The following is a 103,865-nucleotide window of genomic DNA, read 5'->3' on the forward strand; positions in this document are numbered from 1 at the left end:
GGGAACCAATTGATAGAATATGGGATTTCAGTAAGAGACGGAGAAGCGTTAAGTGATGGTTTTCATTTTATGGGAGAAAACGGAGTCTACTTATTATTAGGGCTATCAGGGCGTCGGTGGTTTTTCTCAGAGTTAGATGCAGCGGTTCATCCGTTACAAATAGAAATTGATAACGAAAAACAGATTGAGATAAATAGACAAGGAGAATGTAATATATCCATTAAGAAGTAAAGGGATCCAGATAAATGCCCTCATTTGTTTAAGATGAGGGCAGTAGTATTATGGTGTTTTTGAGGGAGTCTTGTATCGAAATATGTATAAAGTTCATCCTGCCATAATGAGCGGGATGATAACTGTTTTATTTTCGATTTGTTTTTTTTTGAAAATGAACCAGCCAATCATATCGAATAGTAAAGTCAATACAATGCAAAGGACGACAAATTGCAATGAAAATTTGAGGTAACGAATCATAGTGTATGCCCTCCTTCACATCAATGTAATAACTATATATGAAATTCATTTCATGGTAAAATTTTGATATTGAACATTGGTGCGAAATACATAGATTGTAAGGAGAGGAGAATATGGAATTTTGGATTGTAATACCATTTATTGTTTTTGGAGCCATTTATATTGGAGAGAAATTAAAGCAAATGGAAAAAAGAACGGATGCTAGACTAAAGCGTATGGAAACTAGATTAGAATTAATAAAAAAACAAATGGGAATTAGAGAGGTAGAGCCCGAAATTAATAATGAACTGCGGCAGCTTGTGAAAGATGGAAAAACAATTACAGCAGTTAAGAAAGCGCGCGAAGCATTTGGGTATTCATTGCTGGAAGCGAAAGAATATGTGGATTCTTTATAACAATATAAATAGATCCATATCTTAATATGGATTATACTGAATGGAAAGTAGAAAAAAGATAAGCAAATTTGCTTATCTTTTTTCTTTTTCGCTCTGTTAAATTTTAATGTTGCTAATCAGATTCTAACGCTCCAGTTAATTGAAGAAGGTAGAAAGAATTCACAGTATTACACCTGAAAAGTTGCCTTTTAATACTACTTTTTCATTCTGATTTTTACATAAAAAGGATGCGATAATAGCTGTTCTATGATTTTCTTTCCTTTCGTACTTTTCAATTTTAGCTTCACAAATTATTGTATCCCCTGTAAATACAGGTCTTAAAAACTCAAAATTCATAGTACGAGCCAGTACGTTATTATCTCCACCCATTTTCGTTGGTAGAGTTGCCGTTAGTAACCCTTGAGTTACAAGTCTTCCCTGTTCATCTGGGGTTATATGGTGAATCCCTTCATCACCTGAAACCTCTGTAAATAATTCAACATCTTTTACTGTAAAAGTTCGTTCAAACGTAATTATATCTTCGACTTTTAAAGACATATAAATCTCCTCCCTGAAGTTTAAATACTGTTATGGCCAGGTTTAATCTGAATATTATAACAATACCAAACGGTGTTCAACCATTCCGACCGTTAGTTCAATAAGGACTACACATTGAATTTTGATAAGCGTAAACCGTCATACGTTTTTCTCATTTCATTGATTAGACGACCACCAACAGAGGATGTAGGTTCAACAGAGTGTTTCTCTCATTGAAAAGCTTGTTTTTTTTTCGTTTGAGATAGTTTGTCCATATGCTTTAATAAGTTATTAAATGCTTTGTTCACCATTTCCCCTTAACAGAGCCTTCTTTTTAGAAGGATTAGTGAACCATTCTTGTGTTCACATAAGCTGCTAATACAACATGTCCAACGATAATAATAGGAACAATAATTTGTATGTTGGGCGTAGTGAAGACGCTACCTATTGCCGCAATAACACCAGCTGCTAAGTTATAAATCCCAACTATGTTTGCTAGTTTTTGCTTATCTTGTACACGCTTTTCGTTAAATCCAGATAAGAGCCAAGTATACTGTTTTACTCCTACAAAGTAAGATAATGCGAAAGAAATTATAGCGATGATACATAATGATGGAGAAGCGAATAGGGCCATGATTACACCTCCGAAATCATTCTTATCCCGCATTAACGGGCAGTAACACTCCCACCTCAAAATTCAGCGGAAGCGAAGAAGTTAGGTGGGCGATGAACTGTTCGTAAAAGCCCGATTGGTTCAACTAATAATCAGTGGGAGATGGAGAAAACCCCCACTGATTAAAGTTTCACTTTATGTGTATTCTATAAATCGTCTAGCACTGTTAGAGAGTTTCCGATCTTTCAACCAGATTATTGATGATTCAGATTGGAATGGGAAATCTATTAAATCTACTATTCTGATAAATTCTTGCGGGATATAAGATACAGCACTTTTAGGTAGAATCGAGGCTCCGATCCCAGCCATGATGAGCATAAGTACAAATGCAGAGTCGGGACATTCACATGCTATATTTAATTTTATACCATGACGACTGCATTCATCAATGACGAGCTGATGGTAACTGTCTTCTTTATCTTTATGTAAAAGTAAGAGGGGGATATGATCTAGTTTAGTTATGGAGATTGGAAGATTTGAATGATGAAGCTCCCATTTTGCAGGTATGACTAATACGAATGGCTCCTTTGATACACAAATACTAGAAAAAGCCTTCTTATTAAAAGGGGTACGTAAGACAGCGAGTTCAATATTCCGATTTTCTAATTGCTCTATTAAGTATAAAGGACCACCTTCCCATATTTTTAAGTTTACATTTGGATAGTTCTCTTGAAAATAGCGGATTTTTTCAGATAAAAAAGGAATGCACGAATGAAATGCGCCAATAGACAGATTTCCTCGTAATCCTTCACCGGTATCTTTAATCTCTGTAATTGTTTCCTCTAATTGTTGGATAATACTTTTTGCTTTCCTATATAATATTTTACCTTCTTCAGTTAAATGCATATTTCGACCGTTTCTTTCAAAGAGGCTTACTGATAATTCTTGTTCTAGTAACGATAGTTGTCTACTTAGAGGTGGCTGTGCCATATGAAGTCGATGAGCAGCACGGGTAAGCTGTCTTTCTTCGGCGATTACAATAAAGTAACGAAGTTGTCTTATATCCATTTCCAATCCTCTTTCTATACCTTTTTTATATACAAAAACAACCTTATAAATAGTTTTTATATAATACGTCACATGATATCATAAATAAAACAAATTAAATATAGAAAATTCTAAAAATTAAAAATATTTTTCAGTAGATTAATAACTTGAAAGTAGATTGTATCGTTCTGGGGAGGAAATGTTTATGAAAGTTTCGTTATTCATTACGTGTTTATCCGATGTGTTTTTTCCTCAAGTAGGTAAGAGTGTTGTGGAAATTATGGAGCAATGTGGAGTAGAAGTAGATTTTCCTGAAGGACAAACTTGCTGCGGGCAACCTGTCTACAATAGTGGATATCAAAAAGAAGCTAAAGCGGCAGCGAAACAAATGATAAAAGCATTTGAGCATAGTGAATATATTGTGACCTCTTCAGGATCTTGTGCTAGCATGATTCATCATTATTATAAAGAAATGTTTAAAGATGATAGTGAATGGTATGAAAAAGCAGTTCGTTTAGTGGATAGGACGTATGAGCTGACGGATTTTTTAATGAATGTACTCCGAACAAGTAATTTAAAATCTAAGCTAGCTAGGGCAGCAGTTTTTCATCAATCGTGTCATATGAGTCGCGGACTTGGGATAAAAGATGAACCACTTAAGTTACTATCACAAGTAGAAGGCCTAGACGTAAAAGAATTACCATATTGCCAAGATTGCTGCGGTTTTGGTGGTACTTTTGCAGTGAAAATGAGCCCGATTTCTGAAACAATGGTTGATGAAAAGATAAAACATATTGAGGCAGCAGAAGCCAATCTCTTAATCGGGGCAGATATGGGATGTCTTATGAATATTGGAGGGCGGCTACGCAGAAAAAATAAAGACATTCAAGTGTTACATATAGCAGAAGTACTGGCGAAGGAGCTGAACAAATGAGTGTAGTGGGAGAACTAGAATTTTTGGAAAGAGTAGATAAAGCCATACACGATTCGCAGATGAGAAGTGCGGTTCCATTTACACAAGATAGGCTTCGGATGGGACGGGAACAAGCTACACATGAATTAGGAAATTTTGAGGAATGGCGTGAGGCAGCATCTGAAATTCGGATGCATACAATTGAAAATTTAGATAGTTATTTGGAACAATTAGCTACAAATGTTCGGGAAAATGGGGGGCATGTCCATTTTGCTTTCAAAGCAGAAGATGCCGTATTGTATGTTTCTGAAATCGCGAGAAAAAAAGGAGCAAAAACAATTATTAAATCGAAGTCCATGGTTTCGGAAGAAATACACCTCAATAAAAACTTAGAAGAAATGGGGGTAAAAGTGGTAGAGTCCGATCTCGGAGAGTATATCATTCAATTAGCGGGAGAAGCTCCATCACATTTAATTGCTCCAGCTATTCATAAGACGAAGGAACAAGTAGCAGAGCTTTTTTCTAAGGAGGCTGGAAGGGAAATGCCAGTTGATACAAATCAATTACTACAATTTGCTCGGGAGCAATTGCGTAAAGAATTTTTAGAGGCTGATATTGGGATCTCAGGTTGTAATTTTGCTGTGGCAGAATCTGGATCCGTTGTTCTAATAAGTAATGAAGGAAATGCTCGCCTTACCACTACATTGCCAAAAGTTCATATTGCTATTATGGGAATGGAGCGCCTTGTTCCGACATGGCAAGATCTTGATGTTGTCGTTTCGATGTTAACTAGAAGTGCTACCGGTCAAAAAATTACATCCTATGTAACGGGAATTAATGGGCCTCGCTTACCTGAAGATATGGATGGACCTGAAGAATTTCATTTAATCATTTTAGATAATGGTCGTTCTAATATTTTAGGAACCGCTTATCAAGAAGTGTTGAAGTGTATTCGGTGCGGAGCGTGTGTGAATGTTTGTCCTGTATATCGTAATATTGGAGGACATGCGTATGGAAATACTTATAGCGGACCAATTGGTGCGGTACTAGCTCTTTTATTAGAAGGGTATGAGGAATTAAAAGAATTGCCTTTTGCATCAAGTTTGTGCGGCGCATGTACAGATGTTTGCCCGGTGAAAATTCCATTACATGACCTTCTCATTGAGCATCGTAAAGATGAGGTGGAACAAGGATTTGTAACGAAATTTGAGCAACTGGCCTTTAAAGGTTTTGCGTTTATGGCGAGTCATCCTTTTGTTTACGAGAAAGCCGTTAAAATGGCTCGCACTGGTTTATCGATATTTGCAAAAGATGGTTATATTGCGAATGGCCCTGGTCCATTAAAAGGGTGGACAGAAAGCAGAGATTTTCCAAAACCTGCGAAACAATCATTCCGAGATTGGTGGGAAAAAGAAAAGAGGGATTCATAACATGACGGATGTACAAGAATCTTTTTTAAACAATATCGCACGTAAACTAGGGCGAAATCGTCGCTCCGGGATAACTCCTCCTAAGTGGAATAACGATCCACTTAGGTATTTTTCTAAAGAGATAGATCACGAGAGTTTAGTAGAACAGTTTATTGCAAACTTGAAGGCATTACATACAGAAGTAAGTCATATATACCGCTCAGAAATAGAGAATGCCCTTCAGTACGTTGCAGGAAAATTTGATGTTCAATCTGCGGTGTACTGGGATGATGATAGATTACACCAGCTTGAAATAGGAAAGTATTTAACAAAAAATTTCGTTTCTTATCGAATTTGGCAGAATAAAGAAGATGAAAGAGAACTACGAGACTATGTAGCTCGAGTTGATATGGGAATTACATATGCCGAAATGGGGCTAGCTGAAACTGGAACAGTTGTTTTGTGGAATGGTGGTGGGCGTGGACGTTTAGTTAGTGTTTTGCCGCCAGTTTATGTAGTGATCCTTTCGGAACATACAATTTATAGACGTTTGACAGAAGGAGTGACTGCAGTGCATGAACACGTTCCAAATGGATTACCTGCTTGTATTAATTTTATAACTGGTCCAAGCCGGACGGGTGATATTGAAATGGAATTAGCTTTTGGAGTTCATGGTCCTGGAAAGGTTCATGTCATTTTATTAAAGGATTAGAGAGAAAAACAAAAGTATACGAGGGGGAGTGAGGAGTTTGATGAAGAATAAATTCCGCTATTATGTTTTTGCGATGCTTACGTTAATTACGATGGTGAATTATATTGATCGTGGGGCCATTGCTTATGCACAGTCTTTTATTATAAAAGAATATGGATTTGACCCGAAAGAATGGGGAGCTATATTAGGCTATTTTGGTTACGGTTATATGCTTGGTTCTTTATTAGGAGGTATTTTTTCGGATAAAAAAGGACCAAAGTTTGTATGGATTGTAGCAGCAACCGCTTGGTCTATTTTTGAAATTGCAACCGCTTTTGCTGGAGAAATAGGGATGGCTGTTTTTGGAGGCTCTGCTTTAGCAGGATTTGCTCTGTTCCGAGTTTTATTTGGATTCACAGAAGGTCCATCTTTCGTGGTTTCGAATAAGACAGCAGCAAACTGGGCAGCGCCAAAAGAAAGAGCTTTTCTAACATCCCTTGGTTTTGTTGGTGTTCCGTTAGGCGCAGTATTAACTGCACCAGTAGCGGTTATGTTACTCTCTTTTACAAGTTGGAAAATGATGTTTTTCATCCTTGGTGCAATTGGGATTGTATGGGCGATTATTTGGTATTTTACTTTTACAAATATGCCTGAAGATCATCCGCGAGTGACGAAAGAAGAACTAGCTGAAATTCGTAGCTCTGAAGGTGTGCTTCAATCAGTAAAAGTAGAGAAAGGGATCCAAAAAGAGCCGTGGTATTCTTTTTTTAAAGTTCCGACATTCGTCATGGTTACGTTAGCGTATTTTTGCTTTCAATATATCAATTTCTTAATATTAACTTGGACACCGAAATATCTGCAAGATGTATTCCATTTTCAATTATCTTCTCTTTGGTATCTTGGCATGATTCCTTGGCTTGGAGCTTGTATTACATTACCGTTAGGGGCGAAGCTATCCGATCGTATTTTACGTAAAACAGGAAATCTTCGTTTAGCTCGAACAGGATTGCCGATTATCGCTTTATTCCTTACAGCGGTTTGCTTTAGTTTCATTCCAGCGATGGATAATTATGTAGCTGTATTAGCACTTATGTCACTTGGGAATGCATTTGCTTTTTTACCAAGTTCATTATTTTGGGCAATCATTGTCGACACAGCTCCTGTTCAAGCAGGAACCTATAGTGGAATTATGCATTTTATTGCGAATATCGCGACAATCTTAGCCCCGACCTTAACTGGATACTTAGTTGTAAGTTATGGCTATCCTTCTATGTTTATCGTAGCTGCCATTTTGGCCGCTATTGCAATGGGAGCGATGTTATTTGTGAAGCCAGGGCAGCAAACTAAGGCTGAAAGTTTGTTTGATTGGAAGAGTAAGGAGAGATTGGAGGAGCCTCGTACAAATATTTAAATGATTAGAATAAGTGGTGTAAAAAACGAGTTGTATACAAACTCGTTTTTTATTTGTCTGAAACGAATGTTTTCTATAGTAAAATATGAATTAAGTAGGAAAAAATTGAAAATAAAGGCTGGGATCGTACATGTATACAGTTGGACAGTTTTCAACAATATGTGGTGTATCTATTAAAACGTTACATCACTATGATGCAATTCATCTTGTAAAACCTTTGCATACTGATTCTGTAACAGGGTATCGATATTATGATTATGAGCAAATAAAAACTTTACAATACATAAAAAAGTTAAAAATGTTTGGTTTTTCATTACAGGAAATAAAGAGAGTTTTAGAAAGTCATGATAATAGAGAATTAGAGAATCGATTGAGAGAAAAGGCTCTACAACTAGAGGGGAAAATGATAAAGATGCGGCAAACTCTAGAGGCAATGGATCAATCCATTGATGATTTGAATAGAAATGAGCCATTTGTAACTGTTTCAAATATAACAGAATGCTTCGAAGAAATAAGAGAAAGACAATGGATTTACGGTGTTCGTGAAAAAATATGTATACGAGAAATCGATTTTGTTGTAAAAAAATTGTTTGAAAGGTTATATGCATATGGGATAGAAGTAGATGGGAAAATGATGACAGTTTTTCACCAATTTTATAAAGGGAATGCACCAATAGATTTAGAAGTTTGTGTACCTATAAAAGAGTGCGATGATACACTTTCAAATGTCCGTTGTTTAGAAGGGGGAAAACATATTTGCGTGATTGTAAAGGGACCATATTCGGAATTAGGAATCGCATATGAAAAAATAATGAATTTCATTGAGGAAAAGGGATATGTAGTAAGGGATTCACCTTTTGAAGTGTATGAACAGGGTGTGTTTACTGAACAAATAGATTATAAAAACATTCGGCCTGCATCCAAACATAATCCGTTACAATTTATCATGAAAGTGTGTTTTCCAGTCTATTCTTAATTGATCCTCCTGCTACAGGAGGGTATATCCTAGCATTAGTAAGAGAAAAGGAGAGGATTATATGTATCATCCAAGGCTACGCGGAACACATTATGAGATGGGAAAACACTATGCAAGTATTTTATATAAAAATGGATTTCGGTTTCCAAAGGTTTCAAAAGAAAAATTAGCTTTTGGGAAACAAAGTCATGTGCTATTAAAAGATTTTTATCCAGAATTAATAGAAGAAATGAAAGGATTTGCTGAAGGGTGTCATGCAACGTATGAAGAGGTAAGTTCTTTTATATTGAGTATAGGTGTATTTGAGCCAGAAGCACAATGTAGTATATTTGCATTTTATAACGGTTCAGAAGTTATTATGGGAAGAAACTATGATTTGATTTTAGATATGAAAAAATATACGGAGAGTTCTCTCGTTTGTCCTAACGATAAATATTCGTACATTGGACATTCTGATGTATTTTTAGGAAAAGTAGATGGGATGAATGAAAAAGGATTAGCAGTAGCTATTACCCTCGTACAAAGTGAAAATAATGAAGTGGGGTTGAATTTTTATGTGGCAGTTCGCAAAATATTAGAAAATGCAAGTACGACAGAAGAGGCAATACATATTTTAAGGGAATTCCCGTCCTCAATCTGTAATAACTACTTATTAGCAGATCAATCTGGGAATATAGCAGTAGTAGAAAAAGCGCCACATAACATGTTTGTACGGAGACCAGGAAAGAATGAAGAGTTTATCATTTGTACAAATCATTTTGTAAGTAAAGAAATGATTGCCTTACAACAAAATATCGATAATGATTGGAGTAAATCTCAAGATAGATATACCTATATGGAAAAACAGTTAAGAAAGAATTCACAGTTAAATCGAGAAAGTGTACAGGATATTTTATCGAATAGTAAAGAGCATGTATGTTTGAATCTGAAAAAATATAATTTTGGGACATTATATTCGGTCGTGTATGAGTTAAATAATTTGAGAATCCATCGTGCAGAAGGACAACCGAATCGTTGTAAATATAAAGAAGATAAAAGATTGGTAGAAGAAATTTATAAAAAGAGAAGGGGAATATAAAGTGAAGCTTTCTGAATTTCAGCAGTATGTATCAAATTTTAGTAAAGAAAAAGGGTTTGCTGATGCAACGATTGAGAGGCGTACAATGTACTTAATGGCGGAATTAGGAGAATTAACAGAGGCAATTATAAAGCATAGTGAAGGTAAGGATACCAAAAGAGAAATAGGCTTAGAAATGTTCGATGTAATTTGGAATGTGTGTGATTTAGCGAATAAATTAGAAATTGATTTAGAGGAAGCATTTCAGGAAAAGATGGAAATCAATCGAGATAGAGAGTGGTAAAGATAGAAAGTGTGGATGGTATGACGCTAACATGAGATAATAGAGAAAGGAATGCAATAGGTAGGATTGTGATGGAGGAAGAAAATGAATTTGAAATATAAATGCTTAATATTAGATCATGACGATACAGCAGTGAAAAGTACACCGGATATACATTATCCATCATTTGTAGAAGCTTTAAAAGATTTAAGACCTAATGAAACGCCATTATCATTAGAAGAGTTTGTTTCAAATTGTTTTCATCCTGGTTTTTTGAGTTTATGTAAAGATATTATTCGTTTTACACCAGAAGAGCAAGAGCACCAACAAAAAGTTTGGAAAAAATACACCGAATCGAAAATTCCAGACTTTTATGAAGGGTTTCCTGAATTGGTACGGGAGTTCAAGAGACAGGGCGGAATTGTAACGGTTGTTTCTCACTCTGAAAGTAGTCGCATTAAGAGGGATTATGAAAAGCATTGTGGATTTGTCCCAGATGCAGTGTTTGGATGGGAGTTAGAAGAAAATCAGAGAAAGCCACATCCGTATCCAGTGAAAAAGATTTTGTCTATGTTTCATCTACATGAAGATGAAGTCATCGTATTAGATGACTTGAAGCCAGCATTGGAAATGGCAAAGAGCTGCAACGTTACATTTGCAGCAGCTGGTTGGTCGCATCATATTCCGAAAATCAGAAAGCGAATGGAAGAGGAATCAGATTATTATTTTGAGAGTGTAGAGAAGTTTAAAGAATTTATCTTTAATGAGTAAAGAGGAGAAAGAACTTGGGAAACACCAAGTTCTTTTTTTATGCTACATCGCAGATATTAGAATAATTGTAGGTGTTCTATTGAACAAATAGCACATTTCAAGAGTGAATAAATTATGTAATTGTACGATTAGAAAAGTATGAAGATAAGAAGATCCCGTTAGTTTTTGTTAATTTTTGTATGCATAGCTTTATTAGGAGGAAGACAATATAACAGTATGGCTCCCTCAATATAATATTCTTTTTGGAGGTTGTTTAGTAAAATCAGCAGGTGCGAAAGATTTAGGAAATGTTGCGGATGCATACGTAGATGAATAGGCATATTCAGTCGGAAATGTGATGAATCGATATGAAAATATACAATTAGTTGTCCCAGGGCATGGAGATGTAGGAGATAAAAGTTTGCTTTCTTATACGTTAGAGTTATTACAAATAAAATAGAGAAATTGAAAGAGTGATAGAAAAGAACCCTTTTAAGGGTTCTTTTATTTTGATAATCTTTTGACTTGATGATCTTTTCCCCATTCACACAGTTCATTCATAATTTGAATTAAAGATTTTCCGTATTCGCTTATTGTGTATTCAACTCTTGGTGGAACTTCTTGATATACAGTACGATGGATAATCCCATCAGCTTCAAGTTGTCGCAATTGTTGCGTTAGAACTTTTTGTGTAATATCTGGGATCGCACGTTTCAGTTCGTGTGTCCGCTGCTTTCCGTTCATGAGAATGCATAAAATACTACTCTTCCATTTTCCTCCGATGACTTCAAGGGTAGTAGCGATAGGGAAGTTCTGATTCATCCTCATATTACACCTCCATAGGTACTTTGAGGTTCCTATAGCACCTGAAAGTACGTACTTTTCAATTATATGTAACTAATACATACTAATACTAAAGGATTTCATTTATTTATAAGGGGGAAGGGAATTTATGAAAACACTTGTAATTGTAGCACATCCAGATATTGAAAAATCAAGAATTAATAAAAGATGGATAGAAGAACTGGAGAAATATTCTAATGAGATAACAGTACATGAATTGTATAAAGCAGCTCCCAATTGGGAATTCGATGTTGATTATGAACAAAGACTATTATTAGAACACGATCGTTATATATTTCAATTTCCGTTCTATTGGTATAGTTCACCACCATTATTAAAAAAGTGGTTTGATGATGTGCTGACGTACGGTTTTGCATATGGTTCTACAGGGGATAAAGTACGTAATAAAGAATTTGGTTTGGCGATTTCTATAGGGGGATTAGAAACGCAGTATAAAGATGGGTTTACAATGAACGAACTAACAAAACCATTTCAGGCAACTTGTCTATACACAGGAATGAAGTTCATACCAACATTTACGTTGTATGGAGCAGAATACCAACTAAAGGATGAAGATATCGAAAGAAGTGCAGCTGAGTATATTAACTATATTATGAATAAAAGTAATCTTTATATATGATTTAAAAATATCCCGATCCTTTATAGGTATCGGGATATTTTTATTGGTTTGAAATAAAGTTTGAACAGAATGGATTCCAATATGAAAAATCGCCGGATAGAAAAAAGAGGGACTTTTTTCATAATTACTTCATATGAGTTATGACTTGTTCGGTTGAAATTTGTTATGTAAGAGATGTGTTAGTGGGTTTTGAAACTTTCTTACCATCTTTATAGTCAAGGCAAGAAACTTCAATTAATAAACCATTAAATACTGTGAAATAAAACCCATAACTACTACCTCTCATTGTATAAGGTTCCTTGTCTATTTCAATGCCTCCAGCTACTAAGCGATTATATGCTTGATCAACTTCACTTGAAGTTTCCACTAAAAATCCAATATGAAAAGCTTCAGGATATCTAACAGCCTTTTGCCCTTTGAATGCTTTCGGGTCACTTAACACGAGAATAAATCCATTCTCATCACTCATTACTACAAGAGCCTTTCCTTTTTGTTCTAAAAATTGAAAATCAAAAAATGTCTCAAAGAAATGTCTAGCTTCTGATAAATCATCAACACATAGATTTAAATGGTTTAACCTCATTCAATCATCTCCTTTTAAACAGGAAATCCCTATATTAGTAACATTTGAAAGGGAATAGACAAGTATTTGAATGTTACGGTCATGGCTTTCTGTTTAGTTATAGTTAGGGCAACTAGACTATATATATGCTATGTAACATCATAATTATTCTATTCGTACCTTTTGATCTTTACTAGAAATAGAACAACAAACTAGTGAATCTATTCTTGCTAACCCTATACAATTTTATATTAATAAAATTGTACAAGTTTTAGCGGTTAGAATGAGGGATTTTAAAACAATGAGAAGTGAACAAGAAATGATGAATATGTTAATTGATTTACTAAATTCTGTATTTCATTTAAAATGATAAAGAAAATTCTAATAATATAAATTATTTGGCAGGAAGTATGATTCGTAAATTTCAGTCTTTGAGTATAAAGGAAGAGATAAAAATTGAAACAGCCATTGTTACAAGTAGAAACCGAAAGGCTTATGATCCGTCCTGTTCTAAAAGAAGATTATATAAGTTGGTATGAAGGTTTCCACAATCGTTTACCATCTCAATATAAGTATGATGATGGTTATCGAGATATGTCGTCTTCAACAAAAGAATGGTTTACCGAATGGATACGTGGCTTTGATGAATCAGCAAAACGAGATGAAATGTATGTGTTAGGAGTGTTTCGTAAAGAAGATGGTGCGAATGTTGGTAAAGTTGAGCTTATTACAATTTTACGAATGGATTATCAATGGGCGATGATAGGGTATTCAATCCATAATCAGTACGGGAAAATGGGCTATGGCTTAGAAAGTGTACGGGCCGCTATGGACTTATTCTTTGATCATCTTAAATTCCATCGCATTGAACTGCATATAAATGTTGATAACGAGCCATCGATTCGTCTGGCGGAAAGAGCAGGATTCGTTTTTGAATGTACAAGAAAAGCGTTTTCTCTTGAGAACGGAAAATGGACTGATTATTTAATTTATTATAAAAATCGTCCTGAAGAGGTTTGATCCATCTTTAGGAGAGTTAGATTGGTAGTTTCAATTTTTGTATAGAAGGGTGAACACAATGTACAATCTTACAACTATTCAAAACATATTTGGCCCCTCGAAAAAAGTATTAAATGGTTTGCCAAATGCAGTAACAATTGAAGAAATGGATGAAGATTCTTTTTATGATGCTCAAAATTATAAAGAGCAGATAAAAAAGTTTGAAGAGCTTTGTTCAAATTGGAATGTAAAAAGAGCAAGCATTTTACTAGATAAAAGTTTCAACAGTTATACTCTGAGTGCAAAAGTGTTACGTGAATTTGGCTTTGAGCTTTATGCAGCGAAAATAGAGGTGTTTCGTAAGCTTTCGGATAGCGTAACTCTAGAAAAACAGTATGATTTTTGCTCTATAGACGTAGGGACGTTGTCTGAAGAGGAATTTAAGTCGCTTTGGGAACGATGTATGTCAGATTCGGACAACAAATCATCAAGTCTTAACATTAATGAACATTTTCATGCTATACAAGCAGAATTAGGTAAGGGGTGGGAAAAATCATGTATTGCTTTTTATGATAAAGAGCAACCGATTGGAATATCCATTCCTCATATTGAACCTGGTACGAAGAATGAAGGTCGATTATTTTATTTTGGACTATTGCCGGAGGAACGTGGAAAAGGACTTAGTGCTCATATCCATCTTCAATCTTTATACATGTTAGAACAGATGGGGGCTACTTATTATATTGGAAGTACTCATATGACAAATGAAAAAATGCAAAAGGTTTTTTGGAAAAACGGATGCTCTATAAGGACAGAAACGGAAATGTATTGCAAAATATTTAAATAAATTCAGGAGATGAGAAAATGAAGGAAATAAAAGTTTTCCATTATGATGCATTTAGTACAAAGCCGAATATGGGAAATCCAGCTGGGCTTGTAATAGATGCAGAAGGATTAACTAATGATGAAATGCAGCTTATTGCAAAAAAAGTAGGATTTAACGAAACGTCTTTTGTGCTTCCTTCGAATGTAGCGGATATAAGGATCCGTTATTTTACACCAGGGCATGAAATGAATCTTTGCGGACATGCGACAGTGGGAACTATATTTGCACTTCACGAAAGAGGGCTACTGAAGGGGAAACGAAATCTCACAATCGAAACGAAAGCGAGTGTTTTACCAGTACATATAGATATAGATGAAAATGGAGAATCATTTATTAAAATGAGACAAACGGCGCCACAGTTTCAAAAGTTTGATGGTTCCATTGAAGAGTTAGCGCACAGCATTGGACTTCATGGGAATGATTTAGATGAAACGCTACCAATTGTGTATGGGAGTACTGGAATTTGGACTTTATTAGTTCCAATTAAAACGTTGGATGCTTTTCAAAGAATGAAACCAAATAATGAAGAGTTTCCATCTATTCTAAAAGAAGTACCGAAGGCATCGATTCATCCTCTTTGTTTAGAGACGTATGATGAAGCAGCACATATGCATGGCCGTCATTTTTCATCACCTTATTCTGGAACGATAGAAGACCCAGTGACGGGAACTGCTTCTGGGGTAATGGGAGCTTACTATGCTAAGTTTTTGAAAAAAGATTTTAATAGTGAAATGAAATTCATTGTGGAACAAGGGCAAGAAATGAATAAAGATGGTCGGGTCGCTGTTTATGTAACAAAGAAGCAGGAAGATGAGTCCCTACAAATTGAGATTTCTGGAACTGCAGTGTATGTAAAAGAATTTCAAATTTCGATTTGAAAAAAGTCCGGTCATATACCGAACTTTTTTCATCTGTTTAAAACTTCAATAAAAGAGGCATTTCCATTTTGTCTCATTACAGAATGAAAATTGTTATTTTCTAACGTTTCGGCAACCTGTTTTAACTGTCTCACATCATCATGATGAATTAGTAAACTATCTGCTCCGCTTTCTTCAATGTGGAGATGCTCAACCTTACCGATAGCCTCATTTACAGCTTGTAAAAAATCGGGTTTCATATATATCCTCCTAATATGTACAGGTATTTTTTTATAGCATGCCCGTATTTATCAAAATTAAAAGTTGGCGGGAATACAAGAAGGGCTCATTGTTTCATACTTCTAATTCGAAGCAGGTTTTCATTACGTGAAAATAAAATATGTATGAGGGAAAGAAGTGTGAAAAGGAGAATTGAAATGAATATATCAGGGTTTAAAAATTCGATTGAAATGTTATTTGGAGAGCATCTTCATAAATATGGTGATGATGAATATGGCTTCACCATATTAGCAAAGAGGAATTTTGTAAAATAGGTTATACAACGAACCTAACGCTGGAAACAATCGAAGAAGCACGAGTAAATCAAGTCGATATGATCATTACACATCATGCACCGTGGAGCTTTTTATTCGGTATGGAAGAATCTTGTGTTGAGAAATTAAAAGAATATGAAATCAATCATTTTTGGATACACTTACCTTTAGATTTTGTGAACTTTGGAACTTGCACTTCATTATTTAACGAAATTGGGATTGATAAAATACTCGAATATTCTTCGTATGAGGAAGAAGAGTTACCTGGGATTGGAGAATATGAATCTCCTATTTTGTTTTATGATTTAGTGGAAAGAGTAGAAGAGAGATTAGAGGAAAAGGTAAAAGCATGGAAGAATCATAATCGTCCGGTGAAACGAGTAGCAATCTTAACAGGAGCAGGGAACAACACAAATATTATAAAAAGAGCATTGGAAAAAGGTTGCGATACATATATAACGGGAGAGAAAACGTTATATACAGTTCAATATGCGAAATTTAAGGGAATCAATTTTATTGTTGGTAGTCATACGTTTACGGAAGTTTTTGGAGTGGAAAGTTTAGCTTATAAATTAAAAGAGCTGAATCGGGCATTAGAAATTACTAGATTATATGAAGAGCATTTGGAGTGAGGGAGAGAATGCCAACGATATACGCGAACTATGGGGAATCAAGGGTGAAGTTAACATGGCTAAAAGCAAATACATTACCAGATTATGAAGGGATTACGAGTGTCCATGGTTTTTGTTTTTATAAAAACAAAGTGGTATTAATAGATCATTATAATCGCAGTTGGGATTTTCCAGGAGGTCATATTGAAAAGGATGAAACACTAGAAGAATGTTTTCAGAGAGAGGCATGGGAAGAAGGGTATGTGAAAGGAGAATGTACCTTGCTTGGATATATTATTGTAGACCATAGCGAAAATCCAAAATGGAATGAAAAGAGTCCATACCAAAAAGTAGGATATCAACCATTTTATCGGATGGATATTTCAGAAGTGCATGATTTTAACGGAGAGTATGAATCAAACAGAAGGATGTTTGTGAAACCGAACGAGGTTACATTGTATTATCCAAAGTGGAATGAGATTTATGATGAAATAGTAGCTGCTGCATTATTGGTTTCAGAAAGATAGAGATTCCTTCTTTTATAATATAAGGATTTTTAAAGGTTTTTTCTTATATTTGTCAAATAATTATAAAGTCGTTTCATTTAATAGTAGTGATATTCAAGTACGGATGCAGAATAGGAATGAGAAAAATGAATATTTCGGAAATTATTGAACAATTGGTTGTTAATGAAGTTATTACTGATTATCCGAAAGGGTACAAGAAATTAACTGGCGGTACCACAAGTAGACTGTATCTTATAGAAGGAAAAGAGCAGTGTGTTATAAAATTGAATGAACCAAAAGTCATCGAAGAAGAAGCATATTTTCTCAATTTTTATGAAAACGAAAGTATATTTCCTAAGCTTTTGTACGTGGATCCACTAAATAGATATATGGTCTACTCATTTATTCCTGGTTCCACAAGTTATGATGTCGGGAATAAAAGGGATGCTCTTTGTACACTTGTACAGGGAGTGATTAATAAATATAAAGTGGCTATGAAAATGGATCAGTGGGGATGGAAAGAAGGACCGGTAGACTCTTGGCAGGATTTTCTTTTAAATAGAGTGATGGAGGCTAATGAGAATGTAAAATCTTACATTACACAAGAAGAGTTTCATAGTGTTCTTAAATTAGTACACAGTCCAAATAGAACGGCACATAGCAATCAACCATATGTATTACATGGGGATTGTGGATTCCATAATTTTATATTTAAGGAGCATAAATTATATGGTGTGATTGATCCTTTGCCAGTTTTGGGAGATCCAATATATGATTTAATTTATGCATTTTGTTCGACGCCAAAAGATTTAACGAGGGAAACGATAGACGAGATAGTAGAAAAGAGTATATTTCATAATAGAGAGAGAAAATTTTTATATGAAGAAGTCGTAATCGTTTTATATTGCAGGTTAGACGCTTGTATGAGACATCATCCAGAAGATTTAGAAGCCTATTTAAAAGCTTGGCGTTATTGGATGAATCTGATTCATGAACAGTGAAAGTTTAATAGAAAATAAAATGGGGATAGGAGAAATGTTATGAAAAACTTTATTTGTACAACATGTGGCGTACAATATGCAGCAAGTATAGAAGAACCAATGAATTGTATGATTTGCAATGAGGAGAGACAGTATATTAATCCGAAAGGTCAATCTTGGACAACACTGGAGGATTTACAAGAGAGTAATACATATAAAAATGAAATCATTGAAGAAGAAACAGGGCTTTATAGTATTACAACAAAACCAGAATTTGCGATTGGCCAAACAACTTATTTGGTAAAAACAGATTCATATAATTTATTATGGGACTGTATTACTTATTTTGATGAAAATACAATTGAAAAGGTAAAAGAATTAGGAGGGTTAGATGCGATTGCGTTATCCCATCCACACTATTATTCTACTCAAGTTGAATGGGCAGAACGGTTCGATGTACCAATCTATATACATGAAGATGATAAACAGTGGGTTATGCGTCCGAGTAAACATATTGTTTTTTGGTCAGGAGAATCATTGCAATTAGCTGATGGACTCACTATACATCGTCTAGGCGGACATTTTAAAGGTGGTTCTGTTTTACACTGGTCACAGGGTAGTGAAGGGAAAGGGATTTTATTAACAGGGGATATTATTCAAGTTGTAGCGGATCAGCAGTGGGTGAGCTTTATGTACAGCTATCCAAATCTAATTCCGTTACCAACTAATAAGGTTGAAAAGATGGCTAAAAGAGTAAAGTCACTGCCTTTTAATCGTTTATACAACGCTTTTCATCGAGTAGTAAAAGATGATGCAAATGAGGCGGTTCAGCGTTCGGCACAACGCTATATTGCTGCATTAGAAGGGGAATTATTCCATACATAAAAAGGAGAAACAAAAATGAATATATTAGTATGCTTTGGTGATAGTATCACAGCTGATGAAACATTTTGGAATGGAACACCGAGATTAACACCACGTTTACAAGAGCAGTTTCCGAATTGGAAAGTAGAAAATGCAGGTGTTCCTGGTGATAATACGTTCGATGCTTTGAGAAGAATAGAAGAAGATGTGTTATCTTATGAGCCGACATTTGTAACAGCCTTTTTTGGTGCGAATGATGCAGCGTTTCATAAACAAGTATCACTACAAGAATATAAAGAAAATTTAATCGAGATTGTGAAAAAAATCTCACCAGAAAAGGTGCTGTTAATTAGCCCGGCACCAGTGGATGAGGAAAGACAGCATGCAAGAACAAATGAAGTATTATCACAGTATGCAAAAGTGGTGGAAGAAGTGGCAAAACAAACAGGAAGTTATTTTCTTGATCTACATTCTCATATGATTCAAGAATTGGATTATATGAGGTTTGTAGAAAATGAAGATCGTGATGGGCTGCATTTTGGAGAGACTGGCTATGAATACTTATCAGCGTTAATCGGGGAGAAGTTAAAAGGAATTTTAGAATAAACGGTGGAAAAGAAAAAGCAAAGCTACTGGTAGCTTTGCTTTTATTTGTTTCCTTTTTGGTCTACGTACTAATTCACCACCGCAGTTTGGACAAACATGATGCGTTTTTTCTGTGCATGGTGCACAAAATGTACATTCATACGTACAAATATAAGCCTCCGAATCTGTTTGAAGTGAAGTGTTGCAAGTTTGACAGTTTGTTTTCATTTCTAATGCCATATGATTTCCTCCTACTTGTATGAATGTTTGTAATTTAATGATAATATAAACGGGAGAATATGTCTTTTTCATATGAAAGTATATTTGGAAGTTAAATTAGCATTTGCAATGAAATGTGCTATTTTATTTTGAAATTGATTGTTTAGTGACTTTTAAAGATTCATTAAAGGGGATTTAAAGCAAATCTATAAGTTTGTTAGTTGCTAAAACGGTAGCAAACATTTCATGAAGACTTACTAATGCAAGCTTATGGATATTTTCTGCATGATGATAATTTCCATCATATGAGATTCTACCAAATGTAGCTGTCGCATCTGAAACGACATAAGTTGAAAAACCTAAATTACCAGCCATACGTGCTGAAGTGGATACGCAATAGTCCGTTGTTAAACCGATAATGACGGCAGTTTCATAATTGTGTTCTCGTAAATATGCTTCTAAATTGGTTCTGATAAAAGCGCTATTCACATTTTTTTGAAATACTGGTTCATTTGGAAGTGGAGTAGCAAAGTCTTTAAATTCACTTCCGCTGCTTTCTTTTCTTAATGGGTGATTTTCTTTATTTGAGATGTGCTGCACATGAATTACAGGACGATTTGTTTTTCTCCATGTTTGTAATATAAGCTCCATGTTTGTTTCAGCATGTATATTATTGCGTTGTCCCCAGTAAGAATCATCGAATCCTTTTTGAATATCAACTAGAATAAGTGCAGCATTTTTAGGTAATCGATTCATTTGGTATTCTCCTTTTCAAAAATGATTTATTTTCCATATGGTAATGATATCAATTATTGTAAAAGTAGAGAATTTCCAGTATTTTTGAAGGGTATAACAAAAAGTTTGAACAAGGGGATAAAGAGGATGGAGATTGAGTGGTTACGATGTTTTTTACTTTGCTCAGAGTATAAAAGTTTTTCAAAAGTAGCAGAGCATTTTCATATGACACAACCTGCAGTAAGTAAGCAGATAAAGAAATTAGAAGCTGAATTAGAAGTGGAATTATTAAGTAGATCTCCACAAGGTATAGAATTAACAGAGGCTGGTATGTATTTTCAAAAAAGAATAATTCCATTCGTTAAAGAATGGGATGGCATTAAACAAGAAATGAAAGACATGGGAGAATCCGTACGTGTAATATTAGGTTTACTACCTAGTCTTGCAGCATTCTATCTTCCAGAAAAACTTGTTGGAAGCCAAAGTGAGAATATGAATTTAGAAACGAAAGTATATGATATGTCTAAAGAGATTATGGAAGATATTTTATCAGGGAAATTAGATGTAGGTTTAGTAGATGAAAAATGGGTACCAAAAAAGCTTTGGAATAGGCAGTTATTTGTGGAACCATATGATGTAGTTTTTCAAAAGACGCATCCGTTTAGCAAAAGAGAAAATGTAACCATAAAGGAGCTGTTATCGGAGAATTTAGTTATGTATCCAATCGGTTGCGATATTCGAAGAGCGATTATGGAAGGGTTTGGAAGATTGGAAGTAAAACCTAATATTAGTTCTGAGGTATCGTTTCGAGACTTTATTCTTGGGATGGTTGCTGCAGGGGCAGGAATTACAATTGTTCCACGGGCGATTTCAGAACGTATTGAACATTTGCCACTGCGTACGATACCTATCCGGGATTTTCAAAAACAAAGAGCAATATATTTGATTGCACGAAATGAAAGGATTGGTAAAGCTCTCTTTAAGATGTTTACAGGAACTGCTTTGTAATTGTTGGAAGGTACTTTTATTATAAACTATTTCTTTTATATACATATCTATACAAAATTGAACAAGTAATACAGCAACAGGGGGTACATGTTTTGTTAGAGAATAATAATTTTTTGGATTCAAAAAGTGGTGTGAGTTTTAACAGTTTACGCGCTGACTGTGAGAATTGCTTCGGCTTGTGCTGTGTTGCGCTTCCTTTTGCAGCTTCAGCCGATTTTGCTGTTAATAAAGATAGTGGTAAGCCGTGCTCTAATCTACAATCAGATTTTCGTTGCAGTATTCATAAAAACCTTAGGCAGAAAGGTTTTAAAGGATGTACTGTATTTGAGTGCTTTGGTGCGGGGCAAAAAGTTTCTCAAGTTACCTTTGAGGGAGTTGATTGGCGCAAAGGTCCAGAACAGGCAAAGAAAATGTATGATGTTTTTCCAATTATGCACCAACTTCATGAGATGCTTTGGTATTTGAATGAAGCTTTAACGTTAAAGGTGACAAGTCCGATTTATGGGGAGCTTCGTGACGCGATTGAGGAGACAGAACGACTTTCAAGGCTTAGTTCAGATTTACTAATGAAAATAAATGTTCCATTACACCGAGTAGATGTAAATACTCTTCTTTTAAGGACGAGTGAACTAGTATGGATGGAGTCACGTCACCGGTATAAAGGGACGAAAAAAAATAAGAGAACTGACCACCGAGGAGCAAATCTCATGGGGGTAAAGCTTAGAAGGGCAGATCTTAGGGGAGCGAATTTAAGAGGAGCATACCTCATTGCTGCTGATCTTCGAGGTGCTGATTTAAGAATGGCTGACTTTATCGGTGCTGATTTACGAGATGCTGACTTAAGTGGAGCAAATCTAACAGACACTATTTTTCTAACTCAAGTCCAGATTAATGCAGCGAAAGGGGACGCAAACACGAAATTACCAAGTTTACTTTCTCGTCCAGCGCACTGGTCTGCTTGAGAAAAAGGTAAATGAAACATTAGGTTTAATTCAATATAAATGTATGTAATAGCTTTATAATCAAAAACACAGGCCGTATTTTTTTTATAGCCTGTGTTTTTGATATTGTTAGTTTTTCTTCTCAAATGTGGCAATGATTACACTAAATATAATAAGAGCACCACCAATAAAAAAGTTACGATTTAACGTTTCATTTAAAAGTAACCAGCCTAATAATGAACCAACAATAGGCTGAAAAAAGAAAAACAATGAACCGATGCTGGCATCCATTAACTCAAGTCCTTTATTCCAAAGAAAAAAGGCTCCAGCGGTCGAGATGATTCCTAAATATAAAATACCTAAAATGATAGTGGTATTTAAGTCCCCAATTGGATTAGATTGTAATTCCCAAATCATGCAGGGTGTAATGAAAAATAGTGAAAAGAAGATTGCGTAGGTTGTAATGACTAAAGATGAAAATTGTTGAGAAGCAATCTTTACATAAATAGATAGTAGAGCCCATGTAATCGCAGCCCCCACTAAAATGATTGTGCCGATAAAATAAGAGCCAACTTCTATATCCCACCCAATAACAATTGTGACGCCTAGTGTAGCTAAGACGGTAGAGAGTATTCTGCGAGTCGTTAAGTTTTCTTTCAAAATCAATGTAGCAAACACGACCATAAATGCTGGAGTGGCCGATGTAACTAAAGAGCCTGTGTGCGCATCTGATAATTTTGTTCCAACAAATTGGCACGTAATTGAAACAAAGTAGCCGATGAAGCCAATCCAAGCAAAGAGTAGCCAATCTTTTTTGTTTATTTGTATCGTTGTTTTTTGTTTTCGTTTTGTCGTTTTTAAAATCATGTACAAAACTACAAAGGCAATAATAAAGCGAAGCCAGACAAGTGGGAGAGGCGGAATAAAGTCTAGTACATATTTACTAACAACATACATACCACCCCAAATACTTGCTGCAAGTGATAAACATATAGCGCCTAAAATTGTTTGTTTCATTGTGAAATACCTCCGTCTATTTATAGGATTGTAAAATAGGGAATCCTAAGACGAGGCATGTTTTTTTATAAAAAATACGTATGCCCGTCTTAGATTATAGACGGATTACAGGTTGATCGTTTTCAAATAGGTTGTTGTAGTACATAAGAATTTCTCCTCTCAATATTTTGTATTTGTTTATCATAAATAAGTTTTATAATAAAAGTATAACTTAATTTTCAGATTATTGGAGGGGTAAAATGAAATATGTTGTGATTCAGTCTCACATTAGTAATTATCCAGAACCAATTAGTTTAGAAAAAGGAGATCAAGTGCGAGTTGGTAATATATATTCAGGGCCAGAAAACTGGAACAATTGGGTATATTGCCGTGCTGAGCATAGTGGTCTGGTGGGATGGGTTCCAGAGCAAATAATAACATATGAAAACAATGATTCTGGTATTGTGCTTGAAACATATAAGGCGAAAGAATTAAATGTAGAAAAAGGAGATATTCTCATTGGTTTAAAGGAATTAAATGGTTGGCTATGGTGCAAGAAAATAGAATGTGAAGAAGTTGGTTGGATTCCGAAAATAAATGTACGGTTAAAGAAAAAGTTGTATTTTGAAAATTAATATGATGAAATATGGATAAAAATATAACTCAATTCTTTTCGCCCTTGTGTTATAAATTATAAATTCAAACTCATGAAACTCTAAATAAGAGAAATAATAGTAAAATAACCCTTGTATTTCACTGGATAAAATATGGCATAATCATTTTGTCGCAAAATATATAGAAAAATAAGGGTATGTAAAAGGAGAAAATGAATGAGTTTTGCTATTGAAGTTTTAATTCAAGCAGCAATTGATGTCATGTTTGAATATGTAAAAGATGATGAAAAAACGAAGGAATGGAATACATTTTTAATCGAAAATCGTTATCCGTTAGAGCGAGTGAAAGAAAATCCACGTGTAGGAGATACATTTATTTCCGTTCAAAAAATGGGTAAGAAAATATTTGAGTCGGAAGTGGAATTTTTAGAATATGAAGCACCGTATATCATTACTCTTGGCGGTGAGATGAAACAAGGATATTCTACTACAACATACATATTGTAAGAAGAGGAAGGCACACTTCTTACATTAATTGCTGAGTATACACCTAGCAATCTATTCTATCGTATTTTATATAAATTAACAGGTTGGATGTATGGATCAGCTTGAACGTTTAGCAGAGTGTGTAGAAGCTACTCATAATAAAGAAAAAGAAATATAGGAAGAAGGAGATCTGCAACATATAGCGGATCTTTTTTGCATATATTGTGAATAATAAACCGTCACGTTTGACTGTATAGTTTATGTATTGTATGATGTTCTTAACATAAATGGGGAGGGAAAAATCGTTGGGAAGGTGTATCGAATCGGACAGTTGGCTCACCTGGCTCACGTATCGAAACGAACGATTGATTATTATACGAATCTAGGTATCTTAAAAGCGGAGCGATCTCAATCTAATTATCGCTATTACGACGAAACAGCATTTGAAACATTACAATTTATTGAGAAATGCAAGGAAATGCATATGCCGCTTTGTGAGATTAAAGAGAGGATCGAGGAGAGGAAGAAGCTGCTCGGTATCAATGAACACGTTTCGAAACAAGTGAATGAAGTGACAAACCATATCCATCGATTAGAAACAGAGCTAACACAGTTGAAACCTCTGTTAGATGGGTTAACAGATTCACAACGTGAAAAAATATCGAAATCTTTATCGGGTCAAACGACAGCTTTAATACAAACACTGATACTATTTTTATAGTTGAAGTTGGATCCAACTCTTTTAATTTCTGTATAGGGCTATGTTTTCTAAAGAAACAGAGAATAAGAAAACATTATAAGTATACAGGAGGTGAACACCTTAGTTTTTTTACTAAGGGGATTCATTGGAAATATTTAATTTAGTCATGGTTGCGATTTTAATCGCATTTACTGGATTTTTCGTAGCAGCAGAGTTTGCGATTGTTAAGGTACGTTCAAGTCGTATAGATCAGCTTGTTGCGGAAGGAAAACGCGGTGCGTTAGCAGCAAAAAAGGTAACAACAAATTTAGATGAATATTTATCTGCTTGTCAGTTAGGAATTACAGTAACGGCAATGGGACTTGGTTGGTTAGGTGAACCGACAATAGAAAAGCTATTGCATCCATTATTTGAGAAATGGAACTTAAACCCTTCTATTTCACAAGTATTGACTTTTGGCCTTGCATTTATGACAATGACGTATTTGCACGTTGTAGTAGGGGAATTAGCTCCGAAAACAATGGCAATTCAAAAGGCTGAAAGAGTAACTTTATTATTTGCTGGACCTTTAATGATGTTCTACAAAGTGATGTATCCGTTTATTTGGGTACTAAATAGTTCAGCGCGTGTCGTAACTGGCTTATTCGGTTTGAAACCAGCTTCTGAACATGAAGTAGCACATACGGAAGAAGAGTTACGTCTTATTCTTTCAGAGAGCTATGAAAGTGGAGAAATTAATCAAGCAGAATATAAGTATGTAAATAATATCTTTGAATTTGATAATCGCATTGCGAAAGAGATTATGGTACCACGGACAGAAATCGTCGGTTTCTATCTCGAAGATTCAGTAGAAGAACACATGAAAATTATCCAAAGCGAACGATACACACGTTATCCAATCTTTGGAGAAGATAAAGATGATATTATCGGTATGGTCAACGTAAAAGACTTCTTTATTCGATATATGAAAGGCGATACAGAAGATTTATCATCTATTCGTACGTATATGCGTCCGATTATTGAAGTGATGGAAACAACTCCAATTCATGATTTACTTCTGCAAATGCAGAAAAAGCGAATTCCAATGGCTGTATTATATGATGAGTACGGAGGTACAGCCGGAATTGTAACGCTTGAAGATATATTGGAAGAAATCGTCGGCGAAATTCGTGATGAATATGATGAAGATGAACATCCACCAATTCAACACGTAAATGAACATCATAAAATTGTTGATGGAAAAGTGTTAATTTCAGAAGTGAAAGATTTATTTGGTCTACACATCGAGGAAGAAGATGTGGATACAATTGGTGGATGGATTATGATGCAGAATCATGAAATTGAAGAAGGACAATGTGTCGAAGCAGAGGGATATGAGTTTAAAGTTCTTGAAAAAGATGCATATCAAATTAAGCGCGTTGAAATTCGAAAAATTGATCATCAACAAGAGAAAGCAGCAACTGTGTAGGTTGCTGCTTTCTTTTTCACCTATCGCAAAACTTGAAACAAGGAGCGGGTATTTTGATTGAAGTTGCGTTACGAGTATACAAACTACAATTATATATGATCTTTAGTGGTTTACTACTTCTATGGACGATAACGCCTTTTTCAAAGCAAGTTACTGGATTCGGGATCGGATTAGCTGTAAGTGCATACTGTCTTTGGTTGTTAGCCAGACGAGTTGAAAAGATTGGGAAAAGTATTGTATTAAAACAACGTGCGCCTGGATTAGGAATTTTAAATCGTTTTGCAGCTGCGATACTAGGTGCGATCATTATGTATGAAATTGAACATGAAATGGAAATGTGGGCATTTGGTACGGGCATTTTAGGTGGTCACTTTTTAATGATTGCGAATTTAGCGTATGTGAATATGCAGTTAGTAAGAGAAGAAGAGGAAAAAAGAAAAAGGGTTACACGGGATTCAAAATAAGAAGATAAAAGGGAACCGAAAACGGTTCTTTTTTTATTTTCTTATTTTTTCATGGAAAAATAAAAAAGTTTAGAAAATCCATCGCTTTCTAAAGGTTATATATGTTATTATGACAAAAGACTTTTTGAAAGAGGTGGATGCAAATGTTACAAGCGCTACTTATTTTTGTACTTCAAATTATTTATGTTCCAGTTTTAACGATCAGGACGATTTTGCTTGTAAAGAATCAAACAAGATCCGCTGCTGGTGTGGGATTACTAGAAGGGGCAATCTATATTGTAAGTTTAGGAATTGTGTTTCAAGATTTATCAAATTGGATGAATATTATAGCCTATGTGATCGGTTTTAGTGCCGGACTTTTATTAGGCGGTTATATAGAAAATAAATTGGCAATTGGGTATATTACATACCAAGTTAGTTTACTAGATCGTTGCAATGAGTTAGTTGATGAATTAAGACATTCAGGATTTGGTGTAACTGTATTTGAAGGGGAAGGGATAAATTCCGTACGCTACCGTTTAGATATTGTTGCGAAACGTTCCCGCGAGAAAGAGCTTTTGGACATTATTAATCGAATTGCACCGAAAGCGTTTATGTCTTCCTATGAGATTCGCTCTTTCAAAGGCGGCTACTTAACAAAAGCGATGAAAAAACGAGCATTGATGAAGAAGAAAGATCATGCTTCATAAAAAAATTAGCTAATTTCTTTTGATTTAATAGTGTTACACATTGTATAAAAAGAAAAGGATAGATGCAGGCAGAAGCAATCTGAGTGATCTATTCTTTTTTTTTGCCACAAAAGAGCTCATTTGCTACTACAACATAAATGGTTTGTAGTATGGAAGGGTGACTTGTTGATATAATAGCTGAAAAAGAAAGTTTTAAATAAATTTGATATTTGTTTCGCATCGTCATCTTTTATTTTTAAATACTCAAGAGATATTTTGTTCTAGACATCATTTTTTCGTTACAGTGCGTATAAGAAGATAAGGAATTGCGGGAACAGCTGAAAATCGCATATGCGAAGATGTATGAAAGAATATGATCAGTTAATTGGAGAAGGGATTTGAATTACCAAAAGAGAATATGTTGAAAATCTATAAACTATTTTATTACAATATAATTATATTTATTGAAGACGAGGAGGAAAAAGCGTGTATAAATTACCGTTAGGCTTACAAATACCAGATCGAATACCAGATCGAATTGATTATCCAAGGGGGGATGATTACCACACTATACAACAAAAACGGGCGAGAGCGAACATTGTGGAAGGATACAAGATGAGAGAGATTGAAGGTGAAAAGTTTCAGTATTTTACCGAAATCAATATTGATGCTGATAGAATTTGGCACTTGTTTGTAGCATTAGTTAATACAATGATTAAAGAAGGGATAGCTTATGGAATTGTAGGAATGAAAGGGGAAGAGCCCGTTCCTAGTCGCTTTACTGAATCTGACCGAATCATGAATCTTTTCAAAGAATATAAATTTGAACTTACAAATGATGGATTTCTCCAATTTGGAATCGCGACTGAAGATGGTACATCCTATAATGAAATTTTTGTGACAAGCTTTAAAACCTTTCAAGTGTGGAGTGAAAACAAAAGTGACGTTCTAACTGCGTTGAATCAACTGCATTTAAAGGAGTATAAGGACCTGGAATTCATTCATGATTTTCCAATAAGGTCAAAAGCACTTTCTCCACAACAATACCCTGGGATTCGACATTACACAGAGGTTTTGGAAGAATTGGAAAAAGCATTTTCTCTCTTATTATAATGAATATGTTCTGAAATAGGAAATCATAAGAAGGCGAATAAAGAGGTTTATAAAAGAAAAAAGTACATCACTTTAGATAAATGATGTACCAATGGATATATAATGTATAACCTTATATAGTTTTTCTGTATTCTGTAAGAGTAGACTTCTCTTTTTTATGTAGAAAAGTAGAATTTATTTTTGTAAAAAATCTATATTCTCTCTTAAATCGTTAATAATTATCAGATAATACTAGATATTTTAGTCTATTAATTATTATAATAGAGTATGAGATGGTTATATTTGAGGCAGGAGAGATAGGTTCCTAGGTAGGGGTCTAGGCGACGCTTTGCTTTTTGCGACCTTTAAGCAGATGCACCTACTCTTTTTTGCTAATATAGGGGATGGAGAGATTATCATGAGCAACATGCAGCAAAAAACAGACGTTATCTTAATTGGTGCCGGAATCATGAGCGCGACTTTGGGATCATTACTGAAAGAGTTAGTACCTGAATGGGAAATCAAAGTGTTCGAGAAACTCGCAAACGCAGGAGAAGAAAGTTCTAACGAATGGAATAATGCGGGAACGGGCCACGCTGCACTTTGTGAACTGAACTATACATCCGAAAAATCTGATGGATCTATAGATATTCGCAAAGCTATCAAAATTAATGAACAGTTTCAGCTTTCAAGACAATTTTGGTCTTATCTTGTAAATAGTAATCTGATTCGTAATCCGCAAGACTTTATCATGCCAATACCTCATATGAGTATGGTGCAAGGGGAAGAAAATGTAACGTTTTTGAAAAAACGTTTTGAAGCGCTTTCAAACAGTCCGCTGTTTCAAGGAATGGAATTTTCTGATGACCATGAAAAGCTGGAGGAGTGGATGCCACTTATTATGGAAGGGCGTACATCGAATGAGCCAATAGCGGCAACGAAAATCGATTCTGGAACGGATGTCAACTTTGGTGCTTTAACACGTATGTTGTTTGACCACTTGCAGAGTAAAAATGTCGAAATAAACTACAAACATAGTGTCGAGAATATTAAACGTGCTAGCGACGGATCATGGGAAGTGAAAGTGCATGATATGAATAGTAGTAAAATCGAATACCATACTGCAAAATTCGTCTTTATCGGCGGTGGGGGCGGAAGTCTGCCTTTACTACAAAAAACCGGTATTCCTGAGTCAAAACATATTGGAGGGTTCCCGGTAAGCGGATTATTTATGGTATGTAACAATCCGGAAGTTGCAGCGCAGCACCATGCAAAAGTATACGGTAAGGCTAAGGTTGGTGCTCCACCAATGTCTGTTCCGCATCTTGATACAAGATATATTGACAACAAAAAAACATTGCTGTTTGGACCGTTTGCCGGCTTCTCACCAAAGTTCTTAAAAACTGGTTCGAATTTTGATTTGATAGGTTCCGTAAAACCGAATAATGTCCTCACTATGATGGCGGCAGGCGTAAAAGAGATGTCATTGACAAAATACTTGATCCAGCAAGTTATGTTATCGAATGAAAAGCGCATGGAAGAATTACGCGAGTTTATTCCGAACGCCAAAAGCGAGGATTGGGATATAGTGGTAGCGGGACAACGTGTGCAAGTTATCAAAGATACTGATGCCGGTGGTAAAGGAACACTTCAATTTGGTACGGAAGTTGTTAGTGCCGCTGATGGCTCGATAGCTGCATTGCTCGGCGCTTCTCCGGGTGCTTCTACTGCTGTTCACGTTATGCTTGAGGTATTAGAAAAATGCTTCCCACAACATATGAAAGAGTGGGAACTGAAAATAAAAGAAATGATTCCTTCTTATGGCGTGTCACTAGCGGAAAACCCAGAGCTTTTCCAAGAGATTCATACTTCAACAGCGCAGACGCTTGATCTAAGCCAAAAAGAACTAGTTTACAGTTAATTCTTTGGATGTAGGAACAAGGTATTTAAGGAAGTTAAACAGTTCAATAAAAAAATATAAATGGTAAAGAGATTATACTAGGAAAAAGAAAGAAAATGAAATATACAAAAGAGACTATAAGTAATTTGTAAGCAAATAAAAAACAAATATCTGATAAATAGTTAGTGTTTTATCTGAAGAAGTTAGTGTTAAAGGTTTTACATTATAAAATACTAATTCTATAACAATTGTGTTGATTGACAATAAAGTTGTTTAACAAATATTATCAAGACCTAAATCAAAAAAAGTCATAAAAAATAAAGGGTGATACATATTAGTCATGTATAATATGTATCACCCTTGTAATTCTTGTTCCACAATCGCGCCCTCTAATAGAAAATCTGTTTTTTTAATGATTTTAGGTAAAGCATCTTCGTTTGACAAAAGCTAAATCTACCATTATCATCAACTCGAACTTATTTATGGGAGTGATAAAGATGAAAATTTATGTTGATGCAGATGCTTGTCCGGTAAAAGATATTATTATCTCTGAAGGTACGAATGCTGAAATTCCTGTTATCCTTGTTACTAGCTTTTCTCATTTTTCTAATGCAGAACAACCATCAGGAGTGGAAACGATTTATGTTGATTCTGGAGCAGATGCTGCGGATTATCGGATTATGAAGTTAGCAGAAAAAGGAGACATAATCGTTACGCAAGATTATGGTCTTGCTTCGCTAGGTTTAGCAAAGGGGTGTACGGTTCTTCACCATAATGGGTATAGCTATACAAATGAAAACATTGACCAATTATTACAAACACGTTATTTGAGTGCAATGGCTCGAAAAAGTGGAAAGCGTACAAAGGGGCCAAAACCATTTACATCAGAAGATAGGGAGAAATTTAGGGAGCTTTTTAAAAGAGCGATTTCACTTTAAAAAAGAACTGTCCATTTTTAAGGAAAACCAAGAAAAATAATATTTTGACAAGTATTTTAGTTCTTTTTTAAGCCTTACACTACACTCACATGAATAAACATTATAAATATTTGATGTAGCATATTAATGGTACCATATTCTATCAAATGACTTAATATACAAGAAAAGACGCTTTTCTAAATAAACGCGCCCGTTTGTGAAATTGGCAAAGGCAGTCTAATTATCGAATAGCCCTCTTCCTCTCAGATTTGCGGAAACAGGCTCCTTTCCTATTTCACGTGCCCATATAGATAACTGACCAATATGGTGGATTTCGTGGACAATGACATGACGTATGATCTCTCCGTGTGTACATTCAATGACTCGGCGCCTGATTGGTGCGTCTCTAGAGCTAATCGGTTCTTCATTGAAATCAGTTTCTGAAAGTTTCCGAGAATCCATTTCATTTGTCCAAGATGTCACAAATGGTTTCACTTTCTCATGGTATTGAGCTGAAAGATTTTTCACTTTTTGTAAGCTAGCATAATCCTCAAACAATGGCTCCTCAGGCACTGGTTCACCTCGCAAAGCTAAGATCCACATATATTCCACATCTACAATGTGAAATAGGGTATGTAGGATACTGCCGAACCCACCGACCCGTTTCTTTAATAGTTCTTCATCCGGTATGTCTTCGCACAATGTAAACCAATCATCACGAACTTGCCAGTTATATTGAAACAGTTTCAACATCACAACAACCTCCATCTTTTATAGATTTAATATTTAATTTTCACCAAAAGACTTCAAAATCCTTTTTTAAATAATAACTCTAAAAAAGCCTGTTAAAATCCTCCACAAACTGGTCCGTTTGTTGAACAAGCAGGGACGGATAACGGCCGATCTCGCATTTAACTCTTACAATAAAGTCATTCACCAATATGCCCGTTCTGTAATTCCACAATTGGGCACCTTGTTGAATAACAGCTTAAAAGAAAATTGGTTATCTTTTTTACATGTTAGAAGAGATTGTGAAAAAAATCACTTAAAGAGGAAAAATACTTCAAGAAATATTCTGATGGAAATGTGTTAGAATAGTTATTAGGAATGAGTCTAACTGATTAAAAATGTGTAGTAATGAAGAGAAAAAAAGTTTGAAGCGAGGAAATGATATGAGTACAATCAAAAAGAACAAGTCCCATAAACTAAAAATCGTTTTACGAGCATTAATGATTATTATTGGGGCATTTATAACAGCGTATGGACTAGAATCAGTATTAATCCCAAACAACGTATCAGATGGTGGTGTGACGGGCTTAAGTATCGTTAGCTCAGAACTATTTGGATTACCATTAGGAATTCTAATTGCAGTCATTAACATCCCTTTTGTTTGGTTAGGATATAAGCAAATTGGTAAAAGTTTTGCTGTTTATTCGGTTATCGGTATTGCTTCACTAGCAATCGGTACTGTTCTTATGCACCAAGTACCAACTATTATTGAAGGGGATACATTGTTAATTACCGTTGTTGGGGGAATTATCATCGGCTTTGGTATGGGGTTAGCATTGCGTAACGGTGGCGCATTAGATGGAATTGATATGTTAGCCGTATTACTTTCTCGAAAATTACCTTTTGGGACAAGTGATCTCATCTTATTTTTAAACATGTTTGTCTTTATTTTTGTCTCAACAGTATTTGGTCTTCAAGGAGCTATTCTTTCGGCAATTGCTTACTTTATTGCTTCTAAAGTAATTCACATCGTTGAAGTAGGTTTAAGTGGTTCTAAAACCTTTAAAATTATCACAAAAGAACCTGAATTAATGGTAGAAACAATTCGAGATCGCTTAGGTCGAAGTGCAACGTATAATGAAGTTTACGGCGGTTATTCAAAGGAACAATTTAAAGAAATCACTTGTGTCATTAACCGTTTAGAAGAAAGTAAAATGAAAGAACTCATTCATGAAATTGATGAAAATGCCTTTATTACTGTATATGACGTAGCAGAAGTAAAGGGCGGTAATTTCAAAAAACATGATATTCATTAATGGTTTCACAAAAAAACACCTTTTAGTTTTACTAAAAGGTGTTTTTTATACTGGATATTATTGTGGGTTTGAAATACAGTTTAACCGTTTATAAAAAGATGAACCGGAATGATCTACATTTCGTTTGTTCTTATTGAACGATAGAGCAGTTGTGTGGAAGAAGAAATTGGTGGTGAAATTTTAAATATATGAGAATATGCTTATTATAATAAGAGGAGACATAACAAAAAGTGAAGATTATAAAGTTTAAGGAAGCTGATACTGAAGAGATTATTTCTTTGTTTTATGAAACGGTTCATTCAGTAAATTTGAAAGATTATTCTCAATTAGAATTGGATGCTTGGGCGCCAAGAGATGAAAAAGAATCTAAAATGAAATCTTGGAAAGAATCATTAGATCGAAATATAACATTTGTTACAAAAGTTAATGATAAAATTGTTGGATTTAGCGATCTAACGCATACTGGCCACTTAGATAGACTGTATGTTCATAAAGATTATCAAGGACAAGGTATAGCCACAGCTTTAGTAAATATGCTTGAATCTGAGGCGAAGAAATTAAATCTTTTAGAAATTGATACAGAAGCAAGTATTACAGCTAAGCCATTTTTTGAACATGGAGGCTACAAAATTGTTTGTTCACAAACTGTAGAGCGTAAAGGTGTTACACTGACTAATTTTAAAATGATAAAAAAATTATAATTTTTTTATGAAAAGCACCGTTCAATAGACTGGACGGTGCTTTTCATTGCATTATATACGTTTATAATCCTGTATGAATCATCTCTTTTTCATGTTTTTGCTCCATATTTTTTAAAATATGAAGCAAAATAAAACCTGTAACACCAAGTGTTCCCAAAATAAACCAAGGTGTATACGTCCCTTGCATCTGTGATGTAAGCCATGTTCCTGTATAGTTTCCAATTATAAAGCCAATAGCAAGTGAGAGCTGATAAAAACCAAAATATGTAGCTGTATAAGATTCATTACTATAATTCGCAATTGTAATGTCAGCATTAGGTAATACAAGCGTTTCACCGATTGTAAATAAAATAACACAAACAAATAGCCAATACGGATCTTGAAATAAGGGGATTAGTAAAAAAGAAATTCCCATTAATAGAACGCCATATTTTACAATCGATAGTGTATTGTATTTGTGAAAGATTTTCCTAAAGGCGATCATAAATAAAACGCCTGTAATAGCATTCATTGTAATAACAATTCCTCCTAATTTTTCATTATGACTGATGTTGGTCATATGAAGAGGAAGAGCAACAGTAAGTTGAGTGAACATAATGTAAAAGAAAATCATGGTGCCTGAGAATGAGAGGAAATGCTTGTTTTCAAAGACGACTTTGAATCCAGATAAGAGCTGTACATTTTCTGTAGAAACTTGAAAGTGACTTCTAAGAAGATAAAAAAGGACAGCAAATAATAACATGAGTGATCCGGTAAGTATAAATGGATACAAAGGATTCCATATGAGTAACAGGCTGCCAGCAATTGGGCCGATAATAGCTCCGCTGTTAAAAGAAAGATTTAAGTATGTAAATAAATCTTTTCGGATACGAGCAGGTTGTGAGCCAAATACAGCGCGTGCAGCGGGTTCATAAAATGCAGTTCCAAATCCAATTAGTGAAGCAGAAATTGAAATAGTATGAAACTCTGAAAATATCCCTAAACAAATAAAGCCAATGCCTCTTAATAGTAAACCAGATATCATCATAATCATATAGCCCACTTTGTCGGCAATGATACCAGAAAATAAAGGGATAACTCGTGATGTGATAGTCATAATTGTTAAAATTGTTCCTACTTGCATGGTAGAAAAGTGTAAAAAATTAGATAAATAAATAGCGAGAAAGGCATACACAGCAAAGTATCCAAATGCCATGAAAAAGGAAGAAATGAGTATAAAACGTATGGGTATTGAAAAGTTTTTCATAAAATCCCTCCTGTGATGTAACCGTTAAAATATTTTAATGGTTAACTGTTTTATATTATAATTATACATAAAGTCAGAAAAAAGTAAATTTTAGAAAGATGGTGAATGAATTTGAGTCACGGCCAAGAGGCACCAGGACAATTAGAAGTTGTAAGAGATTTTTTAAATACATGGAGAATTCCAAATGACACAAGAAAGCAGGTAGATGAGCTTAATACAGTAGATGATGTACTTCAATTTATGAGAAACCATTTTGATGAGGAACTCTCTTTTGGTACGTTAGATGAGCTGAAGCAATTTAGAGATGGAATTCGTTTCGTGGTTGAGGAGAAAGGGACACTACAAGAATGGTTTAGAAAGTATCCGTTTCGAGTATGTGTGACAGAGAATATGGATTCTGTTGCATATGAACCAATTGGAGAAGAAAATTTGTATACGATGATTTTACAAAGTATTTTGGTTGCTATTGATCAAAAGAGATGGAGCCGGTTAAAAGCATGTCCAGATTGCCGCTGGGTTTTTTATGATTATTCTCGTAATGGGAGTAAACGTTGGTGTGGTATGTATGCTGGAGGTAAAGATGGGAGAGCGTGTGGTACGATTGCGAAAGTGAAAAATTATCGGGCGAAGAGAAAAGGACGTTCAGGTTATATGATGTGAATTTTAGAGAGGAATGAGAAGTGGAGAAATGTCGTTTATAAATAGGATTGAGAAAGCTGGGGGAATGAGAAATGGAGCAGACAAAAATGTTAGAGCTCAATAAAAGGTGTTGGGATGTAGTAGCACCTTGCTTTTTTTAAGTAGATTCTTTGCCAAAGTACAGTCCGTATACTGCTTCTGAAGATGAGATTCATTTATCATTTTAACCGAGCAGACCCCCTCCTCTAAACGAAGTGAAGGTGGGGGTCTGCTCGGTTTTGTCTTTTTTAAAGAAAATGTCTCTTTTTGATAGAACGTATGTTTGTTTTGTTGTATAATGATCTTATCAAACAAAATGAGGTGAGAACAGGTGAAGAAAGCGTATTTTTCGAAACGAATCTATAAGACAGATTTACCATATGAAATGGTAGAGGCATTAACACAGACAATCGAAACATGTAATCGGGCGAAACGCTTTGCATTTCAAACGATTGTTCGGGAAAAACGTTGGAACCGAAAGATGCATGCGGATAGTCTTCATCTTGTTCTCAAGCGGAATTATCAATTGAATGATTACTATGCAAACAGTGCGACGCAAGAAGCGAAGGCATTGTTTACAGGTTTAATGGAGTTACAAAAAATATATGAGAAACAAACACAGGAGAAGGTTAAGAAACTAAAGAAAAAGTTGAAACAAGAACGGACAAAACTGGCAAATCTTCGCAAAATCAAACAAAGTTGTGTGAAAGGAAAGCTGACGTTTCTAAAAAACACCCGCTTCGTGAAGCACAACAACCTCATCTCCTTATCTCGTAAAAAAGACACCTTAATTTGGCTGAATGAATCTCTGTTTGAACACCAGTACTTAGATGCTCAAATCAAAAGAATCCAGGCGAAAATCGGCCTTTTAACCCACAGACAACTTCGTTTAACACAGAAACTTGCATCATATAAAACGCATATTCCAAGCGCAGTATTTGGAAGCAAAAAACTGTTTCGCTTTCGATTTACCATCGATGAGTTTGTACGTAACCATGACAAATGGAAAATATTATTTTCTCGTGCTCGAAATAAACAACTCATTCTATCTGGCCGTAAAGATGCCAAATATGGAAATTTTGGGTTTCAGTATGTGCCTGAGACACAGGAATTATGGATGACGACAAGTTCCGGAAAAACACTTAAGTTCCCAGCTGTTACATTCCCGTATGGACAAGAAATCATAAAAGAAGTAATCACAACCCAATTACAGTGTAAGAATAAGAAAAAACATGGCAAACCGATTGCGTGGTCTGTGGAAGATCATGGGGAGTATTACATTGTGAAATGTTTAGTCGATGTGCCAGAAAATTCTCATACGAATTATAGTACATCAGATGGCGCAATTGGTGTGGATTGCAATCTCGAACATTTTGCTTGGGCGAATGTAACGAAGGACGGGAATTACAAAGGAAGTGGTGCCCTTGTTTTTTCTATCATGGGTAAATCCACAGGACAAATCACAAAGATCATCGAAGTGGAAGCGATTCGCTTAGTGGACTTAGCGGAGCGGTATAACAAGCCAATTGTCATCGAGAAGTTAGATACAACCCAATCGAAAACAGGGGATCGTTATGGAAATAAGTGAGCGAATCGAATGAAGAGTATGTTCGCTTATGAAAAGATGACAAGTGCAATTCTAGGCCGCGCGGATAAAAGGGGCGTGGCTGTCTTTCAAGTCAATCCCGCTTACACTTCGATTGCAGGAAAGATGAAATATATGCGAAAATTCGGTATCTCTATTCATCAATCTGCTGCTTTTACGATTGGGCGCCGGGGATTAGGATACAAAGAAAAAGTGCCGCGGGTTCTGCAGCCTTATATTCCAAAGAAAGATGCACATCACTGGAGTCATTGGCATCAACTGAATAATCGATTGGATATTCGCACGCATCATTTCTATCAGCTATACGATGTAGATCAGCCGAAAGAAGCCTTACAAATCGAAAGGTTACACTTGTTTAAAAGTGAAAAGAAAAAACTAGCAAAGCTACTTGCATGATAAAAAAGGACGCTTTGTCCCAGTCTCCTACGCTTATTACCAGAGCAGATAACAAGTCTAGGAACTGGATGCATGACAAGGTGTTCTACTCTCGATATAAGAAAAAAGTAGCTGTACCTCTTTTGTTTTCCTTGGAAGATCGAATGGGTCGTCTTAGGGACACTACGGAACTTCTATATCGTTGTATCCTCTTTGTTGAACGAGAGGAACTGTTTTTGCTAGGGCCGAAACAGGAGAATCCTCCACCTCAGGCTCGTGTAGAGGTAGGTGGGGGGGAGTTCAATATTCGTCAAAGCAAGAATCAATATGTAAAGCAATTTGATCTACATAGAGTTATTGGTGCAGTTTCTGTTCCATTTTTACTTATCGTTTCGTTAACGGGAGGTCTTTTTGTGTATGATAAAACTATTTTTGGATGGTTTGGTGCAAAGGCTACTGTGATGCCAGCGAAAGAAAAGCTAATTTCTAAACCTCTTTCAGGAGGAAAGATTCTTCTTGATCGATTGTTACATACAGCTGAAAAAGAAGTGCCAGAAGGAACAATTATGCAAGTGAGAATTCCAGAGAAGGTGAAACAAGGAAAGGCAGAAGGGGCTATCGAAATTCGTATGAGCCGCTCGTATGATCCAGGTGTGGATGGACCAGTATAGTGGAAAAGTAATCGCAAAGATGGATCCCAATGTAGATCGTGGACTTACCTATCAAACTTGGCATCTTCCGTTACATACAGGGACATTTGGTGGACTATTTACAAAAGTCTTATATGTAATCGGTGGACTTACTCCATCTATTTTAATGTTTACTGGAATATATATGTGGTGGTACAAGAAAAAGAATAGGAGAAAGCAGAAAAGAAATTTAGTAACTGCAGCATAGTATCTTATTTTACAAACTTTGCAGTTGCTTGTTTGGAAAGTGTGCTTTGTTTTGTGCCTATATAATCATAATAAGGAGGCTTAGTAAGAAAGAGAGATTATATGAGAACTAAAAGGACGTATGTTCTAAGTGATTCAGTAGCAAACAAAACTTCATTACACATGGTAATGAAGTTTTGTTTTTCTGAATAAATCGAATAATGTTTTTTCACTTAAAGAAAGAAAAAGCATGAAAGGTCTAACTTAGTAAAGTGCAGCATAGTTTTTTAATTTATAACGTTTCTATCTTTACCTATTAGCAATTTTAACATGTTAATTTATCTTTTCGGCTGAAAAATATGTTGAAAAAAATATTTGTGATGTAAACTATCTACAATTTTGTTTGCTTGATACGTACGCTGTTGCTCCAATCGGAGGCGTTGCTCCATCATTTTTATTTCATGATCTGATAAACGTAACATTGTACAAGTCTCCTTTACTATAAATATAGTTTTTTGTGATAACGATTCCATACACTTTATAGTTAAGGAGGGATACAGTGTAACATAGGTAAAAAGCACCTTCCCTCTCCCATTACGCTTACGAGGTTAGCTGTCGGACTCGGGAAGTGAGAGTTCCCCTACTTAAAAAAGATTCGCCCCAAGTAGCATAAGCTACATAAATGGTTCCCCCGTTCCAAAATTTGGATTCAGCAAAAGGTTTTATAAAGTAAAAAATAACATAATAAAACACACAAGTCAAACTATTTATTTTTTTCTGTCTTTTTCTAATTGAGTAAGGACGATTCCGTCGGGTACTACAATGTCGTTTACTTCAACAAAGCCGTGTTTTTTATATAGAGAAAGGGCAGGGATGTTTGCTTTCCCTGTTTGTACAATATATTTACTTGTATCAGGGGATGCGCTAAATAAATGAAGGAGTAACTTTGTTGCAATTCTTCTATGGAAATAGTCGGGTGATACAACTAGGCGATGGATATCAATAATTGCTCCTTCATTTACAAAAGAAATAAAACCTATTAGTTTATTTTCAAGGATGTATCCATAAAATGTCTCATTACAATTTTGAATGTCTTTCACAGTATCATATAAACGTGGGATTGCTACACTGTTAATGTATTTTGCCTCCACCTGATAAGCAGGAATTTGGATTGCTAAAATAGCGGATGCAACTTCAATAGAAGCAGGATTCATTTTAAAAATCATTTGTCGATCTCCTTTCTGAAAGAGGGAGCGTAGGTTGGTTTTTGTCTTGAAATAAGATACAATTCACATCGAATCGTGCTAAAATCCTAATTTAGAATGAAAAAAGATATTTTAATATACTTATAATCTCCATGTTGTTTGACAGAATTTAGTTTTTTTGGATACAATGTATGTACATAATTTCGTGTTATTGTAGTAAATCTCCTTTTGTGAATAGTTATAATTCAATGGGAATTACAAAGCGCTAGTAATTAAATAAGGTGGTTTATAACTTTTGTATTTAATTATAAATTAACATCCTAATAGAAAAAGAGAACGGAAAATGGGATGGATTATCACATTTTTCGTTGGGGCTATTATAGGTATTATAGCAGATAAGGGAAGGGATTTCTTCATGGCATGTTTGGTAATATTATTGTTGGTTTATTAGGTGCAATTGTATCGGCTTTAATTGTATCATTTGTAGTAAAAGCTACATGTAAATAGAAATATATTACTGATTGTCTCATAAAGCCCTTTTTAAGGGCTTTTCATACTTAGAGAGGTGGTATATTTGGAGAAAATAAATTTACGAAAGAGAGATAAACTGAAAAAGTTTTTTAAAGAGCAAAATTATTTAGCGGTGCTACTTGGATTTGCCTTACTATTTGTGAATATATTATTACTAACAAAAATTTCGTTTGTATTTACACCGTTCATTGTCTTTTTAAAAACAATCTTTTTTCCAGTGTTGTTAGCTGGTGTACTATTTTATATTTTACATCCATTTGTTTCGCTTTTAGAAAGAAAAGGTGTTTCTAGAATCATTTCCATTGCTTCTATATACATACTTGTAATCGGGTTGTTTGTTTTTCTTGTTGTAACAGTTATTCCGATTATTAAAGATCAAGTAAATGCATTAATAGATAACTTGCCATATTTCGGTCATGAAGTTGAAAGGGCAGCACGTAGATTTGGAGAAAGTAATATAATTGGAAAGATTCAAGATAGCTTAAATATTGATGTAGGTAGTATTGTAAAAGATTCTACAATAAATTTTACAAATTCACTATCATCAGTGACAGGGAATGTAACTGGGTTCTTAAGTACACTTACAGAAGTAGTTCTTACATTTGTAATGGTTCCTTTTATATTGTTCTATCTCTTAAAAGACGGTGAACAATTACCAAGATACTTTTTGAGATTTATTCCGGAACAAAGACGATCTTCAGCTAAGCTTATATTAGATGATATGCATTACGCCATTAGCTCATATATTAGAGGGCAAATTATTGTTAGCCTATTTATTGGTATTATGTTATTAATTGGTTATTTAATTATTGGGATTAAATACGCCGTGTTACTTGCAGTTTTAGCGATGATTGTAAACGTTGTACCATATGTAGGACCGATTATTGCCATTCTACCTGCTTTAATCATTGCCTTTATTGATTCACCAGCAATGATTCTAAAAGTCATTATTGTGATGATGATTGTACAATTGGCAGAAGGAAAGTTTATTTCACCGCAAGTCATGGGGAAAAAATTAGATATTCACCCAATTACGATTATTTTTATTATTTTAACAGCGGGTAATCTATTTGGAATTATGGGAGTCATCTTAGCGATTCCGGGATATGCGATATTAAAAGTGCTTGTTACACATGGGTATCGATTTATTAAATTAAACACGTAAAGAAAAGAGCTAAAACAGAGAATGTGTCTGTTTTAGCTCTTTTTCATTTTTTAACTAATAATTGATTTGCATATTCGCGTGCCCAACGATCCGCTTCTAATACTGTTTCTAAAGAGGGATTCGTGATGCTGTGATGTGCCTCAAGTGTAGAATAAATTGTTTTTTCAATATCAAAAAATGAAATTTCATTTTTAAAATATAGTACATTTGCAATTTCATTAGCTGCATTTAAGACTGCAGGTGTTGTACCACCAGTTTTTCCAGATTCATAAGCATAATGTAGGCAAGGGGATTTTTTGAAATCTGGTTTTTCGAAATATATTTTACCATGATAATTCCTCCAAAGTTGTAGAATCCTTTTCTGAAAACCTATACTTCTCGTTTTGCAGCTTCTTCTAATGTTTCTCCATATTCAAGAGCACCACCAATAATGCCCCACATATTAAAATCAGTGCGGAGTTGAAGTGATATCTCATTTACAATAATAACGTGTGAACCAATTAGTATAAGCGGGTGATTACCTACGAGCTTCCGCATGTCTTTGATATATCTCATTTTCTTTTCTCCTTTAGAATTAGCAATACTTATGTAATTCTTGTAACATTTTTTCTGCTCGATTTGCTACAGAAGAAAGGTTTGGGTCTATTTTTGTTCTGAAAAATAAGGTTCGTAAAAAAGTTTTTAAATTTGCACATAATTTACAGTATTCATGACAAGAGAGTCTTTTTTTGAGCTGTGGTAAACGTTTTATTTTTTTATAAATAATCGAAAAAAGTTGATCTCTTGAGAAATCATAATAAAGCATAGATAGGAGGGTGGTTACAATTCTTTCATCTTCGTTATTATGATATACGGTAGAGTAAATGAAAATTTTATTTAATATGCAATGAGCAATCTCTTCATAGCAGGAACAGGTAATATGTGGATTGTGTACGAGTTCGTTAAAAACATCAGATGCATGGGCAATGCTATGAGCCCAGCCTTTATCTTGTACATATCCACGGTAATCTATTTCAAGATTCATATATGTAATAAGCTTTTCTTTTACTTTTTGTACTGTTTCTTGTAATAAAAATGAATGAGAATTATCGAACTGTATAATTAAACCTATTAATAAAGTGGTATAAGAACGAGTGAAAACTCCATCCGTATTTGGAGAGGCAATTTCTCGATATAAGTAATTATTACTTAGACAGGTTGTTAATAAAGTCTCCAATTGATCATGGGGTAGGAATTCATTTTGAATAAAGTGTGAAAAACATTTATATATTAATTGATCACGTACATAGCTATCAGTCGTGCCAATGTTTTGAATCATATGGGAACTTAACTCGTTAAGATCGATGTTCTGCATCTGTGTATAGTCATTTTGCTGGATGAGCTCCAATTGTTGTTGCAATGCAATGATATCCAAAGCTCCTCCTCCTCTGTGCTTTAGTAATGAATTGTTTCCTAGTATTCTATATATTCGAGGACAATCCTGCTCATGCAAGGATAAATAATAACCTCTCCCGAAGTAGTCAACAAGGAGGGAGCTTATTATGTTAAAACAAAAGCTTAAACATATGATTGCACTATACCCAGTTGTATTGTTTGATGGTTGGCATATTGAAAATGTATCGGAACGTCAAGAAGGAGAGAAATGGGAAACACTTTGGTTTCAAGTTTTTACACGAACAGGAGTATTTCGAGTAAAAGAGTTTTTTCTAGATATTATGGAGCCAACATTTCCTGATAGTTGTATGTATCAAGCACAAGGTGAATGCTTTCAGTATAATGGTCTTGTATATTGGAGGGGGCTGAATTATAAAGGTAAAGTTAGTTATGCCATATCTAAATGGAAAACGCAGATTGAAATTTCGATCGATGAAGGGTTTGTGCAACAACAAGAAATGGAAAAGTTCTTGGAAGGTTTGCAACCATTAGATTTAGAGAAGGCAAAAAAACAAATCAATAAACCGTTTCATCAATTAAGTTTTCAAGCAAGAGTACCAAATGGTGGTGAAATAAGCAGATGTAGTAAATGGTTTTCACCAAATGAAATACAATATAACGCTTTACCAATTACAGTCTCCAATTCTTGGCGAATCGAATCTATTGGTTTAGGAAATAATGAAATGCAATATGTGTACTGGGATGTAAAAGAACAACTATATGCACTTTGGGCGTGTCGCCATGTGAAGCGTAATTACTATCCGGCATCTTCATGGATTAAAAATTACAGTTCAATGCAAATGATAAATGGACTAGAATTTTATACACATCCTCAGCGTGGCACAGTTGTATATCAAGATTTAGGTGACGAGCAGATTGCCTATGTATTTCGTGGTATTCCAACTACAACATTCTTAAAAGTACAAGAAATCTTTTCTTAATTTCTAAGAAAGACAAGGGAGTGTCATAAATATAGTCACGACAGAACTAGTATATTTGTAATACAATAAAATAGAGTATTGCTTGATTTAACGGATTATATAGAGAAAGTATTGGTGAAATGATGAAACAACATAAAAGCTGGTTACAAGCAAGTGTAGAACGAAATCTAGATAATAAGTTACATATATTATGGGAAGATGAAGTAGAGGAAGTTGCTATTTATTGGAGTACTTCATCAGAAAAGATTGTGGAAAATGGACAATTTTTATTAAGAGTATCAAAAGCATCTTCTTGTACGATAGAAGATCCAAGCCCTAAAGCACGTCCTTATTTTCGATTAGTAGCAAATAATGGACAAGTAGTTACTGTAGCTGAACGTAGGTTATCACTACAAGGAGCATTTAATTTCCGTGATTTAGGTGGTTATGAGACAAGTGATGGCCGCAAAGTAAAGTGGGGCAATTTATATCGTTCAGAGGAATTAGCAGGATTAACAGAATGGGATATTGCTTATTTACAACAGTCTGGTTTAAAACTAGTATGTGATTACCGAACAGATTTTGAAGTAAAGCATAAACCAAACCCAAGTATCACTGGTGTTCGTCAAGTTTGTTTACCAGTCATGCAAGATATAGCAAAAGATCTAAATATTAATGAGTTTTTCCAAGTCGGAGATTTATCGATGCTTGGAAAACCAGGTGAATATTTAGTGAAAATGAACAAAGGCTTTGTAGAGGGTAATGAAGCATTTGTACGCTTTCTACAGCTAGCTCAAGATCCGGGAAATTTACCGCTAGTTAATCATTGTACAGCTGGTAAAGATCGAACAGGGTTCGGTTCTGCTTTATTATTACTTCTTCTTGGTGTCCCGGAAGAAACGGTGATGCAAGATTATTTATTAAGTAACGGATTCCGTGAAAAGTTAAATCAAAAAATGATGGCCTTTTTAGGTGCAAAGTTACAAAATGAGGAAAGTAAAGAGATATTAGGGGCTATGTTTGAAGCTCGTGCAGAGTATTTACAGGCAGCAATTGATGAAATTACCCATAAATTTGGCAGTATTGAAATCTATGCTGAAAAAGGACTTGGCTTTACAAAAGAACAACTAGAAAATATGAAAACATTGTTACTAGAAGAGAGGTAACATGTAAATTGTTTTGATGGGAAATCCTGTATTATGTATATAATATAGTTTTATTAAATGAAGAATGAGTCAGAATAAATGAACAAAGCTGTAGTAAAAGAACTGAATTTCGAAGGGGAAATCCAGGATCAGCTACACAATATGTAGTAGAAGATAGAGAAAAAATATAGGTAGGTTTATAGACGTTCTGATTATGAACAGAAATTGAAATATATATTCAAACTAGAGCAGTAGTGAGTAATGGAGGTACCTATGAAATATAAAGTTATCTTATTCGATGTGGATGATACATTATTTGATTTTAGTATGTCTGAAAAAAAGGCATTAAATAAAACGTTTGTAGATTTCGGATTACCTACGGGGTTGGTAGATTATGAAGACAGCTATAAAGAGATTAACAGAGTATTATGGAGGGATTTAGAGCAGGGGATTCTAACTTTATCTGAATTGGGAGTGGAGAGATTTAGGAGATTATTTCTAGCTCATAAGCTTGAAATAAATGCTGACATATTCAACAGTATATATCTTGGCTATTTAGGGACAGAAATACATATGGTATCAGGAGCTGTAGACTTGTGTAAAACGCTTGCTGATTGTCGGCTAGCTATTATCACGAATGGGTTCACAGATGTGCAGAAATCTAGAATCAAGGGGTCGCCTCTCTGTGATACTTTTGAGCATATTATCATTTCGGAAGAGGTTGGATTTCAAAAACCAGCGCGAGGGATTTTTGATTATGCATTTTCAAAGCTGCAGATTACAGATAAAGAGAGCGTATTAATTATCGGTGACTCATTAACTTCCGATATTCAAGGAGGAATAAATTACGGGATTGATACGTGCTGGTTCAACCCGTATCGCAAGGAAAATAATATGGGCATTAAACCAACATATGAAATTCGTGATTTAACCGATATTATAAGGATTGTAGGAAAGACGGGGAACTAAGGGTTTTTTAATGAATTCTTTTAGCTACACTGGGCTATTCTCAACAATAGGTGCAAATTTTACAAAAATCCCGCTTTCTACGTCATAGTAGAGAGGGGGATTTACTATACTTCATCAAAAATGAATATTTCCTCAATAGAAGCGTTCAATGCTTTTGCAATATCATAAGCCAATTGTAAAGAAGGGTTATATTTTCTCTTTTCCAAATGACTAATGGTTTCGCGTCGAACACCAATAAGCTTTGCTAAATCATCTTGGGTCATATGTGAATGGGTGTGGTATTCTTTTATTTTTGTTGTGAATGCCATGGCGCATCTTCCATTTCATCAATTGGTTTGTTGTATAAATAAATAGAGAATCCAAACGTAAGAATAAGTAAAACAAATAGGTAAATGAAAAGTGAATAATATATATAATTAAAGTTCAGAAAAATGATAATATTTAAAAGTTATAAACAGTAAAAATATTGTAAAATGGTTGCAAGAGGAAGGGGGAAATGGAACACATGATTAAGTGGATGTTAATTGTTTTATTGATTGTGGCAGTAATTGTTGTTGGAACAATAGTAGTCGGGAAAAATGGAGATGAAAATTATAGTAAATCAACGAAAGGGAATATTACAAGGCTTACAATGATTTACCTTTTGTTAGCAGTTGTTTTAATTGTTGGTCTAGGTATATATATATATTTTAATGGCTAAGGAACTATATATAGATTGAAATACCGATATAAAACTTTCCTTTTAGGTGGGAGAGAGCGTCCGTCTTTGGATAGAAGCGGTCAATGCCTTTTTTAGCCCTATGCCACGTGAAACCAAATGGAGAAAACGAGTGGGGATTCCTTTTTATTTTCGCGGCTGTGATGTACATGTCGGAAAATCAAAAGGAATATATATACTTACTATAGGAATAATAGTGAATTCCTTTTTCTGAATGCATAAATAAATTATAAAAAGATTTTGTGAAAGATTATTCAATCTGAAAAAATGTAAAAATCTAAAAATACAAGTATGCTATAATAGAGATATAGTTTATTGGTAAATGAGGAAAGGATTGGATAAAATGATTGAAATTGTGAATGTGTCAAAAAGTTATAATGGTTCTTCCTATGCTGTGAAAGATTTAAGTTTAACAGTACCTAGTGGAGAAATTTTTGGATTTTTAGGGCCGAATGGTGCTGGGAAATCAACAACAATTAAGATGGTAACAGGTATTCATGCAATAGATAAAGGAACAATTTCGATCAACGGAAAAGATGTGATGAAAGAGCCTATGGAGGCAAAGAAAACATTTGGTTATGTTCCGGATAGTCCAGATATGTTTCTGCGATTAAAAGGGATAGAATATTTGAATTTTATGGCTGATATGTATGAGGTGCCGAATGCAATTAGACAGGAAAAAATTCAATTTTTAGCAGAGAGATTTGATCTTTACAATGCATTGTCTGACCAAATTCAAAGTTATTCACACGGAATGAGACAGAAAATTATTATTATCGGTGTTCTTCTGCATGATCCAGATGTATGGATTTTAGATGAGCCAATGACAGGGCTTGATCCAAAATCAGCATTTATTTTAAAACAGATGATGAGGGAGCATGCAGATAAAGGAAAAACGGTATTCTTCTCTACACACGTACTAGAAGTAGCCGAGAAGTTATGTGATCGCGTAGCGATTATTAATAAGGGAAATTTGCAGTTCCAAGGAAATTTAAATGAAATGCGAGATCATTTTAAATCCAATGAATCACTTGAAAAAATGTTCTTGGAGATGACAGGAAATGAATAAAATTTGGACATTAACAAAAGTATTATTGAAATTAAATTATGCAGATATCATAACGGATAAAAAGAAACGGTGGGCGTATGCATTTTCATTTTTAGCATTACTATTTGCGGGCTTTATATTTATTGGTCCACTTACATATGGAATGTATGTTGGAATGAAATCAATTGGTCAGGAAACATCGATAATCGGAATGGGATTAGCTGTTGCGAGCATATGGGTATTTGTAATTAGTATTACGAACATTTTAACTGTATTTTATTATAATAATGATGTTGAAACCCTATTACCTTTACCACTACAACCATCACAAATTATTACGGCGAAATTCATTACGGTATTAATTACACAATATGTAATGGGATCTTTTATTTTATTTCCACTCTTTATTGTTTACGGTTTGCAAAGTGGTGCATTTATTACATACTATTTATATGCACTATTAATTTACATATTTTTCCCTGTTATTCCATTAGTACTCGCATCACTCTTAATGACAGTTATTATGCGTTATACAAATATAGCCAAGAATAAAGATCGCAGTAATATATTTATCGGAATATTAACTCTGTTATTCGTCGTAGGTATTAATGTATTTATTCAGTGGAGAAACAAAAGTGCAGTATCAGGGGATATGGTTGCAAATTACTTTGCTGATAACCAATCGTCTCTGTTCGTTCAAATGACAAATTATTTTCCAACAACATACTTTGGTGCAATGGGATTAATAGAAAATGCCTCTTGGAAAGGAATTATATACGTTGTGATTTTTGCAGCGATTTCCTTAGCGTTTTTTGGGTTGTTCTTCTATGTTGCACAGCGTACATATTTAAAAGGAGTTATCGGACTTTCGACGAGTACTGCAAAAAAAGAGGCTATCTCAGCAGAGAACTTAAAAAAATCGACTGTACAAAGTTCACATATAAAGGCTTATGTAAAAAAAGAGTTCAAAATTTTATTCCGAACACCACAATTTTTTATAAATTGTATTGTGCAAACTTTCGTGATGCCAATTATGCTATTCTTTATTCTTTTCGTACAAGAGGGAAACTTAAAGTGGTTAACAAAATTTATAAAAGAGCCAGAATGGTCTGGTCTAGCTCTTGGCATAGGTTTTTGTGCAGGACTATTCTTAATGGGAAGTAATGTCATTGCTACAACGTCTTTTTCTAGGGATGGAAGCTCGTGGTTTGTTAATCGTTATTTACCAGTAAAGGCAGCAGATATATTTTTTGCAAAAGTCTTTACAGCATGGCTTATAAATATAACAATTTTAGCTGTGTTTGGTCTTATCATGACAATTGTTGCCGGTGTTTCACCACTCTTTATGTTGTTATGGTTTTTACTAAGTGCAAATGGCCTTTGGTTAACGAATTTAATCGGTACACGTTGGGACGCTCAAACGGCGGATATACATTGGGATTCAGAGCAGAAGTTGTTTAAAAGCAGGTATACAACTCTGTGGAATTTCCTTGCAAATATTGCGATGGATCTAGTAATCGTAGGCGTGGTTGTTGGATTATACTACTTCTTTGGAATCGGTATGTGGGGCATGTTTAGCATTCTATTAATCGTATTTACTATTATAAATGTAATAGTAACACGCAGTTTACAATTAGGAGCAGAGCGCATTCTAGCAAATATTAAATAAAAAACGATAAATCCTCTGTATTCATGCAGGGGATTTATTTGTAAGGAATATTACGCATGATTCTAATTTACTAGAAGGTATATTTTATTTTGTAAAATAGGGGGAGAAACAAGTGACGAAAATAGCAATTGTTACAGGAGCGACACGTTTAAATGGAATTGGAGCAGCGATTTGCAAGTCGCTTGCTCAAAATGGCATTGATATTTTTTTCACGTACTGGCCTCGGTATGATAAGGAAATGCCGTGGAGTATGAATGATCAGGAACCATTTTTATTGAAAAGAGAGATTGAAAATTTTGGTGTTCGCTGTGAAATGGCTGAGGTAAATTTAGCTCAGTCCTATGCACCTAACCGCTTATTATATATGGTATCAGAACGATTAGGAGAACCGTCTATTCTGATTAACAATGCTGCGTATTCTACGGATACAAATGTTGAAGGGTTAGATGTAGAACAGTTAGATAAACATTATACGGTCAATGTGCGCGCTACGATGCTATTAAGTACATTATTTATTAAAAATTACACGTTTGAAACGAGTGGAAGTATTGTCAATCTTACCTCTGGACAATCGCTTGGACCAATGCCGAATGAACTTGCTTATATAGCAACGAAAGGAGCGATTGAAGCTTTTACTACTTCAGTAGCACCAGTTGCAATGAAGAAGGGGATTACTGTAAATGCTGTTGATCCAGGACCAACCAATACAGGGGGGATGACAGAAGAAATGAAGGCATATTTAGTAACCAGATTTCCTGCTGGAAGAATAGGAGAGTCGGTGGATGTAGCACGTTTAATAACGTTTTTAGTAAGTGAAGAAGCAAAATGGATAACAGGACAGATCATTCATTCGAATGGTGGATTTTATTGATAATTTATAATTATATTATGTAAACAAAAATGTTGAGAAATAATACGAAGTGAGAAATATTTTATGAATTTATTTTCTGTGTAAAATAATTGTATTGTCAGAAAATGGGGACTTCTGATAGTGAAAAATGTAATTGTGAATATATGGGTTATTTTTCGTGGTTCTTTATAGGTCAATACATCCTCCGATTTTTATTGAAGAAAGTATCGTATAAAGCATGTTATATAGAGTAGAAAAAACGCGGATTTTAAAATTAGATTCATAGTTAAGTGTCGTATAAATATGAAGATTTCTGTCGGAGAGATGATGGCTAGAACAAAAAGGAATTTTTATGGATAAATAGAATCGTAAAGAGGAGGATAAAAATGTAAATATAGGAGGCTTTTTATGAAAATGAAAAAAATAACAATTGCATCACTAGCAATTGGTACAATGCTCTCCATTACAGCTTGTAATACCTCCACAGAAAAAGATCAAGTGAAAAAGGAACAAACGAACGCGCAGGAAGAAGCGAAAACAACGAATGCTGATGAAACATCTACAATGAAAAACGATGAGAAAGAAACAAACACATCTACTAACGAAAAAACAGAGAAAGATCAAAAGAATTCCAAAGAATCATCTGGAACTGAGAGTAGTGCGAAAACAACAAATGAGAAAACGAAAGAAAAAGAAACAAGTACAAAAACAACAGACCAAGCTACTAATGGAAAAACTGAAACGAAAGATACAAATAAAGGCGTGGCTGTGAAAACGAATGTGAAAGCAGTTGCGCAACTTATTGACAGTTTGGATAAACAATTAGCTGCAAACCCTAAGTTAGATACAGTGAACAAACTAGGGAAGCAAATAAATGAAAAATGGGATGTAATCGAAAAAGAGTTAGAAGCGACTCATCCAACTGATTATAAAACAATTGGACAAAGCATGTATCCTTTAATTGTTGCAGCTGAAAAAGAAAAAATAGATGTGAAACGAATAAAATCATTAACGACGAAAACAAAGCAAGATTTGAATCAACTATTAAACAAACTCTCATAATATAATTTGGTTATAAAATAGAATATTTTATAGAAAAGGAGAAACAATATAGGTTTCTTCTTTTATTTGTGTCTATTAAAGCTCGAATTTTCATACTATAAAACGTACATATGATGAAGAAGAAACAATAATTTTTGGATTAGCAGGTAGAAATTTTGCGAAAAAAATTCCGTTCCTACATATTTTAGCCGGTATAGTTTGAAAGTTCTTCAAGAAGATCAAGTGGTAGTAGAAAGTCAGCACTCAAGACCAATTCCGGAAGCTTTAAAAATGGAGGCACATGTATACGCAGATGCAGCGCAAATGAAGTTTAGGCAGAGATGGTTTCAATTTTTAACAAGTGAAGGACGAACTTGCTATTTCGATTGATAAAATAAGAATACCATAAAATTGTTATGTAAACTTTATTTGGAATTATAGCTAAAAGATTATTTAGAAAAAAGTGGCCAACCTTTTAGTAAGCCGTCCTCTTTTGAGATACCCGAATTGGAAAAAGTATATATAAAAATAAGTATGATTTAAATACATTTTTTAATTAATAGGACAGGATAGTTTAGAACAATTATTGAAGAGTGAACCATTGTTCTATTTATTCATATTATCCGTATGATATTAATAAATAGAACAAAATGGAGGAAGATTAATGAAAGTAATTGTGTACACAAATTACGGTCCCCCCGACGTTCTTCAACTGAAAGAGGTAGAGAAACCTGTTCCTAAGCAAAATGAAATACTGGTCAAAATAAAAGCAACAACCGTAACAGCAGGAGATATTCGATCACGGAGTTTTACGGTTCCTCCTTCTGTTTGGTTACCAGCTCGAATCACACTTGGTTTTAGCCAACCTAAAAGAAAAATATTAGGAATGGAGTTAGCTGGAGAAGTTGAGTCAGTAGGGAAAGATGTCAAGCGGTTTAAGGAAGGAGACCAGGTTTTTGCGGCTACCCAAGTGGGTTTTGGTTCTTATGCCGAGTATATTTGTTTGCCTGAAGATGGAGCAGTATCTATTAAACCTTCTAATATAACCTATGAGGAAGCCGCTGCCATTCCAATTGGGGCACGTACAGCCTTGTTTTTTCTTAGAAAAGCTAACGTTCAGAGCGGTCAAAGTGTTCTTGTCTATGGAGCTTCTGGAAGTGTAGGAAGTTATGCGGTACAGATTTCTAAGTATTTCGGAGCAAGAGTTACAGGGGTGTGCAGTAACACAAATGTAGAATTGGTAAAATCTCTGGGAGCCGACCAGGTGATTGATTACACTGCAAAAGATTTTTCTACTACAGACGAGACTTATGATGTTATCTTTGAAGCGGTAAACAAAAGCACATTTTCAGATTGTATCAAATTGTTAAAGAAGGACGGTACCTATATAAATGTCGTTGAACCGTTGCCAAGTGTTCGAATGCTATGGACTAAATTGACAAGTAGTAAGAAACTAATATTAGGTCAAAATGCACCTGAAACTTCCGAAGCATTAGACTTCCTTAAAGAACTTGTTGAGACGGGGAGGATAAAAGCGGTTATTGACAGGTACTATTCGTTTGAAGAGATTGTGGAAGCTCATAGATATGTCGAGCAGGGACACAAGAAGGGAAATGTTGTCATAAATGTGGAGCATAATAACAAATCCTAATAAATGAAGAATGCTCTGAGGTGAATAACAATTTTTTTGGCAGCTGCTAAACAGTATGGCATTTATACATGTGATTAAACCCTCTAATAACACAAAAAACATTGATATAACAATAAAAAAGCAGAGCGAATTCATGTGCGAATTGCTCTGTTTTTTATCTACTGCGGATACTTCAAAAGAGAACGGCTTAACCTTTTAGGAGGCTACTTTTTTTAAAATAGTCCTTTAAAGTTCCCTCTTCAATGCAAGATAGGGGGAGCTTCATTTCGGTACCTTCCTTCATATTACGTAAAACAATGGTTTCTGTAGAGATTTCAGTATCACCGATAATAAGCACGTAAGGGATATTCTCTTTATTTGCGTAATTAAGGGACCGTTTTAATTTACGTCCAGCAAGTTCCAGCTCAACTTTGAAGGTACTTTTAGAACGCAAAAGTTGTGTAATTCGTAAACATTCCACTTCGGTGTTAATAGGAATAATGAAAATATCAGCACAAGTAGATTCCGTTTCTTTTTGCGTAAGAGCTGTATAAATAACATCCAAGCCAAAGGAAATCCCTACTGTTGGATAGGATGTATTGTCGTTACGAAAGGCTCCAATTATATTATCATAACGTCCGCCACTACCAATACTTGAAGTAATGCTTCCATCTGTTAAAAAAATTTCATAAACTGTGCCTGTATACATTGTAAGTCCTCTTGCTAAGAATGGATTGAAAACAGTATTGTCTTGGATACCAAGTGCAAGAAGGTATTGTTGTAATTGCTGTAGTTCATTGATTCCTTCCGTAACAAGTGAATTTGAGAAAATTTGTTTAAACTCATTAAGTTCTAATGTCATACAAGATTCAACTGTATGACAAACAACCTCTATAGTGTCATGTACTATTCCGCGGCTTTGTAAATCCTTCCGTACACCGTCAATTCCGATTTTTTCAAGTTTATCTAATGATAAAATAACATCGTTTGTTTGTTCATCTTGAATTTCAACTGATTTAAGAATACCTGTTAATAACTTCCGATTATTATATTGAATTGTAACATCTAAGTTTAAAGTTTTGAAAAGATCAAATGCCATGGCCATTAATTCAGCTTCAGCAATAACAGATTCTACGCCGACTATATCAACGTCGCATTGAATAAATTCACGAAACCTTCCTTGTTTTATTGGTCCATCACGAAAGACCTTTCCAATTTCATAGCGTTTAAAAGGCAGCCTGATATCCGGATTCATTGCTACTACTTTTGCAAATGGAATCGTTAAATCATACCGAAGAGCGATTTCACGATTTCCTTGATCACGTAGTGTGTACATTTCTTTTAAAATTTCAGCACCGCCTCCATATTTATAAGCCATAAGTTCATACATATTTAATGTAGGTGTTTCAAGCGGTTTACAACCATATCGTTCAAAAGTCTCTTCACAAGCACGTTTAATTTTATTTCGTAACAACTGTTCTGCGGGTAAATAATCTTTTGTTCCTTTTACATTTCTTACATCCATTTGAATCACTCCTTTTTTAAATTAAAAAAAGCTATGCAGGTATAAAAATACCCACATAGCTTTATGAATGCTTCGTGGGTAACAGGAAAAGCCCTGTACCCACGAAGAAAAAATTCTTCGGATACACGGCATTATGTATGATGATGAAGTTGGAAAGAAGTATTAGAATTAAACATATTCAATCTCTCCTTAAGTTTTTTCAAAAGTATAACAAATGATTTTTGAAATATCAATGTTTTTTGAAAATAAAAACAAGATTAATGGATGAATTAATCCTACTGTATATAAACAGTTTGAGTCATAGAATATGCTTGTCATTACTTGTTAAAAAATAGCAAAGTAAGCTACAATATTTATGTATTTGAAATTATATTTCCAATGTCTTTATCTCAATTCATATATTAAATAGTACATATAAATTTGTTGCAGGAGGATTTTAGCACAATGGAATACAAAACGAATGTAATGCGGTTATTAGATAAGAAAAAAATCAATTATAAACATTATAGCTATGTGGATACTGATGCGATTAGTGGAATAGATGTTGCTTTGGTATTAGGACAATCTCCTAATCAAGTATTTAAAACACTAGTCACCATGGGGAAATCAGGGCAGCACTATGTTTTTGTTGTACCTGTAAATAAAGAATTAGATTTGAAAAAAGCAGCTTCTAGCGTTCGTGAAAAATCAATAAGCATGCTGAAATCTAAAGATTTACTCTCGCTTACTGGCTATATTCATGGTGGCTGTTCACCGATTGGAATGAAAAAATATTTCCCTACGGTCATTGATAATAGTGCTATGGAGTTGGATACAATAATCTTTAGTGCCGGGAAGATAGGGTATCAAGTTGAACTAGGACTAGATGAATTTAAAAAAATAATTCGCTTTGAACTACACGATATTGTAGTTGAGTAGTATATTATTAATTCCGATGATTGAGTTGGAGATATAATAGATCCATGTACTGGAATGTAATAAAAAGAGCCATTTGGCTCTTTTTATTATTTTATCCCGCATTAACGGGCAGTAAGACCCCCACCTCAAGATTCAGTGAGAAACGAGGAAGATAGGTGGGGGATCAACTGTCCGTAAAAGCCCGATTGGTTCAACTAATAATCAGTGGGGGATGAAGAAAACCCCCACTGATTAAAGTTTCACTTTATTGAGAAGGCTTGCTCTTCTTAATGGAGTGAAGATAGTGGGGCTAGGTACTGAAATTTAATTCGTATTATTTTGGAATTTCGGTATCTTTTTAATACCTTCAGTTCCCATAATGCTGCCAATAAGTGCAATTAATACACTTGAAGAAATAAATTTGACTACATAATAAATGCCTGTTCCAGTAATTAAATCTAAGATTAAAAACTTTTTTATAGTTGAGCCTTTTATTATATGAATAACAATTGGATCATTTTTTCTATTCAATATTGTCACACCCTTATCCTTTTACAGAATTTGTGAGCGGGAAAGCCCACGTGCTTTAGCCGTGGGAGTGGTCAAAAGGAAAGGTTGTCATATTCACTCATGACTACATAATAGTTATCTAATTTCAGTGTTGATGATTAAAAAGTAAAAAGAGGTTAACTAGCTTTTTAACAAAAGCTTCATTATAAAAACAAAAGAGCAGCTAGCAAAAGCTAACTGCTCAGCCCCAGGGAAAGGGAGAAAAGATTGTAGGTACTACAAAATTGTATCAAAGCTATTCACCAGCCTTTATACAGTATGTACGGAATTTGAAATATTATGCAGATGGGAAAGAAGCTATAGTATACAAAATTTTGCAATATAAGACAGGTGAAAAATAAAACGACAAGAATATGTAACATATATTGAAAAAGAAGAGAGGGAGAAAGATGTGGAGAACGACAGATCTTTGTGATGCTTTTGAAGGGGACGTACAAGTATGTAAGCCTATTTTTCAATCATATGGAAAGAAAGAACAATTTCATGGGAGAATTGCAACGGTTAAAGTGAAAGATGATAATGTATTAGTAAAGGAAGCACTGCAAACTTTACCAGAGGGGACTGTGTTAGTAGTTGATGGAGGTTCTTCTACGAACTGTGCGTTACTTGGAGATAACTTGGCAAACATTGCAAAGGAACGAAATATAGCAGGGATTATTGTATATGGATGTGTTCGTGATTCTAAGGAACTGCGAAACATAAATATTGGTATTTTAGCATTAGGTACAATGCCGAAGAGAAGTAGAAAAGAAGGAAAAGGAGAAACAGAAATTCCTTTGCAATTTGGAGAAATTGAGTGGATTCCTAATCAGTATGTGTATGCTGATGAAGATGGTATTATAGTATGTGAACAACCGATTCATAGTAACCTGTAGTATCTATATAATAGAAGCTTTATAATTTAATGTAACCGGCTATTATTCTTAGAAAATAAATCAGAGAAAACATAGACAAAATCTCGTGTCAATAGTAAAATAATACAGAAATTTATAATTTGATGAATGTATAGGTATGTCGTTTATACGATAACTTTAAAAGGAAATTGGTGGAAATAAAAATGGGTTCGCCGCTAAAAGTGAATGTTATCACAATGATACATTCATCAGCTACATGATCTTTCCTATACAAATACAACCGCTACCTATGCGGATAGGAGGAGGTGTTGTGCATTTTGGTTTAGCACTCACGGTAGAGTGCTATTGCACGCCCTTGAAGGGCCTTTTTTTATGTATATGTAAGCAAAGGGAGGAATAACCAAGGATGGCAATGATAAAAAAATGGCTGCTTACGTTGATAATGGCAGTGGCATTAGTATTTGTTTCATTTACAAATACTGTACATATTACGTTTGCTGAAGGGAAAACAGCAACACTTGCGATCATTGGGGAATCGCAAAAAGGAGTTATTTTATGTCCGAAAGAAGTGTCAATTGAAGATGGAGAAACAGCCTATAGTTTGTTACAAAAAGTTATGGGGACTAAAGTAACAGCTGAGAATACGAAGTATGGTATGTATGTTAAAGGTATTGACGGTTTAATGGCTGGTGATATAAGTGCTACAAGCGGATGGGCATATGATGTAAATGATCAAGCTGCCATGGTAGGGGCAGATAGTTATAAATTAGAATCTGGAGATGTTGTTGCATTTCGTTTTGTTGTAAATTGGGACAATATGAGCATAGAAAAGTTGCAACAAGTACTCGATAAGAATGGAACTTGTAAAAAAGATTCAGGTACAGCAAAACCAGAAGAACAAAAACCAGAGGGACAAAAACCAGAAGAACAAAAGCCGGATGGACAAAAGCCTGAGGAGAAAAAACCAGAAGAACAAAAGCCAGATGGACAAAAACCAGAAGAACAAAAGCCGGATGGACAAAAACCTGAAGCTCAGAAGCCACAAGAACAAAAGCCTAATGAGTTGAAAGAGCCAATCAAAAATGAATTACTAATGAAGCAATTAGATCAAGCGATTGCTAAAACATCAAAAAAAATGATGGAAGATGGAATCGATAGTGATTGGGTAGCAATTGCACTTGCTCGTTCAGGAAATAATATTCCAGTAGAAACAAAGATTAGTTATTTACAATCTTTAACACAAAAAGTGGAAAAACGTGTGGAACGATTTAGCGCTACAGATATAGCAAGGACTGTTTTAGCGGTATCAGCGGTAAATGGAAATCCAACAAATGTTGCAGGAAAGAATTTAGTTCAAAAACTATATCAATCTGAAAAACTAAATTCTGTTACTGGTTATACATTTGCTTTACTTGCACTTGATACAAAAAAATATGAAGTACCGGCTGGAGCAAAGTGGAATCGTGCGGCTTTAGTAAAAGAGATTTTAAATGGACAGCATACAGACGGTGGTTGGACATACAATGTTGAAAGTAGTAAGAATGAAGCTAGTAATATTGATGTAACGGGTATGGTTTTATCGGCATTAGCGCCATATCAGAAACAACCAGAGGTAAAGCAAGCTGTAAAAAAAGCAGTAAAATATTTATCAAATAAACAATTGAACACTGGCGGATTCGAAGCTGATGGCCAAGAAAATTCTAATAGTGTTGCACAAGCGATTATTGGACTTACTATTACAGGGATTGATCCAACTAGTGAAGCATTTACTAAAAATAATGTAAACGCAGTTCAAAATTTAATATCATACCAACTTGCAAATGGTGAATTTAAATGGTTGCCAAGCGACGAAGAGGGTAGTAGTATGGCTACTGAACAAGCACTTTTAGCACTTGTTCAATATAAGGCATTTGTAAATGGTAAAGGTTCTATATATGATTGGACAAATTCATCAACTGAAGATGATATAAACTTAGTTGATGAGCCGAAGGAACCTGTAGTGGATGAGAGCAATGTGATTGAAAAGCAAGAAGTCATTCAAAAACAAGAGAAACAAACAAACGATGAGAACTCTCGTGTTGTTACGAAAGATAACACAGTAAATAATGAAAAAACTGCGAAAAATCGTCAGTTACCAAAAACAGGAGCATCTGCTTGGGATACTGCTATGCCAGTAGGAATGGGCGTATTATGTATCGCTTCAGCATATGTTTTATGGAGACGAAAAGCAGCTTAACAAAAATTAGGAGCAATGATTTGCTCCTAATTTTATTAGGAAAGGTGAGAAAAACATGAATATGATGAAATGGTTATTCTCAGTTGTCCTTTCATTTGGATTGCTTGTTGGATGTAGCCAAAATGAATCGAAATCTGAACAAAAAGCAATTTCAAAAACGGAACAAAAAGAGAAACTGAAACAAGAAGAGAAAAAGGAAGAAAGTAAACCGGAAGAACAGCAAGAATCAGTAGAGAAAAAGCAACAAGAAGAGCTACAAAAGGACAATCAGGAACAAAAATCGCAAGAACAACCTGAAATAAAGAACGAAGAGAAAAAAGAGCAAGAACCAGTTGCTCAGCAAAAACAACAAGGACAAACAAAAGCGCAGCAAGAACAACCTGAGCCAGCGAAAGCGCCAGAAGCAAAAGAAGAGGCTAAAGTAGTAAATCAGCCGAAAGAAACACCGAAGCAGGAACAGCAGAAAGATCCCAAGGCTAAAGAAACAACTCAAGGAGGAGATTCTGTTTCTGGAACGGTTATACCAAGTCCTGTACCATCAGAAGGAGAGGGAAAACCAGATCCGGTACCACCACCAAAACCAGAGGAAAAGCAAGTTACCATTTCGGTACATGGAGATCAGGGGTATTTATTAGGTGCGAAAAAAGTAGATATGCAAGAAGGAACTACAGTTTTTGATGTACTAAAGAATACGGGATTGGAGATTGATTCAACTGGATCTGGAAATAGTAAATATATAAAAGGAATCAATGACTTATATGAATTTGACAAAGGACCGAAAAGTGGATGGAAATACCGTGTCAATGGTACTTTTCCAAACCGAAGTGCAGGTGCATATAAAGTAAAACCAGGAGATAAAATCGAATGGGTATATGTGTTAAATTAGGAAAGGGCTTTAGGTAAAGGTTATGAAAATCATTTTTTCTTCTTTACATCCTTTTGTGAATTTTTTCTATTATATTGGGGTGATGATACTATGTACGATGTGTCTTCACCCTCTTTTTTTAATGGGTGCGATTATTATGATTGTACTGTTAAACATCATGCAAGGAAATGGCGAGAAAATAAGAACAATGTTACCAAGCACATTTGTTTTCTTTGTAATGGTGATTGTGTTAAATCCTTTGCTAACGCATAGGGGAGCGACGACATTGTTTCGTTTAGGGGATAATCGAATTACATTAGAAGCGTGCATGTATGGGTTAATAATGGGATTATTATTACTTGCTATTATGTTCACATTTACTTCCTACAATGACATGATTTCAAGTCATAAATTTTTGTATTTATTTTCACGGATTTCACCGAAAGTGGCGCTATTGACAATGATAACAGTGCGTTTTGTTCCTTTATTTATCCGGCGTTTAAGACAAATTACACTTGTTCAAAAAACAAAAGGTGTTCAATTAGATTCAGGCTCATTCATAGGGAGAATCAAAAATGGAATGAAACTCTTGCAGGTGTTGCTTGTTTGTTCTCTAGAAGATGCATTACAAACGGCAGATTCTATGCAAGCGCGTGGATTTGGAGTGACGAAGCGTAGTACGTACATTCGATATCGAATGGAAAGGCAAGATTGGTATATACTTGCCTGTTTAGTGATTTTATTACTAAGCTGTTTTGTGTTTAATTATTGTGGTGCTGGTAAACTATTAATCTATCCAAGGGTGGAATCACTTGTATTTCAGCAATATGATGGACTATTATTCGTGTTATTTATACTGTTTATTAGTTTACCAATCATAATGGAAGGGAGGGAATGGTTATGGTGGCGCATGCAGAAATAAAAAATTTAGCATTTACGTATGCTGATGAAAAAGTACAAGCATTAACAGGCGTTTCCTTAGCGGTTTCTCAAGGTGAATTTATTGTGCTCGCTGGTGGTTCAGGATGTGGTAAGACAACACTTTTGAAACATTTTAAGAAAGAGTTACTCCCAATTGGAAGGCGCACAGGTAGTATGTATTATAATGGAACTTCTTTACTGGAGATGCCAGACTTATTGTCAGCACAAGAAGTGGGAATGGTGTTTCAAAATCCAGAAAATCAACTTGTTATGGATACGGTAATTCAAGAATTGGCATTTTCTCTTGAAAATGTTGGTTTAGAGACAAGTATAATTCAAAAGAGAATCGCTGAATTAATTAGTTTTTTAGGTTTTCAAGATTTGTTACACCAGTCTGTTCACACGTTATCGGGAGGACAAAAACAACTTGTTAATTTAGCGGCAGTTCTTGTTTTGCAACCTAAATTGTTACTGTTTGATGAACCGACAGCACAGCTTGATCCAATTGCAGCAAAAGATTTTTTAGGGTTATTGAAACGAATTAACGAAGAACTCGGGATTACAATTATCATGAGTGAACATCGTTTAGACGAAGTAATGCCACTAGCAACTCGAGTTGTGTTTATGAATGCTGGGGAAATTATTTATGATGGAATTCCGCAACAGGTTATATCTAAAATGTGGACAGTAGAAGAATTCCGACCGTTTATTCCTCAAATTCCAAGATTGTTTTTAGAATGGAATGTAGAGCAAATACCCTTTACGGTAAAGGGAGCACAAACACAAATTCATTCCGAGTTACCTATCGAACATGAAGTGCCAGTTATATCGCAAACAGAAAAAAAAGAAGTGATTTTACAAGTAAAACATATATCCTTTCAATATGAAAAAAATAGCCCTTTTATTTTACGGGACTTAACCTTATCAATTGAACAAGGGAAGTGGACTGCGCTTGTTGGGAAAAATGGTACTGGAAAATCAACACTTTTAACCATCTTGGCAGGATTAAACAAAACTAGAAGAGGAAAAGTACGGTGGAACGGAACGGAGATTCATAAAATTGATTCAAAGGAACGATTTAAAAGAATAGGTTTTGTATCGCAACATCCATATTATCATTTTACATATGAGACGGTGTGGGATGAAGTTTTTGAAAGAGCAACTGAATTATATGGTGATATAGGGAAAGAAATCGCAGAAGATATGTTGAAAAGATTTTGGCTTCATTCTATTCGAGATCGTCATCCACATGATTGTAGTGGGGGAGAACAACAGTTAATCGCACTATGTACGGCTTTATTATCGAAGCCAAATTTATTATTACTAGACGAACCTACAAAAGGGCTTGATCCAGAAAAAAAAGAAAAATTAGGTGTGCTGTTTCAAGAGTTACAAAAAGAAGGAACAACAATTGTGATGGCAACACATGACATTGAATTTGCAGCTAAATATGTTGATCATTGTATGATGTTATTTGATGGGAACGTAATTATGGATGATACACCAAAGAAATTCTTTAGTGATAATTTCTTTTATACAACATCTATTAATCGTTTTATTCGCAAGCAATTACCTTATGCATTAACGTGGGAGGATGTGTACAAATCGTGTCCAAGCGATATTTTGCTCTCATAATGCTTAGTTTCATTATTGTAATAAGTACGCTTCTCTTTACTTCTTTTGTAACAGATAAATATTATATTTGGTGTAGTTTATTTTTATTATCCATTATCATGTTACCTTTTTATATACGATTTGAGAGGAAAGCATTTGTTTCACGTGAAATAGTCATTGTAGCTGTTTTAGCAGCAATAGCAGCAGTTAGTCGTGTACCGTTTTCCATTATGCCGAGTGTACAACCAACATCTTTTGTTATTATTGTATCTGCAATTGTTTTTGGAAGTGAAACAGGCTTTATGATTGGGGCAACGGCAGCACTTGTATCTAATATATTTTTAGGACAGGGGCCTTGGACACCGTGGCAAATGTTTTCTTGGGGAATGATAGGCTTTATAGCTGGTTTACTTCGAAATACATTTATAATGAGAAAGTTATGGGGGAGAGTCATCTATGGGTTCATAGCCGGCTTTGTTTTTGGCTGGATTATGAACTTGTGGGGGATACTTGGCTTTTTAGAAGGATTAACATGGAAAGACTTTATTGCATACTACGCTGCAAGTTTTTACTTTGATCTAGCTCATGCACTCTCAAATGTAATTTTTCTTGTTTTGTTTAGCTCATCGTGGATTAGAATTATTACAAGGTTTAAAAAGAAATATGGAATTTTAGATGATGATAAAGAGCTATTATCTCAAGTAAACAAAGCATAAGTACATATCATAAAGCATAAGAATATAAAGTAGGGTCGCGACTTACATATTCGTTTGCCTCTTTCATGCTTCTTACCACTGGTGAGAAGCATTTTTTCATACATATTATATTGTGAAAAATGTCAAGAAATCGATTTAATATGCTTCGATTTTTATATGAGATTTTTTATATAATAGTAAATGAGAAAAAATTCAAAGAGGAGATGCCTTATTCATGAAGCTAGTTGTTCCAAAGCAGCACGGTGCATGGGGGATGCTGCTGATTCCATTTATACTTAGTGTAATACTTGGTAAAGCTACTTTCTATCATATTCCACTCTTTATCGCTTGGTTATTTATCTATTTAGCAACATATCCATTTTTAATGTACATGAAGCAACCGCGAAAGAAAGAATTTTTACATTCAGCAATTATTTATTTTATTATTGCATGTGTCTTCGGTATACTATCTTTACTATACGAGTGGAGAATTCTTTTCCTCGCAGCTGTTATGATTCCGCTCTTTTTTGTGAATATATATTTTGCTCGTCAAAAAAGGGAACGAGCTTTAGTAAATGATATTTGTGCAATACTTGTTTTCTGCACGGGCGGTTTGATTAGTTATTATTTTTCAATGAAAACAATTGATGAAACAGCATGTTGGATTGCAGCAACTTCTTTTTTATACTTTTTAGGTAGTACATTTTATGTGAAAACAATGATACGTGAAAAGAATAACCCGACATATCGCTATGTATCATGGGGATATCACATTTTCTTAACTGTTGCATTGTTTGTAGTAAACCCATGGCTTTCTCTAGTTTTTATACCTAGTCTAGTTCGAGCAATTATATTATATGGTAAGAAAATATCTATTTTAAAAGTAGGGGTTTTAGAAATCGTTAATTCTGTATATTTTTTAATTGTCACGGCAATACTGTTTTAGTATGCCATTTGAGTTACATCCCATCTAGTAAATAGATGGGATGTATTTATTCTTGTTCCAAAATATGAACCGCATGATCACATTTTTGTAAGGCGTGCTCCACAGCCTGTAAGGATTGTTCTATACGTTCTCGATTATCACTTTTTTCGACTGTTTGTAATGCGTTTTCTAAAGATTGTTTTGCTTCATGTAAAGAATGATAAGAATCTTGAACATATCCACGTGCGTTTTTGCTCATTATATATTCCTCCTTTATCCCGCTATTTGTGGGCAGTAATACTCCTACCTCAAAATTCGGTGAAAGAAAAGAAGTTAGGTGGGAGTTAAACTGCCCGTAAAAGCTCGATTGGTCGGGCTAATAATCAGTGGGGGATGTAGAAAACCCCCACTGATTAAAGTTCCACTCTATTGCATACACTTCTAGTATGAGCGTTAGAAAAGAAAATATAACTTGTTTTAAATGTTTTATCCCTGCTATTACAGATAGTAATGGTTCAATTGATTAAAGTTTCACTTTATATGATTTGACAATTGAAATGAAAATGGCTATAGTAGGCTATAAAGTGAATATTTTCTTATCCAGAGAGGTGGAGGGACTGGCCCGATGAAACCCAGCAACCGCGATGCAGGTGCTAATTCCAGCAGAACATATTTGTTCTGGGAGATAAGACGAAGATATATACGTAACTTCTTCTTATCGAAGAGGTTTTTTTGTTGCAAAAAAACCGATTCTAAAAACAACAGAATAAGAAGAAAGGGGTTGCAATTGTACTGTGACACTTGAAAAATACGTAAAGCTGCGTAATGCAGTATATGAATATATGATGGAGCAAGATAAACCAATATCACTATTAGATATTCAAGAACATATCGTTTCGCATCATGAAGGAAAATTCACGAAAAAAATGTTACACCAATTTTATTTATCAAGGTTATTAGACGAATTGAAACTGGATGGGAAAATTACTTTAGCTGATGAAGAATACCTCTATGCTGAAAAAGGGGTATATTATAAGGCGCGAAAAGGGAGCTAGGCTCTCTTTTTTCATGCTATAATTTATCTGAAAATTAAAAGGAGTATGTAGAGTAAAAGACTGCAGAAGCAGCCTGATACAAGGGAATGGTGTTGAGTGTGTAGTGTCAAAAGTTGAATATGCCCTGAAAGAGGCATTTCATTCGGCTAAAAACGAAAAGAGACACCTTCGCCGAGTAGGTGTCAGTTGTTGTGTCATGTAGGCTTGCTACTTGACATGTATTAGAATATCATGCAAACCAGGCGGAGTCAAAAGGGAATTTAAGGAAAGGTGTTGTTTGGAGATGAATGTACTAATCATATATGCACATCCCAATCCATCTAGTTTCAATGCATCCATTTTAGAACATGTGCAAAAAGGACTTCAAGAAACGAATCATTTTGTTACATTGCTTGACCTATATAAGGAACAATTTAACCCAGTACTTATTTTTAATGAAGATATGAGAAGACGTGATTTAGTATATGAAGAAGAGACAGAAAAATACAGAAGATTGATCAAAGAGGCAGATTTTTTTATTTTTATTTATCCAATATGGTGGTGGGGAATGCCAGCTATTTTGAAAGGGTTTATTGATCGCGTTTTTGTTACAGGATTTGCTTATAAATATGAAGGGGCGTTACCAAAAGGATTACTCATAGGAAAAAAAGCATGGGTTATTAATACTTTAGATTCGCCGTTATGGTACGTGGCACTCTTATATCGCTCTGCTGATTGGGTGATTATGAAAAAGGGGATTTTACGATTTTGTGGTATACGCCAAATAAAACGTTCAGTCTTTCAATCTGTAAAAACAAGTAAAGCGATAAAACGGGAAAAGTGGCTGCTAGAAATGCAAGAAAAGGCTAAAAAATTATGAGTGAAATAGAAAACATAATGAGATGCTGTAATCGTACTGATGAATTGTTCCGTACATATATTGCTTGTTTGCTTCAATTGAAACACCATAGCGAGATGTTTCAAAAAGTGTATCAAGAACTAAGAGTTGATTATTTAGTAAGGGGAATTTGTGAACGGGAAGTTGATGGGGTTATTAAAGAAAGCAAGGAGTATAAGATGTATGACTTACCCAAAGCATTACGATGGGATCTTTTACGAGCAAATCCTTCGAGTATAGAAAATGTATGTACAGAATTATTTGGGTACGGGAGTTTGAATTTCACTACTAGGGAATGGGAAAATGTGATTATATGTATTGAAAATGAACAATCACAATAATAGTTATTATGTAAAAAAGCTAGTATAAAACTAGCTTTTTGTATGTTTCAAACTTAAATTAAAAGAAAGCAGAAAAGCTCTCACTCCTGTGAAAGCTTTTCTAAGTGTTTTGCAATTTGTATATACATATTGGAGTAAGTAGAATGGACATCACTGCTCGGACTAGCATTTGATGAAAAATGAACAATCACCATATTTGCTTTTGGATCGATATAGAGGCATTGTCCGTAACTTCCTAACACTTCAAAAGCGCCCTGTTCGTTATGAGGAATCCACCATTGATTATGATAAGAAATAGGTGCACCTTGTCCGATTGCTAATTCGCCTTCTTGTACGCTCTTTACACTTTCCGAAATAGAGGAAGGGAGAACTTGCACGTCATGATAGCGACCGTTATGTAAAATTAATTGCCCAAATCTGGCCATATCTCTTGCAGTGGCGTTTAAACCGGCGCTTGCTTGTTCAACTCCTGTTTCATCCGTAACATAATACGCATTTTCTTCCATACCTATTTTGGACCAAATTCGTTCACTTACATTTTCGGCTAATGATTTACCGGTCACTGTCCGTATAATCCAGCCGAGTGTTTCAGATGAGCCGTTATTATATGAAAATGCAGTTTCAGGTGATGCTGTTTCTTTTGCTTCTCGTAACATATCATAAATTTTCATAGGACCATCATAGTTTTTACCACGAGGAAGAATATTGCTAGCTAAATATAACTGTGCATCTTGATTTTCTAATCCTTGCTGTATATACCCATGTGTCGGGTATTCAGCAGAAACCTGCATGTCCATTAATTGCTGAATCGTTGCTTTCCCGAAAGGTGTATTTCGTAATTCTTTGACGTATGTTTCAGCGGTCTTATGTACATCGATGAGTCCTTCTTCGGTTAATGATTGTACAAGTGCACCAGTAAATACTTTTGCTAAAGAGGCCATTCCATGCGGCTCATTTTGTTTATATCCATTGAAATAATGCTCGTAAACAAGTTTTCCGTTATGTACAACGACAAATGCATCTGTTTTATTCTCATCTAATAGTTTTTTTAAAGGAATATTGCCCCCATTTTCCTTTTCAACAGAAAAATCATCTAAGTTTTGTAATGCAGTAGGGAATGCTAATACTTGCATAGGATTGTTTTTTACTTCATTTGTTAACGCTAGTTCTTTCATATTTGTGTATGACCAACGTAAGTAGGGATCTTGCAACCAGTTTTCTTTTGTCACGTTCTCTTTAGAAGGAGAGACTTTGTTTTGTTTAAAAAATGCAAATCCAAGCCCAGTTACGATAAATAGTAGTGTAAGTATGAGCAATAAAAGGGGAGATTTTTTAAAGTTCATCTATGTACCTCCTTGTTATTTCTACAGTTAGTATACGCTCGTTTTCTTAGAAATACAAAATAAGGAAAGTAAACAGAGGAGTTTACTTTCCTTATTAACATTAAGCTGATAATTTTCTGTCTGTATGTTGCTTTTTGAACTTTTGTTTTCTGCCATGTAGACCATAATAAATAAGTAATGTGAATGCAACGATAATGGCAGCAATGAAATACATATTATGATAACTTGATTTTGCAGCTACTATACCTAATATGAAAGAACCGAAACCAATACCGCTATCAAAGAATGAGAAATAAGTGGCTGTTGCTGAGCCGCGTCGATGGTTTGGAGCCGCGGAAATAGCAATGGTTTGGAAACTTGGAATTAATGTTCCGTAGCCTAAACCAATTAATACACCTGCACCAAGGAACCAAAATGACGTTTGTGCTTGGCTTAAGATGAACATTCCAATTGTAAAAATAATAATCGAAGGATAAACAAGTATATTTTCACCGAAACGATCAAATATTTTCCCTGTGAATGGACGAGAAAGTACAACAACGAGTGCGTACACAATAAAGAAGTAGCTTGCAACTTCTCCTAAACCAATTTCTTTTGCATAAATAGGAATAAAAGATAAAATGCCACTATAAGAAAATGCTAAAACAAATCCTGTTAGAGCAATTGGAACTGAAGAAGGTTCAATTAAATCTTTCCATTTCATTCGTTCACGTTTTTGTTTACTTACTGGCTTTTCATGTGGAATATTTACAAGTAAACCTAATAGAAATGCTAGTAATGAAAATACAGAACAAACGATAAATAGAATAGTAAATGAAAAGTGCGAAATAATCGTTAAACCTAAAAAAGGACCGATTACCATCGGCAGACTCATAAATACACCAAAATAGGCAAGTGCTTCACCGCGGCGATGCGGTGGTGCGACATCTGTTACAATTGTACCTGTTGCTGTAGTCGCCATTCCAAACCCAATCCCGTGAAGGAAGCGCAGGGCAAGTAATAAAAATAAACTTTGTGCACCGAAATACATGACGGTAGCAGCTAAAAATAACGAAAGTGAAATAAATAATATTTTCTTTCTCCCTAAATCGTCAAGCCACTTTCCGGTAAATGGGCGGCATAGGACAGAAGAAATAAGGAATACTGTTGCGACTAAACCAATTTCTTCTGGTTTTCCTTTCAATCCGTCTATTACATAGACGGGCAGGGTGGTCATAAGCATGTAAAACGTTAAAAAGAGAAACAGACTACTAAAACAAGTTCCAAGGAAGTCCTTCGTCCAAAGTCTCTCACTTTGCATCGTCATCCCTCCAATTAATCATCTAAATTTTTAATAATAGCTTCTAGTACTTGAAATGCTCGCTGCAAGTCTTCTTCATTAATATCCTGCAACGTTTTTTCTTCAAAAGTATCAACTTCTTCTTGCCATACTGGAATCATTTCTAATGCTGTTTCTGATAAGGAAATGAGCTTTTCACGGCGATCTTTCCCCTCAGTTCGAATGATCCATCCCATCGTTTCCATACGTGTTAATGTACGAGTCATCGTTGGAGATTCAACGTTTAAGTATTGACATAGCTCAGTTTGTGTACAAGGCCCCGTTTGATTGATTCGGAAAATAACAGCCCATTGTGCACTAAATAAACCTGTTGGTGACACACGTTCATTAAATTTCTTAGTAAACTTTCGAGAAGTTTGACTGACAATGTGAAAAAAATGTTGTTTTTCGTCCATGTATTTAATCCTTTCAAATTAGTTACCTAGCTAACTATATACCTCTTTACCATAATTGTCTAGCAATAGATATGTTGTTTTATGTAAAAATTTTGTATCGTTTTCGTATTGAGAACATACATTCTATATGGTATTCTGAAAATAAGTTTACAATTTTCTTTCTATTATAGTTGGATGGGGGAATGTGTGATGATTAAGCCTGCAACAATGGAATTTGTTTCGTTATCAAATGGAGAAACAATCGCATACCAAGAAGTTGGAAGGCGAAATAAAGAAATACTTATACTCATTCACGGGAATATGACATCTTCACAGCATTGGGATTTAGTCATTGAGAAATTACAAGATGAATATCATATTTATGCCATTGATTTAAGAGGCTTTGGGAAATCAACATACAATAAGCCAATAGATTCATTGCAAGATTTTGCAGATGATGTAAAGTTATTTATAGACGAGCTACAATTGAAGAAGTTTTCCCTGATGGGCTGGTCAATGGGTGGTGGCGTCGCAATGGAGTTTACGGCTTGCCATACGGAGCTTGTAGAGAAACTAATTTTGGTAGAATCAGTCGGAATGAAAGGATATCCGATCTTTAAAAAGGATATTAATGGTCAGCCTATCGTATCCACGTTATTAAAAACAAAAGAAGAAATTGCACAAGATCCTGTTCAAATTACTCCTGTACTAGATGCCATTAAAAATATGAACAAGCTCTATTATCGAACGGTTTGGGACTTACTCATTTATACACATAACAAACCAGATCCAGAGCGCTATGAAAAATATTTAGATGATATGTTAACGCAGCGTAATTTTGTTGATGTAAACTATGCTTTAATTACATTTAATATTTCAGATGAACATAATGGAGTCGTTCCTGGAAATGGATATATCCACCGTCTGCAAGTTCCAACTCTTGTCGTACAAGGAGATCGTGATTACGTTATACCGCAAGTGGTAGGAGAAGAATTAGCAAAACATCTCCCGGATGCTGAGCTAGTCATATTAGAGGATTGTGGGCATTCGCCGTTTGTTGACTGTTTAGATGAATTTACGCAGCATGTTATAAATTGGTTAGAGAAATAGTACATTCCCAAAGACCCCAATGTTACATATACTATAATATTTGTATCTAAAGGGGAATTTGCAATGAATGTTTTTGCAGAAAGAATACATGAACCTTCTCTTATATTTCACTCACCATATAGTAGTCATGCATATACAAAAGTATTTGTGCATCCTATGTATATACAAGTTTATGAGCAACCTTTTGCTCCACAATCGCAAGTACAGCTTATACCAAGTGTTGCTATGTATAATTTCTTTTATGGTCCTATCTTATATGGAAGTCCGTTTTTTAAACATTTTAATCATATTGTAAAAGCACAAATTTGGGATGGCTAAGAAGTTAGAAGAGTAATCTTTTAACTTCTTTTTTATGTTGATATTCACACACTCATTCCTGAAAAAAGTTTATCCCGCTATTTGCGGGCAGTAAGACCCCCACCTCAAAATTCAGCAAGAGCAAAGAAGTTAGGTGGGAGACGGGCTGTCCGTAAAAATCCGATTGATGAGGGCTAATAATCAGTGGGGATGAAAAAAACCCCCCACTGATTAAAGTTTCACTTTATAATGAAAATTGGTGAGCTTGAAAAGGGAGAGGGAACAGGATGTCAATACGATTTACATTTTGGATTATGGTGGGGATTGTTGCGATTTCTGGATTATCGCAAGGGATGCTTCTACCAGCTATCGCAATGATTTTTGAACAAGAAGGAATTCGTTCCAGTATTAATGGAATCCATGCAACTGCGTTATATATTGGAATATTATTTATTTCGCCATGGCTTGAAAAACCGATGCAGCGGTTTGGAATGAAGCCAATTATCGTAATCGGTGGATTTCTCGTTATCATTTCATTATTCTTTTTTACACAAACATTTTCATTCTGGATATGGTTTTTACTTCGCTTTCTAGTAGGAATAGGGGATCATATGTTACATGTTGGAACGCAAACGTGGATTACAACGACATCTGATCCAAGTAAAATTGGAAGACAAGTATCTATATATGGAGTGTTTTTTGGTATCGGTTTTGCAGTAGGACCATACTTAGCGAGTACTGTTCAGTATGGACTTGCAACTCCATTTATTGTATCGACGATTCTTTGCTTAATAGGGTGGTTGCTATTACTTCCAACTAAAAATGCTTTTCCAGTTCAAGATGAAACAGGGAAAGAAAATGAATCATCGCTTTCTCGTTATAAACAAGTATTTGTACTTGCGTGGATTGCACTTATGGGACCTTTAGCATACGGTGCGCTAGAAGCAATGCTGAATAGTAATTTGCCAGTATATGCACTTCGAAAAGGTTGGTCTGTCTCTGATGTATCCTTCTTATTGCCAGCATTTGCAATCGGGGGAATTATTACACAAATTCCACTTGGTATATTAAGTGATAAATATGGAAGAGACCGCATTTTAACGTGGACATTCAGCATCAGTACAATCGTTTTCTTACTTGCTGCGGTGTTTGACGGGTATTATTGGATTGTATTTGGGTGCATGCTCTTAGCTGGCATGGTAATCGGTTCATGTTTCTCATTAGGACTTGGCTTTATGACGGATTTATTACCAAGACACTTACTGCCAGCTGGGAATATATTATCCGGAATTGCCTTTAGTATAGGAAGTATTATCGGACCTGTATTAGGAGGCGTATTTATAGAAAAAATACAGTATACAAGCTTTTTTATAGCGGTTATGATAATAATGGCAATTATTGCACTTCTATATATCACATATATGAAAAGTTAATTCGCATCAAGAAAAATAGAAAGTAGGTTAGGGCATGACAAAACAACCTAATAAGAAAAAATTTGAAGTACAAGAGAACGAAAGCATTACAGATTGTTTAGCACGTATGGAACGTGAAGGATATGCACCTTCGCGCCGCATGGAAGAGCCGATCTTTCATGAAGTGAAGAAAGATGGACAAACAGTTGTGGAACCGTGCGGGAGAAAAATTGTTTTTGAAGGGAAGTTGAAGTAAGGAGAGGTTCTTTGTACTGAACCTCAAAAGTTAGACTTTAATCGGAGTGATTCCTCACTCCGATTTTTCTTTTCGTTTTAATCCAGTTTCGATACGATTTCAAGAATGGCTCTTGAAAATTTACGAAATCATAATTCGATCCAGTAACGCTGAACAATTTCGCCAGTATTCTGGGAAATTACTTCATCTTCTAAGATACCTCCAACTTTTTGAATGGTTTTGGCAGAGGCGATATTTGCTTTGTCACAAGTTATCAACACTTTCTCCAATCCTAATTTTTTCGCTTCAAATAAGGAAAGCTGAAGTTGCCCAGTGGCGTAACTCTTTCGACGTTCGCCCGGGTGCACGCTATAACCGATATGTCCGCTCTCCATCAGTAATTCTGGTGTTAATCGATGGCGTATATTGATGAAACCGATTAATTTCCCCTTTTCAATGCTCAAAAACTGAGTGGATGGAACTCGATTTAGTGGTAAATTTTCTCCCTTTTCTTGGATTGTGACTTTTTCAAGCCATTCGTCAAAGGAATCAAATTGTTGTAAGGAACAACTACCATGTGGTTGTTCTCTTGCATCTAGGAATGCTTGCCGATAAGCCATGATTTGTTTGCTATGCTGGTGTGTTGGTTTCACTAATTGCATTGTCATCATCTTTCTCCTATATCATTTTTTTACATTACACTGTCTTACTTACTTGCTCTAACTCATTATAGTTTATAATATTTAGAATAAATCGAACAGAGTAAGTAGGGGAGCAGTTTAATTTTCTAGCACTAAACCTTTCAGACAGTTTCATCCATTGACTAACCAGTTCAAATGAAGGAATACCGTATTTTTTCAAAAGAGTAGAATAACCATAACTCGAATTAAGAGATTCTTCAACAAGACGCATTTTTAACCTGCTATTCGCTGGCAGTAAGCATTCTACTGATGGAAGTTTCTGGGTTGTATAGCTTTATAAAATTATTTGCTATTTACAAAGTGGGCATGATGAAGTGTTCTATCTTAATAGATAGTGAAATGACTATCATTTTTTGGTAAAATATTGATATAAAAAAAGATTCATTATATATTAATAAATCAGAATATAATCGCAAGAAATTCTATGCGAAATATATTGAAAAATATATTATCTTATCAAGGTAAATAAGGGGGATCATGATGTCGGGAAGTTTGGTGGATTCGTTTTTAGAGTTTTTCGGGTATACAGAAAGTAAACGGAAGCGTGATCAATATGATAAATTGCATGATTACTTAAAAAGTAAGGAAAAAGAATTAGAAAAATTGATCGAAGAGATTGAATCAGCAAAGAAAAGGTATGATGCGAAAAATGGTGGATTATCATCTGATAAAATTCCAGCTCGTGAATTTGAAGTAAAACGTCCTCAAAAGGATCAAGAATACTCCAAGACAATCAGTTATTTTCGCGAAGCCCTAGGTAATGTAAGGTCTGCTAAAAGCAGGGCATATCAAAAATGGGAGGAATATAAGGCACAAGCAATTTCAGAAGAACAAACAGCTGCAGCAGCTATAGAAGCAGAAAAAAATAAGTTAAAAAACTCTTAGAGATAGTAGAGTAGAAAATTGTATAAAGTATTGAAGGAAAAGGGGAATGGGAATGCATCGTCAAGAAATTGAGATTCATGGAAATGAAATATCGAGTGCCATTTCTTATGCAGAGCAGATTGAAAAGGGAGTAAAAGAATCACTCCAGCAAGCAAATGAACTAAAATCACATGTAACCGGTTCTCGTTGGAATGGGAAAACACGAGATGCCTTTTTATGTTATTTAGAATTGCTCATCCAGTACAATTCTGAAGTCGCAGATGCACTTGAAGGACAGACAAAGGCGCTTAAGGAGCTTGATAAGAACATTCATTCCTTTACAAATAGGGATGAAGTAGAAAATATAAAAAGATTGAAATAGAGAGGAGGATAAAACAGATGGGAAGAGAAGTGTGGAGCTTTACACCTGCTGAACTGTACACATTAGCTGGTGCAGCTGGAGTCACGTACATATTTGGCTTACAAGAGCGTGAAATTCTTGCTTTAACCGATGAAGATTGCATAACGAAAGCAACAGCGGAATTGAAGGAGAAAGGGCTTATTACAGAGAATAATGGGCTGACACCAGCGGCTTTTCAGCTGATTGAATTACTGAGGGCATATCAAGAAAGCCAAGAGTATACGCGAATTAATAATCTATTAATTGGATTTTTGCCACAAGATAAAGACAGAGTAGCTGTCTTAACAGAACGAAAACAAAATGAAGAATATGAAATTCATTACATAGCGAAGCGAGATGTCTATTTTTCATTATTAGAACGGATTCCGTTTTTAATGCGAGAACCAAGAGAAATTGAAGATACCTTTTTTACAAAGAAGATGACAGAAAAAGAGCAGCGAACATTTGAAGAAATGGATTTATCTGAAAAGGATTTACTAGCTATCGAAACAGTGTCTCGCCCGCGGAGCCGAAGAGCAGAAGATAGAGGGAAATGGGAATGCTTCTTGTACTTTACAGAGGGGGAAGACTTTATTCAAATAGAAGTAGAACGTAAGCGTTATGAATGGGCTAGTCTGTATGCGGTGAACAAGAAATTATATGATGTTTTAAAAATGCCGTATAAGAAAATAAGTGATCCACGACAATTCTCGTTAGGAGGACGAAATTAATGCAAATACCAATGGAAGATGGCGGAGCAAGTAGCAGTTCAGAAATTGTATTGAATTATGATGAGATAGAAGACATTATAAGACGTCTTCAAAGCATATATAACATTTATTCAGGTGCTATAGCGACAAATGCGAAAAATCTAGAGAAGTGTCAATTCTATCTTGAAGGAGAAGCGATGCGAGTTATAGACGTGTATCCGAAAATATTAAATAAAATATTGGAACTAGCAGACCATTATAACCGAGCGGCATCCATTGTAGAGGTTGTTCGCCAAGAAATGAAAACACAAGATGAAGAATTACATAATAAATTACAACCTCAAGAATAACTACGGCTGATATGGGAATGGGGGATGGAAGAAAAATGGATGTTAGTTATAAGCCGAAAGATTGGGTAGATATGAAAGATGGCTTGAACCAAATCACAAAAGATACATTCGTAAAATTACATCAAGCGAATGGTCTTTTAAAAGATGTACAGGAAAGAATACATGACCTTGATTCAGATGGAAGTATTTATTTTCATCATAAAGATCAGACTGAAACAATTGCGGAATTACATGTTGCATATACGACTCTACAAAAATATTGTGATGACGCAGGGCAAGTCGTTTATGATCATATTGATAAACCATTTTTAGTAACAATGGATCAATTTGCACAAAAAATGAGAGATTTATCAATTAAAAACTTTGAAACTACAAACCGAATTGGCTCTACAACAACAACTACAGTACCAGGTTCATATAGTTACGGTAACACACCGCAAACGATCACAACAACAAAACCTAAAATAACGGTGGATGATATTTTCAAAGACTCACGTGCATTTGATAAAGTTCTTCATGCTGAATATGAAGAATGGAAAAGAAAAGATCCAAACATGAAGCTTGACTATGAAGAATACAGAAAACGTGTTCCTTCGACGCGAGGGTTTGAATACAGATCAATAGAGGATGAGCAAAAACAACTAGAGGCATGGCGTGACTTTGGATTAGGAGTTCTAACAGTCGGAGCAATGTTCATTTGTCCACCATTAGGGGTTGCAGCATCACTGGTATTTGGCGGGCTCCAAGTAAAAAGTGCCCATGACGGAGAAGACTGGGGAACACACCGGAAATTAAGTCAAGGAGAAAAAGTAGAAAGATATGTTTTTGGTGTCTTCGATATTGCGAGTGCTGGAGCAGCTATAAAAGGATTCAAAGCTTTTGGATCATTCGGGAAATTACAAGAGGAAGCAACGAGTTTTAATCCAAATCAAGGGAAAAATATGGTACAATCATGGCGAGACGGAAAAAATATTACGCTTGACCGCATGAGACTAGCAGGTCTAAAAGCAGAAAAATACGGAAATGAAAAAATGTATCAGCTTGGCGGAAAAATGACTCAAGGAATGGAGAATACACTTGCCTTCTTCAACAAGGGGCATGAAATAGTTGGAGGCGGTGTAGTAGCAGGGAAGCAAGGCGGTCCAGGAAAGGTTACCGAGTGGGTTAATACGCGCCATGCAGAGAGTAGTAAGTTTATGGATGGTAAGATTCAGGGGCTTGAGGCTTCGCTTGCGGAGAGGAAGTTAGGTAAGGAAGTTAGCGGTGTTGCAGGTAAAATAGATCCTCTAAGTAATCCTAAAATAGCAAAAGAAATTGAAGCTAACTCTGATGCTGTTTATGGATATTCACCTAAACAAGGGTCGCCTTTAGATAAATTCGGAATTGATTGGACCAATCCAGAAGAAGTTGCTTTTGCAAAAACTGAAAGAATGAAGTATCTTAAGGAATTAGAACAAAAAAGGAATCAGCTTACAAATGAGGTTACTAAACTTCAAAGTGAAGGAATGTCGCTTGAAGAAATTGCAAGAAAGAAGGTTGAAAAGCGAAATTTGGATAGAATACAATCATATCTTGATTCCAATAATCTTGAAGGACTCAATGCAATGAAAGCACGGAATCGTCAAACATATGGTAGAGAGGAAGGGCCTACACCAGAACAACTTTTTGACAAATATGGTTCATGGGAAGATGTAATATACAGTAGCACAAAATCAAGCCCAGCAATGGATGTGTTAACAGGTTTGTATAAGTAGTAGGAGGTTATGATTATGATTGAGGAAAAACAAAATCAAAATACACGGTGTTATGTGGAAAATAATTTAAGAATCCGTATACAGGAAATAGAGGATGGAAAAGCAAAACTGTGGGTGGCAATTGATAAGTTAAACATTTGCTTTACATTGATTATGTATGATTTTATGGATTGGTGTGAGCGAGAGATAAATATAAACTTGGAGATTGATAAGAGTTGGAATAATCATAGAGGTTTTATTATAGACAGTAAAGACCAAGTAATAATTATGTCGGAAATAAAAAGATTCATTAATGAATTTAATGTAAAACCTAATGAAAATGCTGATCAATTTTCAGATGCTGAGTGGTATGCATAAATATGACTTTTTTCTGATGCTATAAAATACTTGGAAAGCAGAATTTTTAGCTGGACATTATTTTTCTAACAAGAGAATCCGGGAGTTAGTCCTCTGGATTCTCTTTTCTGTCTTTCGAAATTTTCATACCCATAATCTTATTATCTTTAAGTTCTTTTGAATCTTTACGTACAATTTTATTCAAAGTGTCAGGAAGGATTGAACCAGTATATAGTGGGAAACCTATAAAACAGGATTCGTTCATAGTGGAACATCGTATTCAAGGAATGGAAACGGTTATACGTGAAATTTTAAATAAAGCAAGAAGATAATACTATGTCATAGAAGAAACTGCTTGAGAAGATATTTTTTATATAGCGGGATTATTTACTGAATTTCTAAAAAAACATTTTATGATGAAGATGATGAGTAATATTAAATAAGTAAATGCGGTAATAAAGACACCTAAACAATTTAAGTTGTTTAGGTGTTTTATTTTGTAAATTAGAGATAATATAATAGGATAAACATGGAAAATATATTAAGAAAGAGTTAGAATCTGATGAGTAGGTTTATAGGTATTAATAATTTTCTTGATTAAAATAAAAAAATGAACTGTTCAGTTAGAGTATGTAGATTTTAGGCTTTCTCAAACTAGTGACCTTAATAATAGATATTGTTCAAAAAATGTATCGGATCGGCGGAAAGATGGCTGAGGGTGTGGATATATAGCAGCTGTCTTCAAAGGCCATGAACCAGTTGGAAACGGTACAATGTGGCGGTGGACCAGGAAAGGTTACCGAATGGATCAATAAGCATCATGCAGACAGTAGTAAGAAAATCAATGATGAGAAGGGGATTGAGGCTTCGCTTGCGGAGAGAATAGGGAATGCTGGCTCAGGAGTTAGTAAGTCAAACTTCCTAATGTTAAAACCGAAAAGGTTACTTTTAATAAAAGAAATCCAAATGACACAGCTCAATTGCGAAAGGATTTTAATAAGGTCAGGAAAGAGTTGATGAAATCTATGGCTGATAATCCTGAAAAAATAAAAGGATTAAAAAAATCTGCAATTTCAGATAATGATATTGAAGATACGAAGGAATTCGGACTAGTTCCTGACGATTGGCAAGCTCATCATAAAATCCCTTTGGATCAAGGTGGTAGCAATGATGTGGAAAACTTAGTTCTAATAAAAACCATCCCTATCACAAGATTATTACAAATGAACAAAATTCATTAACAAAGGGTATGAAACCTGGGGACAGTAAAATAGTAGATTTTCCTATTCCAAAAGGAGACATTTATCCTCCTAATAAGGAATAAATATTTTTTAGAAGGTGATTATATGTGGAGAGAGCAAGTTAGTCAGATATCCAAAATAAGAGAGAAACGAAACCGAAAACTCAATTTACCTACCAATGAAAACGAGTTATCAAGATTTCGTAAATCTGTAGTAGAAAAATTTGGTGAAGATGTACTGCCACAGCAATACTATGAATTTTTAGAAACAGTTAATGGAATTGAATTTAATGGACTTAAAATTTATGGGATTGACCAAAATTTTTTGGATTCAAAGCCAAAAAATCAGGTGGATAGTTTTTTTGATGCCAATGAAACATGGGAGTCAATTAAAGACGAAGATGAGTTGGTTTTTTTTGGAGATTCAGATATAGCTTGGTATTGTTATAATGTTTCTAAAAAAAACTTTGTTGAACTAGATAAGCCTTCAGGTGAGCATATGGAAACTTTTTGCGATTTTGATACTATGCTTGAATCTGCTTTCTCTGTAGCACTTAGTTAAATGTACAACCCGCCGTCAACTTTTGGCGGATGGAGAGTGTTGTGTAGCACACAGAACCTGACCAACTGCTAACTGTTTAAAGGTGTGAGATGATAGCAAATGAATCTGGATATTTATTACTGGAATTGGTAAAGAAAGTGAAGATTATAAATCACTATTTTTGACCTTGATTGGCTCATGCCTTTCAAGGTTTTTTGCTTATTAAATAAATGGTTAATATTTGTTTAAATATAGGCACATTAGTCATGTATAAAAAGGGGTGATTTGTTTGAGAATTGAGAGCTAATGAAGGTAGTACCATCATGGAGCTTTATTTTAGTACTTGAAAATGAAAAGCTGTATCAGCTTGGAGAAAAAAATGGCGAAAAACATAGATCACATGACTGCTAAAACTGAAAAATGAAATCAATGAATATAGCTTAATAACATCTAAGCAAGGCGATACAGATTTCCATAGCTGGGTAAATAAGCATCATATAGAGAGCAATAAGATTATAGATGATAAGATAAAGGGTGTAGAGGCTTCCCTTGCTAGTAAGGGTACCGATAACACTGCTGAAGAGATTTTGTTTTCACAAAAGTATATATTTAAATTAAGAACTGGTGAATGGCCTCCACCAGGGTGGAAAGGCTTTGAATGATAAGGGAGGATACTAATGGATACAAATATAACATTGAATATGGCTATGAACATTGCCATAGATTATAAGAGTAAATATAATTTATCAGGTGATATTTTAGAAAACTTGGAACGTACAATAAAATTTTATAGTGAGTTTGATAGTGTCAATGGACCAGTGTGGTTGGTTATAGTAAGCATAGAACCAAATGATTTTTTTGCAGAGAATGAATACACGATTGTTATTTCAGACAAAGAAGCAGCCGTTAAATATATTATCGACCCTAATGGTCATATTTTTTCTCCTCATTTAGAAACTATGACTGATGAAGAATTTGAAGAAATATTCGGTGATGAGGAAAAAGAAAATTAAAAACCAAGAAAATAAATATATTATTTTGAAGGTATAAATACTATCATTAATAAAATTAATAAATGAAAAGATTTTTAAGAGTATGTGTTAAAAAGATGACTTCGGTATTATGGTATTATCCCCTCATAGTAGACAGTTGAAAGAAAGTTACTGTACTGTTTATTATGGAGGGGATTTTTTATGTCTTTAGATAAGTATAAAAACATATCTGATGAAGAGTTTAAACAATTGTCTAATGAAGAATTTCAAGATTATATTAAGTTAAAGAAAGAAGATTTCTCTAGGCATTATAGAAAAATAAATGAAATTACTGTAGATGTGGTATTAAAACCTGAGGAAGCAATAGCAATTGCGAAACAATATCATAAGAAAAGTAACTTAGATGGAGTGGTTAATGAAGACATCCACCAACTTTTCTTTGATGAGGCTTATACATTCAAAATTGATAAAGAGAATAGAAATAATAATGATGTGAGACCGGCATGGAGAGTATTAGTAGATTTACCAGAACCCCCTTTTCTTATGGAGGACTATACATTGATTGTGTCTGATAAAGATAAAAAAGTGATGGGGATGCTTGATCCAAACGGGCATCCGGTATTTAAAGGAAATGAATTTACGGATGAAGATATCGAATATATTATGAATAATGAGGATTCTGAAGATTAATTAAATTAATAACTTAGTGTATAGTTTTATAAATAGAATAAATATCGTTATTATGCAATATTGCGAGTTTCTCGATTACTGGTAAAGGAACATCTCCACTTTATAACGTTATTTGTTGAAGTTTTTGTCTATATGATCTGAACTGGAAGATGTGAATAATCTTCCAGTTTTTTGTTGAAATAAAAAACGAGATATAATTAAAAGAAGGAAATATAAGTCATCTAAAAAAATTACGAAATATTGTTTAAAAGTATTTGCAAGCTGATGAGTTTATTGATGTAAACGATGCGATTAGAGCAGTTACAGGTACAGACCAACGGACAGGAAAAGAGCTATCCACAAAAGAAAGACTTATTGCGGCAAGTTGGACGCTTTTGAACATTATTCCGGTTAGAAAAGTCCTCAGTGTTGCTGGAAAAGTAATTAAGTATGGCGGAAAAATGGCCGAGGGTGTAGATTATGTAACAGCTTCCTTCAAAGGCGTTGAAGTAGCTGAAGACGGTACAGTGATAGGGAAGCAAGTTGGTCCAGGGAAGCTTGCCGAGTGGGTTCATGCACGCCATGCAGAGAGTAGTAAGAAAATTAATGATGAGATTCAGGGGATTGAGGCTTCGCTTGCTAAGGGTACGGGTGATAGTGGAGGTAGATTCCCTACCAAATTGATTGATCCAGAAGCTGATAAACATATTATTGATAAGGTGGCTGAAGCAAGAGGAGGATTATCTAATAAATATAAAGAACGGGGTAATTTTGCATATGCAGAAGTAAATGTTACAGGTGTTGATAAGACAGATTTCTATGCACATAGTGGCATTCATAACTCAGCAAAAGGAATTCCAGGAACAGAGGAGTTTTCATTCAAACCCGAGAACCCGGTATACAAGGCAACTGAAGCACCTGACAATGCAGGGAATATTTACCTTAGAGATGCAGATACAGAGTATAAAATACTAAATGACGTAGCAAATAGATTAGGTGGTAATAAAGATGTGACGGGAACTATCAGATTGTTCACCGAAAAGGATACATGTGGTAGTTGCAATAAAATCATTCAGCAATTTCAAAAAGACTATCCTAATATTAAAGTTGAAGTACTTCATAATGGTGATATACCTATTCTGCTTGAAAATTCAAAATAATAAAATTCGGAGGTTTTATAAATGGCTTATAGCTGTGAAGAGTATTCAGAATATATATATGAGACGTATAGTGAATATGTAGAAGATGAAAAAATGAGCAGAAAGGAGGCAGTTGCACGAACATTTAATGAGTATGATATGTTAATGAAAAAAAGCGAGACAGATAAATTAATTATCAGTGTAATATTTGCAGAAATTCTAGTTTCGCATTCTAAAATTTCCAATACATTCAAAAATTATATGATTGAAACGATATCAAATATTAACTTTATGTTAATAGAACAGGAGCATAAACTTACACAGGAACAGTACAATGATTTCCTCTTTCGTAAGGGGCAGGTACTTAAACAATTAGAAGCAAAGCCGTCAGACTATTATCCAAGAGTATGTTGGTACTATGAAGAATTAACAGACGAAGTTAATAAATTTTTTGATGAAATCAACTCTAATGATACAGATGAAAATGAGGTAGTTGCTAAAGTATTCAAGCGTTTTGAGCGTGACTGCAAAAATACAGCAAGTGAAAAAATTATAGTGTATACAACCTTAGCTGAAAATTTATTACGATATAATTTGATGCCACAAATAGAAGACATGAGTTTTATAAACGAATTGAAGAAGTTTACATTAGACAATATTCAAGGTGAACAGCTATCTGATGATGAAAAAGAAAAGTTGGCACAGCGTATACAAGTGGTTTTGGATTGCGGAGCATGAAAAATGCAAAACTAAGTTAAAAATTGTAAAAAATATTCAATGAGAGTGTAAATTAAACTGTGTAAGTTCCAAAAAAGAAGCATACGCAGTTTAATCGGAAACTTATATGAATTAAGTAAAAGGATAGCCAGCTTTCGAAAAAACATTGCGGGCTATCCTTTACTATTTACTATAATCTCAAAATCATCAGGATTATCGGGGATTCTTTCAATAGAATTGGGAAGTATCTACATTTACTTTAGAACATCCAAGGTACGGATGGCCATTACGTCTTTTACAAAACTTTGGTGAAGATGTTATGCGAAATGGATATTGGTTAGGACAGTGGCTTGAGAAAAAAACGGCATAGTTTTTTTCAAACTTGAATTTGAAGAGTGGGCAGAACGTACTTATAGAGGAGGCGGGGAAAGCCCCGAAACGATACGAGGGACCCCCTGTGAAGGTAAAATTAAAGATTGATACAGCGACAGAAAAAAAGGCAGAGTTAATATGAGGAAAGTGTCGCTCAATTTTATAATCTCAAATGGAGTGAATGATATGAATGATGTAATGAAACAGGCAATAACTCGTATTTCTCAGGTTACATGTGGAGCCTCTGAAGTGAAAAAGAAATCTAGTGAACTTTTAATCACTGAGTATTTGAGAAGGAGCTCGTTGTTTTTAGAAGTTTATCCATTTGAATGTGGACCATTTTTTAGCCCCGCAAAAGTGTTAGATATTAATCTGGATTTCGAGGATGTTATTACAAGTATTTTTACTGAGCCAGGTAAACCAAATTTATTATGTAAAACAATTTGTCTGCGTTACTTAGAATGGAAAGATCATTAACGGTGATTTTCAAGACGTTTATGAGCCATTAATAAAGTACTTTGAAAGGGGAGGCACTCTTAGAATTGATAAGGGTATCTATTTAGACTATGGATTTGGAGCATTTCCTATAGACAATTGGCGGGAACGATATGTAAAGTTACAAGCTGCTGATATTTCAGATGAAAATTTAGACAATATTGATATTGAGAATAATTGAACTGATTATAATTTACGTTTACAGCCTTTGTGATAAGATTGTGAAATATAACCAAAAAACCAAACGCTCAACAATTTGCTAATTACTTGATAAATTTTCAAAGGCTTATTCTAACTTAAACGATAAGAAGGAATGAACTTTTTTACATGTAATCAAACTGCGATCTAGATACAACCTAAAATATGAACTAACATTAGATGATGATTTCTTTGTTAGTCTTTTTTTATGCTTAAAAGCAATAAAGGGAGGAATAAGTGTAATGATAATAATAGTAGGGCAATTCAACACACATATAATTGAAGATGGGAATAGTTCTTTTTCCGTATGAATGTTTTTTTCAGTGCTCTTGTATTGTTTCGGTTTTATTTTCTTTAGTAGTCATTGATGTGATGATAATTTAAAGATTGTAAAAGGGTCTATGCTACACTTGTTCTTGAATTTGGATAATTTTGTAGTATATGTACCGAAGGATTGATAAATTACTTCCTAAAAAATATTATTTGTTTGGTGGTAGTTTGAAAAAGACGTAGGATTTGCTGGCAGAACGGGTGCAAAATGTGGAAAGATTGTTAGAGAAGAAACTTGAAAATCATTCGCTGAATATGGATATTTAGATGGGCACTTAATTTGTGGTGAAGCATCAAACGGAATGAAGTTTATGGGATATTTTAGGGACGGGGAAATTGCAAATTTCCACCCAGTAACAAGTTTTGATTAAGATATGTAGTTAGGAGAATGTTTATGAGCGAGAAAAAGATTATGGGTGATGAATGGAATAAGAATTTTATTAGAGGGATTTTTATTAATAAATCAAGAATAATAAAATGTATAAATGTAATTTTAACAAAAGAAGATGTTGTTTTTGATGATGTTTGTATGATAGCTACTTACAGTACCTATGATGACGGTGATTCTGAAAGGTGTGAGATGGATGAAGTTGTATTAAGTATGGGATTTCCTGGTTATCCAGAAGAGATATCATGTTTAAAATATAAAGAGTTTTTTAAATTAATAGAGTATGGTTTAGAAGAGAAGATTTCTAGATTTAAGGAGTTAGAAAAAGAAGAAATCTTAAAAGAACTTGAAAAAGCAAGGAGTGGATTTGAGTCAATATTTTGGACACGAGAAAGTTAAATCTAAGCTACCTTTTTAGCTAGATCTTCTATTGCTTGAGGAGTTTTATAACCAATGCTACTATGAATTCGCTTGCGGTTATAAAACCCTTCAATATATTGAAATAGTGCCAGATTTGCCTGTTCAAATGTGACGTATTGTGTACGATATACTTCTCCTTTCTTTAAAATGGCATGAAACGACTTGATACAAGTGTTATCATACGGACACTTCCTCTTTGAAATCTATTGTAAAAAGTAAGAACTTCATGAAATTGCGTCCATAGGACCATACGGATATACATGAACTTAAAGCACTTGATTGTCTACTAAAGACAACAAGTGCTTTTTTGCGTTTAAGCATAGAGTTTAATTTAAAGGATTCATTACAATTTTATAAATGCACTAAGTGTTACATCTTTGGTGCTGTTTTTATGGATTATAATGGTTATGTACAGTGTACGACGATAGTAGAAACAAAGTTGTAAAAAGGATCAAAGTAACAACTAACCTTGGATTATTAGCGAAACTGCGAACTGGAGAAACTAGTTTTAATCCAAATATAGTACAATCATTGCGAGACAACAAAAATATTGCGCTTGACCGCGTGAGACTAGCAGGCCTAAAAGCAGAAAAATACGGAAATGAAAAAATGTATCAGCTTGGCGGAAAAATGACCCAAGGAATGGAGAATACACTTGCCTTCTTCAACAAGGGTCATGAAATAGTTGGAGACGGTGTAGTAGCAGGGAAACAAGGCGGTCCAGGAAAGGTTACTGAGTGGGTTAATACGCGCCATGCAGAGAGTAGTAAGAAAATTAATGATGAGATTCAGGGGATTGAGGCTTCGCTTGCTAAGGGTACGGGAGATGCTAAATTTACCTATAAGAATAATCCTATGGATAACCCAAAGGCGGTAAAAGATATACTTGAAAATCCAGATGCAGTTTATGGTTTTTCACCTAATCCTGATTCAACTCGTATAGGTAAATATGCAAATAAAATAGATTGGAGCGATTCTGATCAAGTTGAAATTGCCAAACAGACAAGACAAGCATATCACGAGGCTAATGAGAAAATGTTGGATAATCTTTATAGTCAGGGATATTCTACAGAAGATATTGCAAGAAAGATGGTTAATGAACGCAATGCAAATAGGTTAAATAGCTATATTGAAAAAGGTGATATGGAGGGATATGGATTAGTAAGAAAGAGTAATTTACAAACTTATAATAATGCAGAAGGTCCAACACCAGAGTCCCTTTTTGAAAAATATGGTTCATGGGAGGAAGTTGTTAATGCATCTGTAAGTAGTAATCCAGGTATGGATGCTTGTGTTGGATTATATGATATATATCATGGGGGAAAGTTGAAATGATTTGGAAAATAGAAGATAAAAAAGATTTTTTATGGTATACCAGTGATGAGTGTCAATTGAAGATAAAAGTAAATGAAGATAAAGTAAATATTTGGTTGAATTATAATGGGTATAACATTATCATGCCAATGGGAATGTGGGGATTTGATGATGAAGTTTCTGAAAGAGGACTTAAGTATTGTATAGGTGGAGATCATATGCAAGAGTGGTATTATATTGTAGACAAGAAAGACTTAAGGCTTTTTGTAGATTTAATTTATTTTTTTATTGAAGAACATGATGCAGATAAGATGATTAACCCTAAATTAGGTATTAAAGGATGGAATTAAAAAATACGCATAAATAGTTTTATAATATTGAATGCATTATATAATAAAGTAACAACATAAAAGTGTTGTTTGATAAAATAGTTAATTGTAACTAAAAGTAAATATATGTTATAACAATGAAAAGAGGTAGTGTTTCAAATAAGAAACATTATCTCTTTTTCTCATGCAAAGAAATTGTAGGAAGTAATAACAATTAGAGATAATACATAATAATGGGGAAAGATTAAAACCAAATTAATGGGTAATGGAGAGATTTTTAATGGAAGACTGGACATACAACGAGTTGTTTGAAACAATTCAAGGGGTATATAAAGAATTTTTATCTCAAAATAGAGGGCATAGACACACAATAGCAAGAATAGTAGACGATTTCAATAACTTAGGTAAAATAGAGGATATTATCGTTGATGTTGCTATAGGAGAGATTTTAATTACTTATGATAAAGTTTTCGTTGGTTACGTTGAAGGTATAACAAAGAGTTTAAGTTTGTTTAATCCACAGGAAGCAGAAGATGAATTAACATCAGAAGAAATAAAGGACTTATCGAGACGAATAAATAAAGTAATAGAAGGCTTAAAAAATGCAGAGGTTGATTATAATCCCTCAGCAGAACAGTGATATTTATAAGAGATTGAGTACATTAGCTGATTATATAAAAATTGAAAATTCATGATGGGTGAACTATCGTGCATAAAAATAGGATGAGAAAAACAAGCTTAGGCGAGATGACATTATAATGGGCGATGAATGTAAAGGGTGAAAATATTTGGGGAATTTAAACCGAGCAATTAAGCGGATTTCAGCAATTGATTGGAGTCGTATTGGGGAAATAGAAAGAAAATCGAATGTCCAATTGTGCAAAGAGTATTTAAGAAGAACTGCGATATTTTTCCGGACATATCCAGGTAAATGTGTTTACCCCTTTATAAGTATTTCTAATTCAATCACATCACCGCAAGTAAATATAGAAGGAATTGAATTAATTAATGAAGTGAAGAATAGTTATCAAAAGGCAATAGTTACAAGTTTCCTTGAACTAAATGCACTTATAGATGAGGGAAATCAAATCGCTATTGAAAACAAAGATCTATTTGAGCCAGTAATAAAACTTTATGAACGCGGTGGTTATTTCTATAAGAGAAGTGGCTTTGTAAATGTAGATGGAGTATCGTTTCAATTAAACAATTGGGAGGAATTTGAACCTTCTGACATAAGTGATAAAACTCTGAATAGTTTAGACGAATTTGAGTGAGTTGAGACATAAGTAAGATAATTCAAAAAGTTATGAAAGAAATAAGAGGCTCTCATTAGATAATCTTATCTGAAAAGTATTTGTACGATTATGAGGAATGAAAATTAGTTTGTTTTGGAAGTTAATGAAAAAAGTAGCGGAGATAAATACTAGAAATCTCTGCTGCTTTTTTATGGTGCAAGTTGTAGAAGCGTGTAATCGGCAAAAATTACAGCAAGGGGAAATATGACTGCAGAGGAGAGAGCTGGTTTAGAGGAAAGAAATATTAAAAATACGGTAATCCAATAGGAACAACAGCTGAGAGTATGTTTAATAAGATAAAAGATTCATACATTGATAAAGGAATTTATGAATGAGATGAACAAGTATGGAAAATTATAATTGAAAAATCAATGCAAAAAGATGCAATAAATACACTATTAGGATTAGTACATTAGGAGGTGTAACCTATGATAATACTGAATAATTACTCTAAGACTGGCACATATATTATATTAGAACCTAGTGGATATTCAATAGTTGAAAAAAATAAAGTACAGTTAGTTAGGCAAGGTGTGGGAGGATTTAGTGAAGATGGACAATTGATAGGTATTTCTGTTGATTCAAATAAATTCTTTTTTATATATAATGAGAAGAAATATGAGGCAATTCCTGATGAGATTATCTGTATAAATGAGAGAACTGATAATGGAAAACGTAATTTTCAAGTTAAAATAACAGATAAGGTTGTGTGTGATATTACATATAAACCATATATAAGCCCATTCGTTTTAACTTTTGGCGATGATGAGGATGAATTCGATTATTTCCTATACCTAAGTAATTTGATGTTAAGTAAGGATTCCATGTTAAGTTTTATTAAAGGAATGAATAGATTAAAAAACTCATAAGAAATTTTAACATCAGGAGTATAATTTTGCTACAAAGTCATAAATTATCTAAATTCCTAACTTATAATTAAAATAGAAAATAACAATGTATAGCAGTGAAATAATAACGTCTTCTATTTGGAAAGGAGTATAATCATTATGATAACATTGCATAATTATCCAAAACTGGAATCATACATATTAATTGATAATAATACGTATTCAATAAAAGAAACTGGGGATAGGAAAACAGTACAAGGGATTGGTGGAATAAGTGAAGATGGACAGGTAGTTGGTATTTATGTTCAAGATAACAAACTATTTTTTTTCTACAATGGACAATCATTTGAAACATCTGTAGACGATCTAATTTGTACAAATAGTTATATTTCCAAATTGGAAAGATGTTTTAGTGTACAAATAGGAGGACAAAATATATGTAATATAGTTTATGAGCCTTTTATCGATCCAGGAATGATATATTATGATGCAGACCCTGCAGAATTTGATGTATTGTTATACTTAAGTGGATTAATGAAGAATGAGGATTCTATTAAGAAATTTATGAAGGGTATGGAAATAATTAAAGCACAGAATAAAAGCTAGTGTTTTAGAGAAAGAAAATTAAGCTTATAGCAATGTCTACCGATGAATGAAACAAGTTCGCAAATATTTTGTGCATATTTTCTAGATAAATGTCCCAAATAAATTGGGTCTCAGTATTATAGTTTACGATCCAATTAGCAGGTAGCAGGGGCTTAAAATACAATCAGTAAAATACGAACTAAAAAAATTACATGATTAACAGGTATTCAAAATAAAAGGGCTGTTCCATAAGTTGGTTTCACTTGCTTATGGGATAGCCCTTTTGCTTTAGTATAAAAATGGTTTCAATCAAAAATTCATATAGGTAAAATAATAATTAGATTATTTCACATTGGCTGGATTAAAAACGGGAAAATCCGGAAATGACAAACTGTATCAGATTGGCCAAAAAATAGTCGGAGATGTTGATTATGTAACATCTACACTCAAAAGTGTTGAAGTAGCTAAAGACGGTACATTGACAGTGAAGCAAGTTGGCCCCGGAAAGGTTACCGAATGGGCTAATAGGCGCCATGCAGAGAGCAGTAAGAAAATCAATGATGAGATTCAGGGGATTGAGGCTTCGCTTGCTACGAGAATAGGGAATGGTGGTTCAGAGGTTAGTAAGGAAGTTAGTGGAGTTAAGGGTACGGGTAATGTTGGTAAGGGAGCTAGTGAGGCTGGAAAACATGTAGATGATGTGAAAATCCTTGAAAATATAAAGAAATGGGATTATCCACCTAATGAAGGATTATATAAGAAATATGAAAATGTATATAAGAATCCAAAATACTATGACCAAAAAACAGGAGAAATTCATTGGCCGCCTAATGAAGGATTTGTTTCGGGAACTCAAAAAGTGGAAACATTACATCCCGGAATGAGACTAGGTAGATATGGTAATTCAGCAGGTTTCTCTTTAGCTCCTGAAAGAGATTCGTTCCCAAGTAGGGTTTTGGCTCCGCATAGTGAATAAGCGCCTTATAATGTTTATGAGGTTATTGATGATTTTGAAGTAACTTCAGAGAAGATTGCTCCTTGGTTTAATCAGCCAAGTGGAGGAACGCAAATTATTAAATATAAATCTAATGGTCGACCTTACTCTATAGAAGAATTAATAGAGCTTAAAGTTATTAAACAAATAAAGCCATAAAGGAGTGTGAAATATGGACTTAAGTGGTATATATAATTTAATTGAAACAGTATTTAAAGTGATCAAAAGGGAAAAAGATATTATTTGTGTTGCACCATTAGGTGGGGAAGATCATCCTGAAACTATTGTTAAGTTAACTTTTAATGAAGCAAATAATCTTTATGAGCTTTTTGAAGTTGTTAGAGGAAAAGAATACAAAGTAGATACATTTTCAGATAAATATAAATCAGCATTGGCTTTATATATTTTTTCGAAAAATAAATTAGAAGTAAGAAAATATGATACAAATGTTCAAAATGAAATCGAGATTGCAACATCAATAAATAATATTCAAAAGATATTCAAAACTTTTTCAGATGAACAGTATCATTCTTTTTTCGAACTTAAGCCAGATAGAATAATTTTAGAAAAAAGCACAAATGATAGATATAATGTTTTATTTTTAGGGAAAAGTGGCTCTAAGATTTATATAGATAGATTTAGAAAGTTGAATAGTGCCGCGGTTGTTCTATACAATTTTTCTTTTAAACTAAGCCGATTTTATGATCTTATTAATATGATTGAAGTAAAAACGGATTCTGATTTTATAGAAACTCTAAAAGAATTATATCTTTTGGGTTGAAGAATGCAAATATATATCTTTGAAACTATTGAGTAAGCAACAATCTAAAGCAGGTTGTTGCTATTTCATAGGTAGAGTCAGTCCAGAGGATAATCGTGCACCAGGAAAGAAAGATATTGCTTCTGATAATCGAATACAGTCTCATTATCCATTGCAAAATGAATAGGTAAAAGGATGGGCTAAAGAGGGAGGATTTTTGATTATAAGGAAAAGAAAGCTTCTGTAATACTTCTCCCTTCAAGCTTTGGCCGATCGCGTGCAATAATTTCTTCTATGCAGAGGAAACGGAGAAAAAATGAAGGCTTGAATACTGATATACGTTATGAATTTAATGAGATCTATAGGCAAATGATTAAAGCAGGATCAAAAACGGCAGCAAGTGATATTGCAATCCAAGAAGTAGAAGATCGTATGAAAGTTAAATTCCCCAATGTATATAAGGGTTTATTAAGATGTACAAATGGTTTTTCAATTGGTAGTGGGTTAGTTATTTATGGTACGGAGCATATTGTAGAAAGAAATGAGGTTTGGGAAGTAGATGAATATGCAATTGGGTATATCTCGATTGGTGATGACGGTGGAGGCAATGTTTTTTTTATGTCTCAAGATGCAGAGGGAAAAGAGGTATTAGTTATTGATTCTGGGGATATGAATCCAAACCATGCTACTATAATTACCTCTGATTTTAACAAATGGGTGAATAGTGGTTGTTTAAGTGAAATAGAACAGAAAACAATAATTAAGCCATCTGATATTTGTAATATAGTGTTAGCAAAAACTCCTAATGAAGGCTTGAAAGATTTAATAAGAATAAAGAACGTATTAGGGATTGAGATTGCCACTGCAGATTTGCTAAAGGGTTCAAAAAATCCTCCTTATATATTAGTAGAGAGATTTCCATATGGTAAGGCAAAAAAACTAATTGAAAAACTAGGAACCAGTGGTACGGTACTGAGTATAGAATCTATTGGCAATAACAGTTAATATTAGAGAGTAGGATAGAACAACTTTTTAATTGGTTTAAAGTCCTTCAAAGTTTTTAATTTAAACAACTTTGTAGCTGATTAGATTAGTTTTACAATAAAAATAATGTTAATGAAGAGGATGACTTTTGTACTATCAGAGAAGTAAATCTTGGCCCAAGAGATTTTCTGATAAATAAAAAGGGAGAGTTTGAAAATGATAATAAATGATGTGGTTTTTGGTGAGCTTGAATATACATATGGATGGGTTAAGTATATTACCATTGAATTTTGTGGGAAAGAAGCTGAAATAGCATTGATGGTTAAAGGTGAAGAAGACGGTAAGTTTGATGAAGAACAATATACTGCTTATAACTCATTAGTGCAAAATTGGGAACAATTACAGCAAGGTTTTTTACAAGCGATATTAGACTATTACAAACAAGAGCGTCAAGAACTAGGGTATGATATTGAATTTAATGAAAATTATCCACACATCGAAACAACTAATCAATTACTTGAGATGATAACTTTAGTTGGAATTGTAGTTCCATATGGAGATATTTATGAAGAGCGAGATATTGGGATAACTTTTGATTGTACATGGGACACAGAAAATGGACTAGGGATTCGTCTATTAAATGAAAAAGTAACTGAAGTGGGTTACCAAGACGTTGCCATTTAAATCTTAATCGAAATAGCTATTTCCGTATGCCTACTCTATCAAGTGTAGATAGTGGTTATGCAGAACTTGTCATGTATCTGCCAAAAGATTGGGAAGTATCAACGTCTGCTTTGGATAGTGCGAAATACGGTTGACCCTTGCGCATTTTACGACAGCTTGGGGAAAATGTACGGCGAAATGGATATGGCTTAGGACAGTGGCTTGTATTTCCGAATCAATCAGAGGGATATTTAAAACAGACGTATGGAGTCCAATTAGGTGAAATGATATGGGATCCAAATGCGTCAATTCATCCATATGATAAAGAGACGGAATTTTCTGTTGTTATGATTGTACCGCCGCTGCCACAATGTTCAGGTACATTCAAAATGGAATTTCCTGAGGATGTTAAAAGAATAGAGGGTGACTGGCCAATCTACTTCCATACATTATTACCATTATATAAAGAGGAAATCCATTGTTATTTCAAAGATGGACTTGATACGTTATTACAAAAGTTAATGAAAAATGGTGTTGAAGCGGCATTTGATTTTAATCGAGGGAATACTTGTAAATAAGAGAGAACTCCCTCGTTTTTCTAGTATAAGGGAGGAAAAGTTAGTGACAAAAGATGAAATTGCAAATTTATTAGAGAGTATGTTAGATAAAGAACTAGGGGATTTAGATTCCCCTTCAGCTAATGATTGGGTAAAAATTGAGAAAAAGTTTGGATGTCAATTTCCTAAAGAATTTAAATACTTTATTGAACTAATGTCTGAATATGTCTTTCCAGGAGAGATTTTAAATGTTTCTAGTGGTAAAACGAACGGAAATGATACTATTGAATTTACTTATGATTATGAAATGAAAGAAGGCTTTTGGAAAAACGAACTAATCCCTTTTTACAGTATAGGTAATGGAGACTATTTTTGTTTTCATTCAAAGGAGTGCCACCAAACGGGAGTTTACTATTATTTTCATGAAGAACATGGTGTAACCAAAGAAGCGGATAATTTTGAAGACTGGTTAAATCAATTACCAACCTATTTGAATTAATATCAAAAAATTGATTTGTATCCTAGAAGTGTATTCTTTTATTAAACTATGAATTTTAGGTAGATTAGGAATGAATAAACAAATGAAAATGGCTATAGTCTATTGTTAAGGATTAACAGATGAGATTTTAGCGGAAAAATAACAGAATCCCATAATACTTCTATAGTGAACATTCGAAGTCAGATTTTTAGTGGTTACTGGAGTTTTGAAAGTGGAGCAATCGCAAAAATATTAAATTTAGATGACTCAACCTTGAGAGATACTCCATATTATCCTTATGATATGGTGCATTATCGAGAAAAATAAATGTAAGAATCCACATTGAAAAACTTTTAAACTGTGGATTTTTTATGCTCAATTAAGCATCATACTAAGTCGGTTTATGAAGTTAGTAAAGGAGTTAAAAGGGCTAAGAGGTGAGATGAAGTAGAAATTCAAGTGGATTTTAACTAAAATACTAAATTTGATTCTGAAGAATTTGTAAGACAGTTTAAAGCTTAAGGAAATATTAAAGGTAAATGAATATTTGAAAAATCGAAAACGATTTCTTGATGAAGATAGCGCAATAGAAAGTAATACATATTAGCAGACAGCTATACATAATCCAGATCAAGTAGCTGGGAGATATGCAGCTAATAGTGGGGCATGTAGGATATTAGTATGAACGCTTTACTATGTTCTCCATCAGGGCATCGAATAGAAACTTTGGATGAAAAAATTCAATAAATATCACCGAACATGATGAGGAACAATTGAAAAGGGGGAATAGTTTTGTATAACTAACTTAAAAATAATGAAGGACTTTGAATTGGAAAAAAGAGTTCCTGAAAGTTTAGTTGAAAAGTATTCTAATGTACTTCCTGAAACGTTAATTAATATTTGGGAAAACTATGGATTTGGAAAGGTTTTAAATGGCTATCTTAGGTTGATTAATCCAGAAGAGTACTTTGAAATTGTTAAAGAAACGTATATTAGAAATCAAAATACAATACCGTTGTTTACGACAAGCATGGGGGATATCCTTTTATTTGAGAAGTATGGTGATAAATCATATATTATTCAATTAAATTATCGTAAAGGAAAATCAAAAGTTATTGCCTCTAAATTCAACCTGTTTTTAAGATTTCTTGAGGAAGAAGAATATTTAGAAGAATATATGGAATGGAATCCCTATTTAGTAGCTATTCAGAATTACGGAATTCCAGCTTATAATGAGTGTTTTGGCTATGTTCCTCTTCTTGGATTAGGGGGCGCAGAAAAAGTAGAGAATCTGCAAAAAGTTAAATTGATCGAGCATATTTATTTAATTACTCAATTTATGGGACCGATTGAATAACTGTTAGGTGTAATGCTATTTTCATAATGAAATGGAAAGTGTAGATGTAGAAAATATATAAATAGGGCACTTGAGAGCCTATTTGTATGCCTATAATTAAAGAAGGAAGGTTATAAATATACAACAGATGAACTTGGTAGAATAGTAGAAGTTGAGGCGGAAAATTTAATACTTAAAAAAGGAAAACGAAAAAAAGGAATGCAAGTCGCAGCAGGACGACCGAATAGATTGAAGACTGAAAAGGTGTTTTCTGTATATGAAAGCACCTTTTGTTAACATAAAGCCATTGTGTTAACAAACCTTTGAAAATCCCTATAGAAGACATGAAGACTTCAAGGAAAGACACTTTGACGTTGAAGAAGGTTAATGGTACGATATATAGGAATAATATGGATATGGTGGAAGTAACGAAAACGGTTTTAATCAGTAAAATTTAAAGGGGATAAATTAGTCATGAAAGCAAAGAAACTAGTAGGTGTAGCAATTCCAGTTATGTTATTATTCGGTTGTGGGGTATCGGATAAAACTGAATCTAAGGAAACAAAGACAGAAGAGTCTAAATCCGCTAAAGAAGATGAAAAGAAGTCTTCTGTTAAGAAAGTGAAGGTATCAAAAGAAGACTACACAACTAGGGTAGTTGGACTAGTTGAAGAGTTTGATACTATATTTAAGAAGCATAATGATACAATAGGAGAACTCTTTGACGGCAAGAAAAAGAAATCAGACGTATTAGATTCAATAAAAGAACTGGATGGGGTATTAGATAAGATTGAATCTATAGACCCACCTAAAGAGTATATAGAAGAACAGAAAAACCTTGAAAAAGCGACTGGTTACTTTAGAGAGTCCTCCAAAATAGTAGAAGAAGTGTTTACTAGAAAATCAACTAGAGAAAAAGGCGAAAAGACTGACAAAGAAATGGTTGAAGAGTCAGAGAAGATTCTGAAACAAGGTGACGAATACTGGTATAAAGCAATTAACTCACTTAAAGATAAGAATACAAAAGTCGGTGATGGTACAGTATCGGTTAAAGATATTAAAGACTTAGATAAGAAAGCCGGAATCGACTATGATGCGGTACAGAAGAACGTAATAGATGGTACTGAATTAATTGGTAACTGGGGCGTACAGACTTCTGACGGATTTAAACCATCATTTATCTTAAAAGGTGGAAGTCCTAAAATTTTCGAAGTTTACAACGCAGAAGAGTATCCAAAGAAAACGAACCATATAGAAGGTACATGGGAATATGATAAAGCTAGTTTAATATTAAAACTACATATCACAAAACAAATGTCAAACGGTGTAGAAGCAGAGGTTGTTCAAAAAGACATAGATTATAAAGTTCAAAACTATGATAGAAAGAACTTGCAATTATTCAACGATAAATCATTTAATACAACTAGGTATGTGAAACAAAGTTAATAAATGAAATAATAATTGCTGAAGAAGATATTAAATGAATATAAAATAGTTTGTTAACAGGAGAAAGATAAATATAAAAATTAGAAATCCACCTTTAGTGAAGTACACCCCAATTGTTAGACACAGTCTAACAATTGGAGGTGCTTTTCTTATGGCTAAATTTACAATTGAAGAGAAATTATAGATTGTTTCTAGAACGAAAACAAACACCTCAACCAGTGGCTCACTATATATGATAGAAGACATGGGGGATGTTTGTTTTGCTATTTCATTTTTTATTATGTATCTCTTTTTTCAATTCGATTTGTTTTTCTATCTCCTTTTTAGCTCCATCGCTCATTTCATAGATATGAGACCAATATTCCCTTGCAATCGGATCATATTCTACCCTAACCGTGATATCTTTTTGGGAATCCGTGTTTAAATATCCATTAATGGTTAGCGCATGAATTGCATTCGATGGTCTATTTTCTTTCTTGTAGGAACTTGTATGCTTATTAAACGTTTTTTTAACAATTGTTAAATCCGAATTATACTCATTTTTCACATATTGAATCGCTTTTGATTCAGCACTGTTACAGATATTCACCTCTTCCTCAGGAGTAAGAGCTAGCTGCTTTTCTACTTCTACAGCACGTTGGTTATCTTTAGATAGATTCATAACACCTGTATTTTCTTTTGAATTATAATCTACCAGCCACTTTTTATCTTTGTAATATGCTTCGACAGAAGATTCACATGAAAAGCCACTGCCTCCACCATTTTGTTTATCACAGTTTAATAACTCAAAATGAATGTTTATTTTGGGATATACAGGACTTCCTGAACCTTCATTCGATTGCAGCATACTTTCCCTTGTCACATATGTAATCTGAATGGGACCATTATTTTTTTCAATCGCTTGTTTTATTTTTTCTTCAATACGTTGATCATGAACCTGCTTCGTGAATATGTAGTTCTCCTCATAAAAACCATAAATTTTTAAAGGAAGAAATAAAGCAAGCCCTAAAACAAAACAAGAAAGTGCATAATAAGCCAACATTCGCTCTGAAGTGTATATACGGAAACAGGAAAGTACAAAGCGAATATATACTAAAGGCAAACCAATATAAAAAATAGGCACGGAAAAGTAACATGTAAAGGCTGTTATTAGAGCGATCTCCCCGAGCAACTGGATATATTGCGGAATCCCCATACTGTATGCCGCTAGAATCAAAAACCAAATGTAACTTGTTGATACAAGAAAAGCAATTCTATAATATTTCTTACTTCTTGTTTTTTTCTCTTCCATTTTCCCACCATCTTTGCAAAATTGAACTTCTAATTTCCATCCTTACTTGAAACAAAAGTTTTGTTTAAATTCAGTTTCTCAAATATATAAAGTAAATACAAGAACAAACTCCATTCATTAAATTGGTTTCATACCTCATCTGAAAATGATATGATTGCATTGTCAATATTATCTAATTATTCAAATGTATTATAAGGGAATGAAAAAGAGGAGGAGAAATCATGGGTTTTTTCAATAGATTTTTTAAGAAAGTGGAACAAGTAAACAATAATGAGGCAACCCTCAATGAATTAAATAAAGAAGTGTATGTTGAATCCCCATTAGAAGAAGCAAATAACTATTGGGTCTCAATTGCACAAAATTTAATTATCAATACTGTAAAAGCCGCTGACAATAATGTGGAACGTGCTTTTATATTGCTTAATTTGAAAAATGGTGAGGATTCATTTGATATTTTTTATCAAATGAACGGGCAATTGTATTTTTGGGATCAGTTAGAAAATCAGACGATTAAAAATAGAATTAAGAATGAGTTGTTACCACAAGCTTCGGAAGTTTCATATGCAGTAAACCGACAATTTTATGAAGCGGACCATCCTACAATTTCGTTTGCAGAACTGCAATTTGAATGGGAAACAAAGGCCTGGTTTTCACACATCATCTGGGAAGACGACCCTGCCTCACAATTACCAAAAGCTCAAATATTAAACGAATGGTTCAGCATAATCAAAAAGGAAACCCAGGATACACCACTTGATAGTGATACAAAATTTTCTTGGTATCCATCAATCTCTTAAAAATCTAACAGTATTTAGCTAGATAAGGAATAGGTGTGATAGAAGTGGCTGGCAGAAGAATGATTGATAGATGGGAAGATGATAATAAGTCTTTTCTTAGCTTGAGTATTAAACAAAGAGTTTTTCCCACAATATATGGTGGAATTACTGGGGATCTTTTAGGCATTCCAGTTGAATTTAAGCAAAGAGACACATTTTAAATAGATGATGTGAGTGGATATGGAACCTATAACCAACCACCTGGAACATGGTCAGATGATACCTCTTTGACTTTGTGTCTAATCGAAAATCTGATAAAAGAAGAAAGCATAAGTATTTTAATGGATAAATTTATTAAATATAAAAAGGAGGGACATTGGACTCAGCTTGGAAAAATGTTCGATATTGGAAGAACTACAAATGATGCTATTATTCGTTTTGAGGAAGGATATTCACCAGAAAAATGTGGTGGGAAAGCTGAGTTCGATAATGGTAATGGTGCAATAATGAGAATAGCACCATTGGCTTTTATACTACTATATAATGAGTTTGATTTTGTAAAAGAAGTAGAAATGATAAAAAGATATACTGAAATTACTCATGCTCATCCTCGTGTTATAGTAGGTTCCATTCACGCACCTTTTTTAGAATAATAGTATCAGTATGTCCAAGATTTAGAGATTACTTGCAATTATCTTGAAGTTTTCGCACCAGAACCGTATTTTTTGTACCAGAACCGTGTAGGTTCTATGTCTCTATCAAATAATTTTTTGCACCAGAACTCCGTGTAAACAAAAAATTTTCTTTCTCTACAGCTAGCTATTTATAAGAGCACATCTTATTTAAGCCTTTATTCGGATATGTAATTTTGCATATCTAAATAAAGGAGATAAATATACAGAGTGTGATTAAATTATATTAAACAATAATCAAGTATTGTTTAAATATTTAAATAGTTATTTTTCAATCGGGTATATCAAGTTGTAACTATTATAATTACTTAAATAATATTAAACAATAATTTTAGAAGTATAATATTTCCACTCACATTAATATGAAATAACCAAATTATTGAATATAATCGACAAAATTCTACTATTTACGCATTGAAAGTTTAATGTTTTAATAAAGGTGTAATTGGTATGACCACTAAGAGGAGGAGAAGGTTGTACTAATAAAAGTGTAATTAAAGTTGCAAGTAACATCATGTCGAGGTAATTTTCATAATACTCAGTTAATTTTGTTTGGTAATAATTTAGAATCAAAAAAACATCTCATTTGTAAAAAATAGAATTCTAAGTTTCTACAAAGCAAAAATGATCTTATTTTATTCCGAGGTGAAAGTATAAGCAATGTACAGTATAATTTCATCTTTTGTAATCTTGTAGGGCTCTTACCGACAAAACTAAGAGGGATATTATGAAATTACTATCAAAAAAAGTCATGGCAGGGTTAGCTGTAGGAGCAATGGATTTATCTATCTGGGCTCCTGCAAGTCAAGCAGCAATTCCAGAGAAACATAAATATTTATACTATTCATTTGGAAGCTAATTCAGATATAGGTGATGAAATTTTATAGTTTACTTTTAAATGAGGGGGAAGTAAGGTCCTTACATTCTATGAGAAGTAAATAATAACGAGAGTTTAACACTCTATCTGAAAGAATTCTCCTTCCTCAAGAGTGTGTAAGAAAAGAGCCTATCGTTAGAGCGTTCAAGATGTATGTATAAGATTCTAAAAAGACAATAGTGAAGAGGTGTACGGAATGAAAAATAAAATAATTAAAGGATTTTTAATAACATCCATTGTTACTGGAGCGACTATTCCTATCAATACTCTCGCAACACCAATCGTTCAAGCAGAAACGCAACAGGAAAACACGGATATTTCCTCATCATTACGAAAATTAGGTGCACAATCTAAATTAATCCAAACATATATAGATCAAGCTTTAATGAGCCCTAATGTACAGCTAGAGGAAGTTCCATCTTTAAATACGAACCAATCCCTAATCAAACAAGATATGAACGAATGGTCATCGGAACTTTATCCAAAATTAGTTCTATTAAATTCAAAAAGTAAAGGATTTGTAAATCAATTTAATAGCTATTATCCAACATTAAAAGAGTTTGTAGACAATAAAGAAGATAAAGAAGGTTTCTTGGATAGACTAGAAGTTCTTCAAGATAAAGCGATGACAAACCAAGAAAACGTACAACGTCAGATTAATGAATTAACAGATCTTAAATTACAGCTTGATAAAAAACTTCAAGATCTCGATACTGATGTGACAAAAGCACAGGGTGTACTAAGTTCAGAGGGAACAGGGAAAATAGACCAGCTAAAAAATGAATTACTAAATACCCAAAAATCAATTCAAAATGATTTACAACAAATCGCATTGTTACCAGGAGCTTTAAATGAACAAGGGTTTGTTATATTCAAAGAAGTCTATAACCTTTCAAAAGATATCATTGAACCTGCTGCTCAAACAGCGGTGGCAGCGTATAACAAAGGAAAAGAAATTAACAAATCTATTTTAGAAGCAGAGGAAAAAGCAGGGAAAGAAGCGATAGAAAAAGGGAAATCTGCTCTAGAGATTGAAGCTGCCAAAAAAGAAGCTCGTGATGCAATTGAGAAAAGCAAACAAGCTGAAATAGCTGCAGCTGCAGTTGCACAAACAAAAGAGTATGACCTTACGAAAGTTATTGACCCTGAACAAGTTAAGAAAACATATAGTGCCTTCGCTGAGGTAAATAAACTAACAGCAGAACAGCGAGCACATTTAGCAGATTTAGAGACACAAAACCAAAAATTTTATGATTTAACAAAGAACCTAAAAATAGCAGATTTACAAAAATCAATGCTTATTCTTATGCAAAATGATTTGCATACGTTTGCAAATCAAGTAAATGTAGAACTTGACCTACTAAAACGCTATAAAGAAGATTTGAATCTAATCAAAAATAATATTACAAAATTATCTACTAATGTTGATACAACTGACCAGCAGTCTCAAAAAGATACATTAAGACAATTAAAAAATGTAACAAGTTACCTTGAAGAACAAGTTTATAAATTTTAATATTATGTTTTTTGAAATCTGCAAAGATTATAAGAATCTATCGAAAGACTAAGGAGGAGAATAGATATGAAGAAATTTCCATTTAAAGTGTTGACTTTGGCCACTCTGGCAACGGTTATCACTGCTACTACCGGTAACACTATTCATGCATTTGCACAAGAAACGACCGCTCAAGAACAAAAAGTAGGGAATTATGAATTAGGGCCTGAAGGGCTGAAGAAAGCATTAGCTGGAACAGGATCTCATATTCTTGTAATGGATTTGTACGCAAAAACAATGATTAAACAACCAAATGTAAATTTATCCAATATTGATTTAGGTTCAGAAGGAGCAGAATTAATTAAAAATATTCACCTTAATCAGGAACTGTCACGAATCAATGCGAATTATTGGTTAGATACAGCGAAGCCGAAAATTCAAAAAACAGCACGTAATATTGTAAATTACGATGAACAATTTAAAAATTATTACGATATATTGGAAGCTGCTGTACAAAAGAAAGATAAAGCAGAGTTAAAAGAGGGCATAAATGATTTAATCACTACAATTAATACAAATTCAAAAGAAGTCACAGAAGTAATTAAGATGTTACAAGACTTCAAAACAAAACTGTATGACAATTCTATAGGGTTTAAAAATAATGTTGGTGGCCCAGATGGGCAAGGTGGATTAACGGCACTATTAGCTGGAAATAATGCACTGATTCCACAACTTCAAGCTGAAATTGAGAAGCTACGTTCTACTCAGACAGAGCATTTTAACAATGTATTAGCATGGTCAATCGGTGGTGGATTGGGAGCATTCATTTTAGTTGCTGCAGCCATTGGAGGAGCGGTAGTAATTGTTGTGACTGGCGGTACAGCAACACCAGCTGTTGTTGGTGGACTTGCAGCTCTCGGTGCAGCTGGTATCGGTTTAGGAACAGCTGCTGGTGTCACGGCGTCTAAGCATATGGACTCCTATAACGAAATTTCTAAAAAAATCGGAGAATTAGGTACGAAGGCCGATCTTGCTAGCCAAGCAGTTATTTCGCTTACTAACGCGAAAGCAACTTTGACAGATCTGTATCAAACAGTGGATCAAGCGATACTGTCTCTAACAAATATCCAACAACAATGGAATAAAATGGGGGCCAACTATACAGATTTACATGATAATATCGACTCTATGCAAGAACATAAATTCTCTTTAATACTTGATGATTTAAAAGCTGCTAAACAAAGTTGGAGTGATATTCATAAAGATGCAGAATTCATTTCGAAAGACATCGCTTTTAAACAAGAATAGAACTTATAATCAAAACCTATATTAGGAGGAATACGAAATGCTAAATAAAATCCCTTACAAATTAATCGTTGCATCGGCGCTTTTAACTATGACAACAACTTCTGTAGTCTCACCAGTAGCAACTTTTGCAAGTGAAATTGAACAAACGAACAATGGAGATACGTCTCTTTCAGCAAATGAAGTGAAGATGAAAGAAACCTTGCAAAAGGCTGGGTTATTTGCAAAATCTATGAATGCCTATTCTTATATGTTAATTAA

117 protein-coding genes, 16 pseudogenes and 2 riboswitches (1 of these 135 only partly in view) are annotated in these 103,865 nt (G+C 34.3%); of the genes and pseudogenes, 104 read left to right on the forward strand and 29 right to left on the reverse strand.

The window, feature by feature from the left end:
• Positions 1-231 carry the final stretch of a VOC family protein gene (locus C564_RS0117865; protein WP_018766248.1) on the forward strand. The gene continues 444 nt to the left of window position 1, outside the view, so the window shows 231 of its 675 coding nt (coding positions 445-675); its start codon lies off the left edge, out of view; the stop codon is at positions 229-231.
• A 93-nt stretch (positions 232-324) separates the two neighbouring features.
• Here the strand turns inward: C564_RS0117865 and C564_RS36810 are convergent, their stop codons facing one another.
• Positions 325-471 (reverse strand): hypothetical protein, encoded by a 147-nt coding sequence (locus tag C564_RS36810; protein WP_018766249.1) that lies wholly within the window; start codon positions 469-471, stop codon positions 325-327.
• A gap of 113 nt (positions 472-584) precedes the next feature.
• Between C564_RS36810 and C564_RS0117875 the strand changes: the two genes are divergently transcribed.
• On the forward strand, positions 585-866 hold the full coding sequence (locus C564_RS0117875; protein ID WP_003207784.1) for a hypothetical protein: 282 nt from the start codon (positions 585-587) through the stop codon (positions 864-866).
• 159 nt (positions 867-1,025) lie between these two features.
• On the opposite strand, the gene C564_RS0117880 is transcribed toward C564_RS0117875, so the two are convergent.
• The 4 genes and pseudogenes from C564_RS0117880 to C564_RS0117890 all read right to left on the reverse strand — a co-directional run bounded on the left by C564_RS0117880 (position 1,026) and on the right by C564_RS0117890 (position 3,063).
• Complete coding sequence (locus tag C564_RS0117880) at positions 1,026-1,403, reverse strand: hotdog domain-containing protein (RefSeq protein ID WP_018766250.1); 378 nt, start codon at positions 1,401-1,403, stop codon at positions 1,026-1,028.
• 143 nt (positions 1,404-1,546) lie between these two features.
• A pseudogene (locus C564_RS36210) lies at positions 1,547-1,690 on the reverse strand (IS1595 family transposase); the annotation flags it as partial.
• Between the two features lie 35 nt (positions 1,691-1,725).
• Entirely contained in the window at positions 1,726-2,016 is a 291-nt protein-coding gene (locus C564_RS0117885) for a DUF3784 domain-containing protein (protein ID WP_018766251.1), read from the reverse strand.
• 174 nt (positions 2,017-2,190) lie between these two features.
• A complete protein-coding gene (locus tag C564_RS0117890; protein ID WP_018766252.1) occupies positions 2,191-3,063 on the reverse strand; it encodes a LysR family transcriptional regulator in 873 nt (290 codons plus the stop codon).
• 184 nt (positions 3,064-3,247) lie between these two features.
• On the opposite strand from C564_RS0117890, the gene C564_RS0117895 reads away from it, so the two are divergent.
• From C564_RS0117895 to C564_RS34985, 9 genes and pseudogenes are all read left to right on the forward strand, one after another.
• Positions 3,248-3,976: a (Fe-S)-binding protein gene (locus tag C564_RS0117895; protein ID WP_018766253.1), complete on the forward strand. Its 729-nt coding sequence runs from the start codon at positions 3,248-3,250 to the stop codon at positions 3,974-3,976.
• On the forward strand, positions 3,973-5,385 hold the full coding sequence (locus C564_RS0117900) for a LutB/LldF family L-lactate oxidation iron-sulfur protein (RefSeq protein ID WP_018766254.1): 1,413 nt from the start codon (positions 3,973-3,975) through the stop codon (positions 5,383-5,385). The genes C564_RS0117895 and C564_RS0117900 overlap by 4 nt, the downstream gene beginning before the upstream one ends.
• A gap of 1 nt (position 5,386) precedes the next feature.
• Positions 5,387-6,076 carry a LutC/YkgG family protein gene (locus C564_RS0117905; protein WP_018766255.1) on the forward strand — a complete coding sequence of 230 codons (690 nt, stop codon included), beginning with the start codon at positions 5,387-5,389 and terminating at the stop codon, positions 6,074-6,076.
• A 40-nt stretch (positions 6,077-6,116) separates the two neighbouring features.
• Complete coding sequence (locus tag C564_RS0117910; protein ID WP_003207778.1) at positions 6,117-7,466, forward strand: MFS transporter; 1,350 nt, start codon at positions 6,117-6,119, stop codon at positions 7,464-7,466.
• A gap of 130 nt (positions 7,467-7,596) precedes the next feature.
• Positions 7,597-8,442 carry a MerR family transcriptional regulator gene (locus C564_RS0117915; RefSeq protein WP_018766257.1) on the forward strand — a complete coding sequence of 282 codons (846 nt, stop codon included), beginning with the start codon at positions 7,597-7,599 and terminating at the stop codon, positions 8,440-8,442.
• Between the two features lie 61 nt (positions 8,443-8,503).
• The gene (locus C564_RS0117920; protein WP_018766258.1) at positions 8,504-9,520 is read left to right on the forward strand and encodes a C45 family autoproteolytic acyltransferase/hydolase; all 1,017 of its coding nucleotides are present in this window, start codon (positions 8,504-8,506) and stop codon (positions 9,518-9,520) included.
• 1 nt (position 9,521) lies between these two features.
• The gene (locus tag C564_RS0117925; RefSeq protein WP_003198734.1) at positions 9,522-9,803 is read left to right on the forward strand and encodes a MazG nucleotide pyrophosphohydrolase domain-containing protein; all 282 of its coding nucleotides are present in this window, start codon (positions 9,522-9,524) and stop codon (positions 9,801-9,803) included.
• An 84-nt stretch (positions 9,804-9,887) separates the two neighbouring features.
• Positions 9,888-10,553, forward strand: coding sequence for an HAD family hydrolase (locus tag C564_RS0117930; RefSeq protein WP_003198733.1), 666 nt, complete (start codon positions 9,888-9,890; stop codon positions 10,551-10,553).
• A 199-nt stretch (positions 10,554-10,752) separates the two neighbouring features.
• Positions 10,753-10,992: pseudogene (locus tag C564_RS34985) on the forward strand (subclass B1 metallo-beta-lactamase); the annotation flags it as partial.
• Between the two features lie 44 nt (positions 10,993-11,036).
• Here C564_RS34985 and C564_RS0117935 read toward each other — a convergent pair.
• On the reverse strand, positions 11,037-11,360 hold the full coding sequence (locus C564_RS0117935; protein WP_018766259.1) for a winged helix-turn-helix transcriptional regulator: 324 nt from the start codon (positions 11,358-11,360) through the stop codon (positions 11,037-11,039).
• A gap of 124 nt (positions 11,361-11,484) precedes the next feature.
• Here C564_RS0117935 and C564_RS0117940 point away from each other — a divergent pair, with 124 nt between their 5' ends.
• Positions 11,485-12,015, forward strand: coding sequence for an NAD(P)H-dependent oxidoreductase (locus C564_RS0117940; protein WP_003207773.1), 531 nt, complete (start codon positions 11,485-11,487; stop codon positions 12,013-12,015).
• Positions 12,016-12,178: 163 nt separating this feature from the next.
• Here C564_RS0117940 and C564_RS0117945 read toward each other — a convergent pair whose 3' ends face one another.
• Complete coding sequence (locus C564_RS0117945) at positions 12,179-12,598, reverse strand: VOC family protein (RefSeq protein WP_018766260.1); 420 nt, start codon at positions 12,596-12,598, stop codon at positions 12,179-12,181.
• A 435-nt stretch (positions 12,599-13,033) separates the two neighbouring features.
• On the opposite strand from C564_RS0117945, the gene C564_RS0117950 reads away from it, so the two are divergent.
• Genes C564_RS0117950 through C564_RS0117960 form a run of 3 tightly spaced genes read left to right on the forward strand, consistent with a single transcriptional unit; the run spans position 13,034 to position 15,340 of the window.
• The gene (locus C564_RS0117950) at positions 13,034-13,597 is read left to right on the forward strand and encodes a GNAT family N-acetyltransferase (protein ID WP_018766261.1); all 564 of its coding nucleotides are present in this window, start codon (positions 13,034-13,036) and stop codon (positions 13,595-13,597) included.
• 58 nt (positions 13,598-13,655) lie between these two features.
• Positions 13,656-14,423 (forward strand): GNAT family N-acetyltransferase, encoded by a 768-nt coding sequence (locus C564_RS0117955; RefSeq protein ID WP_018766262.1) that lies wholly within the window; start codon positions 13,656-13,658, stop codon positions 14,421-14,423.
• Between the two features lie 17 nt (positions 14,424-14,440).
• On the forward strand, positions 14,441-15,340 hold the full coding sequence (locus C564_RS0117960; protein ID WP_003207769.1) for a PhzF family phenazine biosynthesis protein: 900 nt from the start codon (positions 14,441-14,443) through the stop codon (positions 15,338-15,340).
• Positions 15,341-15,369: 29 nt separating this feature from the next.
• Here C564_RS0117960 and C564_RS0117965 read toward each other — a convergent pair whose 3' ends face one another.
• The gene (locus C564_RS0117965; RefSeq protein ID WP_003198717.1) at positions 15,370-15,579 is read right to left on the reverse strand and encodes a hypothetical protein; all 210 of its coding nucleotides are present in this window, start codon (positions 15,577-15,579) and stop codon (positions 15,370-15,372) included.
• Positions 15,580-15,756: 177 nt separating this feature from the next.
• Here C564_RS0117965 and C564_RS0117975 point away from each other — a divergent pair.
• From C564_RS0117975 to C564_RS0117995, 5 genes and pseudogenes are all read left to right on the forward strand, one after another.
• Positions 15,757-16,505, forward strand: a pseudogene (locus C564_RS0117975) (Nif3-like dinuclear metal center hexameric protein).
• Between the two features lie 8 nt (positions 16,506-16,513).
• A complete protein-coding gene (locus C564_RS0117980) occupies positions 16,514-17,011 on the forward strand; it encodes an NUDIX hydrolase (RefSeq protein ID WP_018766263.1) in 498 nt (165 codons plus the stop codon).
• A gap of 125 nt (positions 17,012-17,136) precedes the next feature.
• The gene (locus tag C564_RS0117985; protein ID WP_018766264.1) at positions 17,137-17,991 is read left to right on the forward strand and encodes an aminoglycoside phosphotransferase family protein; all 855 of its coding nucleotides are present in this window, start codon (positions 17,137-17,139) and stop codon (positions 17,989-17,991) included.
• Positions 17,992-18,030: 39 nt separating this feature from the next.
• Positions 18,031-18,855 (forward strand): MBL fold metallo-hydrolase, encoded by an 825-nt coding sequence (locus C564_RS0117990; protein ID WP_018766265.1) that lies wholly within the window; start codon positions 18,031-18,033, stop codon positions 18,853-18,855.
• A 15-nt stretch (positions 18,856-18,870) separates the two neighbouring features.
• Complete coding sequence (locus C564_RS0117995; RefSeq protein ID WP_018766266.1) at positions 18,871-19,440, forward strand: SGNH/GDSL hydrolase family protein; 570 nt, start codon at positions 18,871-18,873, stop codon at positions 19,438-19,440.
• Here the strand turns inward: C564_RS0117995 and C564_RS32255 are convergent.
• Together C564_RS32255 and C564_RS0118005 are read right to left on the reverse strand one after the other, a co-directional pair.
• Positions 19,432-19,659: a DUF1272 domain-containing protein gene (locus C564_RS32255; protein ID WP_018766267.1), complete on the reverse strand. Its 228-nt coding sequence runs from the start codon at positions 19,657-19,659 to the stop codon at positions 19,432-19,434. The genes C564_RS0117995 and C564_RS32255 overlap by 9 nt on opposite strands.
• A gap of 174 nt (positions 19,660-19,833) precedes the next feature.
• Positions 19,834-20,394 carry a cysteine hydrolase family protein gene (locus C564_RS0118005; protein ID WP_018766268.1) on the reverse strand — a complete coding sequence of 187 codons (561 nt, stop codon included), beginning with the start codon at positions 20,392-20,394 and terminating at the stop codon, positions 19,834-19,836.
• Between the two features lie 126 nt (positions 20,395-20,520).
• On the opposite strand from C564_RS0118005, the gene C564_RS0118010 reads away from it, so the two are divergent.
• Together C564_RS0118010 and C564_RS0118015 are read left to right on the forward strand one after the other, a co-directional pair.
• Positions 20,521-21,381 carry a LysR family transcriptional regulator gene (locus tag C564_RS0118010; RefSeq protein ID WP_018766269.1) on the forward strand — a complete coding sequence of 287 codons (861 nt, stop codon included), beginning with the start codon at positions 20,521-20,523 and terminating at the stop codon, positions 21,379-21,381.
• Positions 21,382-21,473: 92 nt separating this feature from the next.
• Positions 21,474-22,343 carry a pentapeptide repeat-containing protein gene (locus C564_RS0118015; protein ID WP_018766270.1) on the forward strand — a complete coding sequence of 290 codons (870 nt, stop codon included), beginning with the start codon at positions 21,474-21,476 and terminating at the stop codon, positions 22,341-22,343.
• A gap of 108 nt (positions 22,344-22,451) precedes the next feature.
• Here the strand turns inward: C564_RS0118015 and C564_RS0118020 are convergent, their stop codons facing one another.
• Positions 22,452-23,339: a DMT family transporter gene (locus C564_RS0118020; RefSeq protein ID WP_018766271.1), complete on the reverse strand. Its 888-nt coding sequence runs from the start codon at positions 23,337-23,339 to the stop codon at positions 22,452-22,454.
• 239 nt (positions 23,340-23,578) lie between these two features.
• Between C564_RS0118020 and C564_RS0118025 the strand changes: the two genes are divergently transcribed.
• From C564_RS0118025 to C564_RS0118070, 9 genes and pseudogenes are all read left to right on the forward strand, one after another.
• Positions 23,579-23,953 carry an SH3 domain-containing protein gene (locus C564_RS0118025; RefSeq protein ID WP_018766272.1) on the forward strand — a complete coding sequence of 125 codons (375 nt, stop codon included), beginning with the start codon at positions 23,579-23,581 and terminating at the stop codon, positions 23,951-23,953.
• A 195-nt stretch (positions 23,954-24,148) separates the two neighbouring features.
• Positions 24,149-24,596 (forward strand): annotated as a pseudogene (locus C564_RS37525) (SRPBCC family protein).
• Between the two features lie 135 nt (positions 24,597-24,731).
• Positions 24,732-25,139 carry a MerR family transcriptional regulator gene (locus tag C564_RS0118035; RefSeq protein WP_018766274.1) on the forward strand — a complete coding sequence of 136 codons (408 nt, stop codon included), beginning with the start codon at positions 24,732-24,734 and terminating at the stop codon, positions 25,137-25,139.
• 124 nt (positions 25,140-25,263) lie between these two features.
• Positions 25,264-26,586, forward strand: coding sequence for a hemolysin family protein (locus C564_RS0118040; protein ID WP_018766275.1), 1,323 nt, complete (start codon positions 25,264-25,266; stop codon positions 26,584-26,586).
• A 53-nt stretch (positions 26,587-26,639) separates the two neighbouring features.
• The gene (locus C564_RS0118045) at positions 26,640-27,050 is read left to right on the forward strand and encodes an ATP synthase subunit I (RefSeq protein ID WP_018766276.1); all 411 of its coding nucleotides are present in this window, start codon (positions 26,640-26,642) and stop codon (positions 27,048-27,050) included.
• A 143-nt stretch (positions 27,051-27,193) separates the two neighbouring features.
• Positions 27,194-27,739: a DUF2179 domain-containing protein gene (locus C564_RS0118050; protein WP_018766277.1), complete on the forward strand. Its 546-nt coding sequence runs from the start codon at positions 27,194-27,196 to the stop codon at positions 27,737-27,739.
• Between the two features lie 465 nt (positions 27,740-28,204).
• The gene (locus C564_RS0118055; protein WP_018766278.1) at positions 28,205-28,831 is read left to right on the forward strand and encodes a hypothetical protein; all 627 of its coding nucleotides are present in this window, start codon (positions 28,205-28,207) and stop codon (positions 28,829-28,831) included.
• 352 nt (positions 28,832-29,183) lie between these two features.
• Entirely contained in the window at positions 29,184-30,731 is a 1,548-nt protein-coding gene (locus C564_RS0118060) for a malate:quinone oxidoreductase (protein ID WP_003198678.1), read from the forward strand.
• Positions 30,732-31,207: 476 nt separating this feature from the next.
• Entirely contained in the window at positions 31,208-31,648 is a 441-nt protein-coding gene (locus C564_RS0118070) for a YaiI/YqxD family protein (RefSeq protein ID WP_018766281.1), read from the forward strand.
• 216 nt (positions 31,649-31,864) lie between these two features.
• Here C564_RS0118070 and C564_RS0118075 read toward each other — a convergent pair whose 3' ends face one another.
• Positions 31,865-32,380 (reverse strand): DinB family protein, encoded by a 516-nt coding sequence (locus tag C564_RS0118075; RefSeq protein ID WP_018766282.1) that lies wholly within the window; start codon positions 32,378-32,380, stop codon positions 31,865-31,867.
• Positions 32,381-32,799: 419 nt separating this feature from the next.
• Here C564_RS0118075 and C564_RS0118080 point away from each other — a divergent pair, with 419 nt between their 5' ends.
• Both C564_RS0118080 and C564_RS0118085 read left to right on the forward strand, forming a co-directional pair.
• Positions 32,800-33,672, forward strand: a complete 873-nt coding sequence (locus C564_RS0118080; RefSeq protein ID WP_026008611.1) for a YitT family protein — start codon at positions 32,800-32,802, stop codon at positions 33,670-33,672.
• Between the two features lie 230 nt (positions 33,673-33,902).
• Complete coding sequence (locus C564_RS0118085; protein WP_003198671.1) at positions 33,903-34,373, forward strand: GNAT family N-acetyltransferase; 471 nt, start codon at positions 33,903-33,905, stop codon at positions 34,371-34,373.
• 61 nt (positions 34,374-34,434) lie between these two features.
• Here the strand turns inward: C564_RS0118085 and C564_RS0118090 are convergent, their stop codons facing one another.
• Positions 34,435-35,619 carry an MDR family MFS transporter gene (locus C564_RS0118090; RefSeq protein WP_018766284.1) on the reverse strand — a complete coding sequence of 395 codons (1,185 nt, stop codon included), beginning with the start codon at positions 35,617-35,619 and terminating at the stop codon, positions 34,435-34,437.
• Positions 35,620-35,724: 105 nt separating this feature from the next.
• Here C564_RS0118090 and C564_RS0118095 point away from each other — a divergent pair, with 105 nt between their 5' ends.
• From C564_RS0118095 to C564_RS37540, 5 genes and pseudogenes are all read left to right on the forward strand, one after another.
• Complete coding sequence (locus tag C564_RS0118095; protein WP_003198667.1) at positions 35,725-36,279, forward strand: CGNR zinc finger domain-containing protein; 555 nt, start codon at positions 35,725-35,727, stop codon at positions 36,277-36,279.
• Between the two features lie 71 nt (positions 36,280-36,350).
• Positions 36,351-36,416, forward strand: a pseudogene (locus C564_RS37530) (class I SAM-dependent methyltransferase); the annotation flags it as partial.
• 212 nt (positions 36,417-36,628) lie between these two features.
• Positions 36,629-38,299: pseudogene (locus C564_RS0118100) on the forward strand (IS200/IS605 family accessory protein TnpB-related protein).
• Positions 38,300-38,514: 215 nt separating this feature from the next.
• Positions 38,515-38,949: a PepSY-associated TM helix domain-containing protein gene (locus tag C564_RS37535; protein WP_006095288.1), complete on the forward strand. Its 435-nt coding sequence runs from the start codon at positions 38,515-38,517 to the stop codon at positions 38,947-38,949.
• A complete protein-coding gene (locus C564_RS37540) occupies positions 38,921-39,175 on the forward strand; it encodes a PepSY domain-containing protein (protein WP_231382332.1) in 255 nt (84 codons plus the stop codon). The genes C564_RS37535 and C564_RS37540 overlap by 29 nt, the downstream gene beginning before the upstream one ends.
• 316 nt (positions 39,176-39,491) lie before the next feature.
• On the opposite strand, the gene C564_RS36825 is transcribed toward C564_RS37540, so the two are convergent.
• Positions 39,492-39,635: a hypothetical protein gene (locus C564_RS36825; protein ID WP_003198661.1), complete on the reverse strand. Its 144-nt coding sequence runs from the start codon at positions 39,633-39,635 to the stop codon at positions 39,492-39,494.
• A gap of 99 nt (positions 39,636-39,734) precedes the next feature.
• Positions 39,735-39,878: riboswitch (cyclic di-AMP (ydaO/yuaA leader) on the reverse strand.
• 42 nt (positions 39,879-39,920) lie between these two features.
• Positions 39,921-40,379 (reverse strand): GNAT family N-acetyltransferase, encoded by a 459-nt coding sequence (locus C564_RS0118125; RefSeq protein WP_006095290.1) that lies wholly within the window; start codon positions 40,377-40,379, stop codon positions 39,921-39,923.
• Between the two features lie 553 nt (positions 40,380-40,932).
• Here C564_RS0118125 and C564_RS0118135 point away from each other — a divergent pair.
• Positions 40,933-42,054: an AI-2E family transporter gene (locus C564_RS0118135; protein ID WP_018766287.1), complete on the forward strand. Its 1,122-nt coding sequence runs from the start codon at positions 40,933-40,935 to the stop codon at positions 42,052-42,054.
• Positions 42,055-42,097: 43 nt separating this feature from the next.
• Here the strand turns inward: C564_RS0118135 and C564_RS34995 are convergent.
• From C564_RS34995 to C564_RS0118150, 3 genes and pseudogenes are all read right to left on the reverse strand, one after another.
• Positions 42,098-42,382 (reverse strand): annotated as a pseudogene (locus tag C564_RS34995) (1-deoxy-D-xylulose 5-phosphate reductoisomerase); the annotation flags it as partial.
• A 44-nt stretch (positions 42,383-42,426) separates the two neighbouring features.
• A pseudogene (locus tag C564_RS0118145) lies at positions 42,427-42,609 on the reverse strand (NUDIX domain-containing protein); the annotation flags it as partial.
• A 19-nt stretch (positions 42,610-42,628) separates the two neighbouring features.
• The gene (locus tag C564_RS0118150; RefSeq protein ID WP_018766290.1) at positions 42,629-43,468 is read right to left on the reverse strand and encodes a DUF2785 domain-containing protein; all 840 of its coding nucleotides are present in this window, start codon (positions 43,466-43,468) and stop codon (positions 42,629-42,631) included.
• A gap of 127 nt (positions 43,469-43,595) precedes the next feature.
• Between C564_RS0118150 and C564_RS0118155 the strand changes: the two genes are divergently transcribed.
• From C564_RS0118155 to C564_RS0118165, 3 genes are all read left to right on the forward strand, one after another.
• On the forward strand, positions 43,596-44,429 hold the full coding sequence (locus C564_RS0118155) for a hypothetical protein (RefSeq protein ID WP_006095295.1): 834 nt from the start codon (positions 43,596-43,598) through the stop codon (positions 44,427-44,429).
• Positions 44,430-44,551: 122 nt separating this feature from the next.
• Positions 44,552-45,574: a tyrosine-protein phosphatase gene (locus C564_RS0118160; protein WP_018766291.1), complete on the forward strand. Its 1,023-nt coding sequence runs from the start codon at positions 44,552-44,554 to the stop codon at positions 45,572-45,574.
• A gap of 252 nt (positions 45,575-45,826) precedes the next feature.
• Positions 45,827-46,522: a YjjG family noncanonical pyrimidine nucleotidase gene (locus tag C564_RS0118165; protein ID WP_018766292.1), complete on the forward strand. Its 696-nt coding sequence runs from the start codon at positions 45,827-45,829 to the stop codon at positions 46,520-46,522.
• 104 nt (positions 46,523-46,626) lie between these two features.
• On the opposite strand, the gene C564_RS0118170 is transcribed toward C564_RS0118165, so the two are convergent.
• Entirely contained in the window at positions 46,627-46,830 is a 204-nt protein-coding gene (locus C564_RS0118170; RefSeq protein ID WP_018766293.1) for a helix-turn-helix transcriptional regulator, read from the reverse strand.
• Positions 46,809-46,910, reverse strand: a pseudogene (locus C564_RS38440) (DUF3796 domain-containing protein); the annotation flags it as partial. The pseudogene C564_RS38440 and the gene C564_RS0118170, both read right to left, overlap by 22 nt.
• A gap of 117 nt (positions 46,911-47,027) precedes the next feature.
• On the opposite strand from C564_RS38440, the gene C564_RS0118175 reads away from it, so the two are divergent.
• The 7 genes and pseudogenes from C564_RS0118175 to C564_RS0118205 all read left to right on the forward strand — a co-directional run bounded on the left by C564_RS0118175 (position 47,028) and on the right by C564_RS0118205 (position 53,499).
• Positions 47,028-47,222, forward strand: a complete 195-nt coding sequence (locus C564_RS0118175; RefSeq protein WP_026008613.1) for a hypothetical protein — start codon at positions 47,028-47,030, stop codon at positions 47,220-47,222.
• A 361-nt stretch (positions 47,223-47,583) separates the two neighbouring features.
• Complete coding sequence (locus C564_RS0118180) at positions 47,584-48,309, forward strand: ABC transporter ATP-binding protein (protein WP_017151715.1); 726 nt, start codon at positions 47,584-47,586, stop codon at positions 48,307-48,309.
• Positions 48,302-49,957, forward strand: a complete 1,656-nt coding sequence (locus C564_RS0118185) for a putative ABC transporter permease subunit (protein WP_018766297.1) — start codon at positions 48,302-48,304, stop codon at positions 49,955-49,957. Before C564_RS0118180 ends, C564_RS0118185 begins: the two co-directional genes overlap by 8 nt.
• A gap of 112 nt (positions 49,958-50,069) precedes the next feature.
• Entirely contained in the window at positions 50,070-50,828 is a 759-nt protein-coding gene (locus C564_RS0118190) for an SDR family oxidoreductase (RefSeq protein ID WP_018766298.1), read from the forward strand.
• Positions 50,829-51,215: 387 nt separating this feature from the next.
• Complete coding sequence (locus C564_RS0118195) at positions 51,216-51,869, forward strand: hypothetical protein (RefSeq protein WP_006095300.1); 654 nt, start codon at positions 51,216-51,218, stop codon at positions 51,867-51,869.
• A 112-nt stretch (positions 51,870-51,981) separates the two neighbouring features.
• A pseudogene (locus C564_RS36830) lies at positions 51,982-52,238 on the forward strand (aromatic ring-hydroxylating oxygenase subunit alpha); the annotation flags it as partial.
• A gap of 274 nt (positions 52,239-52,512) precedes the next feature.
• Positions 52,513-53,499 (forward strand): NAD(P)-dependent alcohol dehydrogenase, encoded by a 987-nt coding sequence (locus C564_RS0118205; RefSeq protein WP_018766300.1) that lies wholly within the window; start codon positions 52,513-52,515, stop codon positions 53,497-53,499.
• A gap of 187 nt (positions 53,500-53,686) precedes the next feature.
• Here C564_RS0118205 and C564_RS0118210 read toward each other — a convergent pair whose 3' ends face one another.
• Entirely contained in the window at positions 53,687-55,003 is a 1,317-nt protein-coding gene (locus tag C564_RS0118210) for a histidine--tRNA ligase (protein WP_018766301.1), read from the reverse strand.
• A gap of 444 nt (positions 55,004-55,447) precedes the next feature.
• Here C564_RS0118210 and ybaK point away from each other — a divergent pair, with 444 nt between their 5' ends.
• Positions 55,448-55,921, forward strand: coding sequence for a Cys-tRNA(Pro) deacylase (ybaK, locus tag C564_RS0118215; protein WP_018766302.1), 474 nt, complete (start codon positions 55,448-55,450; stop codon positions 55,919-55,921).
• Between the two features lie 303 nt (positions 55,922-56,224).
• Here the strand turns inward: ybaK and C564_RS0118220 are convergent, their stop codons facing one another.
• Positions 56,225-56,434, reverse strand: coding sequence for a hypothetical protein (locus C564_RS0118220; protein WP_033794507.1), 210 nt, complete (start codon positions 56,432-56,434; stop codon positions 56,225-56,227).
• A 425-nt stretch (positions 56,435-56,859) separates the two neighbouring features.
• On the opposite strand from C564_RS0118220, the gene rraA reads away from it, so the two are divergent.
• The 7 genes from rraA (at position 56,860) to C564_RS0118255 (ending at position 64,601) form a co-directional block, all read left to right on the forward strand.
• Positions 56,860-57,345, forward strand: coding sequence for a ribonuclease E activity regulator RraA (gene rraA, locus C564_RS0118225; RefSeq protein WP_018766304.1), 486 nt, complete (start codon positions 56,860-56,862; stop codon positions 57,343-57,345).
• A 385-nt stretch (positions 57,346-57,730) separates the two neighbouring features.
• Positions 57,731-59,560 carry a DUF4430 domain-containing protein gene (locus C564_RS0118230; RefSeq protein ID WP_018766305.1) on the forward strand — a complete coding sequence of 610 codons (1,830 nt, stop codon included), beginning with the start codon at positions 57,731-57,733 and terminating at the stop codon, positions 59,558-59,560.
• Positions 59,561-59,615: 55 nt separating this feature from the next.
• Positions 59,616-60,446, forward strand: a complete 831-nt coding sequence (locus tag C564_RS0118235; protein ID WP_018766306.1) for a DUF4430 domain-containing protein — start codon at positions 59,616-59,618, stop codon at positions 60,444-60,446.
• A 22-nt stretch (positions 60,447-60,468) separates the two neighbouring features.
• Positions 60,469-61,347 carry an energy-coupling factor transporter transmembrane component T gene (locus tag C564_RS0118240; RefSeq protein WP_026008614.1) on the forward strand — a complete coding sequence of 293 codons (879 nt, stop codon included), beginning with the start codon at positions 60,469-60,471 and terminating at the stop codon, positions 61,345-61,347.
• A complete protein-coding gene (locus C564_RS0118245; RefSeq protein ID WP_176524606.1) occupies positions 61,320-62,981 on the forward strand; it encodes an ABC transporter ATP-binding protein in 1,662 nt (553 codons plus the stop codon). Before C564_RS0118240 ends, C564_RS0118245 begins: the two co-directional genes overlap by 28 nt.
• On the forward strand, positions 62,954-63,676 hold the full coding sequence (locus C564_RS0118250) for an ECF transporter S component (protein WP_018766309.1): 723 nt from the start codon (positions 62,954-62,956) through the stop codon (positions 63,674-63,676). Before C564_RS0118245 ends, C564_RS0118250 begins: the two co-directional genes overlap by 28 nt.
• Before the next feature lie 214 nt (positions 63,677-63,890).
• A complete protein-coding gene (locus C564_RS0118255; protein ID WP_018766310.1) occupies positions 63,891-64,601 on the forward strand; it encodes a YwiC-like family protein in 711 nt (236 codons plus the stop codon).
• A 46-nt stretch (positions 64,602-64,647) separates the two neighbouring features.
• Here the strand turns inward: C564_RS0118255 and C564_RS0118260 are convergent, their stop codons facing one another.
• Complete coding sequence (locus C564_RS0118260; protein WP_006095316.1) at positions 64,648-64,839, reverse strand: hypothetical protein; 192 nt, start codon at positions 64,837-64,839, stop codon at positions 64,648-64,650.
• A 334-nt stretch (positions 64,840-65,173) separates the two neighbouring features.
• Positions 65,174-65,272, forward strand: a riboswitch (SAM riboswitch).
• A gap of 102 nt (positions 65,273-65,374) precedes the next feature.
• Here C564_RS0118260 and C564_RS0118265 point away from each other — a divergent pair.
• The 3 genes from C564_RS0118265 to C564_RS0118275 all read left to right on the forward strand — a co-directional run bounded on the left by C564_RS0118265 (position 65,375) and on the right by C564_RS0118275 (position 66,853).
• Positions 65,375-65,635 (forward strand): hypothetical protein, encoded by a 261-nt coding sequence (locus tag C564_RS0118265; protein WP_003202914.1) that lies wholly within the window; start codon positions 65,375-65,377, stop codon positions 65,633-65,635.
• A 283-nt stretch (positions 65,636-65,918) separates the two neighbouring features.
• Complete coding sequence (locus C564_RS0118270; protein WP_018766311.1) at positions 65,919-66,494, forward strand: NAD(P)H-dependent oxidoreductase; 576 nt, start codon at positions 65,919-65,921, stop codon at positions 66,492-66,494.
• A complete protein-coding gene (locus C564_RS0118275; RefSeq protein ID WP_018766312.1) occupies positions 66,491-66,853 on the forward strand; it encodes a hypothetical protein in 363 nt (120 codons plus the stop codon). The genes C564_RS0118270 and C564_RS0118275 overlap by 4 nt, the downstream gene beginning before the upstream one ends.
• An 80-nt stretch (positions 66,854-66,933) precedes the next feature.
• Here C564_RS0118275 and C564_RS0118280 read toward each other — a convergent pair whose 3' ends face one another.
• The 3 genes from C564_RS0118280 to C564_RS0118290 form a co-directional block, all read right to left on the reverse strand.
• Positions 66,934-68,196, reverse strand: coding sequence for a serine hydrolase domain-containing protein (locus tag C564_RS0118280; RefSeq protein ID WP_018766313.1), 1,263 nt, complete (start codon positions 68,194-68,196; stop codon positions 66,934-66,936).
• Positions 68,197-68,296: 100 nt separating this feature from the next.
• Entirely contained in the window at positions 68,297-69,496 is a 1,200-nt protein-coding gene (locus C564_RS0118285; RefSeq protein ID WP_018766314.1) for an MFS transporter, read from the reverse strand.
• 14 nt (positions 69,497-69,510) lie between these two features.
• Positions 69,511-69,930 (reverse strand): MarR family winged helix-turn-helix transcriptional regulator, encoded by a 420-nt coding sequence (locus tag C564_RS0118290; protein ID WP_003202902.1) that lies wholly within the window; start codon positions 69,928-69,930, stop codon positions 69,511-69,513.
• 174 nt (positions 69,931-70,104) lie between these two features.
• Here C564_RS0118290 and phaZ point away from each other — a divergent pair, with 174 nt between their 5' ends.
• From phaZ to C564_RS0118310, 4 genes are all read left to right on the forward strand, one after another.
• Positions 70,105-71,019 (forward strand): intracellular short-chain-length polyhydroxyalkanoate depolymerase, encoded by a 915-nt coding sequence (phaZ, locus tag C564_RS0118295; protein ID WP_179877677.1) that lies wholly within the window; start codon positions 70,105-70,107, stop codon positions 71,017-71,019.
• Between the two features lie 63 nt (positions 71,020-71,082).
• Positions 71,083-71,337: a hypothetical protein gene (locus C564_RS0118300; RefSeq protein ID WP_003202898.1), complete on the forward strand. Its 255-nt coding sequence runs from the start codon at positions 71,083-71,085 to the stop codon at positions 71,335-71,337.
• Positions 71,338-71,603: 266 nt separating this feature from the next.
• Complete coding sequence (locus C564_RS33595; protein WP_018766316.1) at positions 71,604-72,749, forward strand: MFS transporter; 1,146 nt, start codon at positions 71,604-71,606, stop codon at positions 72,747-72,749.
• 34 nt (positions 72,750-72,783) lie between these two features.
• Complete coding sequence (locus tag C564_RS0118310) at positions 72,784-72,984, forward strand: NETI motif-containing protein (protein ID WP_018766317.1); 201 nt, start codon at positions 72,784-72,786, stop codon at positions 72,982-72,984.
• 128 nt (positions 72,985-73,112) lie between these two features.
• On the opposite strand, the gene C564_RS0118315 is transcribed toward C564_RS0118310, so the two are convergent.
• Complete coding sequence (locus C564_RS0118315) at positions 73,113-73,625, reverse strand: GNAT family N-acetyltransferase (RefSeq protein ID WP_026008616.1); 513 nt, start codon at positions 73,623-73,625, stop codon at positions 73,113-73,115.
• 519 nt (positions 73,626-74,144) lie between these two features.
• Here C564_RS0118315 and C564_RS0118320 point away from each other — a divergent pair.
• The 16 genes and pseudogenes from C564_RS0118320 to C564_RS0118395 all read left to right on the forward strand — a co-directional run bounded on the left by C564_RS0118320 (position 74,145) and on the right by C564_RS0118395 (position 85,558).
• A complete protein-coding gene (locus C564_RS0118320) occupies positions 74,145-74,549 on the forward strand; it encodes a hypothetical protein (protein ID WP_018766319.1) in 405 nt (134 codons plus the stop codon).
• Positions 74,550-74,601: 52 nt separating this feature from the next.
• Complete coding sequence (locus tag C564_RS0118325) at positions 74,602-74,910, forward strand: WXG100 family type VII secretion target (protein WP_018766320.1); 309 nt, start codon at positions 74,602-74,604, stop codon at positions 74,908-74,910.
• 17 nt (positions 74,911-74,927) lie between these two features.
• On the forward strand, positions 74,928-75,659 hold the full coding sequence (locus C564_RS0118330; RefSeq protein ID WP_018766321.1) for a DUF5081 family protein: 732 nt from the start codon (positions 74,928-74,930) through the stop codon (positions 75,657-75,659).
• Positions 75,659-75,988, forward strand: coding sequence for a hypothetical protein (locus C564_RS0118335; RefSeq protein WP_006095325.1), 330 nt, complete (start codon positions 75,659-75,661; stop codon positions 75,986-75,988). The genes C564_RS0118330 and C564_RS0118335 overlap by 1 nt, the downstream gene beginning before the upstream one ends.
• Before the next feature lie 35 nt (positions 75,989-76,023).
• Positions 76,024-77,742, forward strand: a complete 1,719-nt coding sequence (locus C564_RS32270; protein ID WP_018766322.1) for a hypothetical protein — start codon at positions 76,024-76,026, stop codon at positions 77,740-77,742.
• A 15-nt stretch (positions 77,743-77,757) separates the two neighbouring features.
• Complete coding sequence (locus tag C564_RS0118345) at positions 77,758-78,099, forward strand: hypothetical protein (protein WP_018766323.1); 342 nt, start codon at positions 77,758-77,760, stop codon at positions 78,097-78,099.
• 729 nt (positions 78,100-78,828) lie between these two features.
• Positions 78,829-79,095 (forward strand): hypothetical protein, encoded by a 267-nt coding sequence (locus C564_RS0118350; RefSeq protein WP_018766324.1) that lies wholly within the window; start codon positions 78,829-78,831, stop codon positions 79,093-79,095.
• Between the two features lie 8 nt (positions 79,096-79,103).
• On the forward strand, positions 79,104-79,319 hold the full coding sequence (locus tag C564_RS33600; RefSeq protein WP_231382333.1) for an HNH endonuclease: 216 nt from the start codon (positions 79,104-79,106) through the stop codon (positions 79,317-79,319).
• A 105-nt stretch (positions 79,320-79,424) separates the two neighbouring features.
• Positions 79,425-79,880, forward strand: a complete 456-nt coding sequence (locus tag C564_RS0118360) for a YrhA family protein (protein WP_003209536.1) — start codon at positions 79,425-79,427, stop codon at positions 79,878-79,880.
• Positions 79,881-80,207: 327 nt separating this feature from the next.
• Positions 80,208-80,431 (forward strand): annotated as a pseudogene (locus tag C564_RS37545) (HNH endonuclease); the annotation flags it as partial.
• A 105-nt stretch (positions 80,432-80,536) separates the two neighbouring features.
• Complete coding sequence (locus tag C564_RS0118365) at positions 80,537-80,872, forward strand: hypothetical protein (RefSeq protein WP_018766325.1); 336 nt, start codon at positions 80,537-80,539, stop codon at positions 80,870-80,872.
• 180 nt (positions 80,873-81,052) lie between these two features.
• Entirely contained in the window at positions 81,053-81,541 is a 489-nt protein-coding gene (locus C564_RS0118370) for a hypothetical protein (RefSeq protein WP_018766326.1), read from the forward strand.
• A 254-nt stretch (positions 81,542-81,795) separates the two neighbouring features.
• Positions 81,796-82,680: a deaminase domain-containing protein gene (locus C564_RS0118375; protein WP_018766327.1), complete on the forward strand. Its 885-nt coding sequence runs from the start codon at positions 81,796-81,798 to the stop codon at positions 82,678-82,680.
• Between the two features lie 21 nt (positions 82,681-82,701).
• Positions 82,702-83,397: an Imm3 family immunity protein gene (locus C564_RS0118380; RefSeq protein WP_018766328.1), complete on the forward strand. Its 696-nt coding sequence runs from the start codon at positions 82,702-82,704 to the stop codon at positions 83,395-83,397.
• A gap of 537 nt (positions 83,398-83,934) precedes the next feature.
• Complete coding sequence (locus C564_RS0118390) at positions 83,935-84,225, forward strand: hypothetical protein (RefSeq protein ID WP_018766329.1); 291 nt, start codon at positions 83,935-83,937, stop codon at positions 84,223-84,225.
• Positions 84,226-85,165: 940 nt separating this feature from the next.
• Positions 85,166-85,558: a hypothetical protein gene (locus C564_RS0118395; RefSeq protein WP_018766330.1), complete on the forward strand. Its 393-nt coding sequence runs from the start codon at positions 85,166-85,168 to the stop codon at positions 85,556-85,558.
• Between the two features lie 2 nt (positions 85,559-85,560).
• Here the strand turns inward: C564_RS0118395 and C564_RS35005 are convergent.
• Positions 85,561-85,779: pseudogene (locus C564_RS35005) on the reverse strand (IS3 family transposase); the annotation flags it as partial.
• Between the two features lie 214 nt (positions 85,780-85,993).
• Here C564_RS35005 and C564_RS0118400 point away from each other — a divergent pair.
• The 17 genes and pseudogenes from C564_RS0118400 to C564_RS0118465 all read left to right on the forward strand — a co-directional run bounded on the left by C564_RS0118400 (position 85,994) and on the right by C564_RS0118465 (position 97,168).
• The gene (locus C564_RS0118400) at positions 85,994-86,914 is read left to right on the forward strand and encodes a hypothetical protein (protein ID WP_018766331.1); all 921 of its coding nucleotides are present in this window, start codon (positions 85,994-85,996) and stop codon (positions 86,912-86,914) included.
• Positions 86,911-87,243, forward strand: a complete 333-nt coding sequence (locus C564_RS37550; protein ID WP_018766332.1) for a hypothetical protein — start codon at positions 86,911-86,913, stop codon at positions 87,241-87,243. Before C564_RS0118400 ends, C564_RS37550 begins: the two co-directional genes overlap by 4 nt.
• Before the next feature lie 259 nt (positions 87,244-87,502).
• Positions 87,503-87,862 carry an Imm3 family immunity protein gene (locus C564_RS0118410; RefSeq protein ID WP_018766333.1) on the forward strand — a complete coding sequence of 120 codons (360 nt, stop codon included), beginning with the start codon at positions 87,503-87,505 and terminating at the stop codon, positions 87,860-87,862.
• 148 nt (positions 87,863-88,010) lie between these two features.
• On the forward strand, positions 88,011-88,496 hold the full coding sequence (locus C564_RS0118415; protein ID WP_003209557.1) for a hypothetical protein: 486 nt from the start codon (positions 88,011-88,013) through the stop codon (positions 88,494-88,496).
• A 449-nt stretch (positions 88,497-88,945) separates the two neighbouring features.
• On the forward strand, positions 88,946-89,386 hold the full coding sequence (locus C564_RS0118420) for a hypothetical protein (protein WP_018766334.1): 441 nt from the start codon (positions 88,946-88,948) through the stop codon (positions 89,384-89,386).
• A gap of 138 nt (positions 89,387-89,524) precedes the next feature.
• Positions 89,525-89,971 (forward strand): hypothetical protein, encoded by a 447-nt coding sequence (locus C564_RS0118425; RefSeq protein WP_018766335.1) that lies wholly within the window; start codon positions 89,525-89,527, stop codon positions 89,969-89,971.
• A 331-nt stretch (positions 89,972-90,302) separates the two neighbouring features.
• Positions 90,303-90,926, forward strand: a complete 624-nt coding sequence (locus tag C564_RS37555) for a hypothetical protein (RefSeq protein ID WP_018766336.1) — start codon at positions 90,303-90,305, stop codon at positions 90,924-90,926.
• A 15-nt stretch (positions 90,927-90,941) separates the two neighbouring features.
• Positions 90,942-91,103, forward strand: a pseudogene (locus C564_RS37560) (glycohydrolase toxin TNT-related protein); the annotation flags it as partial.
• 13 nt (positions 91,104-91,116) lie between these two features.
• Positions 91,117-91,725 (forward strand): hypothetical protein, encoded by a 609-nt coding sequence (locus C564_RS0118435; RefSeq protein WP_018766337.1) that lies wholly within the window; start codon positions 91,117-91,119, stop codon positions 91,723-91,725.
• Between the two features lie 225 nt (positions 91,726-91,950).
• Positions 91,951-92,709, forward strand: a complete 759-nt coding sequence (locus C564_RS0118440; protein ID WP_231382335.1) for an SMI1/KNR4 family protein — start codon at positions 91,951-91,953, stop codon at positions 92,707-92,709.
• Positions 92,710-92,904: 195 nt separating this feature from the next.
• Positions 92,905-93,372, forward strand: a complete 468-nt coding sequence (locus C564_RS0118445) for a DUF2004 domain-containing protein (protein ID WP_003202854.1) — start codon at positions 92,905-92,907, stop codon at positions 93,370-93,372.
• A gap of 137 nt (positions 93,373-93,509) precedes the next feature.
• Complete coding sequence (locus C564_RS0118450) at positions 93,510-93,929, forward strand: suppressor of fused domain protein (protein WP_018766339.1); 420 nt, start codon at positions 93,510-93,512, stop codon at positions 93,927-93,929.
• A 43-nt stretch (positions 93,930-93,972) separates the two neighbouring features.
• Complete coding sequence (locus C564_RS0118455; protein WP_003202851.1) at positions 93,973-94,407, forward strand: SMI1/KNR4 family protein; 435 nt, start codon at positions 93,973-93,975, stop codon at positions 94,405-94,407.
• A 174-nt stretch (positions 94,408-94,581) separates the two neighbouring features.
• Positions 94,582-94,713, forward strand: a pseudogene (locus C564_RS35020) (PoNe immunity protein domain-containing protein); the annotation flags it as partial.
• Positions 94,714-95,200: 487 nt separating this feature from the next.
• Entirely contained in the window at positions 95,201-95,743 is a 543-nt protein-coding gene (locus C564_RS0118460; protein ID WP_006095373.1) for a T6SS immunity protein Tdi1 domain-containing protein, read from the forward strand.
• A 96-nt stretch (positions 95,744-95,839) separates the two neighbouring features.
• Positions 95,840-95,974, forward strand: a pseudogene (locus C564_RS38445) (DNA/RNA non-specific endonuclease); the annotation flags it as partial.
• A 222-nt stretch (positions 95,975-96,196) separates the two neighbouring features.
• Positions 96,197-97,168: a DUF3994 domain-containing protein gene (locus C564_RS0118465; protein WP_018766340.1), complete on the forward strand. Its 972-nt coding sequence runs from the start codon at positions 96,197-96,199 to the stop codon at positions 97,166-97,168.
• A 268-nt stretch (positions 97,169-97,436) separates the two neighbouring features.
• Here the strand turns inward: C564_RS0118465 and C564_RS0118470 are convergent, their stop codons facing one another.
• Positions 97,437-98,459, reverse strand: coding sequence for a hypothetical protein (locus C564_RS0118470; RefSeq protein WP_018766341.1), 1,023 nt, complete (start codon positions 98,457-98,459; stop codon positions 97,437-97,439).
• Between the two features lie 221 nt (positions 98,460-98,680).
• Between C564_RS0118470 and C564_RS0118475 the strand changes: the two genes are divergently transcribed.
• The 7 genes and pseudogenes from C564_RS0118475 to C564_RS0118505 all read left to right on the forward strand — a co-directional run.
• On the forward strand, positions 98,681-99,256 hold the full coding sequence (locus C564_RS0118475) for a hypothetical protein (protein ID WP_003202842.1): 576 nt from the start codon (positions 98,681-98,683) through the stop codon (positions 99,254-99,256).
• Positions 99,257-99,300: 44 nt separating this feature from the next.
• Positions 99,301-99,456: a hypothetical protein gene (locus C564_RS35025; RefSeq protein WP_018766342.1), complete on the forward strand. Its 156-nt coding sequence runs from the start codon at positions 99,301-99,303 to the stop codon at positions 99,454-99,456.
• Positions 99,457-99,465: 9 nt separating this feature from the next.
• On the forward strand, positions 99,466-99,888 hold the full coding sequence (locus tag C564_RS0118485) for an ADP-ribosylglycohydrolase family protein (RefSeq protein WP_003202837.1): 423 nt from the start codon (positions 99,466-99,468) through the stop codon (positions 99,886-99,888).
• A 766-nt stretch (positions 99,889-100,654) separates the two neighbouring features.
• Positions 100,655-100,786, forward strand: a complete 132-nt coding sequence (locus tag C564_RS37570) for a hypothetical protein (RefSeq protein WP_003202836.1) — start codon at positions 100,655-100,657, stop codon at positions 100,784-100,786.
• Positions 100,787-101,000: 214 nt separating this feature from the next.
• Entirely contained in the window at positions 101,001-102,320 is a 1,320-nt protein-coding gene (hblC, locus tag C564_RS0118495; protein WP_018766343.1) for a hemolysin BL lytic component L2, read from the forward strand.
• Positions 102,321-102,386: 66 nt separating this feature from the next.
• The gene (gene hblD, locus C564_RS0118500) at positions 102,387-103,607 is read left to right on the forward strand and encodes a hemolysin BL lytic component L1 (RefSeq protein ID WP_003203683.1); all 1,221 of its coding nucleotides are present in this window, start codon (positions 102,387-102,389) and stop codon (positions 103,605-103,607) included.
• Positions 103,608-103,644: 37 nt separating this feature from the next.
• A pseudogene (locus tag C564_RS0118505) lies at positions 103,645-103,865 on the forward strand (hemolysin); the annotation flags it as partial.

Origin of the sequence: Bacillus sp. 105MF, assembly GCF_000374885.1 — a bacterium.
GTDB classification, from domain to species: domain Bacteria; phylum Bacillota; class Bacilli; order Bacillales; family Bacillaceae_G; genus Bacillus_A; species Bacillus_A pseudomycoides.

Bases quoted from the DNA above. Each gene is read 5' to 3' on its own strand.
- C564_RS0117930 (WP_003198733.1), top strand. From the start codon at position 9,888: ATGAATTTGAAATATAAATGCTTAATATTAGATCATGACGATACAGCA.
- C564_RS0118435 (WP_018766337.1), top strand. From the start codon at position 91,117: ATGGACTTAAGTGGTATATATAATTTAATTGAAACAGTATTTAAAGTG.
- C564_RS0118020 (WP_018766271.1), bottom strand. From the start codon at position 23,339: ATGAAACAAACAATTTTAGGCGCTATATGTTTATCACTTGCAGCAAGT.
- C564_RS0117945 (WP_018766260.1), bottom strand. From the start codon at position 12,598: ATGAGGTTAAACCATTTAAATCTATGTGTTGATGATTTATCAGAAGCT.
- hblD (WP_003203683.1), top strand. From the start codon at position 102,387: ATGAAGAAATTTCCATTTAAAGTGTTGACTTTGGCCACTCTGGCAACG.
- C564_RS0118025 (WP_018766272.1), top strand. From the start codon at position 23,579: ATGAAATATGTTGTGATTCAGTCTCACATTAGTAATTATCCAGAACCA.
- C564_RS0118460 (WP_006095373.1), top strand. From the start codon at position 95,201: ATGAAGGACTTTGAATTGGAAAAAAGAGTTCCTGAAAGTTTAGTTGAA.
- C564_RS0118280 (WP_018766313.1), bottom strand. From the start codon at position 68,196: ATGAACTTTAAAAAATCTCCCCTTTTATTGCTCATACTTACACTACTA.
- C564_RS0118330 (WP_018766321.1), top strand. From the start codon at position 74,928: ATGGGAAGAGAAGTGTGGAGCTTTACACCTGCTGAACTGTACACATTA.
- C564_RS0117995 (WP_018766266.1), top strand. From the start codon at position 18,871: ATGAATATATTAGTATGCTTTGGTGATAGTATCACAGCTGATGAAACA.
- C564_RS0118010 (WP_018766269.1), top strand. From the start codon at position 20,521: ATGGAGATTGAGTGGTTACGATGTTTTTTACTTTGCTCAGAGTATAAA.
- C564_RS0118210 (WP_018766301.1), bottom strand. From the start codon at position 55,003: ATGGATGTAAGAAATGTAAAAGGAACAAAAGATTATTTACCCGCAGAA.
- C564_RS0118275 (WP_018766312.1), top strand. From the start codon at position 66,491: ATGAGTGAAATAGAAAACATAATGAGATGCTGTAATCGTACTGATGAA.
- C564_RS0118060 (WP_003198678.1), top strand. From the start codon at position 29,184: ATGCACCTACTCTTTTTTGCTAATATAGGGGATGGAGAGATTATCATG.
- C564_RS0117985 (WP_018766264.1), top strand. From the start codon at position 17,137: ATGAATATTTCGGAAATTATTGAACAATTGGTTGTTAATGAAGTTATT.
- C564_RS0118350 (WP_018766324.1), top strand. From the start codon at position 78,829: ATGAACCAGTTGGAAACGGTACAATGTGGCGGTGGACCAGGAAAGGTT.
- C564_RS0118155 (WP_006095295.1), top strand. From the start codon at position 43,596: ATGTTAAAACAAAAGCTTAAACATATGATTGCACTATACCCAGTTGTA.
- C564_RS0118240 (WP_026008614.1), top strand. From the start codon at position 60,469: ATGAAAATCATTTTTTCTTCTTTACATCCTTTTGTGAATTTTTTCTAT.
- C564_RS0118230 (WP_018766305.1), top strand. From the start codon at position 57,731: ATGGCAATGATAAAAAAATGGCTGCTTACGTTGATAATGGCAGTGGCA.
- C564_RS0118270 (WP_018766311.1), top strand. From the start codon at position 65,919: ATGAATGTACTAATCATATATGCACATCCCAATCCATCTAGTTTCAAT.
- C564_RS0118315 (WP_026008616.1), bottom strand. From the start codon at position 73,625: ATGCAATTAGTGAAACCAACACACCAGCATAGCAAACAAATCATGGCT.
- C564_RS33595 (WP_018766316.1), top strand. From the start codon at position 71,604: ATGTCAATACGATTTACATTTTGGATTATGGTGGGGATTGTTGCGATT.
- C564_RS37570 (WP_003202836.1), top strand. From the start codon at position 100,655: ATGAAATTACTATCAAAAAAAGTCATGGCAGGGTTAGCTGTAGGAGCA.
- C564_RS0118165 (WP_018766292.1), top strand. From the start codon at position 45,827: ATGAAATATAAAGTTATCTTATTCGATGTGGATGATACATTATTTGAT.
- C564_RS0118180 (WP_017151715.1), top strand. From the start codon at position 47,584: ATGATTGAAATTGTGAATGTGTCAAAAAGTTATAATGGTTCTTCCTAT.
- C564_RS36810 (WP_018766249.1), bottom strand. From the start codon at position 471: ATGATTCGTTACCTCAAATTTTCATTGCAATTTGTCGTCCTTTGCATT.
- phaZ (WP_179877677.1), top strand. From the start codon at position 70,105: ATGGGGGAATGTGTGATGATTAAGCCTGCAACAATGGAATTTGTTTCG.
- C564_RS0118300 (WP_003202898.1), top strand. From the start codon at position 71,083: ATGAATGTTTTTGCAGAAAGAATACATGAACCTTCTCTTATATTTCAC.
- hblC (WP_018766343.1), top strand. From the start codon at position 101,001: ATGAAAAATAAAATAATTAAAGGATTTTTAATAACATCCATTGTTACT.
- C564_RS0118365 (WP_018766325.1), top strand. From the start codon at position 80,537: ATGGATACAAATATAACATTGAATATGGCTATGAACATTGCCATAGAT.
- C564_RS0117960 (WP_003207769.1), top strand. From the start codon at position 14,441: ATGAAGGAAATAAAAGTTTTCCATTATGATGCATTTAGTACAAAGCCG.
- C564_RS0118390 (WP_018766329.1), top strand. From the start codon at position 83,935: ATGAATGATGTAATGAAACAGGCAATAACTCGTATTTCTCAGGTTACA.
- C564_RS0118470 (WP_018766341.1), bottom strand. From the start codon at position 98,459: ATGGAAGAGAAAAAAACAAGAAGTAAGAAATATTATAGAATTGCTTTT.
- C564_RS0117895 (WP_018766253.1), top strand. From the start codon at position 3,248: ATGAAAGTTTCGTTATTCATTACGTGTTTATCCGATGTGTTTTTTCCT.
- C564_RS0118445 (WP_003202854.1), top strand. From the start codon at position 92,905: ATGATAATAAATGATGTGGTTTTTGGTGAGCTTGAATATACATATGGA.
- C564_RS0118170 (WP_018766293.1), bottom strand. From the start codon at position 46,830: ATGGCATTCACAACAAAAATAAAAGAATACCACACCCATTCACATATG.
- C564_RS0118070 (WP_018766281.1), top strand. From the start codon at position 31,208: ATGAAAATTTATGTTGATGCAGATGCTTGTCCGGTAAAAGATATTATT.
- C564_RS0117905 (WP_018766255.1), top strand. From the start codon at position 5,387: ATGACGGATGTACAAGAATCTTTTTTAAACAATATCGCACGTAAACTA.
- C564_RS0118370 (WP_018766326.1), top strand. From the start codon at position 81,053: ATGTCTTTAGATAAGTATAAAAACATATCTGATGAAGAGTTTAAACAA.
- C564_RS0118125 (WP_006095290.1), bottom strand. From the start codon at position 40,379: ATGATTTTTAAAATGAATCCTGCTTCTATTGAAGTTGCATCCGCTATT.
- C564_RS33600 (WP_231382333.1), top strand. From the start codon at position 79,104: ATGGCTGATAATCCTGAAAAAATAAAAGGATTAAAAAAATCTGCAATT.
- C564_RS0118260 (WP_006095316.1), bottom strand. From the start codon at position 64,839: ATGAGCAAAAACGCACGTGGATATGTTCAAGATTCTTATCATTCTTTA.
- ybaK (WP_018766302.1), top strand. From the start codon at position 55,448: ATGGAATACAAAACGAATGTAATGCGGTTATTAGATAAGAAAAAAATC.
- C564_RS0117915 (WP_018766257.1), top strand. From the start codon at position 7,597: ATGTATACAGTTGGACAGTTTTCAACAATATGTGGTGTATCTATTAAA.
- C564_RS0118285 (WP_018766314.1), bottom strand. From the start codon at position 69,496: ATGCAAAGTGAGAGACTTTGGACGAAGGACTTCCTTGGAACTTGTTTT.
- C564_RS0117910 (WP_003207778.1), top strand. From the start codon at position 6,117: ATGAAGAATAAATTCCGCTATTATGTTTTTGCGATGCTTACGTTAATT.
- C564_RS0118425 (WP_018766335.1), top strand. From the start codon at position 89,525: ATGATAACATTGCATAATTATCCAAAACTGGAATCATACATATTAATT.
- C564_RS0118175 (WP_026008613.1), top strand. From the start codon at position 47,028: ATGATTAAGTGGATGTTAATTGTTTTATTGATTGTGGCAGTAATTGTT.
- C564_RS0118335 (WP_006095325.1), top strand. From the start codon at position 75,659: ATGCAAATACCAATGGAAGATGGCGGAGCAAGTAGCAGTTCAGAAATT.
- C564_RS0117980 (WP_018766263.1), top strand. From the start codon at position 16,514: ATGCCAACGATATACGCGAACTATGGGGAATCAAGGGTGAAGTTAACA.
- C564_RS0118465 (WP_018766340.1), top strand. From the start codon at position 96,197: ATGAAAGCAAAGAAACTAGTAGGTGTAGCAATTCCAGTTATGTTATTA.
- C564_RS0117875 (WP_003207784.1), top strand. From the start codon at position 585: ATGGAATTTTGGATTGTAATACCATTTATTGTTTTTGGAGCCATTTAT.
- C564_RS0118205 (WP_018766300.1), top strand. From the start codon at position 52,513: ATGAAAGTAATTGTGTACACAAATTACGGTCCCCCCGACGTTCTTCAA.
- C564_RS36825 (WP_003198661.1), bottom strand. From the start codon at position 39,635: ATGTTACGTTTATCAGATCATGAAATAAAAATGATGGAGCAACGCCTC.
- C564_RS0118255 (WP_018766310.1), top strand. From the start codon at position 63,891: ATGAAGCTAGTTGTTCCAAAGCAGCACGGTGCATGGGGGATGCTGCTG.
- C564_RS0117990 (WP_018766265.1), top strand. From the start codon at position 18,031: ATGAAAAACTTTATTTGTACAACATGTGGCGTACAATATGCAGCAAGT.
- C564_RS0117920 (WP_018766258.1), top strand. From the start codon at position 8,504: ATGTATCATCCAAGGCTACGCGGAACACATTATGAGATGGGAAAACAC.
- C564_RS32270 (WP_018766322.1), top strand. From the start codon at position 76,024: ATGGATGTTAGTTATAAGCCGAAAGATTGGGTAGATATGAAAGATGGC.
- C564_RS0118090 (WP_018766284.1), bottom strand. From the start codon at position 35,619: ATGAAAAACTTTTCAATACCCATACGTTTTATACTCATTTCTTCCTTT.
- C564_RS0118395 (WP_018766330.1), top strand. From the start codon at position 85,166: ATGAGCGAGAAAAAGATTATGGGTGATGAATGGAATAAGAATTTTATT.
- C564_RS37540 (WP_231382332.1), top strand. From the start codon at position 38,921: ATGATCCAGGTGTGGATGGACCAGTATAGTGGAAAAGTAATCGCAAAG.
- C564_RS0117955 (WP_018766262.1), top strand. From the start codon at position 13,656: ATGTACAATCTTACAACTATTCAAAACATATTTGGCCCCTCGAAAAAA.
- C564_RS0118380 (WP_018766328.1), top strand. From the start codon at position 82,702: ATGGCTTATAGCTGTGAAGAGTATTCAGAATATATATATGAGACGTAT.
- C564_RS0117940 (WP_003207773.1), top strand. From the start codon at position 11,485: ATGAAAACACTTGTAATTGTAGCACATCCAGATATTGAAAAATCAAGA.
- C564_RS0118290 (WP_003202902.1), bottom strand. From the start codon at position 69,930: ATGGACGAAAAACAACATTTTTTTCACATTGTCAGTCAAACTTCTCGA.
- C564_RS0118325 (WP_018766320.1), top strand. From the start codon at position 74,602: ATGCATCGTCAAGAAATTGAGATTCATGGAAATGAAATATCGAGTGCC.
- C564_RS0117965 (WP_003198717.1), bottom strand. From the start codon at position 15,579: ATGAAACCCGATTTTTTACAAGCTGTAAATGAGGCTATCGGTAAGGTT.
- C564_RS0118005 (WP_018766268.1), bottom strand. From the start codon at position 20,394: ATGAATCGATTACCTAAAAATGCTGCACTTATTCTAGTTGATATTCAA.
- C564_RS0118420 (WP_018766334.1), top strand. From the start codon at position 88,946: ATGATAATACTGAATAATTACTCTAAGACTGGCACATATATTATATTA.
- C564_RS0118050 (WP_018766277.1), top strand. From the start codon at position 27,194: ATGTTACAAGCGCTACTTATTTTTGTACTTCAAATTATTTATGTTCCA.
- C564_RS0118320 (WP_018766319.1), top strand. From the start codon at position 74,145: ATGTCGGGAAGTTTGGTGGATTCGTTTTTAGAGTTTTTCGGGTATACA.
- C564_RS0118160 (WP_018766291.1), top strand. From the start codon at position 44,552: ATGAAACAACATAAAAGCTGGTTACAAGCAAGTGTAGAACGAAATCTA.
- C564_RS0118095 (WP_003198667.1), top strand. From the start codon at position 35,725: ATGAATTTGAGTCACGGCCAAGAGGCACCAGGACAATTAGAAGTTGTA.
- C564_RS0118345 (WP_018766323.1), top strand. From the start codon at position 77,758: ATGATTGAGGAAAAACAAAATCAAAATACACGGTGTTATGTGGAAAAT.
- C564_RS0118185 (WP_018766297.1), top strand. From the start codon at position 48,302: ATGAATAAAATTTGGACATTAACAAAAGTATTATTGAAATTAAATTAT.
- C564_RS0118080 (WP_026008611.1), top strand. From the start codon at position 32,800: ATGAGTACAATCAAAAAGAACAAGTCCCATAAACTAAAAATCGTTTTA.
- C564_RS0118235 (WP_018766306.1), top strand. From the start codon at position 59,616: ATGAATATGATGAAATGGTTATTCTCAGTTGTCCTTTCATTTGGATTG.
- C564_RS0117890 (WP_018766252.1), bottom strand. From the start codon at position 3,063: ATGGATATAAGACAACTTCGTTACTTTATTGTAATCGCCGAAGAAAGA.
- C564_RS0117880 (WP_018766250.1), bottom strand. From the start codon at position 1,403: ATGTCTTTAAAAGTCGAAGATATAATTACGTTTGAACGAACTTTTACA.
- C564_RS0117885 (WP_018766251.1), bottom strand. From the start codon at position 2,016: ATGGCCCTATTCGCTTCTCCATCATTATGTATCATCGCTATAATTTCT.
- C564_RS0118360 (WP_003209536.1), top strand. From the start codon at position 79,425: ATGTGGAGAGAGCAAGTTAGTCAGATATCCAAAATAAGAGAGAAACGA.
- C564_RS0118410 (WP_018766333.1), top strand. From the start codon at position 87,503: ATGGAAGACTGGACATACAACGAGTTGTTTGAAACAATTCAAGGGGTA.
- C564_RS0117935 (WP_018766259.1), bottom strand. From the start codon at position 11,360: ATGAGGATGAATCAGAACTTCCCTATCGCTACTACCCTTGAAGTCATC.
- C564_RS0118245 (WP_176524606.1), top strand. From the start codon at position 61,320: ATGGTTATGGTGGCGCATGCAGAAATAAAAAATTTAGCATTTACGTAT.
- C564_RS0118195 (WP_006095300.1), top strand. From the start codon at position 51,216: ATGAAAATGAAAAAAATAACAATTGCATCACTAGCAATTGGTACAATG.
- C564_RS0118310 (WP_018766317.1), top strand. From the start codon at position 72,784: ATGACAAAACAACCTAATAAGAAAAAATTTGAAGTACAAGAGAACGAA.
- rraA (WP_018766304.1), top strand. From the start codon at position 56,860: ATGTGGAGAACGACAGATCTTTGTGATGCTTTTGAAGGGGACGTACAA.
- C564_RS0118075 (WP_018766282.1), bottom strand. From the start codon at position 32,380: ATGTTGAAACTGTTTCAATATAACTGGCAAGTTCGTGATGATTGGTTT.
- C564_RS0118475 (WP_003202842.1), top strand. From the start codon at position 98,681: ATGGGTTTTTTCAATAGATTTTTTAAGAAAGTGGAACAAGTAAACAAT.
- C564_RS32255 (WP_018766267.1), bottom strand. From the start codon at position 19,659: ATGGCATTAGAAATGAAAACAAACTGTCAAACTTGCAACACTTCACTT.
- C564_RS0117900 (WP_018766254.1), top strand. From the start codon at position 3,973: ATGAGTGTAGTGGGAGAACTAGAATTTTTGGAAAGAGTAGATAAAGCC.
- C564_RS37550 (WP_018766332.1), top strand. From the start codon at position 86,911: ATGATTTGGAAAATAGAAGATAAAAAAGATTTTTTATGGTATACCAGT.